Source organism: Streptomyces sp. NPDC045022, assembly GCF_056432605.1.
Map to the genome: position 1 here is coordinate 1 of NZ_JBWKIR010000024.1, position 107,037 is coordinate 107,037.

The 107,037-nt window shown below is 71.7% G+C and carries 100 protein-coding genes, 3 pseudogenes and 1 riboswitch; of the genes and pseudogenes, 67 read left to right on the plus strand and 36 right to left on the minus strand.

The features are described from left to right. Positions 1 to 213, plus strand: a pseudogene (locus AC07C1_RS31630) (IS630 family transposase); the annotation flags it as partial. A gap of 19 nt (positions 214 to 232) precedes the next feature. Beyond that, positions 233 to 376, plus strand: coding sequence for a hypothetical protein (locus AC07C1_RS31635; protein WP_478944577.1), 144 nt, complete (start codon positions 233 to 235; stop codon positions 374 to 376). Here the strand turns inward: AC07C1_RS31635 and AC07C1_RS31640 are convergent. Both AC07C1_RS31640 and AC07C1_RS31645 read right to left on the minus strand, forming a co-directional pair. Beyond that, positions 373 to 654 carry an Lrp/AsnC family transcriptional regulator gene (locus tag AC07C1_RS31640; protein WP_478944579.1) on the minus strand — a complete coding sequence of 94 codons (282 nt, stop codon included), beginning with the start codon at positions 652 to 654 and terminating at the stop codon, positions 373 to 375. The genes AC07C1_RS31635 and AC07C1_RS31640 overlap by 4 nt on opposite strands. Beyond that, the gene (locus tag AC07C1_RS31645; protein ID WP_478944580.1) at positions 651 to 1,442 is read right to left on the minus strand and encodes a rhomboid family intramembrane serine protease; all 792 of its coding nucleotides are present in this window, start codon (positions 1,440 to 1,442) and stop codon (positions 651 to 653) included. The genes AC07C1_RS31640 and AC07C1_RS31645 overlap by 4 nt, the downstream gene beginning before the upstream one ends. Before the next feature lie 154 nt (positions 1,443 to 1,596). Here AC07C1_RS31645 and AC07C1_RS31650 point away from each other — a divergent pair, with 154 nt between their 5' ends. The 5 genes from AC07C1_RS31650 (at position 1,597) to AC07C1_RS31670 (ending at position 6,940) form a co-directional block, all read left to right on the plus strand. After that, complete coding sequence (locus AC07C1_RS31650; RefSeq protein WP_014672226.1) at positions 1,597 to 1,836, plus strand: hypothetical protein; 240 nt, start codon at positions 1,597 to 1,599, stop codon at positions 1,834 to 1,836. 44 nt (positions 1,837 to 1,880) lie between these two features. Then, positions 1,881 to 3,224 (plus strand): NYN domain-containing protein, encoded by a 1,344-nt coding sequence (locus tag AC07C1_RS31655; RefSeq protein WP_478944582.1) that lies wholly within the window; start codon positions 1,881 to 1,883, stop codon positions 3,222 to 3,224. A 212-nt stretch (positions 3,225 to 3,436) separates the two neighbouring features. Further along, a complete protein-coding gene (locus AC07C1_RS31660; RefSeq protein ID WP_478944584.1) occupies positions 3,437 to 4,477 on the plus strand; it encodes a C40 family peptidase in 1,041 nt (346 codons plus the stop codon). Positions 4,478 to 4,714: 237 nt separating this feature from the next. Next, a complete protein-coding gene (locus AC07C1_RS31665) occupies positions 4,715 to 5,725 on the plus strand; it encodes a C40 family peptidase (RefSeq protein ID WP_478944586.1) in 1,011 nt (336 codons plus the stop codon). A 27-nt stretch (positions 5,726 to 5,752) separates the two neighbouring features. Then, the gene (locus AC07C1_RS31670; protein WP_478944588.1) at positions 5,753 to 6,940 is read left to right on the plus strand and encodes a hypothetical protein; all 1,188 of its coding nucleotides are present in this window, start codon (positions 5,753 to 5,755) and stop codon (positions 6,938 to 6,940) included. Between the two features lie 23 nt (positions 6,941 to 6,963). On the opposite strand, the pseudogene AC07C1_RS31675 reads toward AC07C1_RS31670, so the two are convergent. Next, positions 6,964 to 7,221, minus strand: a pseudogene (locus AC07C1_RS31675) (PadR family transcriptional regulator); the annotation flags it as partial. A 284-nt stretch (positions 7,222 to 7,505) separates the two neighbouring features. Beyond that, positions 7,506 to 8,741 carry a glycosyltransferase 87 family protein gene (locus AC07C1_RS31680; RefSeq protein ID WP_478944590.1) on the minus strand — a complete coding sequence of 412 codons (1,236 nt, stop codon included), beginning with the start codon at positions 8,739 to 8,741 and terminating at the stop codon, positions 7,506 to 7,508. Between the two features lie 142 nt (positions 8,742 to 8,883). On the opposite strand from AC07C1_RS31680, the gene AC07C1_RS31685 reads away from it, so the two are divergent. Further along, positions 8,884 to 10,026, plus strand: coding sequence for a glycosyltransferase family 4 protein (locus tag AC07C1_RS31685; protein WP_478944591.1), 1,143 nt, complete (start codon positions 8,884 to 8,886; stop codon positions 10,024 to 10,026). Between the two features lie 51 nt (positions 10,027 to 10,077). Continuing rightward, on the plus strand, positions 10,078 to 11,715 hold the full coding sequence (locus tag AC07C1_RS31690) for a GMC oxidoreductase (RefSeq protein ID WP_478944593.1): 1,638 nt from the start codon (positions 10,078 to 10,080) through the stop codon (positions 11,713 to 11,715). A 17-nt stretch (positions 11,716 to 11,732) separates the two neighbouring features. Here AC07C1_RS31690 and AC07C1_RS31695 read toward each other — a convergent pair whose 3' ends face one another. Beyond that, entirely contained in the window at positions 11,733 to 13,529 is a 1,797-nt protein-coding gene (locus AC07C1_RS31695; RefSeq protein WP_478944595.1) for an AMP-dependent synthetase/ligase, read from the minus strand. A gap of 296 nt (positions 13,530 to 13,825) precedes the next feature. Between AC07C1_RS31695 and AC07C1_RS31700 the strand changes: the two genes are divergently transcribed. From AC07C1_RS31700 to AC07C1_RS31725, 6 genes are all read left to right on the plus strand, one after another. Further along, a complete protein-coding gene (locus AC07C1_RS31700) occupies positions 13,826 to 14,623 on the plus strand; it encodes a metallophosphoesterase family protein (RefSeq protein ID WP_478944597.1) in 798 nt (265 codons plus the stop codon). A 122-nt stretch (positions 14,624 to 14,745) separates the two neighbouring features. Further along, positions 14,746 to 15,183: an SRPBCC family protein gene (locus AC07C1_RS31705; RefSeq protein WP_478944599.1), complete on the plus strand. Its 438-nt coding sequence runs from the start codon at positions 14,746 to 14,748 to the stop codon at positions 15,181 to 15,183. Positions 15,184 to 15,241: 58 nt separating this feature from the next. Beyond that, positions 15,242 to 16,465 (plus strand): ArsA family ATPase, encoded by a 1,224-nt coding sequence (locus tag AC07C1_RS31710; protein WP_478944601.1) that lies wholly within the window; start codon positions 15,242 to 15,244, stop codon positions 16,463 to 16,465. A gap of 56 nt (positions 16,466 to 16,521) precedes the next feature. Continuing rightward, on the plus strand, positions 16,522 to 17,010 hold the full coding sequence (locus AC07C1_RS31715) for a DUF5304 domain-containing protein (RefSeq protein WP_478944603.1): 489 nt from the start codon (positions 16,522 to 16,524) through the stop codon (positions 17,008 to 17,010). Positions 17,011 to 17,077: 67 nt separating this feature from the next. After that, positions 17,078 to 18,031 (plus strand): ROK family glucokinase, encoded by a 954-nt coding sequence (locus AC07C1_RS31720; RefSeq protein ID WP_478944605.1) that lies wholly within the window; start codon positions 17,078 to 17,080, stop codon positions 18,029 to 18,031. 170 nt (positions 18,032 to 18,201) lie between these two features. Continuing rightward, complete coding sequence (locus AC07C1_RS31725; RefSeq protein WP_478944607.1) at positions 18,202 to 18,954, plus strand: endonuclease/exonuclease/phosphatase family protein; 753 nt, start codon at positions 18,202 to 18,204, stop codon at positions 18,952 to 18,954. Between the two features lie 47 nt (positions 18,955 to 19,001). Here AC07C1_RS31725 and AC07C1_RS31730 read toward each other — a convergent pair whose 3' ends face one another. Beyond that, entirely contained in the window at positions 19,002 to 19,571 is a 570-nt protein-coding gene (locus tag AC07C1_RS31730; RefSeq protein ID WP_478944609.1) for a hypothetical protein, read from the minus strand. After that, entirely contained in the window at positions 19,564 to 20,343 is a 780-nt protein-coding gene (locus tag AC07C1_RS31735; protein WP_478944611.1) for an alpha/beta hydrolase, read from the minus strand. Before AC07C1_RS31735 ends, AC07C1_RS31730 begins: the two co-directional genes overlap by 8 nt. A 191-nt stretch (positions 20,344 to 20,534) precedes the next feature. On the opposite strand from AC07C1_RS31735, the gene AC07C1_RS31740 reads away from it, so the two are divergent. From AC07C1_RS31740 to AC07C1_RS31755, 4 genes are all read left to right on the plus strand, one after another. Next, positions 20,535 to 21,263, plus strand: a complete 729-nt coding sequence (locus tag AC07C1_RS31740) for a lysophospholipid acyltransferase family protein (protein WP_478944613.1) — start codon at positions 20,535 to 20,537, stop codon at positions 21,261 to 21,263. 32 nt (positions 21,264 to 21,295) lie between these two features. Next, a complete protein-coding gene (gene macS / locus AC07C1_RS31745) occupies positions 21,296 to 22,531 on the plus strand; it encodes a MacS family sensor histidine kinase (RefSeq protein WP_478944614.1) in 1,236 nt (411 codons plus the stop codon). Continuing rightward, a complete protein-coding gene (locus AC07C1_RS31750) occupies positions 22,528 to 23,205 on the plus strand; it encodes a response regulator (RefSeq protein ID WP_478944615.1) in 678 nt (225 codons plus the stop codon). Before macS ends, AC07C1_RS31750 begins: the two co-directional genes overlap by 4 nt. A 115-nt stretch (positions 23,206 to 23,320) precedes the next feature. Beyond that, complete coding sequence (locus AC07C1_RS31755) at positions 23,321 to 24,349, plus strand: 6-phosphofructokinase (RefSeq protein WP_478944616.1); 1,029 nt, start codon at positions 23,321 to 23,323, stop codon at positions 24,347 to 24,349. A gap of 66 nt (positions 24,350 to 24,415) precedes the next feature. Here AC07C1_RS31755 and AC07C1_RS31760 read toward each other — a convergent pair whose 3' ends face one another. Then, entirely contained in the window at positions 24,416 to 26,308 is a 1,893-nt protein-coding gene (locus AC07C1_RS31760; protein ID WP_478944617.1) for an anthranilate synthase family protein, read from the minus strand. A 101-nt stretch (positions 26,309 to 26,409) separates the two neighbouring features. Next, positions 26,410 to 26,466 carry a trp operon leader peptide gene (locus tag AC07C1_RS31765; protein ID WP_073894098.1) on the minus strand — a complete coding sequence of 19 codons (57 nt, stop codon included), beginning with the start codon at positions 26,464 to 26,466 and terminating at the stop codon, positions 26,410 to 26,412. Positions 26,467 to 26,572: 106 nt separating this feature from the next. Between AC07C1_RS31765 and AC07C1_RS31770 the strand changes: the two genes are divergently transcribed. Together AC07C1_RS31770 and AC07C1_RS31775 are read left to right on the plus strand one after the other, a co-directional pair. Next, positions 26,573 to 27,925: a class II 3-deoxy-7-phosphoheptulonate synthase gene (locus AC07C1_RS31770; RefSeq protein ID WP_478944619.1), complete on the plus strand. Its 1,353-nt coding sequence runs from the start codon at positions 26,573 to 26,575 to the stop codon at positions 27,923 to 27,925. Between the two features lie 136 nt (positions 27,926 to 28,061). Further along, positions 28,062 to 28,295 carry a (2Fe-2S)-binding protein gene (locus tag AC07C1_RS31775; RefSeq protein ID WP_478944621.1) on the plus strand — a complete coding sequence of 78 codons (234 nt, stop codon included), beginning with the start codon at positions 28,062 to 28,064 and terminating at the stop codon, positions 28,293 to 28,295. 83 nt (positions 28,296 to 28,378) lie between these two features. Here the strand turns inward: AC07C1_RS31775 and bfr are convergent, their stop codons facing one another. Continuing rightward, on the minus strand, positions 28,379 to 28,858 hold the full coding sequence (gene bfr, locus AC07C1_RS31780) for a bacterioferritin (protein ID WP_478944623.1): 480 nt from the start codon (positions 28,856 to 28,858) through the stop codon (positions 28,379 to 28,381). Between the two features lie 176 nt (positions 28,859 to 29,034). Here bfr and AC07C1_RS31785 point away from each other — a divergent pair, with 176 nt between their 5' ends. Then, positions 29,035 to 29,667 (plus strand): sulfite oxidase-like oxidoreductase, encoded by a 633-nt coding sequence (locus AC07C1_RS31785; RefSeq protein WP_478944625.1) that lies wholly within the window; start codon positions 29,035 to 29,037, stop codon positions 29,665 to 29,667. Between the two features lie 19 nt (positions 29,668 to 29,686). On the opposite strand, the gene AC07C1_RS31790 is transcribed toward AC07C1_RS31785, so the two are convergent. The 6 genes and pseudogenes from AC07C1_RS31790 to thiO form a co-directional block, all read right to left on the minus strand. Continuing rightward, positions 29,687 to 30,250 (minus strand): DUF4396 domain-containing protein, encoded by a 564-nt coding sequence (locus tag AC07C1_RS31790; protein ID WP_478944626.1) that lies wholly within the window; start codon positions 30,248 to 30,250, stop codon positions 29,687 to 29,689. 61 nt (positions 30,251 to 30,311) lie between these two features. Then, a complete protein-coding gene (locus AC07C1_RS31795; protein WP_478944628.1) occupies positions 30,312 to 31,190 on the minus strand; it encodes a deoxyribonuclease IV in 879 nt (292 codons plus the stop codon). Between the two features lie 57 nt (positions 31,191 to 31,247). After that, positions 31,248 to 33,161, minus strand: coding sequence for a Stk1 family PASTA domain-containing Ser/Thr kinase (gene pknB / locus AC07C1_RS31800; RefSeq protein ID WP_478944630.1), 1,914 nt, complete (start codon positions 33,159 to 33,161; stop codon positions 31,248 to 31,250). 91 nt (positions 33,162 to 33,252) lie between these two features. Next, positions 33,253 to 34,044, minus strand: a pseudogene (locus AC07C1_RS31805) (thiazole synthase); the annotation flags it as partial. A 2-nt stretch (positions 34,045 to 34,046) separates the two neighbouring features. Then, positions 34,047 to 34,259 (minus strand): sulfur carrier protein ThiS, encoded by a 213-nt coding sequence (gene thiS / locus AC07C1_RS31810; protein ID WP_478944632.1) that lies wholly within the window; start codon positions 34,257 to 34,259, stop codon positions 34,047 to 34,049. Then, positions 34,256 to 35,437, minus strand: coding sequence for a glycine oxidase ThiO (gene thiO, locus AC07C1_RS31815; protein WP_478944634.1), 1,182 nt, complete (start codon positions 35,435 to 35,437; stop codon positions 34,256 to 34,258). The genes thiS and thiO overlap by 4 nt, the downstream gene beginning before the upstream one ends. Further along, positions 35,435 to 35,546, minus strand: a riboswitch (TPP riboswitch). (Overlaps the previous gene by 3 nt.) A gap of 52 nt (positions 35,547 to 35,598) precedes the next feature. Between thiO and AC07C1_RS31820 the strand changes: the two genes are divergently transcribed. The 6 genes from AC07C1_RS31820 (at position 35,599) to AC07C1_RS31845 (ending at position 40,413) form a co-directional block, all read left to right on the plus strand. Beyond that, on the plus strand, positions 35,599 to 35,949 hold the full coding sequence (locus AC07C1_RS31820; RefSeq protein WP_478944635.1) for an avidin-fold protein: 351 nt from the start codon (positions 35,599 to 35,601) through the stop codon (positions 35,947 to 35,949). A gap of 32 nt (positions 35,950 to 35,981) precedes the next feature. Further along, positions 35,982 to 37,214, plus strand: a complete 1,233-nt coding sequence (locus AC07C1_RS31825; RefSeq protein ID WP_478944636.1) for an NAD(P)/FAD-dependent oxidoreductase — start codon at positions 35,982 to 35,984, stop codon at positions 37,212 to 37,214. Positions 37,215 to 37,278: 64 nt separating this feature from the next. Further along, positions 37,279 to 37,644, plus strand: a complete 366-nt coding sequence (locus AC07C1_RS31830) for an Rv2175c family DNA-binding protein (protein ID WP_360734180.1) — start codon at positions 37,279 to 37,281, stop codon at positions 37,642 to 37,644. 90 nt (positions 37,645 to 37,734) lie between these two features. After that, positions 37,735 to 38,385, plus strand: a complete 651-nt coding sequence (thiE, locus tag AC07C1_RS31835; RefSeq protein ID WP_478944638.1) for a thiamine phosphate synthase — start codon at positions 37,735 to 37,737, stop codon at positions 38,383 to 38,385. A 118-nt stretch (positions 38,386 to 38,503) separates the two neighbouring features. Further along, positions 38,504 to 39,427 carry a methylenetetrahydrofolate reductase [NAD(P)H] gene (gene metF, locus AC07C1_RS31840; RefSeq protein WP_478944640.1) on the plus strand — a complete coding sequence of 308 codons (924 nt, stop codon included), beginning with the start codon at positions 38,504 to 38,506 and terminating at the stop codon, positions 39,425 to 39,427. 56 nt (positions 39,428 to 39,483) lie between these two features. Next, positions 39,484 to 40,413 carry an SCO2102 family sporulation regulator gene (locus tag AC07C1_RS31845; protein ID WP_478944642.1) on the plus strand — a complete coding sequence of 310 codons (930 nt, stop codon included), beginning with the start codon at positions 39,484 to 39,486 and terminating at the stop codon, positions 40,411 to 40,413. A 16-nt stretch (positions 40,414 to 40,429) separates the two neighbouring features. Here AC07C1_RS31845 and AC07C1_RS31850 read toward each other — a convergent pair whose 3' ends face one another. The 5 genes from AC07C1_RS31850 to AC07C1_RS31870 all read right to left on the minus strand — a co-directional run bounded on the left by AC07C1_RS31850 (position 40,430) and on the right by AC07C1_RS31870 (position 46,503). Then, complete coding sequence (locus AC07C1_RS31850; protein WP_478944643.1) at positions 40,430 to 41,938, minus strand: phytoene desaturase family protein; 1,509 nt, start codon at positions 41,936 to 41,938, stop codon at positions 40,430 to 40,432. A 58-nt stretch (positions 41,939 to 41,996) separates the two neighbouring features. Next, a complete protein-coding gene (locus tag AC07C1_RS31855) occupies positions 41,997 to 42,599 on the minus strand; it encodes a DUF4126 domain-containing protein (RefSeq protein ID WP_478944645.1) in 603 nt (200 codons plus the stop codon). A gap of 316 nt (positions 42,600 to 42,915) precedes the next feature. Beyond that, complete coding sequence (locus AC07C1_RS31860; protein WP_478944647.1) at positions 42,916 to 43,545, minus strand: TetR/AcrR family transcriptional regulator; 630 nt, start codon at positions 43,543 to 43,545, stop codon at positions 42,916 to 42,918. Between the two features lie 47 nt (positions 43,546 to 43,592). Further along, the gene (locus AC07C1_RS31865) at positions 43,593 to 45,677 is read right to left on the minus strand and encodes a YhgE/Pip family protein (protein ID WP_478944649.1); all 2,085 of its coding nucleotides are present in this window, start codon (positions 45,675 to 45,677) and stop codon (positions 43,593 to 43,595) included. Then, positions 45,649 to 46,503: an ATP-binding cassette domain-containing protein gene (locus tag AC07C1_RS31870; RefSeq protein WP_478944650.1), complete on the minus strand. Its 855-nt coding sequence runs from the start codon at positions 46,501 to 46,503 to the stop codon at positions 45,649 to 45,651. The genes AC07C1_RS31865 and AC07C1_RS31870 overlap by 29 nt, the downstream gene beginning before the upstream one ends. Positions 46,504 to 46,665: 162 nt before the next feature. Here AC07C1_RS31870 and AC07C1_RS31875 point away from each other — a divergent pair, with 162 nt between their 5' ends. From AC07C1_RS31875 to AC07C1_RS31885, 3 genes are all read left to right on the plus strand, one after another. Next, positions 46,666 to 47,250 carry an SAV_6107 family HEPN domain-containing protein gene (locus AC07C1_RS31875; protein WP_478944652.1) on the plus strand — a complete coding sequence of 195 codons (585 nt, stop codon included), beginning with the start codon at positions 46,666 to 46,668 and terminating at the stop codon, positions 47,248 to 47,250. A 125-nt stretch (positions 47,251 to 47,375) separates the two neighbouring features. Further along, positions 47,376 to 48,146 (plus strand): methyltransferase, encoded by a 771-nt coding sequence (locus AC07C1_RS31880; protein WP_478944654.1) that lies wholly within the window; start codon positions 47,376 to 47,378, stop codon positions 48,144 to 48,146. A gap of 277 nt (positions 48,147 to 48,423) precedes the next feature. Continuing rightward, positions 48,424 to 48,807: a DUF3040 domain-containing protein gene (locus tag AC07C1_RS31885; RefSeq protein ID WP_478944656.1), complete on the plus strand. Its 384-nt coding sequence runs from the start codon at positions 48,424 to 48,426 to the stop codon at positions 48,805 to 48,807. A 122-nt stretch (positions 48,808 to 48,929) separates the two neighbouring features. On the opposite strand, the gene AC07C1_RS31890 is transcribed toward AC07C1_RS31885, so the two are convergent. The 4 genes from AC07C1_RS31890 to AC07C1_RS31905 all read right to left on the minus strand — a co-directional run bounded on the left by AC07C1_RS31890 (position 48,930) and on the right by AC07C1_RS31905 (position 54,558). Then, on the minus strand, positions 48,930 to 51,314 hold the full coding sequence (locus tag AC07C1_RS31890; protein WP_478944658.1) for a transglutaminase TgpA family protein: 2,385 nt from the start codon (positions 51,312 to 51,314) through the stop codon (positions 48,930 to 48,932). After that, complete coding sequence (locus AC07C1_RS31895; RefSeq protein ID WP_478944660.1) at positions 51,311 to 52,672, minus strand: DUF58 domain-containing protein; 1,362 nt, start codon at positions 52,670 to 52,672, stop codon at positions 51,311 to 51,313. The genes AC07C1_RS31890 and AC07C1_RS31895 overlap by 4 nt, the downstream gene beginning before the upstream one ends. Further along, complete coding sequence (locus tag AC07C1_RS31900) at positions 52,672 to 53,748, minus strand: AAA family ATPase (protein ID WP_478944662.1); 1,077 nt, start codon at positions 53,746 to 53,748, stop codon at positions 52,672 to 52,674. The genes AC07C1_RS31895 and AC07C1_RS31900 overlap by 1 nt, the downstream gene beginning before the upstream one ends. Positions 53,749 to 54,012: 264 nt before the next feature. Further along, the gene (locus AC07C1_RS31905) at positions 54,013 to 54,558 is read right to left on the minus strand and encodes a beta-class carbonic anhydrase (protein WP_478944664.1); all 546 of its coding nucleotides are present in this window, start codon (positions 54,556 to 54,558) and stop codon (positions 54,013 to 54,015) included. A 386-nt stretch (positions 54,559 to 54,944) separates the two neighbouring features. Between AC07C1_RS31905 and rsmH the strand changes: the two genes are divergently transcribed. From rsmH to AC07C1_RS31985, 16 genes are all read left to right on the plus strand, one after another. Beyond that, a complete protein-coding gene (rsmH, locus tag AC07C1_RS31910) occupies positions 54,945 to 55,901 on the plus strand; it encodes a 16S rRNA (cytosine(1402)-N(4))-methyltransferase RsmH (RefSeq protein ID WP_478944665.1) in 957 nt (318 codons plus the stop codon). A gap of 132 nt (positions 55,902 to 56,033) precedes the next feature. Next, positions 56,034 to 56,618: a cell division protein FtsL gene (gene ftsL, locus AC07C1_RS31915; RefSeq protein ID WP_478944744.1), complete on the plus strand. Its 585-nt coding sequence runs from the start codon at positions 56,034 to 56,036 to the stop codon at positions 56,616 to 56,618. A 5-nt stretch (positions 56,619 to 56,623) separates the two neighbouring features. Continuing rightward, on the plus strand, positions 56,624 to 58,588 hold the full coding sequence (locus tag AC07C1_RS31920; protein WP_478944667.1) for a peptidoglycan D,D-transpeptidase FtsI family protein: 1,965 nt from the start codon (positions 56,624 to 56,626) through the stop codon (positions 58,586 to 58,588). Between the two features lie 178 nt (positions 58,589 to 58,766). Then, the gene (locus AC07C1_RS31925; protein WP_478944669.1) at positions 58,767 to 60,287 is read left to right on the plus strand and encodes a UDP-N-acetylmuramoyl-L-alanyl-D-glutamate--2,6-diaminopimelate ligase; all 1,521 of its coding nucleotides are present in this window, start codon (positions 58,767 to 58,769) and stop codon (positions 60,285 to 60,287) included. Between the two features lie 4 nt (positions 60,288 to 60,291). Then, positions 60,292 to 61,698, plus strand: coding sequence for a UDP-N-acetylmuramoyl-tripeptide--D-alanyl-D-alanine ligase (locus AC07C1_RS31930; RefSeq protein ID WP_478944671.1), 1,407 nt, complete (start codon positions 60,292 to 60,294; stop codon positions 61,696 to 61,698). Then, positions 61,695 to 62,768 carry a phospho-N-acetylmuramoyl-pentapeptide-transferase gene (mraY, locus tag AC07C1_RS31935; RefSeq protein ID WP_478944673.1) on the plus strand — a complete coding sequence of 358 codons (1,074 nt, stop codon included), beginning with the start codon at positions 61,695 to 61,697 and terminating at the stop codon, positions 62,766 to 62,768. Before AC07C1_RS31930 ends, mraY begins: the two co-directional genes overlap by 4 nt. Beyond that, complete coding sequence (gene murD / locus AC07C1_RS31940) at positions 62,750 to 64,183, plus strand: UDP-N-acetylmuramoyl-L-alanine--D-glutamate ligase (protein WP_478944675.1); 1,434 nt, start codon at positions 62,750 to 62,752, stop codon at positions 64,181 to 64,183. The genes mraY and murD overlap by 19 nt, the downstream gene beginning before the upstream one ends. 68 nt (positions 64,184 to 64,251) lie before the next feature. Further along, positions 64,252 to 65,613 (plus strand): putative lipid II flippase FtsW, encoded by a 1,362-nt coding sequence (gene ftsW, locus AC07C1_RS31945; RefSeq protein WP_478944677.1) that lies wholly within the window; start codon positions 64,252 to 64,254, stop codon positions 65,611 to 65,613. Between the two features lie 6 nt (positions 65,614 to 65,619). Next, on the plus strand, positions 65,620 to 66,708 hold the full coding sequence (murG, locus tag AC07C1_RS31950) for an undecaprenyldiphospho-muramoylpentapeptide beta-N-acetylglucosaminyltransferase (RefSeq protein ID WP_478944679.1): 1,089 nt from the start codon (positions 65,620 to 65,622) through the stop codon (positions 66,706 to 66,708). A gap of 26 nt (positions 66,709 to 66,734) precedes the next feature. Beyond that, positions 66,735 to 67,529, plus strand: coding sequence for a cell division protein FtsQ/DivIB (locus AC07C1_RS31955; RefSeq protein WP_478944681.1), 795 nt, complete (start codon positions 66,735 to 66,737; stop codon positions 67,527 to 67,529). Positions 67,530 to 67,808: 279 nt separating this feature from the next. Further along, on the plus strand, positions 67,809 to 69,017 hold the full coding sequence (gene ftsZ, locus AC07C1_RS31960) for a cell division protein FtsZ (protein ID WP_478944683.1): 1,209 nt from the start codon (positions 67,809 to 67,811) through the stop codon (positions 69,015 to 69,017). Beyond that, entirely contained in the window at positions 69,014 to 69,778 is a 765-nt protein-coding gene (gene pgeF, locus AC07C1_RS31965) for a peptidoglycan editing factor PgeF (RefSeq protein WP_478944685.1), read from the plus strand. The genes ftsZ and pgeF overlap by 4 nt, the downstream gene beginning before the upstream one ends. A 6-nt stretch (positions 69,779 to 69,784) precedes the next feature. Further along, complete coding sequence (locus AC07C1_RS31970; protein ID WP_478944687.1) at positions 69,785 to 70,504, plus strand: YggS family pyridoxal phosphate-dependent enzyme; 720 nt, start codon at positions 69,785 to 69,787, stop codon at positions 70,502 to 70,504. Positions 70,505 to 70,632: 128 nt separating this feature from the next. Beyond that, positions 70,633 to 71,274 (plus strand): cell division protein SepF, encoded by a 642-nt coding sequence (locus tag AC07C1_RS31975; RefSeq protein ID WP_066992671.1) that lies wholly within the window; start codon positions 70,633 to 70,635, stop codon positions 71,272 to 71,274. A 60-nt stretch (positions 71,275 to 71,334) separates the two neighbouring features. Further along, complete coding sequence (locus tag AC07C1_RS31980) at positions 71,335 to 71,622, plus strand: YggT family protein (protein WP_353600731.1); 288 nt, start codon at positions 71,335 to 71,337, stop codon at positions 71,620 to 71,622. 52 nt (positions 71,623 to 71,674) lie between these two features. Further along, on the plus strand, positions 71,675 to 72,808 hold the full coding sequence (locus AC07C1_RS31985; protein ID WP_478944690.1) for a DivIVA domain-containing protein: 1,134 nt from the start codon (positions 71,675 to 71,677) through the stop codon (positions 72,806 to 72,808). A 252-nt stretch (positions 72,809 to 73,060) separates the two neighbouring features. On the opposite strand, the gene ileS is transcribed toward AC07C1_RS31985, so the two are convergent. Continuing rightward, the gene (gene ileS, locus AC07C1_RS31990; RefSeq protein WP_478944692.1) at positions 73,061 to 76,204 is read right to left on the minus strand and encodes an isoleucine--tRNA ligase; all 3,144 of its coding nucleotides are present in this window, start codon (positions 76,202 to 76,204) and stop codon (positions 73,061 to 73,063) included. A gap of 604 nt (positions 76,205 to 76,808) precedes the next feature. On the opposite strand from ileS, the gene AC07C1_RS31995 reads away from it, so the two are divergent. The 5 genes from AC07C1_RS31995 (at position 76,809) to AC07C1_RS32015 (ending at position 81,828) form a co-directional block, all read left to right on the plus strand. Next, a complete protein-coding gene (locus AC07C1_RS31995) occupies positions 76,809 to 77,975 on the plus strand; it encodes a TraR/DksA family transcriptional regulator (RefSeq protein WP_478944694.1) in 1,167 nt (388 codons plus the stop codon). A gap of 67 nt (positions 77,976 to 78,042) precedes the next feature. Then, positions 78,043 to 78,687 carry a signal peptidase II gene (gene lspA, locus AC07C1_RS32000; protein WP_478944696.1) on the plus strand — a complete coding sequence of 215 codons (645 nt, stop codon included), beginning with the start codon at positions 78,043 to 78,045 and terminating at the stop codon, positions 78,685 to 78,687. Between the two features lie 70 nt (positions 78,688 to 78,757). Then, entirely contained in the window at positions 78,758 to 79,702 is a 945-nt protein-coding gene (locus AC07C1_RS32005) for an RluA family pseudouridine synthase (RefSeq protein ID WP_478944697.1), read from the plus strand. Then, a complete protein-coding gene (locus AC07C1_RS32010) occupies positions 79,699 to 80,166 on the plus strand; it encodes a GNAT family N-acetyltransferase (protein WP_478944699.1) in 468 nt (155 codons plus the stop codon). Before AC07C1_RS32005 ends, AC07C1_RS32010 begins: the two co-directional genes overlap by 4 nt. Before the next feature lie 75 nt (positions 80,167 to 80,241). Continuing rightward, on the plus strand, positions 80,242 to 81,828 hold the full coding sequence (locus AC07C1_RS32015) for a Na+/H+ antiporter (RefSeq protein WP_478944701.1): 1,587 nt from the start codon (positions 80,242 to 80,244) through the stop codon (positions 81,826 to 81,828). A gap of 57 nt (positions 81,829 to 81,885) precedes the next feature. Here the strand turns inward: AC07C1_RS32015 and AC07C1_RS32020 are convergent, their stop codons facing one another. Then, the gene (locus tag AC07C1_RS32020; protein ID WP_478944703.1) at positions 81,886 to 82,992 is read right to left on the minus strand and encodes a mechanosensitive ion channel family protein; all 1,107 of its coding nucleotides are present in this window, start codon (positions 82,990 to 82,992) and stop codon (positions 81,886 to 81,888) included. A gap of 105 nt (positions 82,993 to 83,097) precedes the next feature. On the opposite strand from AC07C1_RS32020, the gene AC07C1_RS32025 reads away from it, so the two are divergent. Then, positions 83,098 to 83,667, plus strand: a complete 570-nt coding sequence (locus AC07C1_RS32025; protein ID WP_478944705.1) for a dienelactone hydrolase family protein — start codon at positions 83,098 to 83,100, stop codon at positions 83,665 to 83,667. 7 nt (positions 83,668 to 83,674) lie between these two features. On the opposite strand, the gene AC07C1_RS32030 is transcribed toward AC07C1_RS32025, so the two are convergent. The 4 genes from AC07C1_RS32030 to AC07C1_RS32045 form a co-directional block, all read right to left on the minus strand. Then, the gene (locus AC07C1_RS32030; protein ID WP_478944706.1) at positions 83,675 to 85,354 is read right to left on the minus strand and encodes an alkaline phosphatase D family protein; all 1,680 of its coding nucleotides are present in this window, start codon (positions 85,352 to 85,354) and stop codon (positions 83,675 to 83,677) included. Positions 85,355 to 85,444: 90 nt separating this feature from the next. After that, positions 85,445 to 86,260, minus strand: a complete 816-nt coding sequence (locus AC07C1_RS32035) for a thioredoxin domain-containing protein (RefSeq protein WP_478944708.1) — start codon at positions 86,258 to 86,260, stop codon at positions 85,445 to 85,447. A gap of 80 nt (positions 86,261 to 86,340) precedes the next feature. Next, positions 86,341 to 87,027 (minus strand): hypothetical protein, encoded by a 687-nt coding sequence (locus AC07C1_RS32040; RefSeq protein ID WP_478944710.1) that lies wholly within the window; start codon positions 87,025 to 87,027, stop codon positions 86,341 to 86,343. A gap of 66 nt (positions 87,028 to 87,093) precedes the next feature. Then, positions 87,094 to 88,419: a DUF2252 domain-containing protein gene (locus AC07C1_RS32045; protein WP_478944712.1), complete on the minus strand. Its 1,326-nt coding sequence runs from the start codon at positions 88,417 to 88,419 to the stop codon at positions 87,094 to 87,096. A 248-nt stretch (positions 88,420 to 88,667) separates the two neighbouring features. Here AC07C1_RS32045 and dnaE point away from each other — a divergent pair, with 248 nt between their 5' ends. After that, entirely contained in the window at positions 88,668 to 92,207 is a 3,540-nt protein-coding gene (gene dnaE, locus AC07C1_RS32050) for a DNA polymerase III subunit alpha (protein WP_478944714.1), read from the plus strand. Positions 92,208 to 92,278: 71 nt separating this feature from the next. Here the strand turns inward: dnaE and AC07C1_RS32055 are convergent, their stop codons facing one another. After that, positions 92,279 to 92,458 (minus strand): hypothetical protein, encoded by a 180-nt coding sequence (locus AC07C1_RS32055; RefSeq protein WP_478944716.1) that lies wholly within the window; start codon positions 92,456 to 92,458, stop codon positions 92,279 to 92,281. Between the two features lie 223 nt (positions 92,459 to 92,681). On the opposite strand from AC07C1_RS32055, the gene AC07C1_RS32060 reads away from it, so the two are divergent. The 4 genes from AC07C1_RS32060 to AC07C1_RS32075 all read left to right on the plus strand — a co-directional run bounded on the left by AC07C1_RS32060 (position 92,682) and on the right by AC07C1_RS32075 (position 96,534). Further along, positions 92,682 to 93,902, plus strand: coding sequence for an NYN domain-containing protein (locus tag AC07C1_RS32060; protein ID WP_478944717.1), 1,221 nt, complete (start codon positions 92,682 to 92,684; stop codon positions 93,900 to 93,902). A gap of 59 nt (positions 93,903 to 93,961) precedes the next feature. Further along, positions 93,962 to 94,975 carry an ABC transporter ATP-binding protein gene (locus AC07C1_RS32065; RefSeq protein ID WP_478944719.1) on the plus strand — a complete coding sequence of 338 codons (1,014 nt, stop codon included), beginning with the start codon at positions 93,962 to 93,964 and terminating at the stop codon, positions 94,973 to 94,975. Between the two features lie 64 nt (positions 94,976 to 95,039). Next, positions 95,040 to 95,861, plus strand: a complete 822-nt coding sequence (locus tag AC07C1_RS32070; RefSeq protein WP_478944721.1) for an ABC transporter permease — start codon at positions 95,040 to 95,042, stop codon at positions 95,859 to 95,861. Between the two features lie 34 nt (positions 95,862 to 95,895). After that, positions 95,896 to 96,534, plus strand: a complete 639-nt coding sequence (locus AC07C1_RS32075; RefSeq protein ID WP_478944723.1) for an AAA family ATPase — start codon at positions 95,896 to 95,898, stop codon at positions 96,532 to 96,534. 36 nt (positions 96,535 to 96,570) lie between these two features. Here the strand turns inward: AC07C1_RS32075 and ybaK are convergent, their stop codons facing one another. From ybaK to AC07C1_RS32095, 4 genes are all read right to left on the minus strand, one after another. Next, the gene (ybaK, locus tag AC07C1_RS32080; RefSeq protein WP_478944724.1) at positions 96,571 to 97,074 is read right to left on the minus strand and encodes a Cys-tRNA(Pro) deacylase; all 504 of its coding nucleotides are present in this window, start codon (positions 97,072 to 97,074) and stop codon (positions 96,571 to 96,573) included. Positions 97,075 to 97,114: 40 nt separating this feature from the next. Further along, positions 97,115 to 97,855, minus strand: coding sequence for an LON peptidase substrate-binding domain-containing protein (locus tag AC07C1_RS32085; protein WP_478944726.1), 741 nt, complete (start codon positions 97,853 to 97,855; stop codon positions 97,115 to 97,117). An 11-nt stretch (positions 97,856 to 97,866) separates the two neighbouring features. Continuing rightward, positions 97,867 to 98,919, minus strand: coding sequence for a hypothetical protein (locus AC07C1_RS32090; RefSeq protein ID WP_478944728.1), 1,053 nt, complete (start codon positions 98,917 to 98,919; stop codon positions 97,867 to 97,869). A gap of 213 nt (positions 98,920 to 99,132) precedes the next feature. Further along, entirely contained in the window at positions 99,133 to 100,710 is a 1,578-nt protein-coding gene (locus AC07C1_RS32095; protein WP_478944730.1) for an oxidoreductase, read from the minus strand. 211 nt (positions 100,711 to 100,921) lie between these two features. On the opposite strand from AC07C1_RS32095, the gene hisD reads away from it, so the two are divergent. The 9 genes from hisD to AC07C1_RS32140 form a co-directional block, all read left to right on the plus strand. Beyond that, positions 100,922 to 102,247, plus strand: coding sequence for a histidinol dehydrogenase (gene hisD, locus AC07C1_RS32100; protein WP_478944731.1), 1,326 nt, complete (start codon positions 100,922 to 100,924; stop codon positions 102,245 to 102,247). Beyond that, a complete protein-coding gene (locus tag AC07C1_RS32105) occupies positions 102,244 to 103,368 on the plus strand; it encodes a histidinol-phosphate transaminase (RefSeq protein ID WP_478944732.1) in 1,125 nt (374 codons plus the stop codon). The genes hisD and AC07C1_RS32105 overlap by 4 nt, the downstream gene beginning before the upstream one ends. Next, a complete protein-coding gene (gene hisB / locus AC07C1_RS32110) occupies positions 103,365 to 103,967 on the plus strand; it encodes an imidazoleglycerol-phosphate dehydratase HisB (protein ID WP_478944733.1) in 603 nt (200 codons plus the stop codon). The genes AC07C1_RS32105 and hisB overlap by 4 nt, the downstream gene beginning before the upstream one ends. 2 nt (positions 103,968 to 103,969) lie before the next feature. Continuing rightward, on the plus strand, positions 103,970 to 104,134 hold the full coding sequence (locus tag AC07C1_RS32115; RefSeq protein WP_478944734.1) for a hypothetical protein: 165 nt from the start codon (positions 103,970 to 103,972) through the stop codon (positions 104,132 to 104,134). Continuing rightward, a complete protein-coding gene (gene hisH / locus AC07C1_RS32120; protein ID WP_478944735.1) occupies positions 104,131 to 104,772 on the plus strand; it encodes an imidazole glycerol phosphate synthase subunit HisH in 642 nt (213 codons plus the stop codon). Before AC07C1_RS32115 ends, hisH begins: the two co-directional genes overlap by 4 nt. Before the next feature lie 3 nt (positions 104,773 to 104,775). Then, positions 104,776 to 105,501, plus strand: a complete 726-nt coding sequence (gene priA, locus AC07C1_RS32125) for a bifunctional 1-(5-phosphoribosyl)-5-((5-phosphoribosylamino)methylideneamino)imidazole-4-carboxamide isomerase/phosphoribosylanthranilate isomerase PriA (RefSeq protein WP_478944737.1) — start codon at positions 104,776 to 104,778, stop codon at positions 105,499 to 105,501. Next, on the plus strand, positions 105,498 to 105,893 hold the full coding sequence (locus AC07C1_RS32130; RefSeq protein ID WP_478944739.1) for a RidA family protein: 396 nt from the start codon (positions 105,498 to 105,500) through the stop codon (positions 105,891 to 105,893). The genes priA and AC07C1_RS32130 overlap by 4 nt, the downstream gene beginning before the upstream one ends. Continuing rightward, a complete protein-coding gene (gene hisF, locus AC07C1_RS32135) occupies positions 105,890 to 106,645 on the plus strand; it encodes an imidazole glycerol phosphate synthase subunit HisF (protein ID WP_478944740.1) in 756 nt (251 codons plus the stop codon). The genes AC07C1_RS32130 and hisF overlap by 4 nt, the downstream gene beginning before the upstream one ends. Positions 106,646 to 106,717: 72 nt before the next feature. Continuing rightward, on the plus strand, positions 106,718 to 107,037 hold a 320-nt coding region (locus AC07C1_RS32140), incomplete at its 3' end, for a transposase (RefSeq protein WP_478944741.1).

The window sequence follows — 107,037 nt, forward strand, 5'->3', positions numbered from 1 at the left end:
CCGCCGGAGAAGGCGCTTGTCCTCTGCGTGGACGAGAAGTCGCAGATCCAGGCTCTCGACCGGTCCCAGCCCGTGCTGCCGATGGTGCCCGGCGTTCCCGAACGCCGCAGTCACGATTACGTCCGGGCCGGCACCACCACCCTGTTCGCCGCACTGGAAGTCGCCACCGGCAAGGTGATCGGCTCCCTGCACCGACGCCACCGGGCCGTCGAGGCGAGGCGTCCACCGCTCCGTGCAAGCCCTGGAACGGGATATCCGCAGCTGGCTCGCCGACTGGAACGAACACCCCAGGCCGTTCATCTGGACGAAGACCGCCGACGAGATCCTCGACAAAGTCGCCGCCTACTGCCGACGAATCTCCGACTCAGGTCACTAGTTGTCGAGGCCGATCGCGAAGGCGGCCTCCAGGTCGTGCTGGGAGTAGGTGCGGAACGCGACGTGCGTGTCGGTGGCCTCCACGCCCGGGATCTTGCTGATCCGGCCGGGGATGACCTCGGCCAGGTCCTCGTGCTGCCGTACCCGGACCATGGCGATCAGGTCGTAGGTGCCGGTGACCGAGAAGACCTCGCTGACGGTCTCCAGTGCGGCGATCCGCTCCGCGATCTCGGGGATCCGGTCCACGCTGGTCTTGATGAGGACGATCGCGGTGATCACGGCTGGTTCTCTCCCTCGGACGCCGGAGCCGGTGCGGACTTCACTCTAGCCGTCCCGTCTCCCGCCACCGCCCTTGCGAGGCCGCCCTTCGGGCCCTTGCCTCTGCCGTAGCGCACCCATGCGTAGCCGAAGCCGAGCCCGAAGCCCACCAGGTGCGCGAGATAGGCGACGCCCGGGCCGTCGGAGGCGCGCCCCGCCGCGAGCCACTGCAGGGCCGCCCAGAAGGGCAGCACCACCCAGGCCGGGAAGCGCAGCGGCAGGAAGAACAGGAACGGCAGGAGACTGGTCACGCGCGCGCGGGGGAACAGGTAGAGGAACGCTCCGAGGACCGCCGAGATCGCCCCGGAGGCGCCCACCAGCGACTGCTCGGAGGCGGCGTTGGCGGCCGCGTAGCCGAGCAGGGCCAGGTAACCGCAGCCGGCGTAGAAAAGGGTGAACTGCACCCGGCCCATCCGCTCCTCCGTCATCGCTCCGAAGACGAAGAGGAAGAGCATGTTGCCGAGCAGATGCACCCAGCCGCCGTGCACGAACAGAGCGGTGGCCGGGGTGAGCGCCTCGCGGGCGGCTCCGTCGAACAGCTCGGCGGGAACCACGCCCCAGCGGCGGAAGTACGCCCGCTGCGCGGCGAGCAGCGTGTCCCCCGGGCCGTACGCCGGGGTGAGCCCGGAGGCCGGACCCAGGACGAAGATCAGGCAGCACAGGGCGATGAGGCCGTACGTCACCGGTGCCGAGGTCCCCCGGACCGTCCTGAGTGTCCTGCCGGCCGCCGTGCTCCAGGTGCTGATCATGACTACAGAGCATGACGTAACGGGACGCACGCTGACAGACCGCCTCGCCGCCGTGGACGGACGGGCGGCGAGGACCCCCCAGGCCTTAGGGTTACGAGCCACACGCGTCGGCCGGCGGCGCGGACCGAGAACGAGAAGGAAGCGGACCACCACGATGACGGTTCCCCTGCCGACCGCCACGACGCGATGGCGCTGCACCCTGTGCGGCAATCTCACCCGGTTCGACGTGACCCGTTCCTCGAAGGTCGTCGAGTACGTCCACCTCGATCTGGCCGGTGAGCCGACGGTGGAGGAGCGCGAGGTCGTCAGTGAGACCATCGAATCGGTGCGCTGCCGCTGGTGCAACGCGGTGGACCAGGTGGAGCTCGTGGACAGGCCGGGCGCCGGCTCCTGAGGGAGCGGGCCCGGAGAAGCAGCGGAAGTAGTGGGGTGTGACGGATGGTGGAGACCGCAGGCGGGGGGCCGGGCGACGGCACCGCTGAGGTGCTTGACCGTCCGCTGCCCGACGGCGTGCGCCGCCGGGTCGTGCAGATCGTCTCGGACGGCTTCGGCGGCCTGACCGTGGCGGAACTGCCCGCCCAGCTGAGACAGTACGCCCGGTTCGCCCCCAATCGCCGGACGAAGTTCGCCGGGAACGCGATGGCGGCGGCGCTGGAGACCGATCCGCTGTTCCGCCAGCGGATCGGAGAGAAGTTCAGAGAGGCGCAGCCGGAACTCGCCGGCGCCCTCGACTCCGGCTCCCCGCCCCCGGCCGCGGACCCGCTCGACGTGGCGGCCGCGGCCTACGTACTGCGCCCGGCGGGCTGGGTGAAGCTGGTCACCGCGGCCGGCGAGGAGGCCCAGCGGGCGGACGCCGAGCGGGCGGACGAGGAGAGCCGGGCCGAGCTGGAGCGGCTGCGCGCCGAGCTGGCCCAGGCCCGCGACCACACCCGGGCCGAGACCGAACGGCTGCGCGCGGAGCTGGAGTCGGCGAAGAAGGAGGCGGAGTCGCTGCACCGCAAGCTCCGTGCCGCGCTCAGCGACGTCAAGCGGGGCGAGGCCGCCCTCCGCAAGGCTCAGGGCGAGATGGACGCCCTGCGCGCCGAGGCGCAGGCGCAGGTGTCGGCCGCCGAGAGCGAGTCCCGGCGGCTCAAGGGCCGCCTGGGCGAGGCCGAGGCCGCGCTGGAGGCCACCCGGCGGGCCGCCCGCGAGGGACGCAGCGTGGGGGACATGCGGGTGCGGCTGCTGCTCGACACCCTGCTGGACGCCACCCAGGGGCTCCGGCGCGAGCTGGCCCTGCCCCCGGTGTCCGTGCGCCCGGCCGAGACCGTGGACGCGGTCGAACCGGGCCGGATGACCCCGAAGGACATCGCGGCCCGCGCCCTGTCCGAGAACGACCCGGCGATCCTCGACCAGTTGCTCGCGCTGCCCCAGGCGCACCTGGTGGTCGACGGCTACAACGTCACCAAGACCGGCTATCCGCAGATGCCGCTGGAGAAGCAGCGGCTCAGACTCCTCGGGCAGCTCTCGGCGCTCGCCGCGCAGACCGGCGCGGAGGTGACGTGTGTCTTCGACGGCGCCGAACTGGCCGCGCCGGTGCTGCTCGCGCCGCCGCGCGGGGTGCGGGTGCTGTTCTCCAAGCCGGGCGTCACGGCCGACGAGCTGATCCGCCAACTCGTGCGTGCGGAGCCGCCGGGCCGTCCGGTCATCGTCGCCTCCACCGACCGGGAGGTGGCCGACGGGGTCGCGAAGGCGGGTGCCCGACCGGTGGCCTCTGCGGTGCTTCTCAAGCGACTGTCCTGAAGGTCCAACGGACATAGGTAATGCCCGAATTGGGCGCATCTGTGCGGAGCGCAGCGTCAATCAAGTGTCACCGCATGTGAGTTGTGTGCAAAGAATGCATTGCGCAACAGGGTTTTTTGCCGCGAGGATTTGAACTGATCATAAGTGGGTCACTAGGGTCTGGGCTCGAACCTCCGAACGGGTGAACACTCACAAGAAGGAGTTCGTCCTCCGTGGCGTCCCATCGTCGACCCAAGCAGCCGAGTCGCACCCGCGTGACCGTGCTGACCACCGCAGCCGCCGCTGCCGTCGCGCTGAGCGCGAACGCCGCCAACGCCGCCCCCAGCGAGAAGCTGAGCAAGGACGAGGTGAAGGCGAAGGTCGACAAGCTCTACGAGCAGGCCGAGCAGGCCACCGAGAAGTACAACGGTGCCAAGGAGAAGCAGCAGAAGCTGCAGAAGGAAATCTCCACCATCCAGGACAACGTCGCCCGCGGCCAGCAGGAGCTGAACAAGCTCCGCGACGGCCTGGGTTCGCTGGCCACCGCCCAGTACCGGTCCGGCGGCATCGACCCCTCGGTCCAGCTCTTCCTGTCCTCCGACCCGGACGACTACCTGGACAAGGCCTCCACGCTCGACCAGTTGAGCAGCCAGCAGGTCGACGCGCTGAAGAAAATCCAGGACAAACAGCGCGAACTGGCCCAGGAGCGCGCCGAGGCCACCGAGAAGCTCAAGGACCTCTCCTCCACGCGTACCCAGCTGGAGCAGAAGAAGAAGGAAGTCCAGGGCAAGCTCGCCGAGGCGCAGAAGCTCCTCAACACCCTGACGGCGAAGGAGAAGGCGGCACTCGCCGCCGAGCAGCAGCGCGCCAACCGCTCCTCCACCGAGCGCGTCGACCTCGGCGACACCCCGCCCGCCTCCGGCCGGGCCGGGGCGGCCTTCTCCGCCGCCCAGAGCCAGATCGGCAAGCCGTACGTCTACGGCGCCACGGGTCCCTCCTCCTTCGACTGCTCGGGCCTGACCTCCTGGGCCTACGCCCAGGCCGGCGTCTCCATCCCGCGGACCTCGCAGGCGCAGGCCAACATCGGCACGCGCGTCTACTCGCAGAGCGACCTGCAGGTCGGCGACCTGGTCTTCTTCTTCAACGACATCCACCACGTGGGCCTCTACGCGGGCAACGGCCAGGTCCTGCACGCCCCGCGCACCGGCACGGTCGTCCGGTACGAGTCCATGAGCACCATAGGCGGCCCGTTCATGTTCGGTGTCCGCGTCTGAACCGTCGCGACACCCGCACCCGGTGGCGCCCGAACGGGCGAATCCCGTGAACCGGAACTGACCCCACGCCCCGCCGTTGACCTGCGTCAGCGGCGGGGCGTCAGTGTGTGTTGACTCCGACGTCTTTGGCCGCGGTCCTCTGACGGGGCTACTGTCTGCCGCGTTTCCCCGGCGCTGGGGCCTCCCCGTCCTCAGGCGCCGGGGAAGCGGTCTCCGTCCGCCAGCAGAAGGACTGCCGTGGGGTCCCATCGCCGTCTTGCATCGTCCGGATTCGACCGGGGCGCGGCCGCCCTGTGCGCGCTGTCGGCCGCGGTCGCCGCGCTCGGCGCCGTACCGGCGCACGCGGCGCCGCACGGCGACACCCGTGCCGAGGTGGACCGGCTCTACCAGGAGGCCGAGCGGGCGACCCAGGCCTTCGACAAGGCCGTGGAGCGAGCCGGCACGCTGCGCCGCGAGGTGCGTCACGCCCAGGACCACATCGCCCGGCAGCAGCAGCGCATCAACACCCTCCGGGAGCGGCTGGGTTCGCTGGCCGGCGCCCAGTACCGCTCGGGTGGCATCGACCCGGCCGTCGCCCTGCTCTTCTCCGACGACCCCGACGACTACCTCGACAAGGCCGCCACCCTCGACCGCATCGGCGCCCAGCAGGCCGGCCAGCTGCGGGAGTTGCGGTCCGCGCTGCGCGAGCTGGCCCAGGAGCGCTCGGAGGCGGCCGGCAAGCTCGCCGACCTGGAGAAGAGCCGCAGGGCCGTCACCGCCCACAAGCGGACCGTGGAGAAGAAGCTCGCCAAGGCCCGGCAGCTGCTGAACTCACTGTCCACCGTCGAACGCGCCGCCTTCGCCCGCGCCTCCCGGGGCAGCCGCACCGACCTGCCCTACCTGACCGGCGCCGTCGCCCCCGACGGCCGTGCCGCCGCGGCCTTGGCCGCCGCCCGCGCCGCCCTCGGCCGCCCCTACGTGTGGGGCGCCAACGGCCCCTCCGGCTTCGACTGTTCGGGCCTGATGCAGTGGTCGTACGCGCACGCCGGCATCCACCTGCCGCGCACCTCGCAGGAGCAGCGCTTCGCCGGCCGGCAGGTCCCGCTCTCCCAGGCCCGCCCCGGCGACCTGGTCGTCTACCGCTCCGACGCCAGCCATGTGGCGATGTACGTCGGCAACGGCCGGGTCATCCACGCGCCCTACCCGGGCGCGCCGGTGCGCTACGACCCGGTCGGCATGATGCCCGTCTCGTCGGTCACCCGGCCCTGACCGCGCTCCGCGCCGTACGATCGGAAAGTGGGTGGTCGTGGACGGGCGTGGCGCATCGGAGCCGTGGGGTTCAGCCTGCTGCTGCCGCTGACCGGCTGCGGCGGGCCCACGGCGGCCGACTCCGCCCGGGCCGAGGTGCAGCAGGTGCTCGACCGCCGCGCGGCCGCCCTCCTCGGCCACGACGAGTCGGCGTACGGCGCGACGGGCACCCGCGCCGAGTACACCCGGCTGCGCGCCCTTCCGCTGGCCTCCTGGGCCTACCGGGTCACCGGCGTGCACCGCAGCTCCTCCGGCGCCACCGCCGACGCCGACCTGCGCTACCGCGTCGCCGGCTACGACCGGGCACCCGTCGACGCCCGCCGCACTCTCACCCTCGCCCGTACGGCCGACGGACGGTGGTACGTCAGCGCGGACAAGCCCGCCAGGCGGGCCGGGCAGCAGCTGTGGGACCAGGGGACGGTGACCGCCGTCAAGGGTGCGCACAGCCTGGTCCTCGGCACCGGTCGGCCGGCCGCCGAGCTGCGGGTCTTCGCCCGGCTCGCGGACCGCGCGGTCCCGGCCGTCTCCCGGGAGTGGGGCACGGACTGGAGCCGGCGGGTCGTGGTCCTCGTGCCGCGGTCGCTGGCGGGCATGGCCGGCCTGCTCGGCTCACCCGCCACGAACTACCGGGGCATCGCGGCCGTCACCACCGGTGAAGCGGGCAATTCGGGCAAGGCGCCCGCGGACCGGGTGGTCGTCAACCCGGACGCCTACGCCGGGCTCGGTGACCTCGGCAAGCAGGTCGTGCTGACCCACGAGACCACCCATGTGGCCACCCGGGCGCACACCGACGCCGCCACCCCGCTGTGGCTCTCCGAGGGCTACGCCGACTGGATCGGCTACCTCGGTACCGGCCGCAGCCCGGCGGAGGTCGCACCGGAACTCGCCCGCGCCGTCCAGGACGGCGAGGTGCCCGAAGCGCTGCCTGCCGACCCGGACTTCGGTTTCACCAGCGACCCCACCGAGCTGGCGCAGGCCTACGAGGGCGGCTGGCTCGCCTGCCGGATGATCGCCGGCCACTGGGGCACGGCCCGGCTCGGCGCCTTCTACCGGGCCGTCGGCGCCCACGGAAAGCGGGCGGGCGCGGTCGAGCAGGCGCTGAAGCAGGTGCTCGGCACGACTCCGAAGGAGTTCACCGCGCGCTGGCGGGAGTACGTCGGGACGCGGCTCGGCTGAGCGTGTCGATCGCCTCGCGCGGCCCGCTCGGCCTCCCCGGTGGCCCGGGCGGCGCGCGGCATGCCCGTCCGGAACAGGTCCCCGGCCTCCTCCGCGCGCACCGGCTCGCCCTCCCGGTGGAAGGAGCTCGCCGGGGTCCGGAGGAGGGGCAGCCGGCGGCGCGGCACGGCGGCCTGCTCGGCGGGGTCGTCCAGGTGCCGCAGGAAGGCCAGGACCGTGTGGAAGCGGACCTGGTCGGTGATCTCCGCGTGCTTGGGGCCGCGCAGCCGCTCCAGCACGGCCACCGCACCCGCCCCGACGAGCTGGAGCGGGAGATCGCGGCCCACCCGGGGTCGGAACTCACCCCGCCCGGCGGGCAGTTGCTCATCGGCCGGTACGGCGGGGAGCCGGCCGGTTCGGCGGGCGTACGGCTGCTGGAGCCGGACACGGCCGAGCAGCCCCGCGCGGCCCCGCCCGGTCAGCGACGGCACCCGGCGCGGGGCGGCGCTCGCGCCCTCCCCGGTGCGCCGGCCGAGCAGCCCGAGCGAGACAGCCCGACGAGGGGCCTCGCACGGCGGGCCCGGCGTCAGGAGGAGACGGGGGTCTCCTCCTCCCGAGCGGCCTGCGGCGGGAACGGGGTCGTCACCCTCGGCGGCACGGTCGAGCGCCACAGCCGGCGGGCCGCCGTGAGCGTGGCGGCGACCAGCAGACCGTTGCGCAGCGCCAGCAGCGTGACGCCGTACCAGTCGCTCATCACCACGTGCGAGAAGCCGAGCGGGAACTCCAGGACCGTCACGAAGGACGCGAGCACGACCATCAGCGCGGGCGCCCCCATGCGGCTCGCCCGGTGGGTCAGGCAGACGGCGGCCAGCCCGATCAGCCACACCAGGTACTGCGGGCTGATCACCCGGCTGGTGACCGTGAACAGCAGCACCGCCGTGAAGGCCGCGTCGGCGAGGGCGTGCGGCGTCGCAAGGGCCGCGCGCAGCCGCCACAGCAGCAGCCAGCCGAGAGCGGCCCCCGTCAGTGCCAGCGCCGCCGTGCTGACCTGGTCCACATACGGGCCGAGGAACTCGATCGACCCGTAGTTCAGCAGCACCGCGCCGTTCCAGCCGAAGTGCCGGGCCACATGGAAGACCAGGGAGCCCAGCGACTCCACCTCGGTGCCCCGCTCCCGCTGGAAGGCCAGGAAGGCGAAGGCGCCCGGCATGGACACCGCGAACAGCGCGGCGAGGCCCGCCGCGGTCACCACCGCCGACACCCATGCCCGCCGCCGCACGGCACCGACCAGCAGCAGTGCGGGCCACACCTTCAGCAGCGCCCCGAACGCCGTCAGCGCGCCCATCACCCGCGGATGCCGGGCCCCGGCGAGCAGCGCCGCCACCGCCACCGCGGTCACCATCACGTCGTAGCGGGCGTACACCGTCGGCCCGAGCAGCGGCACCCCCGCCACCCATACCCAGGCCCCGCGCGGGGACCGGCCGGGCCGCCCGCCGGGACAGCGCAGCAGGGCCAGGACGGCGAGGTCGGTGAGGAACGTCAGAACGAAGAAGGCGTGCGCGTAGGACAGGAAGGGCAGGGCGGCGGGGGAGAGGACCGCGAGGGCGGCGGCGGGCGGGTACTGCCAGGTCACGTCGTCCAGCGGAAACGTTCCGTGGCGCAGGACCTCGTACCAGCCGCGGTAGATCACCGACACGTCGGAGGTGACGTCCGGGCCCGGGAAGACGAAGACCCGGAAGACGAACAGCAGCAGCACCACGCGGGTGACGCCCCAGGTCGCCAGTAGCCGGGCCAGGGACCGCCGGGCGGCCTTCGTCTCCACGTGCTCCCCTGTCGTTCGATTCCGGCTGCGACTGCCGTGCCGTTCGATTCCGCGTGGCCATGATGTCGTGCGCACCGGTGCGGGTGCCACAGACTCGGCCGCGCCCCGGCCCCGGAGGGCGGATTCGGTAGGGTCGGCGGCGATGCACAAGACCCTGATCGTCACCAACGACTTCCCGCCCCGGCCGGGCGGCATCCAGGCCTTCCTGCACAACATGGCCCTCCGCCTGGACCCCGGCCGGCTGGTCGTCTACGCCTCCACCTGGAAGCGCGGCCGGGAGGGCGCCGAGGCCACGGCCGCATTCGACGCCGAGCAGCCTTTCACCGTCGTACGCGACCGTACGACCATGCTGCTGCCCACCCCGCGGGCGACCCGGCGGGCGGCCGGGCTGCTGCGGGAGCACGGGTGCACCTCGGTGTGGTTCGGGGCGGCCGCGCCGCTCGGCCTGATGGCGCCCGCGCTGCGCAGGGCCGGTGCCGAGCGGCTGGTGGCCACCACCCACGGGCACGAGGCCGGCTGGGCCCAGCTGCCGGCCGCCCGGCAGCTGCTGCGCCGGATCGGGGAGTCCACCGACACGATCACCTACCTCGGCGAGTACACCCGCTCCCGGATAGCGACCGCGCTCACGCCGGCGGCGGCCCGGCGGATGGTGCAGCTGCCGCCCGGGGTGGACGAGAAGACCTTCCACCCCGCCTCCGGCGGCGACGAGGTCCGGGCGCGACTCGGTCTCACCGACCGCCCGGTCGTGGTCTGCGTCTCGCGGCTGGTGCCGCGCAAGGGCCAGGACACCCTCATCCGGGCCATGCCCCGCATCCTCGTCGCCGAGCCGGACACCGTGCTGCTCATCGTGGGCGGCGGGCCCTACGAGCGGGACCTGCGCCGGCTGGCCCGCGAGACGGGCGTCGACCCCTCGGTCCGCTTCACCGGGGCGGTGCCCTGGGCCGAGCTGCCCGCGCACTACGGCGCCGGGGACGTCTTCGCGATGCCGTGCCGTACCCGGCGCGGCGGCCTGGACGTCGAGGGCCTCGGCATCGTCTACCTGGAGGCGTCCGCCACGGGCCTGCCGGTGGTCGCCGGGGACTCGGGCGGCGCGCCGGACGCGGTGCTCGACGGGGAGACGGGCTGGGTGGTCCGGGGCGGAGAGCCGACGGAGGCCGCCGACCGGATCGTGGCACTGCTGGGCGACCCAGGGCTGCGCCGGCGCATGGGCGAGCGGGGCCGACGCTGGGTCGAGGAGAAGTGGCGCTGGGACCTGCTGGCGGAGAAGCTCGAAGACCTGCTGTAAACCTCGCCGCGAGGCTAGGCGGAACCGGAAAATCCGCCCATGCTGCGCACCATGACAGCAAAACTGATGCAGCGTCAGCTGACGAGACGTCACATCCTCGGTATGGCCGCGCTCCAGACCGCGGCCACTTTCGGATTCACCCGCATCGGCCTCCAGTCGGCCCGGGCCGCCGAGCCCGGCGCCGTCGACAACGCCCCGGCCATCGTCGTCGGCTCCGGCTACGGCGGGGCGGTCGCCGCCCTCCGCCTCGGCCAGGCCGGCATCCGCACCCTCGTGCTGGAGATGGGGCGGCTGTGGAACACCGCCGGCGCCGACGGCAAGGTGTTCTGCTCCACCACCGCCCCCGACCAGCGGTCCATGTGGTTCCGCACCCGCACCGAGGCCCCGCTCGCCACCTTCCTGTGGCTGGACGTGGTCAACAGGGCCATCGGTCCCTACCCCGGGGTCCTGGACCGCGTGCACTACGACGCCATGTCCGTCTACGTCGGCCGGGGCGTCGGCGGCGGCTCGCTCGTCAACGGCGGAATGGCGGTGACCCCGCCGAAGTCCTACTTCGCCGAGCAGTTCCCGGCCGTGGACGCCGACGAGATGTACGGCACGTACTTCCCGCGCGCCCGCGCCATGCTCGGCGTCAACACCATCGACCCCGCGTGGTTCGAGTCCACCGAGTGGTACCGGTTCACCCGGACCGCCCGGAAGGCCGCCGCCGGCGCCGGACTGAAGACCACCTTCGTGCCGAACGTCTACGACTTCGGCCACATGGAGCGCGAGGCCGCCGGCACCGCCCCGAAGTCCGCGCTCGCCGGGGAGGTCATCTACGGCAACAACCAGGGCAAGCGCAGCCTCGACAGGACCTATCTCGCCGCCGCCCTCGGCACCGGCGAGGTCACCATCCACACCCTGGAGAAGGTGACGTCGGTCAGCAGGGCGAGCGACGGGTCGTACATGCTGACCGCGGACCGGATCGACAGCACGGGCAGGGTCGTGGAGACCAGGAGTTACCGCTGTACGTACCTGTTCCTCGGCGGCGGCAGCCTCGGCACGAGCGAACTCCTCGTCCGCGCCCGGGACACCGGCACCCTGCCGGACCTCGACGCCGCCGTGGGCGCGGGCTGGGGCACCAACGGCAACACCATGCTCGGCCGCGCCAACCATGTGTGGGACACCGTCGGCGCCGACCAGGCCACCATGCCCGTGATGGGCATCGACGACTGGGCCAACGCCGACAACCCGGTCTTCGCCGAGATCGCCCCGCTGCCCATGGGCTTCGAGCACTGGATCAGCCTCTACCTGGCGATCACCAAGAACCCGGAGCGGGCGTCGTTCACGTACGACTCCGCCACGGGCGCGGTGCGGCTCGGCTGGACGGCCGCCCAGAGCGCGGTGTCGGTGCGGATGGCCAAGAAGCTGTTCGACCGGATCAACGCCGCCAACGCGACCATCTACCGGTACGACCTCTTCGGCTCCGGCGGCAAGGTCTTCGCGGACGACTTCACCTACCACCCGCTGGGCGGCTGCGTCCTGGGGAAGGCGACGGACGGCTACGGCCGGGTGAGGGGATACGAGCGGCTCTACGTCACCGACGGCTCGCTCGTGCCCGGCTCGATCGGCGTCAACCCGTTCGTCACCATCACCGCGCTCGCCGAACGCACGATGGCGCGGGTCCTCGCCGAGGACACCGCGCCATGAGCCTTCCCGAGGGGTGACTACTTCGCGTAGATCGCCTCGATCTCGCCCGCGTAGTCCTTCGCCACCACGTTCCGCTTCAGCTTCAGCGACGGGGTGAGGTGGCCCGACTCCTCCGAGAACTGGGAGGGCAGAATGCGGAACTTCCGCACCGATTCCGCCTTCGACACCGCGGCGTTGCCGTCGTCGACCGCCGTCTGGATCGCATCGATGAGATCCGGGTCCTCACGCAGCGACGCCGCGGTGGAGCCCGCCGGCTTGCCGTGCTCCGCGGCCCAGCGGCCCAGGAACTCCTCGTCGATGGTGACCAGCGCGCCCACGAACGGCCGCCCGTCGCCCACCACCATGCACTCCGCGACCAGCGCGTGCGCCCGGATCCGGTCCTCTATCACGGCCGGCGCCACGTTCTTGCCGCCCGCCGTGACGATGATCTCCTTCTTGCGGCCGGTGATCCTGAGGTAGCCGTCCTCGTCGAGGGCGCCGATGTCGCCGGTGTGGAACCAGCCGTCCGCCAGCGCCTCCGCGGTCGCGCCCGGGTTGTTCCAGTACTCCTTGAACAGGTGCTCGCCGTGCAGCAGTACCTCGCCGTCGTCCGCGATCCGCACCACCGAGCCCGGCAGCGGCTGGCCGACCGTGCCGATCTTCTGCCGGTCCCACGGGTTGAACGCGGTCGCCGCACAGGACTCGGTCAGGCCGTAGCCCTCCAGGACGGTGAAGCCGATGCCCCGGAAGAAGTGGCCGAGCCGCTCGCCCAGCGGGGCACCGCCGGAGATGGCGTACTCGCCCCGGCCGCCGAGGACCGCGCGCAGCTTGCTGTAGACCAGCTTGTCGAAGACCTTGTGCTTGACCTTCACGCCGAACGACGGGCCCGAGGGGCTGTCCAGCGCCTTGCTGTAGGCGATCGCGGCGTCCGCCGCCTTGTCGAAGATCGCGCCCTTGCCGTCCGCCTGCGCCTTGGCCCGCGCCGTGTTGTAGACCTTCTCGAAGACACGCGGGACACCGAGGATCAGCGTCGGCCGGAACGCGGCCAGCTCGTCCGTGAGGTTCTTGATGTCCGGGACGCAGCCCAGCTTGATCGGCGCCATCATCGGCGCGACCTGCACCAGCCGCCCGAAGACATGGGCGAGCGGCAGGAAGAGCAGAACCGAGCACTCACCGGTACGGAACAGCGGGCGCAGCCGCTCCACGACGTTCCCACACTCGGCGAAGAAGCTGCGGTGGGTGAGGACACAGCCCTTGGGGCGGCCGGTCGTACCGCTCGTGTACACGATGGTCGCCGGGTCGTCGGCCTTGGCGAGCGAGCTGCGCTCCTCGACCGTCTCGTCCGACACGTCCTGCCCGAGCCGCCCCAGCTCCCGTACGCCGCCGGCCTCGATCTGCCAGACGCTCTTCAGGGCGGGCAGCGCGTCGCGCACCGACTCCACGGCGGCCGTGTGGCTGTCCAGTTCCACGACGCACGCGGTCGCGCCCGAGTCGGACAGGATCCACTGCACCTGCTCCGGCGAGCTGGTCTCGTACACCGGCACGGTGATCGCGCCCGCGCTCCAGATCGCGAAGTCCAGCAGCGTCCACTCGTAGCGGGTGCGGGACATCAGGCCCACCCGGTCGCCCGGCTGCACCCCGGCGGCGATGAGTCCCTTGGCGGCGGCGCGCACCTCGGCCAGGAACTCCCGGGCCGTCACGTCCTGCCAGACACCGTCCACCTTGCGGGCGATGACGGCGACGTCGGGATGCTGCGCGGCGTTTCTGCGGACGATGTCGGTCAGATTGCCGTCCGCAGGGACCTCGTACAAAGCCGGAAGGCTGAACTCGCGCAAGACTGCTGCTCCTCATAGGGCGCCGGCGCCACGACACTGTGTGATGCGACGGTGCGGTCCAAGGCTCGGGCAAGTACTCGGGAATTCACATGTTGAAATCCTGAGCACGACTGGACTGCCCGGACGTTACCCGCCGGTATGGCGTCTACGACAGGGGGTCCAGGCGAGATGTTCGCTGCGTCACACAGGTGGGCGTTCCTTCGCGCACAGTAGTCCACGGCCGAACCGACCGGCGAGTAACCGCAGGCCGGACCGGCACTGTTCACGCGGACCGCACAGGCCTACGCTTGATCACCATGGCATCCACACCCTCCGGCAACCGAAGGACGCGCGTCCACGTGGTCAGCGACGTGCACGGCAACGCCCGGGACCTGGCCCGGGCCGGCGAGGGTGCCGACGCCCTGATCTGTCTGGGCGACCTCGTGCTCTTCCTCGACTACGCCGACCACTCGCGCGGGATCTTCCCGGACCTGTTCGGCGCGGAGAACGCCGACCGCATCGTTCAGCTGCGCACCGCCCGCCGCTTCGCGGAGGCCCGCGAGTTCGGCGCCCGGCTGTGGGCCGGCATCGGCACCGACCGGTTCACGGTCATCGAGAAGGCGGTGCGCAGGCAGTACGCCGAGCTGTTCGCCGCGTTCCCCACCCCGACGTACGCCACGTACGGCAACGTCGACATGCCGCCCCTGTGGCCGGAGTACGCCCGGCCGGGCACCACCGTCCTCGACGGCCAGCGGGTGGAGATCGGCGGCCGGACCTTCGGCTTCGTCGGCGGCGGCCTGTGCACCCCGATGCGGACGCCGTACGAGATAAGCGACGAGGAGTACGCGGCGAAGATCGAGGCGGTCGGCGAGGTCGACGTGCTGTGCACGCATATCCCGCCGGAGGTGCCCGAACTGGTCTACGACACCGTCGCGCGCCGCTTCGAGCGGGGCAGCCCGGCGCTGCTCGACGCGATCCGCCGCACCAGGCCGCGTTATTCACTGTTCGGGCACGTCCACCAGCCGCTCGCGCGCCGTATGCGGATCGGCGCGACCGAATGCGTCAACGTGGGCCACTTCGCCGGGACCGGGAGGCCCTGGGTGCTCGAATGGTGACGGCGGGACCCGGGGGTGAAGGCGGCAGGTCGGCGGCGCGGTAGCCTTCACGCTGCACACACGTGCGCAGCCCGGCGCACACAGACTTCTCAATACGGCCCGCATCTGGAGGAGCCACGGCGATGGCGGAACACACCAGTTCGAGCATCACGATCGAGGCCGCTCCGGCCGACGTCATGGCGGTGATCGCCGACTTCGCCCGCTACCCGGACTGGACCGGCGAGGTGAAGGAGGCGGAGGTCCTGGCGACCGACGAGCGGGGCCGCGCCGAGCAGGTCCGCCTCGTCATGGACGCCGGTGCCATCAAGGACGACCAGACCCTGGCCTACACCTGGGCCGGCGACCACGAGGTCTCCTGGACCCTGGTCAAGTCCCAGATGCTCCGGGCCCTGGACGGCTCCTATCTGCTCAAGCCGGCCGACGCGGGCGCCACCGAGGTCACCTACCAGCTCACGGTGGATGTCAAGATCCCCATGCTCGGCATGATCAAGCGCAAGGCGGAGAAGGTCATCATCGACCGGGCGCTGGCGGGCCTGAAGAAGAGGGTCGAGTCGGCGTAACCCGCGGGCCACGCGACCCCCGCGCGACCGAGGGCACGCACAGGTACGGTTCACCCTCATGCGCACCATCCTGATCACGGGCCCGGGCGGCAGCGGTCGTACGACCATCGCTGCCGCCACCGCACAGCGCGCCGCGGGCGAAGGCGCCCGCACCCTCCTCCTCAGTGCCGATCGCACCGACACCCTGGGCGTGGCACTGGGCACCGGAACAGGACCGGCCCCCACCGAGGTCGCCGAGAACCTCACCGCCTGGCGCCCCGACGCGGTCGACCGCTTCCGCCAGGACCTCACCGCCTTCCAGACCCGCGCCGCGAACGTCCTCGACCTCCTCGGCGCCGCCCGCCTGGACGCCGAGGAGGTCACCCCGCTGCCCGGTGCCGAGGAACTGTCCTTCCTGCGCGCGCTCCGGGACGCGGCCCTCTCCGAGCGCTACGACCTGCTCGTCGTCGACCTCCCGCCCCTCCCGCAGGCCCTCGCGCTGCTCGCCCTGCCCGAGGAGATGCGCCGCTATCTGCGCCGGCTGCTCCCGCCCGAGCGGCAGGCGGCCCGCGCCCTGCGCCCGGTCCTCGGCCGGCTGGCCGGCGTCCCCATGCCCGCCGACTGGCTGTACGAGACGGCCGCCCGCTGGGACGTCGAACTGGCCGCCGTCGAGGCGGTCCTCGCCGACCACCGGACCGCCGTACGGCTGGTCGCCGAACCCGGACCGGCCGGCGCCGCCGCCGTCCACACCGCCGGCCTCGGCCTGGCCCTGCGCGGCCTGCGCACCGAGGCCCTGATCGCCAACCGCGTACTGCCCGACGCCGACGGCGACACCTGGCTCTCCCGCCCGTCGCCCGGCCGGCACCCCGCGACGGGCTTCGCGCCCCTTCTGACTCTCCTCGCCCAGCAGGGCAAGGCCCTCGCCGAGTGGCGGGAGCAGCCGTACGCCGTCCACACCGTCCCCCACCTCGGACGTGACCCGCACGGCAGCGACGACCTCGACGCCCTCGCCGTGCCGGTCGTCAACCCGGCGCCCGCCCCGGTCGAGTGGCCCGTCGCCGACCGGATCGCCGAGGACGGCGTGCTGGTCTGGCACATCCCGCTGCCCGGAGCCATACGGGACGAGCTGGACCTGATCCGGCGCGGCGACGAACTCCTGATCGCCGCGGGCCCGTTCCGCCGGATCGTTCCGCTTCCGTCCGCCCTGCGCCGCTGCACCGTGGCCGGGGCCGGGCTCCGCGAGGGCGAGCTGCGCATCCGGTTCGCTCCGGATCCCGGCCTGTGGCCCACCGCCGGACGGTGAGCGGGTACGCCCGTTCGGGTAACGTCGTAAGAGCGAAGCGTAGTCAGGAGTCCGCCATGAGCGAAGAGCCCCCCGCATCCGGTCCCTACGAGGAGGAGCAGGCGCGGGCCACCGACGCCGACGCCTGGGCCACGGCCTGCGGCGAGGACCTCGCCGCCGAGAAGGCCCGCCGCCGCGCCGATCACGGCCCGCCGCCCGGCTCGGCCGCCGAGGAACTGAAGAAGCTCGTGGACACGGTGGCCGACAAGCTGTCCGGCCTCCAGTCACCGCTCCTCGGAGCCCTCGCCGGACCCGCCGCCCAGCAGGTGGTGCGGCAGGTCGTCCAGCAGGCGAAGGCCGCCGTGGAGCCCGTCATAGAGCGCAACCCGGACGTGTTCGACCACCTCTCGGCGGCCGGCACCGAGCTGCTGGCCGCCTACCGCTCCGCCGTCCAGGCCCAGGAGCACCGCTGGACCACCGGGGCGGCCGGCCCGAAGGACGACCGGGGCGACCGGCCCGACCGGGGCGAGGGCACCGGCCCGGGGGAACGCATCGACCTGGACTGAAGCCCTCCCACGGCAGGGCCTCGGGTACGGTTGGCCGTAGCGGGGCTCGACCGAAACTGAGGGATTCATGGGACTCACCATCGGCGTCGACATCGGCGGCACGAAGATCGCGGCCGGCGTGGTCGACGAGGAAGGCAACATCCTCTCGACCTTCAAGGTGCCGACCCCCTCCACGCCCGGGGCCATCGTGGACGCCATCGCCTCGGCGGTGGAGGGCGCGCGCGCCGGGCACGAGATCGTCGGCGTGGGCATCGGTGCCGCCGGTTACGTCAACCGGCAGCGCTCCACGGTGTACTTCGCGCCCAACATCGACTGGCGCAACGAGCCGCTCAAGGAGAAGGTCGAGGCCCGCACCGGCCTCCCGGTGGTCGTGGAGAACGACGCCAACGCGGCCGCCTGGGGCGAGTACCGGTTCGGTGCCGGCAAGGGCCATCGCAACGTCATCTGCATCACGCTCGGCACCGGTCTCGGCGGCGGCATCATCATCGGCAACAAGCTGCGCCGCGGCCACTTCGGCGTGGCCGCCGAGTTCGGCCACATCCGGATGGTGCCGGACGGCCTGCTGTGCGGCTGTGGTTCGCAGGGCTGCTGGGAGCAGTACGCCTCCGGCCGCGCCCTGGTCCGCTACGCCAAGCAGCGCGCCAACGCCACCCCGGAGCGCGCCGAGGTCCTGCTGGCGCTCGGTGACGGCACCCCGGACGGCATCGAGGGCAAGCACATCTCCATGGCCGCCCGCCAGGGCTGCCCGGTGGCCGTGGACTCCTACCGTGAGCTGGCCCGCTGGGCCGGCGCGGGCCTGGCCGACCTGGCCTCCCTGTTCGACCCGTCCGCGTTCATCGTCGGCGGCGGGCTCTCCGACGAGGGCGACCTGGTCCTCGACCCGATCCGCAAGTCCTACAAGCGCTGGCTCGTCGGCGGCAACTGGCGTCCGGTCGCTGAGGTGATCGCGGCCCGGCTCGGCAACAAGGCGGGCATGGTGGGTGCCGCCGACCTGGCCCGCGAGCCCGACCCGATCATGTGACGTCCACTCTCTGACCACGGCGACTGTGCCCACCCGAGGGGCGCGGGACTGTGTAAAACATGCGGCTCCGCCGCGTGGGCGCGACACGCCACGACGAACCGGCATCGCGCACACACCTCGCGCCCCGAGTCACAGGGCGCCCCCGCCGCCTCGCGGCGTAAATTGACGGCATGGCAACCCCGCTGCTCCCGAACTCCCGCACAGAGCCCGACGGTTCAGCCCTCATCCGCGTCCTGAGCTACAACATCCGCTCGATGCGCGACGACACGGATGCCCTGGCCAGGGTCATCACCGCCTGCGCCCCCGACCTGGTCCTCATCCAGGAAGCCCCCCGCTTCTTCCGCTGGCGCAAGAAACTCGCCCGGCTGGCCGCCGCCTGCGGCCAGGTCGTCCTCACCGGCGGCGCCACCGCCGCGGGTCCCGCGATCCTCGGTTCGCTCCGGGCCACCGTCGAGCGAACCGAGGACGTACTGCTGCCGCTCACCCCGGGCCTGCACAGGCGCGGCTTCGCCACGGCGGTCATCAGATTCGGCGGTGCCCGCCTGGGTGTGCTCAGCTGCCACCTCAGCCTCCAGAAGGACGAGCGCCACGAGCAGGGCGGCATGCTCCTCGACCGCCTCGCCGGTCTGGGCGTGGAACACGCCGTCGCGGGCGGTGACCTCAACGAACGCCCCGACGGCCGCACCTTCCGCCACCTCGCCGCGACCCTCCAGGACTGCCGTGGCACGGCACCCTGGGGCGGCGAGTTCACCTCCACTCCGGCCGACCCCCACCAGCGCATCGACGCGATCTTCGCCACCAAGGGCGTCGAAGTACTGGGCTGCGGCGTCCCGCTGGACCAGCCGGGCGTCACCCGGGCCGACCTGGCCGCGGCCACCGACCACCTTCCGGTGCTGGCCGCGCTCCGGGTTCCGGCGGCCTGACCGCGCGGCTCGGGCGGGGTGCCCGGCGGGCCCGGCACCCCGTCAGCTCAGACCACGGCCCCCCGCCCGGGATCGCCGTCCTCGTCGTCGTCCGTCCGCATCCGCGTCACCAGCGTCGCGAAGCCGCCGAGGAAGCCGCCGATGCCGAGGGTCGTCAGCCACCAGGTCATGTCCCAGCCCAGCAGCACCGCGAGCAGCAGCAGGACCGGGCCGCCCACGACGCCCAGCCAGGCGAACTTGGCGGTCGGGTCGGCGGCCGGCAGCGGCGGCGGCTCGGGCGGTACGAAGTGGCCCTCGTCCTCCTCGTCGAAGTCGTCCTCGGAGGGCTCGGACGTGGAGTAGTCGCGCGGGCCGACACCGGGCGCGAAGGAGACCGAGCTGCCCAGTGGCGGCGCGGGTCGCGGATCGGCCGAGTCGTCCCGGTCGGACCCGGCGTCCTTCTCGAGCAGCGCGAGATCCTCCACCGGCTTGAAGGGCCTGGTGCCCGGCGGGTCCGGCGGTTCCTCGCCGTACCCGGCGACGATGGCCCGCCAGACGGCGCTCTCGTCGAAGGGCACCCCCTGCTCGTCCGGCTCGCGCTCCTCGCGGTTGTCGCGGTCGGAGTCGTGCTCAGCCAACTGCGGCCGTCCCTTCCTTGCCGACACTGGGTGCGAGCCGGCCGATGAAGGCGAGGCTCTCCTCGAAGATCCGGTCCGCATCCTCGTCCAACGTCGCCACGTGGTAGCTGTGTTCCAGCACCAGCTCCGACACGTCCGTGGAGGACACCCGGCTCAGCACCCGGGCCGAGTCCGCCGCCGGGACGACATGGTCCTGGGCACTGCGCAGCAGCAGCAACGGCTGGGTGACCTGGGGCAGTTCGCCGTCCAGCCGGCGCAGGAACACCCGCAGCGAGTGCGCCGCGTGCAGCGGTACGCGGTCGTACCCCAGCTCCGCCGCGCCCTCCTTGGCGATGTCGCTGGCGATGCCCTTCGTCGTCCGAACGAGATGCCGGGCGACGGGCAGGGCGTACGCCGACAGGCCGTGCACCTTGTTCGCCGGGTTGACGGCCACCACGCCCGAGACCCGCTCGCCGTGCCGCGCGGCCAGCCGCAGCGCCAGCGCCCCGCCCATCGACAGGCCCGCGACGAACACCCGCGAACAGCGCTCGGAGAGCAGGCGCACCTCGCGGTCCACCTCCGCGTACCAGTCCTGCCAGCCGGTGACCTGCATGTCCTCCCAGCGGGTGCCGTGGCCCGGCAGCAGTGGCAGCGACACGGTCAGGCCGTGGGCCGCGTGGTGCTCCGCCCAGGGGCGCAGCGACTGGGGTGAGCCGGTGAAGCCGTGACAGAGGAGGACGCCCGCATCCCCGCCCTCGTGGCGGTACGGCTCGGCTCCGGGGAGAACCGGCACCTTTCGACTCTCCTGTTCCTGGGAGGGCCTCCTCCGGAGCCGGCGGAACTCGTCCGGTGACCGGTGGAGGCGGGAAGAAACGCGCGGATGTGGTTCACCGTACGCGACCGCACTGACACCGACCAGGGTCGTCGGGTCCTTCGGCGGTCCACCGGGTTAAGGTCTGTTCGACGCAAACAGGAGGCACACGGGTGTTGTACGGCACGATGAAGGTCGCCATCGGCGGGCCGCTGAAGGTCGCCTTCAGGCCCTGGGTGGAAGGCATGGAGAACATTCCGGCCGAGGGCCCCGCCATCCTGGCCAGCAACCACCTGTCCTTCTCGGACTCGTTCTTCCTGCCGGCCGTCCTGAACCGCAAGGTCACCTTCATCGCGAAGGCCGAGTACTTCACCACCCCCGGCGTGAAGGGCCGTCTGACCGCGGCCTTCTTCAAGGGCGTCGGCCAGCTCCCGGTGGACCGCTCCGGGGCGCGCGGGGCCGGCGAGGCGGCGATCAAGAGCGGCACAGACGTGCTGGAGCGCGGCGAGCTGTTCGGCATCTACCCGGAGGGCACCCGCTCGCCCGACGGCCGGCTCTACCGGGGCAAGCCCGGCGGCCTCGCGCGCGTGGCGCTCGCCACCGGCGCGCCGGTCATCCCGGTCGCGATGATCGACACGGAGAAGATCCAGCCGCCCGGCAAGGTGATGCCCAAGCTGATGCGGCCCGGCATCCGCATCGGCAGGCCCATGGACTTCAGCCGTTACCAGGGCATGGAGCACGACCGCTTCGTGCTGCGCGCCCTGACCGACGAGGTCATGTACGAGATCATGAAGCTCTCCGGCCAGGAGTACGTCGACATGTACGCGACCGCCGCCAAGCGGCAGATCGCGGAGGCGGCGAAGGCGGCCAGGGAAGCGGAGAAGAAGAAGACCGAGGGGTAGCGGCGGAGTCGGGGAGCCGGGGGGCGGGGGGTATGCCCAAGCGCGAGCGTGTCATGAGAATGTCGGTCGAGTTGCCGCTGTGGCGCGCGCTCACCGGCTACCGCGTGCTGACCATGCTGTACGCCATCGGCCTGTGCGCCACCGCGTACTCCCACTTCGTACGCCCCTGGCTGGCCGTCGCCTACTACGCCGTCCTGGTCGTCTGGACCCTCGCCACGCTGCCCAAGGTGGCGAGCGCGGCCGCCTGTACCAAGCGCTTCCTGGCCGCCGACCTGACCGTCGCCCTCACCGGCATCCTGCTCACCCCGTTCGCCGACAACCACGAGCGGATCGCGGGCGGCGGCCCCACCCTGCCGTCGATATGGACCGCCGGTTCGGTGCTGGCCTTCGCCATCAAGGGCGGCTGGCGCTGGGCGGCCGTCGCCTCCACGGCGGTGGCCGCGGTCAACCTGATCGAGCGCGGCAGGCCCGCCCGGGACACCGTGCACAACGTGGTCCTCGTCTGGGTGGCCTCCATCGCCATCGGCTACGTCGTGGAGGTGGCCCGCGCCTCCGAGCGCACCCTCGCCCGCGCCCTGGAGATCGAGGCCGCGACCCGGGAGCGGGAGCGGCTGGCCCGGGACATCCACGACAGCGTGCTGCAGGTCCTGGCCATGGTGAAGCGCCGGGGCGCGGCCCTCGGCGGCGAGGCGGCCGAGCTGGGCCGCCTCGCCGGGGAGCAGGAGGTGGCCCTGCGCACCCTGGTCTCCGGCGGTCTGGTGCCGGTGTCCCGGGTGTCGGAGGACGCGGCCGCCGGAGCCGTCGTACGTGCCGTCGAGGAGCCGTACGGGGACGAGCCGGCCGGCCCGGTCGACCTGCGCTCCCTGCTCGCCCCCTACGCGTGCGGCCGGGTCAGCCTCGCCGAGCCCGGCGCCCCGGTGCCGTTGCCGCCTGCCGCGGCCCGGGAGGTGGCGGCGGCGGTCGGAGCCGCCCTGGACAACGTCCGCGGGCACGCCGGCGAGGAGGCCCGGGCCTGGATCCTGGTCGAGGACGAGCCGGACGAGATCGTCGTGACCGTCCGGGACGACGGTCCCGGCATCCCCGAGGGGCGGCTCACCCAGGCCGAGGGGGAGGGCCGACTCGGGGTGGCCCAGTCGATCCGCGGGCGGCTGCGGGACCTCGGCGGCAGCGCCGAGCTGATCTCCGTCCCCGGGCAGGGCACGGAAGTCGAACTGAAGGTACCGAAGGGCGCCGCACAGGCGCGGGGGAAGAAGGCGGAGCAGCGATGACACGGCAACAGGACCCGATCAGGGTCATGGTGGTCGACGACCACCCCATGTGGCGCGACGCGGTCGCCCGGGACCTGACCGAGTCCGGCTTCGAGGTGGTCGCCACCGCCGGCGACGGCGAGCAGGCGGTCCGCCGCGCCAGGGCCGCCGCCCCCGACGTCCTCGTGCTGGACCTCAACCTGCCCGCCAAGCCCGGCGTCCAGGTCTGCAAGGAACTGGTCGCCCACAACCCGGCGTTGCGTGTCCTGGTCCTCTCGGCGAGCGGTGAGCACGCCGACGTCCTGGAGGCGGTCAAGTCCGGCGCGACCGGCTATCTGCTGAAGTCGGCCTCCACCGAGGAACTGCTGGACGCGGTCCGCCGTACCGCCGTCGGCGACCCGGTGTTCACGCCGGGCCTCGCCGGGCTGGTGCTCGGCGAGTACCGCCGCCTGGCCTCCGAGCCCGCGCCCGCCCCCGACACCGACGCGCCCGGGGCACCCCGGCTGACCGACCGGGAGACGGAGGTGCTGCGGCTGGTGGCCAAGGGCCTGAGCTACAAGCAGATCGCCGAACGCCTCGTCATCTCCCATCGCACCGTCCAGAACCACGTCCAGAACACCCTCGGCAAGCTCCAGTTGCACAACCGGGTCGAGCTGGTGCGGTACGCCATAGAGCGCGGACTCGACGACGAGTAGCGCCGGCCGGCATTCCGGCAACGCACCCGAATCACCCTTCCCGCCTCTCCCGATGTGACGCGAATCACCATTAGCGTGACTGAGCGTCAGGCAAGCGCGGCGAAGGGACATTTCCATGCGGGTCGGAGTACTGACCGGAGGCGGCGACTGCCCCGGGCTCAACGCCGTCATCCGGGGCATCGTGCGCAAGGGCGTGCAGGAGTACGGCTACGACTTCGTCGGCTTCCGGGACGGCTGGCGGGGTCCGCTCGAGAACGACACGGTCCGCCTCGACATCCCCGCGGTGCGCGGCATCCTGCCCCGCGGCGGCACCATCCTCGGCTCCTCGCGGACCAACCCCCTCAAGGTGGAGAACGGCATCCGCCGCATCAAGGAGAACCTGGTCAAGCAGGAGGTCGAGGCCCTCATCGCGATCGGCGGCGAGGACACCCTGGGGGTCGCCGCGCGCATGTCCGACGAGTACGGCGTGCCGTGCGTGGGCGTACCGAAGACCATCGACAACGACCTGTCCGCCACCGACTACACCTTCGGCTTCGACACGGCTGTCAACATCGCCACCGAGGCCATCGACCGCCTGCACACCACGGCCGAGTCCCATATGCGGGTCCTGGTCTGCGAGGTGATGGGCCGCCACGCCGGCTGGATCGCCCTCCACTCGGGCCTCGCCGGCGGCGCCAACGTCATCCTCATTCCCGAACAGCGCTTCGACCTGGACCAGGTGTGCGCCTGGATCACCTCCCGCTTCAAGGCGTCGTACGCCCCGATCGTCGTCATCGCCGAGGGCGCCATGCCGAAGGACGGCGACGTGGTCCTCAAGGACGGGTCGCTGGACTCCTTCGGGCACGTCCGCCTCTCCGGGGTCGGCGAGTGGCTGGCCAAGGAGATCGAGAAGCGCACCGGCAAGGAGGCCCGCACCACGGTCCTCGGGCACATCCAGCGCGGTGGCACCCCCAGTGCCTTCGACCGCTGGCTCGCCACCCGCTTCGGCCTGCATGCCATCGAGGCCGTCCACGACGGCGACTTCGGCACGATGGTCGCCCTGCGCGGCACGGACATCGTCCGCGTACCGATCGCCGAGGCGACGGCCAGACTGAAGACGGTGGACCCGAAGCTGTACGAGGAGGTGGGGGTGTTCTTCGGCTGACGGGAACTCCCGCTCGAGCGCCGGCCGGCGGTACCCGGTCCGTCCGGCGCTCGAGGAGGAGGCCGTTCAGGCCGAAGCGGGGGTCCGGGGGCGGCAGCCCCCGGACAGCTGCCCGACGAGTTCCCGTACGACCGCCGCACCGTTCAGGGTGAGGACCGACTCCGGGTGGAACTGCACCCCGGCGAACCCGGGGCCCCGTACCGCGTGCACCTCGCCGTTCGCCGCCCGGCTCAGCTCGACCCCGTGCGCGGCCAGCTCCCGGGCCGCATCCTCGTCGCAGCGGGCCACGAAGCTGTTGTAGAAGCCGACGGTCTCGGGCCGCCCGAACAGGTCGATCGTCGTCTGCGCCCCCTGGTACGGGACCTCCTTGCGGACGATGTCCAGCCCCAGTTCGGCGGCGATCAGCTCGTGCCCCAGGCACACACCCAGCACCCCGTGCCGGTGCTCCCGGATCACCCTGGCGGCCAGCGCCCGCAGGAACCGCATCTTCGGGTCGGTCACATCGGAAGGGTCGCCCGGACCGGGCCCGAGCACCACCGGCCCCTCGTGCCCGAGCACGGCCGCCCGCAGCCCCGGCTCGTCGTAGCGCCGCACCGTGACCTCGAGCCCGCCCGAGCGCAGGACGTGCGCCAGCATCGCGGTGAAGGTGTCCTCGCCGTCGACGACGAGGGCGTGGCCGGTCAGCTCCCGGCCCTGCTCCTGCATCCGCAGCCAGAACGGCGCCAGCGCCGAACGCCGGCCGTCCAGCACGGCCCGCACCCGCGGGTCGTCGGCCAGCCGGGGCCGGTCCCGTTCCGGACGCGGCCGGGACGGCCGTACCCCGAGGGCCGCCAGCACGCCCGCCGCCTTCGCGTGGGTCTCCGCCACCTCGGCCGCCGGGTCCGAACCGCGCACCAGCGTCGCCCCGACCGGGACGCGCAGCCGGCCGTCGGAGGAGATGTCGGCGGTGCGGATCAGGATGGGGGAGTCCAGGGTCTGGGCGCCGCCGGAGTCCCGCCCGAGCAGGGCCAGCGCGCCCGCGTAGTAGGCCCGGCCCACGCCATCGGGCCCGAGGGGCTCGTACCGCTCGATCACCCGGCACGCGTTCTGCACCGGCGACCCGGTGACGGTCGCCGCGAACATGGTCTCCCTCAGCACCTCCCGCACGTCCAGCGAGGACTTCCCGCGCAGCTCGTACTCGGTGTGCGCGAGGTGCGTCATCTCCTTCAGCCGTGGTCCGACGACCACCCCGCCCCGGTCGCCGACGGTGCACATCATCTTCAGTTCCTCGTCGACGACCATGGACAGCTCCTCGATCTCCTTGCCGTCGGCGAGGAAGTCCAGCAGGCGCTCCGGCGTCGGCCCCTCGGCCGGATAGCGGTACGTCCCGCTGATCGGGTTCATCACGACGGTCCCGCCGGACATCCGGACGTGCGCCTCGGGACTGGCCCCGACCAGCGTCCGGTCCCCGGTGTGCACGACGAACGTCCAGTACGCCCCCCGCTCATCCTCCAGCAGCCGCCGGAACAGCGCGAGCGCGTCCGCTCGGCCGAACCCGGGGATCTCGCCCTCGTACGTCCGCCGGATCACGAAGTTCGCGCCCTCGCCCCGGCCGATCTCCTCGCGCAGCACCCGTCCGACGATCTCGGCGTACTCCTCGTCGCCGACGTCGAAGCCGCCGCCCTCGACCCGCACCTCGTGCGCGGGCAGCTCCCGGAGCGCCTCGGCCGGCGGGATCTCGTACGACTCCTCGGGCGTCAGGACCAGCAACGGGGTGCCGTCGTCGCGGACGTCGAAGCCGCGTTCGCGGATCTGCCGGAACGGGACCAGTGCGAGCCCCTCGTCGGGGAGGTCGGCGAGCCGGTCGCGGCTGGTCACCGGGCCGATCAGCACCTCCACCGGCTGCTCGTCGCGGCCCGGGGCGCTACGGCGGAGCAGGGCGAAGGGGCGGGGGTCGGACAGCAGGTCGCGCAGGTTCACGGGTCGGGCTCCTTCTCGATCTTCTGATGGAGAGGAACGACCCCGGGAAACACCGAAGGCCGCCCCTCGGGCGGCCTTCGCGAAGTCTGGTGTACGCGCGATCAGTGGGCCGCCGGAGAAGCGGTCCACCACCAGTTCTGGATCGAAAGCGCGAACATGCGAGGCACCCTACCCCATCCACCGGCCGTCCACGCTTCAATAGCCCCGTCTCACCTTTTGAGCCAGAGGAAAGAACATCCGACACGACCCCGTAATGTTTACGAGGTGACCGTGAACGCTAAGACCAGCCCGAGCGCTGGCAACACCTGGCGAAACCTGCCCGCGGCGCAGCAGCCCGAGTACCCCGACCCCGAGGCTCTGCGCGCAGTGATCGCGGACCTCGAGTCGTATCCGCCGCTCGTCTTCGCGGGCGAGTGCGACCAGCTGCGCGCCCGGATGGCGGCCGTCGCCAAGGGAGAGGCGTTCCTCCTCCAGGGTGGCGACTGTGCCGAAGCCTTCGACGCGGTGTCCGCCGACCACATCCGCAACAAGCTCAAGACGCTCCTCCAGATGGGTGCCGTTCTGACCTACGCGGCCTCCGTGCCCGTGGTGAAGGTCGGCCGGATCGCGGGGCAGTACTCCAAGCCGCGCTCCAAGGGCACCGAGACCCGCGACGGCGTGACCCTGCCGACCTACCGCGGCGACTCGGTCAACGGCTTCGACTTCAACGAGGCCGCCCGCATCCCGGACCCCGAGCGCCTGAAGCGGATGTACAACGCGTCCGCCTCCACGCTCAACCTGGTGCGCGCCTTCACCACCGGCGGCTACGCCGACCTGCGCCAGGTGCACGCCTGGAACCAGGACTTCGTGCGGACCTCGCCGTCGGGCCAGCGCTACGAGCAGCTCGCGCGCGAGATCGACAACGCGCTGCACTTCATGCGGGCCTGCGGCACCGACCCGGAGGAGTTCAAGACCGTCGAGTTCTACTCGTCGCACGAGGCGCTGCTGCTGGACTACGAGTCCGCCCTGACCCGGGTCGACTCCCGCACCGGCAAGCTGTACGACGTCTCCGCGCACATGGTGTGGATCGGTGAGCGCACCCGGCAGCTGGACCACGCGCACATCGAGTTCGCCTCGAAGATCCGCAACCCCATCGGCATCAAGCTCGGCCCGAGCACGACGGCCGAGGAGGCGCTGCAGTACATCGACCGCCTCGACCCCGAGCGGGAGCCGGGCCGGCTGACCTTCATCGTCCGCATGGGCGCCGGCAAGATCCGCGACAAGCTCCCCGAGCTGGTGGAGAAGGTCACGGCGTCCGGCGCCACGGTCGCCTGGGTGACGGACCCGATGCACGGCAACACCTTCGAGGCGGCCTCCGGGCACAAGACCCGGCGCTTCGACGACGTGCTCGACGAGGTCAAGGGCTTCTTCGAGGTCCACAAGGCGATCGGCACCCACCCGGGCGGCATCCATGTGGAGCTGACCGGCGACGACGTCACCGAGTGCGTGGGCGGCGGCGACGAGATCTTCGTCGACGACCTGCACCAGCGCTACGAGACGGCCTGCGACCCGCGCCTGAACCGCAGCCAGTCGCTGGACCTGGCGTTCCTCGTGGCCGAGATGTACCGGGACCAGTAGTCGTCCCGGGGTGCCCTGGGGCGCGGATCACACCTGATCCGCGCCCCATCCACTTTTACGGGCGCCGTGTGATGGGTAAGGTTAGGTTTGCCTCACCGGGAACGGGATGGCAGTGAGACAGCGATCCCGTCGGGAGGTGAGCCGCGTGTACGTCTGCAGTTGCTTCGGCATCACCGAGCAGCAGGTCCAGCAGCACGCGGAGAAGGGTGCCTGCACCCCGCGCCAGATAGCCTCCGCCTGCAAGGCCGGCACCGACTGCGGATCGTGCGTACGCCGCATCCAGGCCATCCTCGGCCGGGGCGCCTGCCCGCGCCGGGAACTCGCCGAGCGGGGCCGGTCCGTCCTGACGCCTCTGGACGAGGCCGCCTAGCTCTCACGCCTCTGGACGAGGCCGCCTAGCTCTCACGCCTCTGGACGAGGCCGCCTAGCTCTCACGCCTCTGGACGAGGCCGCCTAGCTCTCCGGCTGCTCGATCAGCTGGGCGATGTAGAGCGCCTCGCCGAGCTTCTCCAGCAGCTCCAGCTGGGTGTCGAGGTAGTCGATGTGGTGCTCCTCGTCGGCGAGGATGTCCTCGAAGATGTTCGCCGACGTGATGTCGCCCTTCTCCCGCATCACCTTGATGCCCCGCCGGAGCCGGTCGATCGCCTCCACCTCGATCTGCCGGTCCGCCTCGAACATCTCCCGGACCGTCTGCCCCACCCGCACGTGGAACAGCCGCTGGTAGTTGGGCAGCCCCTCCAGGAACAGGATCCGGTCGGTGAGCACCTCCGCGTGCTTCATCTCGTCGAACGACTCGTGCCGCGTGTACTTGGCGAGCTTCGTCCAGCCGAAGTTCTCCTGCATCTTCGCGTGCAGGAAGTACTGGTTGATCGCGGTCAGCTCGCCGGTGAGCTGCTCGTTGAGGAACTCGATGACCTCGGGGTCGCCCTGCATCGCAGCGGGCTCCTTCCACACGAAGGGACGGGGAGGTGTGCGGCGGCATGATTGCACCAGTGGAGAAGATCGTCCAGTAAGTGCGTACTTAGTAAGTACGTGCTGAGTTGGTAGTCCTTGTCCGATTCCGTTGGGCGTGGTCAAGGGCACTGCCCGAGGTCTGTCAGGATGGATACATGGGGCATCCGGTGGAGCGAGAGTCTGGAGCGGCGGCAGGGCCCGAGCTACCGCCGGGGCAGCGGCTCCAGCGCGGCTGGCCGGTCACGCACTACGGGCCCGTCCCCAAGTTCCGGTCCGAGCGCTGGGAGTTCCGGGTCTTCGGCGCCACCGCCGACGGCGACAAGCGCACCTGGAACCACGCGGAGTTCACGGCCCTGCCGTACACCACCGTGGTGGCCGATCTGCACTGCGTGACGAAGTTCAGCATGGTCGGCGCGGAGTGGGGCGGCGTCCCGGCCCGCGCGATCCTGGACCTGGCCCCGCCGGCTCCGGACGTCACCCATGTGATGGTCTGGGCGGAGTACGGCTTCAGCTCGAACCTGCGCCTGGCGGACTTCGCCTCGGACCGCACGCTCTTCGCCACCCACAAGGACGGCGAACTCCTCACCGCCGAGCACGGCTTCCCGGTCCGCCTGATCGTGCCCCACCTGTACGCCTGGAAGGGTCCGAAGTGGGTCCGCGGTGTGGAGTACATGACCGCCGACCGCCGCGGCTTCTGGGAGGAGCGCGGCTACCACAACATCGGCGATCCCTGGAAGGAACAGCGCTACTCCTACCAGGAGGAGCCCGGGGACGGCCCCGAGCTCTGACTCCTGCTCTCCGGGTGCGTCAGTGGTGGTACTGGTGCACCACGGCGTGCCCCTTGCCCCGTCCGATCGTCCACTTGTTGACCGGGGTCGTCACCACGAAGGCGATCACCAGCGAGGCGGCCAGTGAGACCCAGAACAGCGCCTCGGCCAGGGTGGCGTCCATCGCCGACGGCCAGACCAGGATCACGCCGTTGTCGATCAGCTCCATCACGGCGATGGACAGGGTGTCCGCGGCCAGCGCCACGCGGAAGGCGGTGCGGAAGTCGACGCCGGCCCGCAGGACCCCGCGCAGGGTGAGCGAGTAACCGAAGAAGAACGCCAGGACGATCGCCAGCAGGGTGGTCGGCAGGTTGCCCCACCCGAGCGCCGTGCCGACGATCATGCCGAGCACCTCGCCGATGGCGCAGCCGGTGAGGCAGTGCAGCGTGGCCTGGACGGCCGTCGACCAGGAGGCGGCCGAAGCGGGACCGTGGTGCTGGTGCTGGTGCTGGTGCTGGTGCTGGTGCTGGTGCTGGTGCTGGTGCTGGTGCGCCTGCTCGGGCTCGTGTTCGGTATGGGCCGAGTGGTCCATGATTTCCCCCATGTCGAGTGACGGTTCCTGCGTCTACAGGAACCGTATACCCCCCGGGGGTATTCCGGAACTTTCAGGAATCCCGGAGTTTCTTCAACCGCTCCACGTCCGCCGCGTGGCCCTCCTTGCCGCCCGGCGTCTCGATGACCAGCGGGACGCCCGCGGTGGCCGGATGGGTCATCAGGGTGCGGAAGGGGTCCTCGCCGATATGGCCGGCGCCGATGTTCTCGTGCCGGTCCTTGTGCGCGCCGGCGACGTCCTTGGAGTCATTGGCGTGGATCAGCTTCAGCCGGCCCTCACCGACCGTGTCGACCAGCAGGTCCAGGGTCCGGTGCATGCCGCTCGGTCCGGTCAGGTCGTGCCCGGCGGCGAAGATGTGACAGGTGTCGAGGCACACGCCCAGCTTCGGATGGGCGTCCAGCGCCTCGAAGTACGGCCCGAAGTCCCAGGTGCGCGAGCACAGCGAGGCGCCCTGCCCGGCGGTCGACTCCAGCAGCAGGAACGGGTCGTCGTCCTGGGTCAGCTCGTCCAGCAACGGCAGCATGTGCTCGCGCACCTGCTTCAGGGCCACCTCCCGCGCCCGGCCGCCGGTCGCGCTGCCGGTGTGCACCACCACACCCAGCGCGCCGATCTCCCGCCCGCGCCGCAGCGAGTGCCGCAGGGACTCCACCGACCGCTCCACGGTCGCCTCGGTGTGCGAGCCGAAGTTGATCAGATAGGGCGCGTGGACGTACGCCGGTACCGACTCCTCGGCGCACGCCGCACGGAACGCCTCGTCCTGCCGCGGGTTCCCGGCGGGGGTGGCCCAGCCGCGTGGGTTGGCGACGAAGACCTGCACGGTCTCGGCCTTCAGTTCGCGGGCGTACGACAGGCCCACGGAGTGCAGGCCGCCGGCCACCGGGACATGACCGCCTATGGGGTTGCGGGGGAGGGAGGACAGATCAGGACTCACCCGTTCAGGGTGTCACGCCCGCCCCTGCCCCCGGACCACGCTCCCCGGTGACCCCCGTCACCGGATGGTGATCGTGATCGTCGACCCCTTGGGCGCCTTGTCGCCGCCCTCCACCGACTGCTTCCTCACGGTGTCGCCGAACAGCCCGAGCAGCCCGCGGTCCTCGTCCACCTCGAAGCCGTAGGCCCGCAGCCGCTTGTTCGCGTCGTCCACGCTGGAGCCCACCACGTCCGGGACCTCGATCATCTCCGGCCCCTTGGACAGCGTCAGCGTCACCGTGTCGCCCTCGGCGGCCTGCCTGCCGTCACCCGGGCTCTGCGCGGCGACCTTGCCCTTGTCGTAGTCGGAGTTGATCCGCTCGGTGGCGACCTTCACCCTCAGTCCGGCGTCCGTCAGCTCCTGGCGGGCCTCGGCCAGCTCCTCGTCGGTGACGTCCGGGACGTCGATCGGGCTGCCCTTGCTGACGGTCAGCGCGATCGCCGAACCGGCGTGCCGCTTGATGCCCGCCCGCGGCGTCGTGGCGATCACGGACCCCGTGCGGATGTCCTCGCTGAACTCCCGGGTGACCATGCCCGGCTCGAGACCGTCCGCCTTCAGCCGCGCCTGCGCCTTGGCGAGCGGCTGTCCCGCCAGATCCGGCACCTTCACCGTCTGCGGACCGAGCGAGACGGTCAGCGTCACCGAGTCGTGGTCCCGGATACGGGCGCCGGGCGCCGGGTCGGTGCTGATGACCGTGCCGCGCTTGACGGTGTCGTTGTACGCCCGCTCGACCCGCCCGACGTCGAGCCCGGCCGCCTCCAGCCGGTCTCTCGCCTGCGCCTCCGTCTTCGACAGCAGCGGCGGGACCTTCGTGAACTGGCCGGAGTTGATGTACCAGACCCCGGCGCCCACGCCGAACACCACCAGGACGGCGGCGAGCACCGTCAGCACCAGGCGCCTCGACCGCCGGGGCGGCGGCGGTGCCTGGAGCCGGGTGGTGTGCTGGACGACGCCCTCGGCGGGACCCTGGTCGCCGACGGGCAGCGGCCGGGGCACGGTCAGTGAGCGGGGGATCACGCTCGTCCGGTCCTCGGCGTTGTCGTGCTCCGCGGTCAGCGCCTGCGGCGGCAGCGCGTTCAGCTGCTCATCCGTCAGCGCCTGGCGAGCCTCGCGCACCTGGCCGAGCAGCGCCACGGCGTCGTGCGGGCGGACGTCCGGGTTGCGCGCGGTGGCCGACGCGACCAGTTCGTCCAGCTCGTACGGCAGTCCCGGCACGAGCGCCGACGGCGGCGGCACGTCCTCGTGGATGTGCTTGTACAGCACCTGCGCCGGAGAGTCCCCGGCGTGCGGTTTCCCGCCCGTCAGCATCTCGTAGAGGACGACACCGCACGCGTACACGTCGACGCGCGGGTCGGTGGTGCCCTGCTCTATCTGTTCGGGCGCGAGATACGACACGGTCCCGAGCACGGCACCGGTCGTGCTGGTCACGGTGTCCACCGACCGCACCAGCCCGAAGTCGGCGACCTTGACCCGCCCGTCGTCGCCTATCAGGACGTTCTCGGGCTTCATGTCACGGTGCACGAACCCGGCCCGGTGCGCGGCACCGAGCGCGGCCAGCACCGGCTCCAGGATGTCCAGCGCGGCCCGCGGCCGCACCGCGCCCCGCTCGCGCAGCACGTCCCGCAGGGTGCACCCGGCGACGTACTCCATCGCCAGGTACACGTACGACCCGTCGTTGCCCTGGTCGAAGACCTGCACCACGTTGGGGTGGTCGAGCCGGGCGACGGACTTCGCCTCCCGGATGAACCGCTCGACGAAGGACCCGTCGACCGCGAGCGTCGGGTGCATCACCTTCAGCGCGAGGACGCGGTCCAGGCGGGTGTCCAGGGCCCGGTAGACCGTGGCCATCCCGCCGGCGGCGATCCGCGCGTCGACGCGATAACGGCCGTCGAGCACCTGCCCGACGAGGGGGTCCTGAAGGGTCGTATCCACGCAGAGGAGTCTACGAGGGGCGACCGACACCCCCGCCCCCTGCGCCGTCGCCGGGGCGGAATGCAGCAGAGCTGTGACTGTTGCGCGACCGGAAGGCGGGGCGCTCGGGGTCCAGGTGCGCACGCCCCTCGGTGGGGGAGGAGGCCTCGGCGAAGTGACGGCGCGGGATCCGCCCCGCCAGCCGGGCCAGCCGGCCCGCCCGCACGGCGTGCCTCATGGCCGCGGCCATCGTCTCCGGCTCCTGCGCCCGGGTCACCGCGGAGGCCAGCATCACCCCCGAGCACCCCAGCTCCATCGCCAGCGCCACGTCGGACGCCGTACCGGCCCCCGCGTCCAGGATCACCGGCACACGCGCGTGCTCCACGATCAGCTGGAAGTTGTGCGGATTGCGGATGCCGAGCCCGGAGCCGATCGGCGAGCCCAGCGGCATCACCGCCGCACAGCCCACATCCTCCAGCTTCCGCGCGAGCACAGGATCGTCGTTGGTGTACGGCAGCACCGTGAACCCGTCGTCGACCAGCGTCTCCGCCGCCTCCAGCAGCTCCATCGGGTCCGGCAGCAGCGTCCGCTCGTCGGCGATGACCTCCAGCTTGACCAGGTCCGTGCCGAGCGCCTCGCGGGCCAGCCGGGCGGTCAGCACGGCCTCCCCGGCGGTGAAACAGCCCGCCGTGTTCGGCAGCACCCGGATGCCCAGCTTCTCCAGCACCGACAGCACCGAGCCGTGCACGGAGGGGTCCACGCGCCGCATCGCGACCGTGGTCAGCTCCGTGCCGGAGGCGGTCAGCGCCCGTTCCAGCACCTCCAGGCTGGGCGCGCCGCCCGTGCCCATGATCAGCCGGGAGCCGAAGGGCACACCGCCGAGGACGAAGGGATCGTCGGCCATGGTCAGCCTCCTTGCACGGCGGTGAGCACTTCGACACGGTCGCCCTCGGTGAGCGCGGTGGCCGCCCACCGGGTGCGCGGGACGACGGTCTCGTTGACGGCGGCCGCCACCCCGGAGGGCGCCGGGGTGAGGGTCCTGACGAGGGTGTCGAGAGCGGTGCCCGGGGCGATCTCCCGGCGCTCCCCGTTGACGGAGATGGTGACGGACCTGGTCATGCGCGCTGCTCCATGAGGCGTGCGGGCTGCTCCGGCGGTACGGCGGCGAAGCGCATCGGGGTGAACGGGTGGGCTTCCGCGGGGAGTTCACCGGCGACCAGCGCGTGCGCCAGGACGTCCCCGGTGACCGGCGTGAGCAGCACCCCGTTGCGGTAGTGCCCGGTGGCCAGCAGCAGTCCGTCCAGCCCGGACGGGCCGAGCAGCGGCGCGTTGTCCGGGGAGCCGGGACGCAGTCCGGCCCGGGTCTCGGTGAGGGGCAGCTCGGTGATCCCCGGCACCAGCTCGTGCGCGTCGCGCAGCAGTTCGTACACGCCGCCCGCCGTGACCGTCGTGTCCCAGCCCAGTTCCTCACTGGTCGCGCCGACGACCAGTTCGCCGTTCTCGCGGGGCACCAGATAGACGTGGCTGCCGCGGACGACGGCCCGCACGGTCCGGCTCAGGAACGGCGCGAAGCGGCGGGGCACGGTCAGCCGGAGCACCTGCCCCTTCACCGGCCGTACCGGCGGCAGCAGCGCCTCCGGCACGCCCGCGAGCCGGCCGCTCATGCTTCCGGCGGCGAGCACGACCTGCTCCGCGCGCAACTCGGTGCCGTCCGCCGTGGTCACGCCGGCCGCCCGGTCCCGCAGGACGTCGAGGCGTTCGGCCCACCCGCGGTGGAACACCACCCCGGCGCGCTCGCATGCGGTCACCAGGGCCGCCGCCAGCCGCCGCGGGTCGATCTGGTGGTCGCCGTCGACCCGCAGCCCGCCGCGCACCCCGGGCGCCAGCATCGGCTCCAGGCGGCGGCAGTCCCGCCCCGACAGCCACACCGACTCCAGGCCCGAACGCTGCTGCAGCGCGTGCAGTTCGCGCAGATGAGCGCGGTCGTCGGCGTCCAGCGCGACCGCGAGGGTGCCGCAGCGGCGGTAGCCGAGGTCGTGGCCGGTCAGTTCGGCCAGCTCGGCCGCGAAGTCCGGGTAGCGGCGGGCCGATTCCAGGTTCAGGGCGAGCAGCGTCTCCTCGCCGTAGTGCAGTTCGGTGACCGCGGCCAGCATCCCGGCCGCGACGCGCGCGGCCCCGCCGCCGGGCTCGGGGTCCACCACGGCCGTGGCGAGCCCGCGCTGCGCCGCGCGCCAGGCCGTGACCAGGCCGATGATTCCGCCCCCGATGACGAGGACGTCGGACGTACGTGACGACATGGGCGTCCAGCCCCTCCCTTCGCCGGCATGACCCGGATCAGGTTCGTACGGTCGGAGGCCGCCAGCCTCCCTCTCAGCCCGGTGCGTCCGGGCTCCCGCGAGTGCTTGTACGGTGGCCACCCTAGCCCGCAGCGCTCGTCACCCGTAAGGGAGCCCCGCCCATGGCCCGCCCGCTCGACGGACTGATCCTCGCCCCCGTCGCCGACCAGGCCCCAGGTCAGGTGGGCACGCGTACCCGCTTCGCCTACCACGAGAAGGACGGCGAGATCTGGGCCGAGTACGCGGGCGGCGACGTCGTGCGCGGCCATCTGGTCGGCACCCGCGAGGGCGACCGGCTGGACTTCCGGTACGTGCAGCTCAGGGCCGACGGGACGACGTCCTCCGGGCACTGCGTCTCGAAGGTTGTGGAGCTGCCCGACGGCCGCGTGCGGCTCGAGGAGGACTGGGAGTGGGAGTCGCGGCCCGGCAGGGGGACGAGCGTTGTGGAGCAGGTCACCGAGCACGCCCCCTGACTGACAAACTGTCACGTGACTATGGTGATCAGGTGAGCGAGCAGACAGCGGTACAGGGCACGTCACAGGCGCGGCGCGTGGTCGTCGTGGGCGCGGGCATGGCCGGGGTGCAGACCGCGGTCGCCCTGCGGGAAAGGGGCTTCAGGGGCCCGGTGGCCGTCATCGGCGCCGAGCCGCACCAGCCGTATGACCGGCCGCCGCTGTCGAAGGCCGTGCTGCTCGGCAAGGCCGAGGACTCCGCCTTCGACGTGGACTTCGAGGCGCTCGGCGTCGAGCTGCGGCTCGGCTGCGAGGTACTGGGCCTGCGCCCCGCCGAACACGAGCTGGACACCGAGGCGGGTCCGGTGCCGTACGACGTCCTGGTCCTCGCCACGGGCGCGGAACCGATCACCCTGCCCGGCACCGAAGGCGTGCCCGGCGTGCACCTGCTGCGCACCCTGGACGACGCCGAACGGCTGCGGCCCGTGCTCGCCCGGCAGCACGACGTCGTGGTCGTCGGCGCCGGCTGGATCGGCGCCGAGTTCGCCACGGCGGCTCGGGAGGCGGGCTGCGCCGTGACCGTCGTCGAGGCGGCCGGCCGGCCGCTCGTGGGCGCCCTGCCCGCCGAGGTGGCCGCGCCCATGGCCGCCTGGTACGCCGACAGCGGCGCCGAACTGCGTACCGACGCGCGCGTGCAGCGCGTCGAACCCGGCGCGGTGGTGCTCGCCGACGGCACGCGGCTGCCCGCGGGCGCCGTGGTCGTCGGCATCGGTGCCCGCCCCGCCACCGGCTGGCTGGCCGGCTCCGGCATCGAGTTGGGTCGGCACGGCGAGGTCCTCGCCGACGCTCACCTGCGCACCAGCGCCGAGGACGTGTACGCCGTCGGCGACTGCGCCTCCTTTCCCTCGGCGCGCTACGGCGAACGGCTGCTCGTGCACCACTGGGACAACGCCCTCCAGGGTCCCCGCACGGTCGCCGCGAACATCCTCGGTGAGATCCCGGCGGTCTACGACCCGGTGCCCTACTTCTGGTCCGAGCAGTTCGGCCGCTTCGTCCAGTACGCCGGCCACCACGCCGCGGCCGACCGCCTGGTGTGGCGGGGCGACCCGGCGGGCCCGGCCTGGACGGTGTGCTGGCTGCGCGAGGACCGGTTGGTGGCCCTGCTGGCCGTGGGCCGGCCGCGCGACCTGGCCCAGGGGCGGCGGCTGATCGAGGCCGGCCGGCCGCTTGATCCCGAGGCGCTGGCCGATCCGGCCAGGCCCCTGAAGGACGCCACCGTCGACTAGTACGTCCTCCCGGGTGGACCTGCCTGGCTTCCGACTGTCGGTGGGGGATGGCAGGCTAGATTCCGTGACCGAGATTGACGCAAAGATCGATGCTCTCGTCCCCGACTGGCTCACCCTCCCCGACATCGCCGAACAGCTCGGCGTCGAGGTGACGCGTGTGCGGCAGCTGGTCAAGGACGGCCAGCTCATCGCCGTACGCCGAGGTGAGAACCGGGCGCTGCACGTCCCCGCCGCCTTCATCGACGGGGACAAGGTGGTCAAGGGCCTGTCCGGGACCCTGACGCTCCTGCGGGACGACGGCTTCACGGACGAAGAGATGATCGAATGGCTCTTCACCCCTGACCCGACCCTGCCCGGCACCCCCGCGCAGGCCCTGAGCGAGAATCGCGGCACGGAGGTGAAGCGCCGCGCCCAGGCGCTCGCCGTCTGAGCCGAACCGCATCAGGGGGTGGCGTGCGGGCCCGCGCCCGTACGCCACCCGGAGAAATACCAGGCATACCGACCACGGGGGGACCCACGCATGTCCGACACCGCCCGCGCAGCGCTCGCCGACGCCCGCGTGTACCTCTGCACGGACGCCCGCAGGCGCCAGGGCGACCTCGCCGAGTTCCTGGACGCGGTGCTCGCGGGCGGCGTGGACGTCGTGCAGCTGCGCGACAAGGGCATGGAGGCCGCCGAGGAGCTGGAGCACCTGCGGGTCTTCGCCGACGCCTGCGCCCGGCACGGCAAGCTGCTCGCGGTCAACGACCGCGCGGATGTCGCCCACGCCGCCGGCGCAGACGTGCTGCACCTCGGCCAGGGTGATCTGCCGGTCCCGGCGGCCCGCGCGGTCCTCGGCGAGGACGTCCTGATCGGCCGTTCCACGCACGCCGAGGCCGAGGCCGCCGCGGCCGCCGTCCAGGAGGGTGTGGACTACTTCTGCACCGGCCCGTGCTGGCCCACCCCCACCAAGCCCGGCCGGCACGCCCCCGGCCTCGACCTGGTCCGCCACACGGCCGGTCTCGGCACCGACCGTCCCTGGTTCGCCATCGGCGGCATCGACCTCGGAAACCTGGACGAGGTGCTGGACGCCGGTGCCCGCCGGGTGGTCGTGGTCCGCGCGATCACCGAGGCGGACGACCCGGGAGCCGCGGCGGCGCAGTTCACCAAGCGGCTGCGGGACGCGACGTAGCGGGCCGGCCGGCCCCGGGCGGAGGCCGGCTGTCCACCTGCTGGACAGGAAGTCGACAAATCGGGCAAATTTCCGCTGTCCGGTTGGGGGACCGCCCACCCCTGGCTAACCTGCGGGTATGGCCCTCGGAACCGCATCCACCAGGACTGATCGCGCACGCACCGTGCGTGACATCCTCGCCGCCGGCAAAACGACGTATTCGTTCGAGTTCTCGGCGCCGAAGACCCCCAAGGGTGAGCGGAACCTGTGGAGCGCGCTCCGGCGGGTCGAGGCGGTCGCCCCCGACTTCGTCTCCGTGACCTACGGCGCCGGCGGCTCGACCCGCGCGGGCACGGTCAAGGAGACCCAGCAGATCGTCGTCGACACCACGCTCACCCCGGTCGCCCACCTCACCGCGGTCGACCACTCCATCGCCGAACTGCGCAACATCATCGGCCAGTACGCCGACGCCGGCATCCGCAACATGCTCGCCGTGCGTGGCGACCCGCCCGGCGACCCCATGGGCGACTGGGTGCCGCACCCCCGTGGTCTGGCCTACGCCGCCGAACTCGTCCGGCTCATCAAGGAGTCGGGCGACTTCTGCGTGGGGGTGGCCGCGTTCCCGGAGATGCACCCGCGCTCCACGGACTGGGACACCGACGTGGCCCACTTCGTGGACAAGTGCCGCGCGGGCGCCGACTACGCCATCACACAGATGTTCTTCCGGCCGGAGTCGTATCTTCGGCTGCGCGACCGCGTGGTGGCCGCGGGCTGCGACACCCCGGTCATTCCCGAGGTCCTGCCGGTCACCAGCGTGAAGATGCTGGAACGGCTGCCCAAGCTCAGCAACGCCGTCTTCCCGGACGCCCTGAAAGAGCGGATCCTCACAGCGAAGGACGATCCGGCGGCGGTACGCTCCATCGGTATCGAGTTCGCCACCGAGTTCTGCGCGCGGCTGCTGGCCGAGGGAGTGCCCGGATTGCACTTCATCACGCTCAACAACTCCACGGCGACCCTGGAAATCTACGAGAACCTGGGCCTGCACCATCCCCCGCAGGCCTAGACCGGCCGCACCGCGGTACGACACACTGCGTAGCGGTCACTGGGAGAGGGGCGTACATGGGCTGGACGGTCCTCTACATCGCGTTCGGCATCGTCGCACTGTGGTTGCTGGGCGAGGTGCTCCTGCAGTACAAGGCGCGACTGCGCTGGCGGCTGCTCGCCTTCGTCGGCTTCCTCGGTGTCGTACTCGGTGTGCTGATGCCGTCCGTCGTCGTGATCGGCCTGGGCGCCATCGCCTTCGCGCTCGGGCAGACCTACGTCACGCTGTCGTTCCGCCGCGGCTTCGCGGCCGGCTGGGCGGTCAAGCGCCCCGACGCCGAGACCGGCGGCGGGACCAAGCGCCGCCGCGGCAGGGCGGAGCACCAGGGCCCGGCCCCCGAGGTCTTCGGCCCCGAGGCCGGGGAAGGCGCCGACGACCGGGACGCCGACCACGGCCGCGACCGTCTCACCTACGGTGACGACGACTACGACCGCGACGACGTCTTCACCCCGGCCCGCCCCGGCGAGCCGACCGCCGCCGAGTCCACCGCCGTCTACGCGCCCCAGCCCCTCCCCGACGACACCGGCTCCTACGGCGTCTACGGCGACACCGCCGCGTACGCCGGCGCCGCCCAGCCCCAGGGCGCCGACCAGAACCACGCCTACGACTACCCGGGCTACGCCCAGCAGAGCTACGGCTACGACACCAGCGGTCAGCAGGGTTACGCCAACTACTCCGACCCGTACATCGGCACCCAGTCCTACGCCGACACCTCGTACGACACCGGCTACGGGCAGCAGCAGTACGGCCAGCAGAGCTACGCCCAGGACCCGTACGCCACCGGGGGCTACGGCGAGACCCCGGCCGGCGGGGTGTGGGTGCCGCAGCAGCGCACCGACGAGACCTACGGCGGCGAACTCCCGCAGGAGCAGCCGTATCCGTACCAGGCGGGCGGCCATCCCCAGCCGCAGCCCGGCGCCGGGTACGACGAGCAGTACCGCTTCTGACGCGCCGGGCCCCGGCTCACTGCGAGCCGCGGAACTGCGGCCCCTCCACGATCAGCCCGGCCACCAGCGCCCCCGACATGCCCGCGTGCGGCAGGCCGCCGCCGGGGTGGGACCAGCCGCCGGCGGTGAACAGGCCCGGCAGCGCCGTGGTGTTGGCCGGGTGCAGCACCCCCTCCGGGGCGGCCAGCGCGGGTGGCGGAACCGCACCGCCCGTGGCGCCCGTCTCCCGCTCGGTGTCCAGGGGTGTGCGCACCTCGCGCCACAGCACCCGCTCGCGCAGCCCCGGCACGGCACGCTCGGCGGCGGCGACCAGCCGGTCCGCGGCGGCGCCGGCGGCGCCCGGCGCGGCCCAGTCGTACTCCGTCGACGGCGGCACCGTCGCCGTCAGCACCACGGACTCGTGCTCCCCGGAGGGGCGCAGGGCCGGGTCGTCCGGCCGGTCCACGACGACCGTCGGCAGATCCGGCAGCACCCCCTGGCGGAACAGGTCCAGAGCACCCTCGCCGTCGGCCGAGTGCACCACCGTGCGGTGCGCGGCGCCCGGCTCCCGCGCGCCGCGCAGGGCCAGGCACACGACCATCCGGCCCGGGTAGCGGTCCTCGGGCTCCGGGCGCACGTCCTGCGCGCCGTACAGTTCCCTGCCCGCGACCAGGCCGCCCAGCCGCCGGGGGCCCGTGCCGACGACGAAGTCCGCCTCGGCCACCGTGCCGTCGCGCAACTCCAGCCCCGCCGCCCGGCCGTCCTTCTCCAGGACCCGGGTGACCTCCGCGCCGAAGACGAACTCGACGCGCCGCTCCAGGCACCGCTCGTACACCGCGCGCGCCAGCTCCCGGATGCCGCCGCGCACGTACCAGGTGCCGAAGGCGTGCTCCATGTAGGGCAGCACGGCCGCGCTCGCGGGGGCCGTCCCGGGATCGATGCCGTACGCGAGCGCGTAGCCCTCGAGCAGCGTCGCCAGCCGCGGGTCGCGCAGCTCCCACGCGCCGATCTCGTGCAGCTTGACCGCCCTCCGCGTGCGCAGCAGCCGCTTGTGCGCAACCCCCGGATACGGCTCCCGTTGCTCCAGCACCGGCCAGTCGGGCCACAGCGGCTCCTCCAGCAGCGGTCGGCGGGTGCGGTCCCAGGCTTCGCGGGCCCGCACCAGGAAGTCGCCCCAGCGCTCGCCCGCCCCCGCGCCCAGCGCCTCGTCCAGGGCCGCGACCACACCCGCGCGCGAGGCGTTCGGCAGGGACACCTCGGTGCCGTCCGCGAAGACGTGCCGCGCGGCCGGGTCGACCTGGACCAGCTCGACGCGGTCCTCCAGCGGTTCCTTGCCGGTCTTGACGAACAGATCGCGGTACACGGCGGGCAGCGTCAGCAGCCCCGGGCCGGTGTCGAAGGCGAACCCGTCCCGCTCGAACCGGCGCACCGCACCGCCGTACGTATCCGTGCGCTCGTACACCACCACCCGGTGGCCCGCGACGGCCAGCCGGGCAGCGGACGCCATCGCGCCCATCCCGGCGCCCATCACCGCAATCCGTGCCATGCCCGCGACTTTATCGACCGCCACCGACAATCCGGTCGGCGGGCCGCGGTGGAGCGGGTCAGGGCGACCGCGACGCCAGGCGCCGCTCCTCTCGCCGCTGCGCCCGGCGCCGCAGGAAGCGCCGGATCCGCGAGACGAGGAACACCAGCGTCAGCAGCCCGCCGGCCAGCAGGACGCCCGCGATGATCGCCGCCGCCTCCGGGTCGAACATCGCGAACGACACGAGGGCGCCCACTCCGAGGTCCTCGGCGAGGCTCAGTGCGACGTTGCTGAACGGCTCCGGCGAGGTGTTGACGGCCATCCGCGTCCCCGCCTTGACGGTGTGACTGGCCAGGGCCGTCGAACCGCCGAGCAGCCCGGCCGCCACATCCGGGACCGAACCGCTCTGCCCGGCGAGCAGCGCACCCACCCAGGCGCCCGCGAGCGGCCGGACCACCGTGTGCACGGAGTCCCACGCCGAGTCGACGTACGGGATCTTGTCGGCGACCGCCTCGCACAGGAACAGCACGCCCGCGACGATCAGTACCTCCGGGCGCTGCAACGTCTGCGGGACGTCGTCGCTCACCCCCGTCAGGCCGAACAGACCGAGCAGCAGCACCACCGCGTAGGCGTTGATGCCGCTGGCCCAGCCGCTGGTGAAGACGAGAGGGAGTACGGACACGGACGCGATCGTAGCCAGTCGGCGGGCCGGAGTCGTGGGCACGCACGCGGACGGCTGAGTACGCGTACCTAGACGGTCAGATGAGTACGCGCGCGGATGGGGCGCCGACCCCCGAGACGGGAGAGTGGAGGCACGGCAGGGGGCGTGCCCGGCACCGCCGACACGGGGCGGCGGAACGGCGCCCGCCCACCGGCCGCTCCTTCCGCCGATCCGTCGGCGGAAGCGAGACACGGGGGTCCCGGGGGAGGCACGGGGGAAAGGAAGGCGCCGGTCCGGCAGCGGACCGGCGCCCTTCCCCGTGCGCTCGCACCGGGGCTCAGACCCTGCCGCTGACCCGGCCCTGGAGCAGCCGGGACAGCGCCGCGTGGACGTCGTCCAGGGAGCGCTCCGGCTGGAAGGACTTCCAGTCCAGCGCGGCCACCAGGACCATGCCGACCAGCGCGGCCGCCGACAGCTGGACATCGATCTCGTCGCTGAACTCGCCGGCTGCCACGCCCTCGCGCAGCACCCCCTCGACCACCGCGACGGCCTCCTGCCGGACCACCATCAAGGTGGACTGCCAGGCCCGGTTGGTGCGCCACAGCTCGGCCACATACAGCTGGGTGAAGGCCGGGTAGCGGTCGATGAAGACCAGGCCCGCGCGGATCATCGCGTCCAGCGCGTCCACCTTGCTGCCGCCCGCCCGCGCCGTCCCCTCGGCCGCCTCCCGCAGGGATGCGGTGAGCAGGCCCACGCCGTGCCTCAGCAACTCCTCGAAGAGAACCGACTTGCTCGCGAAGTTGTAGTAGACCGTGCCCTTCGCGACGCCGGCCCGCTCGGCGATCTCGTCCACCGTGGTCGCGGAGAAGCCCTGCTCGGCGATGAGCGTGACGGCCGCCTCGTAGAGCTTCTGCCGGGTGGCCTCGCGGCGCGTGCTGCCGCCGGACCGGGCGCTGGTGCTTTCCATGGCCCCGATTCTCACAGGTACGCGCGCGTGCCGGGTCTCCGCGGGGATCACAGGCTCAGCTCGGGGTGCAGCCGGTCCAGCGTCCACACCTGGCGGCGCCGGGCCGTGAGGGCGGTCAGCGCCAGGGCGCCCGCGGTGAACGCGGTGAGCACCACGCACGCCTGCCATACCGGGCCGAGGCCGCCGCCCGTGATCAGCCGGCGCAACGCCTCCACGATGTAGCTCATCGGCAGGAACGGGTGGATCGCGCTGAAGAAGCCCGGACTGGTCTGCACCGGGTACGTGCCGCCCGCCGAGGTCAGCTGGAGCATGAGCAGGGCGAGGACCAGGATCCGGCCGGCCGCGCCGAAGCGGGCGTTCAGCCACTGCACGATCGCCCCGAAACACGCCGTGACCAGGAACAGGAAGCCGATCGTGCCGGCCGCGCGCAGCATCTGCAGGCCGATCGCCCAGTGCAGTACGGCCATCAGGGCGGCCACCTGCAGCACGCCCACCGCGACCACCGGCAGCCAGCCGGCCAGCGCGATCCGCCAGGCCGGGGAACCGGCCGCCAGAGCGCGCCGGTTGAGCGGCGGGATCAGCATGTAGGCCACCATCGCGCCCACCCACAGGGACAGCGGAATGAAGTACGGGGCGAACCCGGTGCCGTAGTTCGGTGCCTTGTGCAGGTCGTGGGAGGCCAGCTGGACCGGGTCGGCCATCACTCCGGTGCGCTGGTCGCGGTCCTGCTTGTCGTAGTCGGGGATCTTCCTGGCGCCGTCGTGCAGTCCGCCGGCCAGCTTCCCGGAGCCGTCGGAGAGTTTGTACAGGCCGCCGTTCAGGGTCTGGGCGCCCGACTCGGCGGTGCCGATGCCCTTGTCCAGCTTCACCGCGCCGGTGCGGGCGGTACCGAGGCCGGTGTGCAGCTTCTCGGCTCCGGTGGCGACCTTGTGCGCCCCGGCGTTCAGCTTGTTGATCTTCTTGACGGCGTCGTCGACGTCCTCCGAGAGGTGCGGTGCGCGCTTTTCGAGGGCCAAGGCCTGCTTCCGCAGCGTGCCGAGGTTGTCCCGCATCGTCTTCAGGTCGCCGTCCTGGTCCGCGATCAGCGTGTTGAGGTCGTCGGCGACGGTGGCCACGTCGGCGGCGGCAGTTTTGGCCCGCTTCAGTGCCGGGCAGGCCGGGTCGGGGACGGTCGCGGTCTCGCAGCGTGCCCGGTAGACCTCGTCCAGGACGGCGGAGGACGCGTGGGCGGCCTTGGCGGCGCCCGGCGCGCGCTTCACCAGGACGTCGAGGTTGTCCTGGACCGCCTTGGCCGAGTCGGCGACCAGCCGGGCGGTGTCCCCGATGGTCTTCTCGTCGGTCTTCAGGAACGGGCCCGCCTCGGCGTAGACGCCGTTGACCTTGTCGGCGAGCCGCTGGGTGCCGTCGGCGACCTGCCGTGAACCGTCCTGCAGGTCACCGGCGCCCTTGTCGAGCTTCTTCAGGCCCTTGGCCAGCTTGCCGCTGCCACTTTTGGCGTCCTTCAGCCCGTCGGCGAGGTCCTTGGAGCCCTTCTCCGCCTTCCCGATGCCGTTGTTCAGTTTGTCGGCGCCCCCGGCGGCCGTGACGGTCTTGTCGTGGATGCCGGAGAAGGACACGAAGATCTTGTCCAGGAAGGTCCGGGAGGCCTTCGTGGACGCGGCCGAGCGCACCTCGTTGAAGACGGTGCGGGAGATCTGGCCGACGATGTAGTTGTTCGCGTCGTTGGTGCGCACCCGGAGGGCACCGGTCTCGGGGGAGTCGCCCGAACTGGACGCGATCCGGCTGCTGAAGTCGGCCGGCATGGTCAGCGACAGGTAGTAGGTGCCGTCCTCGACACCCTTGCGGGCCTCTTCGTCGCTCACCTCGTGCCACTCGAAGGTCCGGCTGTCGCGCAGTCCGTCGACGATGTCGTCACCGGCGGCGACCTTCTTCCCGGCCGCCGTGGCCCCCTTGTCGTCGTTCACCAGGGCCACCGGGATGCGGTCCAGCCGCCCGTACGGGTCCCAGAACGACCACAGGTACAGGGCGCCGTAGAGCAGGGGCAGCACGAGGAGTGCGACCAGGGCGGCGCGTGGCAGCTTCCCGCGCCCGAAACGCCTCAGCTCAAGCGCGGCCAGCCTCGGTGAGCGCATCGCCGGCACCCTCCTTCCGATCGGCCGGATCGATGTCCGCCTCGGTGCCGGCCTCGGCTGTGGCGTCGGCCTCGGCGCCCTCCTGCTCGGCGCCCTTCTGCTCGGCGTCCGGCTGCCGGGTGTTCCTCCGGCCGGCGTCCGGCCGTTCCGTCGGCACGGTCACACAGCCCTCGACAGCGGTGCGGCACACGGCCAGGACCGTCGTCCCCGCGCGCGTGAGGGAGCGCAACAGGTCCCAGACCTCGGCACGTTCGGCGTCCGACAGCTTCATGTCGATGTCGTCCACACCGACCAGCCGGGGCCGGCCCACGAGGGCCAGGGCCACGGACAGGCGCAGCTCCTGGAGCCGCTCCAGATCGCGCACGGCCGTCCGCGAGCCCTTGGGCAGCGTTTCGAGGTCCAGTCCGGCGGCGGCCAGGGCCGCGTCGATCCGCAGTCGCGCCTCGTGCGTGGGCTGGACGCGAGGCCGCAGCACCTCGCGCAGGGAGTCGCCGAACCTGCGCTGCAGCAGGGCCCGTTCGCGCAGATGCTCGCCCACGGTCAGGGCCGGCTCCAGATCGGTCACGCCGGCCACGTTGGCCACTGCGCCGATCCGGCGCACGGCCGCCATGTGCCGGGGAAGTTTGAACTCGCCCACCGCGGCCACTCCTTCGGTGGGCTTCATCCGTCCCGTGAGCGCGAGCAGCAGACACGTACGGCCGGAGCCGGACGGTCCCTCGATCGCGATCAGTGAGCCGGGCTCCGCGTCGAGGGTGATGCCACGGAAGGCCCACCCCCGTGGCCCCTTGAGTCCGAGGCCTTCGGCCGTGACGTCCACGCCGTCCACAAGCCCCCCTGCCTGACATATTTGAACTGACTGGTCAGTACAAAAGTACGCCCGAACCTACGATCGAGGCAAAAGGCCAGGTCAGAACGGATTGTCAGTGCCATACCTCACGATGGGCACATACGGCACCCGTGCCGTCACCCAGACGACAGGAGGTTCGTCATGGCCAACTCGTCCGCAGCCGCCGCCCGTCGGCGCCGCGCCACCGGCCCTGCCCCCTCACTGACCGGCCCCGCCCCCTCACTGACCGGCCCGGCGAGCGACGTGCACCCCGTGCTCCGCCGGGCCACGGCCCCGCCCGCCGTCCTCGACCTGCTCGCCCAGGCCCGGGCCGGCCTGGAGGAGGCCACCGTCCTGGACACGCCCAACGAGCGCTATGCGACGGCCCACCTCGCCGCCCTGCGTACCGCCGCCGCCGTGCTCGCCGGCCGGGGCCGCCCCGAGACCTCACCCCGCCGCCGGGCCCGGATCCGCAGCGCCTGGGAAGTGCTGCCCGAGGTCGCCCCCGAGCTGACCGAGTGGAGCGCGCTGTTCGCCTCCGGTGCCGCCCGCCGGGCCCGGGCCGAGGCGGGCATCCAGGGGGCGGCGAGCCGGCGGGACGCCGACGACCTGATACGGGACGTGGCGATGTTCCTGCGCATCGTGGAGCGGATGCTCGTCCTCCAGCCGGTCCTGCCCCAGCCCCGCCGGGACACCGGCGAACCGGACGGCCCGGGAACGCGCGGCGACCTCCCGGACGCGGGCTGACCACCGGTTCGTCCGCCGTGCGAGACGGACACCGCCGTAGTCGGGCGCGGTGGGCCGGCAGGGCACCGGAGGCAATAGGGTGGAGTGGCCTTCAGCCTTCCAGCCCTGCCGAGGAGTCAACTGCCGTGTCGGACCCGATGCGCCCCCGCGCCTCTCTCCGTACCGCCGTGGTCTGGGAGGTCCTCCAGGACGCCCTCGACCGCCGGGTCAAGGCCACGGGGCGGGACTCGCTGGACGTCCTCGACACCGGAGGCGGCAGCGGCAACTTCGCCGTGCCCGTCGCCCGCCTCGGCCACCGCGTCACCGTGGTCGACCCCAGTCCCAACGCGCTCTTCGCGCTGGAGCGCCGCGCCGCCGAGGCCGGCGTCGCCGACCGGGTCCGGGGTGTCCAGGGCGACGCCCACGGCCTGTTCGACGTGGTCGAGCGCGGCGGTTACGACGCCGTGCTGTGCCACGGCGTCCTGGAGTACGTGGACGACCCGGCCGAGGGCGTCCGCAACGCCGTCGCCGCGCTGCGCTCCGAAGGCGTCCTCAGCCTGCTCGCGGCGGGTCTCGGCGGCGCCGTGCTCGCCCGCGCCCTCGCCGGCCACTTCAAGGAGGCCGGTCAGGCCCTCGAGGACCCCGACGGCCGCTGGGGCAGCGGCGACCCGATGCCGCGCCGCTTCACCGCCGAGCAGCTCACCGCGCTGGTCGAGGGCGCGGGTCTGCGGGTCGGCGCCGTGCACGGCGTGCGGGTCTTCGCCGACCTCGTGCCCGGCGTCCTGGTGGACACCGAGCCCGGCGCTCTCGACGCGCTGCTGAAGCTGGAGGCCGCGGCGGCCGAGGTGCCCGCGTTCCACGCCGTCGCCACCCAGCTGCATGTGCTCGGCGAGACCCCCGGTGCCGCCGAGGTGTGAGCGCACGGCCGGGACCAGCCGCTGATCAGGGGCTCGGCAGCGGATGGAGTACGCCACAAGCCCCCCGATCGAGGGGTTTGCGCCGTATGATCGAGGTGCACCACCCGGCATGACGGGTCGGCCGCCGGGGAATGGAAGCCTCAGCGAGCTGGGACGGCCATGACGGATTCCGGCTGGCCGATTGGCGTAGAGGGGCGGGTTTCACGGGGGCGATTCCCTGCCTATCCTGAAGGGACCCCCCGGGTCGCCCCGGCGACTGCACGATGAGGAGGACTCCGTGCCGCTCTCGGAGCACGAGCAGCGCATGCTCGAGCAGATGGAGCGAGCGCTGTACGCCGAAGATCCCAAGTTCGCGTCGGCGCTCGAGGGAAGCGGGCTGCGTACGTACACCCGGCGGCGGGTCTACCAGGCGGTCGCAGGCTTCCTCGTCGGTATCGCGCTCCTCATGGCCGGAATGGTCGCGCAGCTGATCTGGGTCAGCGTGGTGGGTTTCCTCGTCATGCTGGGCTGCGCCGTACTCGCCGTCACCGGCTGGCGGAAGGCCCCCAAGCCCGGTGAACAGCCCGCGGGCGGCGCTCGCCGCCAGGCACGGCCGAAGCGCTCCGTGATGGACCGGATCGAGCAGCGCTGGCAGCGCCGCCGGGACGAACAGGGCCACTGACCGGGCCGCGGTTCTCCGCCGACAGCAGCAGAACTCCGTGAGGGGTGACCACCGACCGGTGGTCACCCCTCACCCGTATGCCGGACCTGTCCGGTCCGGCACACGGTCCCAGCCTCCAGCCGCTAGCCCTGCTGCCCCGACGGCCGTCGTGGCGTCGGCCGGACCGCTGCGGCCCGGGCCGTGAGCGCCGACCAGCGGGCCCACGCCGCCCACAGCACGCGCACGACCGAGCGGGGCAGGAATCGCGCCCGCAGCCGCGTCCTGGTGCCGACCGTGCCGTGCAGCGCCTCGATCACCCGGCGCACGTCCTGCGCCGCACCGGCGGCCGGCCGCGGCCGCGGCGCGTACAGCACCTGCTCCACCGCGTCCGCCACCCGGTGCACCGCGGCTCCGGCAGCCGGATCCAGATGCCCGAGCCGGACGATCCGGGCGGCCGCCCTGCGCGGGGTCAGCGACTCGTCCGGCGGGATGCCGTGGTCCCAGGCGCTGTCCGTCAGCTCCTGCCAGACGGCCAGGGTGTGCGCCGCCGTGCCCTCCGCGGTCCGCGGGTGCGCGCCCAGCCGCAGCGAGCGCACCCGCGTCCGCCACAACAGCGGCGACAGGGGAACGGCCGACACCACCAGCACGGCCAGCCCGATCAGCACGTACCACCACGGCCCCGTACCGCCGCCCCCGTCGTGCGGGGCCGCCGCGGCCGACGGGCTGTCGCAGGCCTGCAGCTTGCGCAGCTCGCTCGTGCAGCTCTCGCTCGGCGAGGCCGCCGCCGAGGGCGCCGAGGACGCGTTCCTGGACGGCAGGTCCTGGTCCGGCAGCGAGGTGCCGGGCTTGTCCGACCGGGTGTACGACGGCGTGGTGCCGCGGGTCGGGGTCGGCTCGAAGCGGGTCCAGCCCACACCCTCGAAGTACAGCTCCGGCCAGGCGTGCGCGTCCTTCTGATTCACCGCCACCGTGCCGTCGGCCTGCGGGGTGCCGGGCGCGAAGCCCACCGCGACCCGGGCCGGGATGCCGAGGGTGCGGGCCATCGCCGCCATGGTGAAGGAGAAGTGGACGCAGAAACCCTGCTTCTTCTTCAGGAAGTTGGCGATGGCGTTCGGACCGCGGCCGACCTCCACCTGGGTGTCGTACGCGAAGCCGCCGTTGACGGCGAAGTAGTCCTGAAGCTTGACGGCTTCCTCGTAATGGCTCGTCGCACCCGAGGTGATCTCATGGGCGGTGCGGGCCACCACCTTCGGCAGCGAGGACGGCACCCGGGTGTACTCACGACGCAGGGCCGCCGGCGGCTCCGGCGCGGAGGCCAGCTGCTCCGCGGTCGGCCGCACGTCCAGGCTGGTCACCTGGTAGGTCTCACCGCGCGTGTTCTGGCCGTGGTCGCCGACGAGCGACATGCCGACGGGCTCGTACCGCCAGCGGCCGGAGACCTTCACGTCGCTCGGCGGATAGGGCATCGGCAGCCAGTCCTGGGCGTACCAGTCCGCCGCCGTGACCGTCGTCCTGACCTTGCCGCGCTTGACGTCCGTGCCCAGGCCGATGGGCGTGGGCAGCACATCCGGCACCCCGACGATGTGCCGCTGGGCCGGCTTCCAGGTGGTGCCGTCGAAGTCGTCCAGGGAGACGATCCGCAGATACAGGTCCGAGATGTCGGCGGTGCTGGTCCTGAGGGACAGCACCTGCCGGTCGTCGTCCGTGTTCAGGCTGTCGCGCAGTGACACCAGCGGGTTGACCGCCGAGATCGTGCCCCCGTGGCCGTTGCCCACCCCCACACCGGCGCCGGCGGCGTCCAGCAGCCCGCCCCGCATCGCGGGCAGGGCCAGCGGCACCACCAGCGCCACCCCCAGCGCGACCGCGCCGATCCGGCGCCCGGTGCGCACGGGGGCCGCGACGCCGGGCTCGGAGGAGCCCGGGGAGCGGGACGCACCGCCGAAGACGCGGCCCCACTGGGCCAGCCGGTCCCGGCCCTCCGCGAGCAGCAGCATCAGATAGCCGGCCGCCGCCACCAGGAACCACAGCCAGTCCGCCCCGCCGTCGGACAGCCCCGCGGCCACCGAGTACAGCGCGAGCAGGGGCAGTCCGGCCGGGGCCGCGCTGCGGAAGGTCACCGCGAGCGTGTCCACCAGCAGGCCGATCAGCAGCGCGCCGCCGATCAGCATCAGCTTGATGCCGTCGGTGAGCGGCGCCGGTGTCGCGTACCGGCTGACGTCGTCCGAGCCCTGCTGGAGCAGGTCGGCGAGGTACCGGAAGGTGTCCGGGCCGGGGATCAGCCCGATGATCGCCTGCTCCCGGGCGAAGACCAGGGTCAGCAGCATCAGGGTGACCAGCGCCTGCGCCGCAACCGTCAGCGGCCGGCCCAGCGGCACCCGCCGGGCCGCCGCGCCCACCCCGCTCTGCACGGCCACCAACGGGACCAGCAGCAGCAGCCAGGTCGGCTCGGCCACCAGGGGCAGCAGCGCGCACGAGGCCATCAGCGTGGCCGCGGCGGCGCACAGGGCCAGTCGTGCCCGCCCGCTCATCCCCGTGCCTCCCCGCTCACGGCGGCCAGCCCCGAACGTTCCCGGTCCGCCTGCCGCCACAGTTCGTCCAGCGAGGCGCCGCGCGGCACGCTCAGCGCCGTCCAGCCCGCCTCGCGCAGTATGCGCAGCCGCTCCGCGTGCCGGTCGCCCGGCCGCGGCACGTCGGTCGTCTCCCGCACCCAGGTGCCGGGATCCAGTACGAAGGCGACGGCACCGCCGCTGCGCCGGCTCATCTTGGCGACCGTCGCGGCCTGTTCCTCGTCCAGGTCGCCGAGGAAGGCGATCAGCAGCCCCTCGTTGCCGCCGCGCAGCACGTCGTACGCCCGGGACAGGCCTTCGCCGTCGGAGTGGTCGATCACCGCGAGGGTGTCCATCATCAGCCCGGCCGCGTCCGCGGTCTCCTGCCCGGCGCCCGCGAACCCGTCGGCGCCCTCGCCGGGCACCGAGGTGCCACCGTCCGTCAGCAGGCGCACCGAGAAACCGCGTTCGAGCATGTGCACCAGGACCGACGCGGTGCCCGCGACGGCCCACTCGAAGGCCGACTCCGGGCCCGCGCCCTCGTAGGCGCCGCCCCGGGTGTCCAGCAGCACGGTGCAGCGGGAGCGCCGGGGCTGTTCCTCGCGGCGCACCATCAGCTCGCCGTGGCGCGCGGTGGATCGCCAGTGCACCCGGCGCAGGTCGTCGCCGTAGCGGTACCCGCGCGGGATCACGTCGTCCTCGCCCGCGAAGGCCAGCGAGCGCTGCCGCCCGTCGCCGTAGCCCTTGGCCTCGCCGCTGAAGCGGACCGGTGCCAGCGGCTCCACGCGCGGGATGACGGTCAGCGTGTCGTACGTGGAGAAGGACCGGGTCAGTTCGCACATCCCGAAGGGGTCCGTGAGCCGCAGCTGCAACGGGCCCAGCGGATAGCGGCCCCGCAGGTCGGAGCGGACCCGGTAGGACACCTCGCGGCGGCCGCCCGGCTCCACCCGGTCCAGCACGAACCGGGGCCGCGGCCCCAGGACGTAGGGCACCCGGTCCTGGAGCATCAGCAGACCGGTGGGCAGCCGGGAGACGTTGTCCATGCGCAGGTGCACCCGGGCCTCGCTGCCGGCCGGCACGCGCGCGGGGGAGAGCCGGCGGCCGGCGGCCACCCGGTAGCGCGTGCGGTACAGCACGGTCGCGCAGATCAGCGGCAGTGCGGCCAGCAGCAGACCGACCCGCAGCAGATCGCTCTGGCCCAGCACGTACGCACAGATCGCGGCGGCGATACCGGCCGCCAGGAAGGAGCGGCCGCGGGTGGTGAGCCCCGCCAGGGCCGTACGGACGCCGCCCGCCTCCCCGGGGTCGGCCTCCGCCTGCCCCGTCCCCCCGGCGCTCATCACATACTCCGCGGGGGCTGCTGGGGATACGCCGGCACGCTCCGGCCGAGCCCGCCGAAGCCGCTCTGCTGCCCGGGCGTCGCGGGCACCGGGGTGTGGTGCAGGATCTCCAGCACCACCTGTTCGGCCGTACGGCGGTTGAGCTGGGCCTGGGCGGTGGGCAGCAGGCGGTGGGCGAGGACGGCGGCGGCGAGGGCCTGCACGTCGTCCGGCAGCGCGTACTCCCGGCCGGCGAGGGCCGCGGACGCCTTCGCCGCGCGCAGCAGATGCAGCGTCGCGCGCGGGGAAGCGCCCAGTCTGAGGTCGGGGTGACTGCGCGTGGCCGCGACCAGCTCGACCGCGTACCGCCGGACCGCCTCGGAGACGTGCACGCCGCGCACCGCCTCGACGAGCTTCACGATCTCGTGCGCGTGGGCCACCGGCTGCAGGTCCTCCAGCGGGCTGACCCCACCGTGGACGTCGAGCATCCGCAGCTCGGCCTCGACGCTCGGATAGCCGACGGAGACGCGGGCCATGAAGCGGTCGCGCTGGGCCTCGGGCAGCGGGTACGTGCCCTCCATCTCGACCGGGTTCTGCGTGGCCACCACCATGAACGGGCTGGGCAGTTCGTAGGTCTGCCCGTCGATGGTGACCTGCCGCTCCTCCATGGACTCCAGCAGCGCGGACTGGGTCTTGGGCGAGGCGCGGTTGATCTCGTCGCCGATCACGATCTGCGCGAAGATGGCGCCAGGCTTGAACTCGAAGTCCCGGCGCTGCTGGTCCCAGATGGACACACCCGTGATGTCCGAGGGCAGCAGGTCGGGGGTGAACTGGATGCGCCGCACCGAGCAGTCGATGGACCGGGCCAGTGCCTTGGCCAGCATCGTCTTGCCCACCCCGGGGACGTCCTCGATCAGCAGGTGGCCCTCGGCGAGCAGGACGGTCAGCGCGAGCCGGACGACCTCGGGCTTGCCCTCGATCACGCTCTCCACCGAACCGCGCACCCGCTCCACCGTGGCGGTCAGATCATCCCCCACCCGCGCATACTCCCGGGCGACGGCGCCCCCATGGCTCGCTGGATCGTCATAGGTCGACACCCGGCCCTCCTCGGCCCCGTTCTTTCCGGGCCGACACGCTGCGATGCGAAACCGGCCCACCCCGAAACACGGACATCACGCGGAAACAGTTCCGCGTGATGCCACACCCCGCATTCTTGCTGCCGTTACCGATTCGTGTCACTCGACTGTGGACAACTGCCCGCACGATGTCGGTCTTACGGCATTTCGACTGCCGTTCCGGATGCCGTGCGGCTCAAAAGCCTGCGCGGCGCGGGGGTGTTCGCGGCGGGCCGGCGAGCCCGGTCAGGCGGGGTCGATCTCGCGCAGACGGCCGGTCTTGACGTCGAAGACGAAACCGCGCACGTCTTCGGTGTGCAGCAGGAACGGCGAGGTGCGCACGCGCTGCATCGACTGCCGCACGTCCTGGTCGACGTCCCGGAAGGCCTCCACGGCCCAGGCGGGGCGCTGGCCGACCTCCAGCTCCAGGTCGTGCCGGAAGTCCTCGGTGATGGATTCCATGCCGCACCCGGTGTGGTGGATCAGTACGACGCTGCGGGTGCCGAGCGCCCGCTGGCTGATGGTCAGCGAGCGGATCACGTCGTCGGTGACGACTCCACCCGCGTTGCGGATCGTGTGACAGTCGCCGAGCTGCAGGCCGAGTGCCTTGTGCAGGTCGAGACGGGCGTCCATGCAGGCCACGACCGCGACGCGCAGGACGGGCCGGGCGTCCATACCCGGATCGCTGAACGCGGCGGCGTAGCGCTCGTTGGCGTCGACGAGACGGTCCGTGACGGTGCCGTCTGCTATAGCGCCTTCGCGCCCGGTGGGAGCTGCTGCAGAAGTCGTCATACCCAAGACCGTACTGGTCATCCGCGTTCCGGTCCTGCTGTGAGAGCGGACAAAGAAGGCCATCGTGGCTTGTTGTGAGCGACTCCACACGCACGGGGGACCGCCGGCACCGCTCCGTCGGGCGACGCGCAGGCCGGTTGGTTGACCGCGAGACAGGGTGGACTAAAGTGACGCGAAGCGGGAGGCGCGGCGCTCCCTGCTGGTGAAATCCCCGGAGACCCCGGCACCCGTCCGGACCGTCTCCTCACGTGCGCGGCGCGTACGTACGGCTCGGCCTCCTCCCGCTCCCGGTCGGCTGACGCTTCCGGCGCCGGCAGGCCTTTCGTTCATGAGCGGGCGGGGACCCGGCGGTGCGTACGGTCCGCGCCGGATCCTGAGAGGCCCCCTTGAGCCAGAGTCGACACGTCCCGGTGATGCTCCAGCGGTGCCTGGACCTGCTGGCGCCCGCCCTGGAACGGCCGGGAGCGGTGGTCGTCGACTGCACCCTCGGCCTCGGCGGCCACAGCGAGGCGCTGCTGAGCCGCTTCCCCGAGGCGCGGCTGATCGGCCTCGACCGGGACAAGGAGGCGCTGCGCCTGTCCGGCGAGCGGCTGGAGCCGTACCAGGACCGCGCGACCCTCGTGCACGCCGTGTACGACGAGCTTCCCGAGGTGCTGAGCCGGCTCGGCATCGCGCGCGTCCAGGGCGTGCTGTTCGACCTCGGTGTCTCCTCCATGCAGCTCGACGAGGCCGGCCGTGGCTTCGCCTACGCGCAGGACGCGCCCCTGGACATGCGCATGGACCAGACGACCGGCGTCAGCGCCGCCGAGGTGCTCAACACCTACCCCGCGGGCGAACTCGTGCGCATCCTGCGCGCCTACGGGGAGGAGAAGCAGGCCAAGCGGATCGTCTCCGCGATCGTCCGCGAGCGCGAGAAGGAGCCCTTCAGCAACAGCGCCCGGCTCGTGGAGCTGATCCGGGACGCCTTGCCGCAGGCCGCCAAGCGCACCGGCGGCAACCCGGCCAAGCGCACCTTCCAGGCGCTGCGCATCGAGGTCAACGGCGAACTGTCCGTCCTGGAGCGGGCCATCCCGGCCGCCGTGCGGGCCCTCGGCGTCGGCGGGCGCATCGCCGTGCTGTCGTACCACTCGCTCGAGGACCGTCTGGTCAAGCAGGTGTTCGCGGCCGGCGCGGCGTCCACCGCGCCGGCCGGGCTGCCGGTCGTGCCCGAGCGCTACCAGCCGCGGCTCAAGCTGCTCACCCGCGGTGCCGAACTTCCCACCGAGGAAGAGGTCGCCGAGAACCGCCGGGCCGCACCGGCCCGGCTGCGCGGTGCCGAGCGGATCAGGGAGGACGCCGAGTGAGCGTGACGGGTCGGTTGGATTCCCCAACTCAGTGGGGGAGCGGTGAGTAGGAAACCCGGACCGAGCAGGAAACCCGAGCAGAGCGGCGCACCCGGACCGGGCGGCAAATCCGGGCCGGGCGGGAAAGCGGGGCTGAGCGGGAAACCCGAGCTGAGGGGAAGGGCGGCCCGGCTCGTCCGGCTCATCCCGGCCGGCCGCGCCAAGGCGGCCCGCACTCCGTTCGTCCTGCTCGTCGTCCTGCTCCTGGGCGGCGGCCTCATCGGGCTCCTGGTGCTGAACTCGGCGCTCAGCGAAGGCTCGTTCGAACTCGCCGACCTGCAGAAGCAGACGAAGAACCTCACCGACCAGGAACAGGCCCTCCAGCGGGACATCGACGCCTACTCGTCCCCCGACGCCCTGCAGCGCCGCGCCCACGAGCTGGGCATGGTCCCCGGCGGTGACCCGGCCTTCCTCGGCCCCGACGGCACCGTGCAGGGCGTACCGGGCCCCGCGAGCCCCGAGCCCGCCTCCCTCGCCGACCCGGTCGCCCCGGAGGCCGCCGTTCCGGCCGGCGGCCCCGCCGCGGCCCCCTCGGTGGTCCCGCCGGCGCAGCCCCCCGCCACCCCCACGCCCGTCGCCTCGGCCCCGGCCGAGACGACCACCACCCCGGCGGAGGCGGTGGCACCGCTCTCCACCCTGCAGCCCGCCCCCGCCTCCACCCCGACTCCCGGCAGGTGACGGAAGTGTCCGACAGGGAACCGCCGCGCCGCCGCGTGCCCGGCCCCGCGAAGCCTCCCCGTCCGAGGGGCGCCGTCCGGCGGCAGCCCGGCCCCGGTGCCCGCCCGGCCCGCCGGCCGAGCGGCGCCCGGCCCATGCCCCCGCCGCCCCTCCGGCTCGGCAGCCCCCGGCCCCGGCTGCGTCTGGTCAGCCTCGCCCTGACCCTGGTGCTGCTCGCCTTCGTCGTACGACTGCTCCAGGTGCAGGCCGTCGACGCCAGCGCCTACGCGGCACGGGCGGAGCAGAACCGCTACGTGGTGCACACCGTGGCCGCCGAGCGCGGCGGGATCACCGACCGCGACGGCGTGGCCCTCGCGATCAGCGAGGACGCGTACGACATCACGGCCGACCCGACGATGTTCGACGCCAAGCAGCTGAAGGTCTCCGACGGCCCCGAGCGGGCCGCGGCGCTGCTCGCGCCGATCCTCGGCCAGGACCAGGCCGCGCTAGTCAGAAAGCTCCGGCCGGACAACAGGAACTCCCGCTACGCCCGGCTCGCCAACCGGCAGACCCCCCAGCTCTGGAAGCAGATCAGGGACCTCAAGAGCGCGCTCGCCAAGAAGGCGGAGACGGACCACTCCACCGTCAACGTCCTCGCCGGCGTCTTCGCCGACCCCAGCAGCCAGCGCGTGTACCCCAACGGCGACCTGGCCGCCGGGATACTGGGCTGGGTCAACGCCGACGGCCAGGGCGGCGGCGGTATCGAGCAGCAGCTGAACAAGCAGCTCACGGGCAAGGACGGCAAGGTCCGCTACGCCCAGGCCGGCGGCCGTCAGGTGCCGACGGCAGGGTCCACGGCGACGCCCGCCGTGCCCGGCTCCGACGTCGAACTCACCATCGACCGCGACATCCAGTGGGCCGCGCAGAACGCGATCAGCGAGCAGGTGAAGAGGTCCAAGGCGGACCGCGGTTACGTCATCGTCCAGGACACCCGCACCGGCCAGATCCTGGCCATGGCCAACTCGCCCGGCTTCGACCCCAACAACCTGGCGAAGGCCGACGGCGACGCCATGGGCAACGCGGCCCTCCAGGACGCCTACGAGCCCGGGTCCACGGCGAAGGTGATGTCGATGGCGGCCATTCTGGAGCGGAACGTGGCCACCCCCGCCACCCACGTCGTCGTGCCCAACCGGCTGCACCGCGGCGACCGGCTCTTCCAGGACGACATCGACCACGCCACCTGGTACCTCACGCTCAACGGCGTGCTCGCCAAGTCCAGCAACATCGGTACCGTCCTGGCCGCCGGCGAACTCGGCAAGACGCAGCCCGAGGCCAACAAGGTCCTCTACTCGTACCTGCGCAGGTTCGGCATCGGCGACTACACCGGGCTCGGTTTCCCCGGCGAGACCCGCGGCATCCTCGCGCCGCCGCAGAAGTGGTCCACCTCGCAGCAGTACACGATTCCTTTCGGCCAGGGCTTCTCCATCAACGCCATGCAGGCCGCGTCCGTGTACTCGACCATCGCCAACGGCGGCGTCCGGGTCGAGCCGACCCTGGTACGCGGCAGCAAGGGCGCCGACGGGCGCTTCACCCCGGCCCCGAAGCCCAAGGAGACCCGGGTGGTCAGCGAGAAGACCGCCAAGGCGCTCGCCCGGATGCTGGAGTCCGTCGTGGACGACGAGCAGGGCACCGGCATCAAGGCCCGCATTCCCGGGTACCGGGTCGCGGGCAAGACCGGCACGGCCAACCGTGTGGATCCGGCCACCGGCAGGTACCGCGGCTACACCTCGTCGTTCGCCGGCTTCGCGCCCGCGGACAACCCCCGTATCACCGTCTACTGCGCCATCCAGAACGCCACCGCCGGCAGCTACTTCGGCGGTCAGATCTGTGGCCCCATCTACAAGCAGGTGATGGAGTTCGCCCTGAAGACCCTCCAGGTCCCGCCGACCGGGGCGAAGGCCGCCAACCTGCCCGTGACCTACAAGCCCTGATCAGCACCGCCCAGCACCGCGGAACGACCACCAGGACGAACTCGTGACAACGATCACCCCGGATCCCGGGAACCAAGGCGCCCCCAGCCCCTCACTTCGCTCCGGAGCGGGTACGCCCGGTACGCTCACCGCCGTGCCACACGCTGATCAGTCCCAAACCACCCAGAAGGGCGCTTCCGTGACATATCCGGGACCGCCGCGACCGGTTCAGGTCTCCGCCACACCCCTCGCGGAACTGGCCGATCAGCTGGGTACCGCCGCTCCGGCCGGCTCCGCCGAGCTCACGGGGATCACCCACGACTCGCGCGCCGTCCGCCCCGGCGACCTGTACGCCGCCCTGCCGGGCGCCCGCCTGCACGGCGCCGACTTCGTCACCCAGGCCGCGGGCCTCGGCGCGGTCGCCGTGCTCACCGACCCGACGGGCGCCGAGCGCGCCGCCGCGACCGGACTGCCCGTCCTGGTCGTCGGTGACCCGCGCGCGCGGATGGGTGAACTGGCGGCCACGATCTACGGCCTGCCGGGCCGCGACCTGCTCCAGCTCGGCATCACCGGCACCTCCGGCAAGACCACCACCGCCTACCTGGTCGAGGGCGGCCTGAAGACGGCCAGGTCCACCGGGCTGATCGGCACGGTGGAGATGCGCATCGGCGAGGAGCGCATCAAGTCCGAGCGCACCACCCCCGAGGCCACCGACCTGCAGGCCCTGTTCGCCGTCATGCGCGAACGCGGCGTCGAGGCGGTCGCCATGGAGGTGTCCAGCCACGCCCTGGTCCTCGGCCGGGTCGACGGCTGCGTCTTCGACATCGCCGTGTTCACCAACCTCAGCCCGGAACACATGGAGTTCCACTCCGACATGGAGGACTACTTCCGGGCCAAGGCGCAGCTGTTCACCCCCAAGCGCAGCAAACTCGGCGTGGTCAACGCCGACGACGAGTACGGCCGCCGGCTCGCGAAGGAGGTGACCGTGCCGGTCGTCACCTTCTCCGCCGAGGGCCACCCCGACGCCGACTGGCGCGCCGAGGACGTCCAGGTCGGCCCGATGGACTCGACGTTCACCGTCGTCGGCCCGAACGGCGAGCGCATCCACGCCAAGTCGCCGCTGCCGGGCCCCTTCAACGTGGCGAACACCCTCGCCGCCGTCGTCGCCCTCGCCGCGGCCGGTCTCGACCCGCAGGCCGCCGCCGACGGCATCGCCGCCGTCCCCGGCGTCCCCGGCCGCCTGGAGCGCGTCGACGCCGGGCAGCCCTACCTCGCGGTCGTCGACTACGCCCACAAGACCGACGCGGTCGAGTCGGTCCTGAAGGCGCTGCGCAAGGTCACCAAGGGCCGCCTGCACATCGTCCTCGGCTGCGGCGGCGACCGCGACCAGACCAAGCGCGCCCCGATGGGCGCCGCCGCGGCCCGGCTCGCCGACTCGGCCGTACTGACCTCCGACAACCCCCGCTCCGAGGATCCCCTGGCGATCCTCGCGACCATGCTCCAGGGCGCGGCCTCCGTGCCCGCGCACGAGCGCGGCGAGGTGCTCCTCTTCGAGGACCGGGCCGCGGCGATCGCCGCCGCGGTCGGCCGCGCGCAGCCCGGTGACACCGTGCTGGTCGCGGGCAAGGGCCACGAGCAGGGCCAGGACATCGCCGGCGTGATCCGTCCCTTCGACGACCGCCAGGTGCTTCGCGAAGCTATCCAGCAGACCCAGGGATGAACTTGTGATCGCCCTCTCCCTCGCCGAGATCGCAGCAGTCGTCGGCGGGCAGACGCACGACATACCGGATCCCTCCGTGCAGGTCACGGGACCGGTCGTCCGGGACTCCCGCGAGGTGGTGCCCGGCAGCCTGTTCGCCGCCTTCGTCGGCGAGCGCGTGGACGGCCACGACTACGCGCCGCGGGTCGTCGAGGCCGGCGCCGTGGCCGTGCTGGCCTCCCGGCCGGTCGGTGTACCCGCGATCGTCGTCGAAGACGTCCAGACGGCCCTCGGCGCCCTCGCCCGGCACGTCGTACGCCGGCTCGGCGCGACCCTCGTCGCCCTGACCGGATCGGCCGGCAAGACCAGCACCAAGGACCTGATCGCCCAGGTGCTCCGGCGCAAGGCGCCGACCGTCTTCACACCCGGCTCGCTCAACAACGAGATCGGGCTGCCGCTGACCGCCCTGACCGCCACCGAGGAGACGAGGTTCCTCGTGCTGGAGATGGGCGCCCGCGGCATCGGCCACATCCGCTACCTCGCCGACCTCACCCCGCCGAAGATCGGTCTCGTCCTCAACGTCGGCACCGCCCACATCGGCGAGTTCGGCGGCCGCGAGCAGATCGCGCAGGCCAAGGGCGAACTGGTGGAGGCCCTTCCGGAGGACGGCGCGGCGATCCTCAACGCCGACGACCCGCTGGTGCGGGCCATGGCCGCCCGTACCAAGGCGAAGGTGGTCCTTTTCGGAGAGTCGGCCGAAGCGGACGTACGCGCCGAGAACGTGCGACTCACGGACAGCGGACAGCCCGCCTTCAGGCTTCACACACCCTCCGGTGCAAGCGATGTGACGATGCGCCTGTACGGTGAGCACCACGTGTCGAACGCGCTCGCCGCGGCCGCCGTCGCCCATGAGCTGGGCATGTCCGTAGCTGAGATCGCCACCGCGCTCTCCGAGGCGGGCTCCCTCTCCCGCTGGCGCATGGAGGTCACCGAGCGCCCGGACGGCGTGACCATCGTCAACGACGCCTACAACGCCAACCCCGAGTCCATGCGGGCCGCCCTCAGGGCGCTCGCGGCCATGGGCAAGGGGCGCCGCACGTGGGCGGTGCTCGGCAAGATGGCCGAGCTGGGGGACGAGGCGCTCGCCGAGCACGACGCCGTCGGACGGCTCGCCGTCCGGCTCAACGTCAGCAAGCTCGTCGCCGTCGGGGGGATTGAGGCCTCCTGGCTGCAACTGGGCGCATATAACGAGGGTTCGTGGGGTGAGGAGTCGGTGCACGTGTCCGACGCACAGGCGGCGATCGACCTGTTGCGCAGCGAGTTGCGCCCGGGGGACGTCGTACTCGTGAAGGCGTCCCGTTCGGTGGGGCTGGAGAGCGTTGCCCAGGCGCTCGTCGAGGCCGGTGCCGAGGGTGGGGTCGATGCCCGATGATGAAGCAGATCCTGTTCTCGGGCGTCATCGGCCTCTTCCTGACGCTCGTCGGAACCCCGCTGCTGATCAAGCTTCTCGCCCGCAAGGGCTACGGTCAGTACATCCGTGACGACGGCCCGCGCGAGCACGCCAGCAAGCGCGGTACGCCCACCATGGGCGGTATCGCCTTCATCCTGGCGACGATCGCCGCGTACTTCCTGAGCAAGCTCATCACCGGCTTCCCCCCGACCTACTCCGGACTGCTGGTCCTCGGCCTGATGGCCGGCATGGGCCTGGTCGGCTTCCTCGACGACTACATCAAGATCGTCAAGCGGCGGTCGCTGGGCCTGCGGGCCAAGGCGAAGATGGCCGGCCAGCTGATCGTCGGCATCGCCTTCGCCGTGCTGTCGCTGATGTTCTCCGACGCGCGCGGCAACACCCCGGCGTCCACGAAGCTGTCGTTCATCACCGACTTCGGCTGGTCGATCGGCCCGGTGCTGTTCGTCCTCTGGGCGCTGTTCATGATCCTCGCGATGTCGAACGGCGTGAACCTGACCGACGGTCTGGACGGCCTCGCCACCGGCGCCTCGGTCCTCGTCTTCGGCGCCTACACGTTCATCGGCGTCTGGCAGTTCCAGGAGTCCTGCGCCAACGCGCAGACCCTCACCAACCCGGGCGCCTGTTACGAGGTGCGCGACCCGCTCGACCTCGCCGTGATCGCCTCCGCGCTGATGGGTGCCTGCCTGGGCTTCCTGTGGTGGAACACCTCGCCGGCGAAGATCTTCATGGGTGACACCGGTTCGCTCGCCCTCGGCGGCGTCCTCACGGGTCTGGCCATCCTCTCCCGCACGGAGCTGCTGGTGGCCATCATGGGCGGCCTGTTCGTCCTCATCACCATGTCGGTGGTCATCCAGGTGGGCTCGTTCCGGCTCACCGGCAGGCGCGTCTTCCGGATGGCACCACTCCAGCACCACTTCGAACTCAAGGGCTGGTCCGAGGTCCTGGTGGTGGTCCGATTCTGGATCATCCAGGGCATCTGTGTGATCGTCGGACTGGGCCTCTTCTACGCGGGATGGGCAGCGGACAAGTGACCTCCTCGGGGCCAGCGGAATTCCAGGGCAAGCGCGTCACCGTCGCCGGGCTCGGCGTCTCCGGCGTCCCGGCGGCCAGGGTGCTGCACGCGCGCGGGGCGATCGTCACGGTCGTCAACGACGGCGACGACGCACGCGCGCGTGAGCAGGCCGCGGAGCTCCAGGCGCTCGGCGTCACCGTGCGCCTCGGCGACGGCGCGACTTTGCCGGAGGGCACCGAGCTGATCGTCACCGCGCCCGGCTGGAAGCCCGACAAGCCGCTGTTCCTGGCCGCGGAGAAGGCCGGCGTGCCGGTCTGGGGCGACGTCGAGCTGGCCTGGCGCCTGCGGGGGCCCGACGCGGCCCCCTGGCTGGCCGTGACGGGCACCAACGGCAAGACCACGACCGTCCAGATGCTGGCCTCGATCCTGAAGGCGGCGGGCCTGCGCACGGCCGCCGTCGGCAACATCGGCGTCTCCCTGCTGGACGCGGTCCTCGGCGAGGAGCGGTACGACGTGCTCGCCGTGGAGCTGTCCAGCTACCAGCTCCACTGGGCGCCCTCCCTGCGCGCCCACTCCGCGGCGGTGCTGAACCTCGCCCCGGACCATCTCGACTGGCACGGCTCCATGGAGGCCTACGCCGCCGACAAGGGCCGTATCTACGAAGGCAACCGGGTCGCCTGCGTCTACAACGTGGCCGACAAGCTCACCGAGGAGCTGGTGCGCCAGGCCGACGTCGAGGAGGGCTGCCGCGCCGTCGGGTTCACCCTCGGCACGCCCGCGCCCTCCCAAGTCGGCGTCGTGGAGGGCATCCTGGTCGACCGCGCCTTCGTGGCGGACCGGCACAAGAACGCGCAGGAGCTGGCCGAGGTCGCCGACGTCAACCCGCCGGCCCCGCACAACATCGCCAACGCCCTTGCCGCGGCGGCCCTCGCGCGCGCCTTCGGGGTGCCCGCCACGGCCGTACGCGACGGGCTCAGGGCCTTCCGTCCCGACGCGCACCGCATCGCGCACGTCGCCGACATCGACGGCGTCGCGTACATCGACGACTCCAAGGCGACCAACACCCACGCCGCGGAAGCGTCGTTGGCGGCATATGAACCGATCGTATGGATTGCGGGCGGTCTGGCGAAGGGGGCGGCCTTCGACGAGCTGGTCGCCAAGTCGGCAAAGCGACTTCGCGGTGCCGTCCTGATCGGCGCCGACCGGGCACTGATCCGCGAGGCCCTCGCGCGACACGCCCCGGAAGTACCCGTGGTCGACCTCGACCGGACCGACACTGGGGCGATGCTCCAGGCGGTGACGGAAGCGAAGCGGCTGGCTCAGCCCGGCGACACGGTGCTGCTGGCCCCGGCCTGTGCCTCCATGGACATGTTCACCAACTACAACCAGCGCGGTGACGCCTTCGCGGCGGCGGTCCGCGAACTCGGAGCCTGACCCCGGCCGCCTGCCGGGCGGATCTTGGGAGGGACGCGTGGGACGGTCGACGTTCAGTGGAGGCGCCGATGCCCGGTAGCCGTACCGGCCGGCCGCCCGTACAGCGGGCGTCCCGCCGTCCCACCGTCCCCCGCACGCCGCGCGAGAACCCCGTCCAGCGGTTCTGCACGCGCGCGCGCAGGGCCTGGGACCGGCCGCTGACCGCCTACTACCTGATCGTCGGCGGCAGCGTGCTGATCACCGTGCTGGGTCTGGTGATGGTCTACTCGGCCTCCCAGATCACCGCGCTGCAGCTGTCGCTGCCCGGGTCGTACTTCTTCCGCAAGCAGTTCCTCGCCGCGCTCATCGGCGGCGCACTGCTGTTCGTCGCCTCCCGCATGCCGGTGAAGCTGCACCGGGCGCTGGCCTACCCGATCCTCGCCGGCGCCGTCTTCCTGATGGTCCTGGTACAGGTGCCCGGGATAGGGATGGCGGTCAACGGCAACCAGAACTGGATCTCCCTCGGCGGCTCCTTCCAGATCCAGCCCAGCGAGTTCGGCAAGCTCGCCCTGGTGCTGTGGGGCGCGGACCTGATCGCCCGCAAGCACGAGAGGAAGCTGCTGACCCAGTGGAAGCACATGCTGGTGCCGCTGGTGCCGGTCACCTTCCTGCTGCTCGGGCTGATCATGCTCGGCGGCGACATGGGAACCGCGATCATTCTCACAGCGATCCTCTTCGGCCTGCTGTGGCTCGCGGGGGCGCCGACCCGGCTGTTCGCCGGCGTGCTGTCGGTCGCCGGGCTGATCGGTGTGATCCTCATCAAGACCAGCCCCAACCGGATGGCCCGTCTCGCCTGCATCGGCGCCACCGAGCCCAAGTCCGGAGTCGCCGACTGCTGGCAGGCCGTGCACGGAATCTACGCCCTGGCCTCCGGCGGACTGTTCGGATCCGGTCTCGGCGCGAGTGTGGAAAAATGGGGCCAACTCCCCGAAGCCCACACCGACTTCATCTTCGCCGTCACCGGTGAGGAACTGGGTCTGGCGGGGACGCTGTCGGTGCTCGCCCTGTTCGCGGCTCTAGGCTATGCGGGTATCCGCGTGGCCGGACGCACGGAGGACCCCTTCGTGAGGTATGCCGCGGGAGGCGTGACCACCTGGATCACCGCCCAGGCGGTGATCAACATCGGTGCGGTGCTCGGCCTGCTGCCGATCGCCGGCGTCCCGCTCCCGCTGTTCTCCTACGGAGGGTCCGCCCTGCTGCCGACCATGTTCGCCATCGGGCTGCTGATCGCCTTCGCGCGCGACGAGCCCGCTGCGCGGGCGGCGCTTGCGATGCGGCAACCTCGCTTTGGTAGAAAGCGGGCGGGAGGCTCCGGTGCCGAGCGGGGGCCTCGGAGATGGAACACGATGCGACGGCGCGCCTCGGCGGCGCGTTCGTCCGGAGAGCGGTGAATTTCGGTGCATGTCGTACTCGCCGGCGGGGGAACCGCGGGCCACATCGAGCCCGCGCTCGCCCTCGCGGACGCCCTGCGCAGGCAGGACCCCACCGTGGGGATCACGGCCCTGGGCACGGAACGCGGCCTGGAGACCCGGCTCGTCCCGGAGCGCGGCTACGAGCTGGCCCTGATCCCGGCGGTGCCACTGCCGCGCAAGCCCACCCCCGAGCTGATCACCGTCCCGGGCCGGCTGCGCGGCACCATCAAGGCCGCCGAGCAGATCCTGGAGCGCACCAAGGCCGACTGCGTGGTCGGCTTCGGCGGTTACGTCGCCCTGCCCGGCTACCTGGCCGCCAAGCGCCTCGGCGTGCCCATCGTCATCCACGAGGCCAACGCCCGCCCCGGCCTGGCCAACAAGATCGGTTCGCGGTACGCGGCCCGGGTGGCCGTCTCCACCCCGGACAGCAAGCTGCGTGACGCCCGCTACATCGGCATCCCGCTGCGCCGCTCCATCGCCACCCTGGACCGGGCGGCCATGCGCCCCGAGGCCCGTGCCGCCTTCGGGCTCGACCCCAATCTGCCCACGCTGCTGGTCACCGGCGGCTCGCAGGGAGCCCGCCGCCTCAACGAGGTGATCCAGCAGGTCGCCCCCTGGCTGCAGCAGGCCGGCATCCAGATCCTGCACGCGGTCGGCCCGAAGAACGAACTGCCGCAAGTTCACCAGATGCCGGGAATGCCCCCCTACATCCCGGTAAGTTACCTGGACCGGATGGACCTCGCGTACGCCGCGGCCGACATGATGCTCTGCCGCGCGGGCGCGATGACCGTCGCCGAACTCTCCGCCGTCGGGCTCCCGGCCGCCTATGTCCCGCTGCCCATCGGCAACGGCGAACAGCGGCTGAACGCCCAGCCGGTGGTCAAGGCCGGTGGCGGGCTCCTCGTCGACGACGCGGAACTGACGCCCGAGTGGGTGCAGCAGAACGTCCTGCCCGTGCTCGCCGACCCGCACCGGCTGTACGAGATGTCCCGCGCGGCCGGCGAGTTCGGGCGCCGGGACGCCGACGAACTGCTCGTCGGCATGGTGTACGAGGCGATCGCCTCGCGCCGATAGGACCGTATGACGAAAGGGCAGTGAGCGTGGCCGGACCGACGACCGCCGAGCGCGGTGAACGCCAGCAGGAGTCGTCCGGCCCGCCGCCCGTCCGCGGGCTCGGCAGATCGCGCCTTCGTGTGATCATCATCCTGGCTCTGGCGGCCGTGCTTCTCGGTGCCGGTGGCACCTGGGTGTTGTACGGCTCCAGATGGCTGCGCGTCGAGCACGTCTCGGTGTCGGGCACGCTCGTGCTCACCCCCGCGCAGGTGCGCGAGGCGGCGGCCGCGCCCGTCGGGGCACAGATGATTTCCGTCGACACGGATGCCATTGAAGCGCGACTTCGCCGAAAATTGCCCCGAATTGACACCGTTGACGTGGTCCGTTCCTGGCCCCATGGCATCGGCCTGAAAGTGACCGAGCGCACCCCGGTTCTGCTGGTCCGAAAGGGCGGGAACTTCGTGGAAGTCGACGACGAAGGTGTCCGTTTCGCCACGGTTTCGCAGGCGCCGAAAGGCGTTCCGGCGCTGGAATTGTCCGTCTCCCGCACGGGTTCCGGTGCGGCCGGTTTCCGGCGCTTCGGCGCCGAACGGCTGGTGCGCGAGGCCGTCCGGGTCGCCGGCGCCCTGCCCGCCGCCGTCGCGCGCGACACCCGGACCGTCCAAGTCCACTCCTACGACGACATCTCGCTGGAGTTGGGCGGCGGCCGCACGGTCGGGTGGGGCAGTGGTGAGAACGGCCGCGCCAAGGCACGGACCCTCACAGCTCTCATGAAAGCAGCTCCCGGCGCGCGGCACTTCGATGTCAGTGTTCCCACCGCCCCTGCGTCATCAGGGAGTTGACGCACATCAGCGCAGGCCAGCACCCTGGTTGGGCACTGCTATGGCTGATCACATAGGGTGAAAAGAAAAACGGGAGGTTCGGCGTGTTCGTTGAACGGGCGCCACTTGTCGACTTAGTGTCCTGTTCAGAAGACTCCAGGGAACAGACACACTGGTAACCCTAAACTTCAAGGTTAGGGTTCGGGTCGGCGCTACGGACCGTCCCATTCGGCATCTGTCGTCCCGGCGCGGGGCACCGCGCGGCGGCGACAACGTAATTCGAGGCGAGAGGCCTTCGACGTGGCAGCACCGCAGAACTACCTCGCAGTCATCAAGGTCATCGGTGTCGGCGGCGGTGGTGTCAATGCCATCAACCGGATGATCGAGGTCGGTCTCAAGGGCGTCGAGTTCATCGCCATCAACACCGACGCGCAGGCGCTGTTGATGAGCGACGCCGACGTCAAGCTCGACGTCGGCCGCGAACTCACCCGCGGACTCGGCGCCGGAGCCAACCCGGCCGTCGGCCGCAAGGCCGCCGAGGACCACCGCGAAGAGATCGAGGAGGTCCTCAAGGGGGCCGACATGGTCTTCGTGACGGCCGGTGAAGGTGGCGGCACCGGCACCGGCGGCGCCCCCGTCGTGGCCAACATCGCGCGCAATCTCGGCGCCCTCACGATCGGCGTGGTCACGCGTCCGTTCACCTTCGAGGGCCGGCGCCGCGCGAACCAGGCCGAGGACGGCATCGCCGAACTCCGCGAAGAGGTCGACACCCTCATCGTCATCCCCAACGACCGCCTGCTGTCCATCTCGGACCGCCAGGTCTCGGTCCTCGACGCCTTCAAGTCGGCGGACCAGGTCCTGCTCTCCGGTGTCCAGGGCATCACCGACCTCATCACCACCCCCGGCCTGATCAACCTCGACTTCGCCGACGTCAAGTCGGTCATGTCGGAAGCCGGTTCGGCCCTGATGGGCATCGGCTCGGCACGCGGCGACGACCGCGCGGTGGCCGCGGCCGAGATGGCGATCTCCTCACCGCTGCTGGAGGCGTCCATCGACGGCGCCCGCGGTGTGCTGCTCTCCATCTCCGGCGGCTCCGACCTCGGCCTGTTCGAGATCAACGAAGCGGCCCAGCTGGTCAGCGAGGCCGCCCACCCCGAGGCCAACATCATCTTCGGTGCCGTCATCGACGACGCCCTCGGTGACGAGGTCCGGGTCACGGTGATCGCGGCCGGGTTCGACGGCGGCCAGCCGCCGGCCCGCCGGGACACCGTCCTCGGCTCCACGTCCGCCTCGGCCCCGAGCCGCCGTGAGGAGGCCGCCCCGGCGCGGCCGGCCGAGCCCAGCCGTCCGTCCTTCGGCTCGCTGGGCAGCGTGAAGCCGAAGGAGGAGCCGGAGCCGGCGCCCGAGCCGGTGGCCGAGATCCCGGTCACCCCGCCGATCACGCCGGCCCCCCGCACCTACTCGGACAGCGCGGCCGAGGAACTGGACGTCCCGGACTTCCTCAAGTGATAGGACAGCGCGAGAGCGTGAGCGGCGCGCACTTCGCCTTCACCGACCGGTGGGGCGGGGTGAGCGCCGCTCCGTATGAGGAGCTCAACCTCGGCGGAGCGGTCGGCGACGCGCCCGAGGCGGTACGGGGCAACCGGGAGCTGGCGGCGAAGTCGCTGGGCCTGGACGCCGGCCGGGTCGTCTGGATGAACCAGGTGCACGGCGCCGACGTGGCCGTGGTCGACGAGCCGTGGGGCATGCGGGTCCCCCCGCTCGAGCGCAGCCGAGAGTGGGGGAGTCCCGTACCGGAGGCCGACGCGATCGTCACCGCCCGCCGTGGACTCGCCCTCGCCGTCCTCACCGCCGACTGCGTGCCGGTCCTGCTGGCCGACCCCGTCGCCGGGGTCGCCGCCGCCGCCCACGCGGGCCGGCCCGGCATGGTCAAGGGGATCGTCCCCGCTGCCGTACGGGCCATGGTCGAACTCGGCGCCGAACCCGAGCGGATCGTCGCCCGCACCGGGCCGGCCGTGTGCGGCCGGTGCTACGAGGTGCCGGAGCACCTGCGCGCCGAGGTGGCCGCCGTCGAGCCGGCGGCGCACGCCGACACGAGCTGGGGCACGCCGGCGGTCGACGTGGGCGCCGGCGTGCACGCGCAGCTCGACCGGCTCGGGGTGTGCGACCGGGCGAAGTCGCCGGTGTGCACGCTGGAGTCGCAGGACCACTTCTCGTACCGCCGCGACCGCACCACCGGGCGGCTCGCGAGCTACGTCTGGCTGGACTGATGGGACATGACGGACCGTAGAACCGAACTCGCCGCGAATCTGGCGAAGGTGGAGGAGCGCATCACCGCCGCGTGCGTGGCGGCCGGGCGCAAGCGGGAGGAGGTGACCCTGATCGTGGTCACCAAGACCTACCCGGCGAGCGATGTGCGGATCCTGTCGGAACTCGGTGTGCGTCTTGTCGCCGAGAACCGCGACCAGGACGCGGCGCCGAAGGCGGCCGCCTGTGCGGATCTGCCGCTGAAATGGCACTTTGTCGGTCAGTTGCAGACCAACAAGGTCCGTTCCGTGGTCGGTTACGCCGCTGTCGTGCAGTCCGTCGACCGCTCCCGGCTTGTCACGGCTCTGTCGAAGGAAGCCGTGCGGGTGGAGCGTGAGGTGGGCTGTCTGATCCAGGTCGCGCTCGACGCGGGTGCGAGCGGCAGGGGGGAGCGCGGTGGCGTGGCCCCGGCCGGAATCGAAGAGTTGGCCGCTCTCGTCGCCGAGGCGCCCGGGCTGCGGCTCGACGGTCTGATGACGGTCGCTCCGCTCACCGGGGAGTACGCGGGACGCGAACAGGCGGCGTTCGAGCGGCTCGTGGATTTGTCGACTGACCTGCGCCGAGCTCATCCGGCTGCAACCATGGTGTCGGCAGGGATGAGCGCGGACCTCGAACAGGCCGTGGCGGCCGGGGCGACACATGTGCGCGTCGGCACTGCGGTACTCGGAGTCCGCCCCGGGCTCGGGTAACGTCGCCAGGAAGTCGGACCACAGCAGAAAATATGGTCAATGCCCATGAAAACGGGCACAACGACCACGTGGATCGCGGGCACTTGGCAGTAGTCAGTCGATCCACCACAGAGCGGAGGACTCAGAGCATGGCCGGCGCGATGCGCAAGATGGCGGTCTATCTCGGCCTCGTGGAGGACGATGGGTACGACGGCCGCGGATTCGACCCCGACGACGACTTCGAGCCCGAATTGGATCCGGAGCCCGAGCGGGACCACCGACGGCACGAGTCGTCACATCAGTCGCATGGCGCACACCAGTCCCAAAGGGACGAAGAGGTGCGAATCGTGCAACCGCCCGCGCCGCGTGAACCGGTGGCCCGATCGACTTCGCTCGCCGCGGAATCGGGGCGCCCAGCGCGGATCGCGCCCGTGGCATCCATCACACAAGAACGTCAGTCCCTGGAGAAGAACGCACCGGTGATCATGCCCAAGGTCGTGTCGGAACGAGAGCCGTACCGGATCACCACCCTTCACCCGCGGACCTACAACGAGGCCCGTACCATCGGGGAACACTTCCGTGAGGGCACCCCGGTGATCATGAATCTGACTGAGATGGATGACACAGACGCGAAGCGACTTGTCGACTTTGCGGCCGGTTTGGTGTTTGGTCTTCACGGCAGCATCGAGCGGGTGACGCAGAAGGTGTTCCTGTTGTCTCCTGCTAACGTCGATGTCACGGCGGAGGACAAGGCCCGCATCGCAGAGGGCGGGTTCTTCAACCAGAGCTGAGACGCAGGACCGGATCGAAGTACGGAAGAGCACGGAGCAGGGGAGAGGGAAGCGCAGACCATGAGCGTGTTCGCACTGGTGGTCCACACCGCGCTGCTGGTGTTCCTCGTCGTGCTCATCTTCCGGCTGGTCATGGACTACGTCTTCCAGTTCGCCCGCTCGTGGCAACCCGGCAAGGCGATGGTGGTCGTACTGGAGGCCACCTACACTGTCACCGATCCACCGCTGAAGCTTCTGCGGCGGTTCATCCCGCCGCTGCGTCTCGGGGGCGTGGCGCTCGACCTGTCCTTCTTCGTACTGATGATCATCGTCTACATTCTCATCTCGCTCACGAGCCTCGCGAGATGAATGTGGACGATACGGTCTTGCCGACTGCCGATGACTACGTTGAGGTGAAGAGATGCCGTTGACCCCCGAGGACGTGCGGAACAAGCAGTTCACGACCGTCCGCCTCCGAGAAGGCTATGACGAGGACGAGGTCGATGCCTTCCTCGACGAGGTCGAAGCCGAACTGACCCGTCTGCTCCGCGAGAACGAGGACCTGCGCGCCAAGCTGGCCGCGGCCACGCGCGCGGCTGCGCAGAACCAGCAGAACATGCGCAAGCCTCCGGAGCAGGACCAGCAGCATCCCCAGCAGCAGGGGATGCGAGGACCCGGCCAGCCGGTGCCCGCCGGCATATCGGGCCCGCCGCAGCAGCAGATGGGCGGCCCCATGGGTGGCCCGCCCCAGCTGCCGAGCGGTGCCCCGCAGCTGCCCGCCGGTCCCGGCGGCCAGGGCGGCCCGCAGGGTCCCGGTCCGATGGGCCAGGGTCCGATGGGTCAGGGTCCGATGGGTCAGGGCCCCATGGGTGGTCAGCCGCCCATGCAGCAGCAGATGGGTGGCCCGATGGGCGGCCCCATGGGCGGTCCGATGGGCGGCCACGGTCAGGGCCCCGGTGGCGACAGCGCCGCCCGTGTCCTCTCGCTGGCCCAGCAGACCGCCGACCAGGCGATCGCCGAGGCCCGTTCCGAGGCCAACAAGATCGTCGGTGAGGCCCGCAGCCGCGCCGAGGGTCTGGAGCGTGACGCCCGTGCCAAGGCCGACGCCCTGGAGCGGGACGCGCAGGAGAAGCACCGCGTCGCCATGGGCTCCCTGGAGTCCGCCCGCGCCACGCTGGAGCGCAAGGTCGAGGACCTGCGCGGCTTCGAGCGCGAGTACCGCACGCGTCTGAAGTCGTACCTCGAGTCCCAGCTGCGTCAGCTGGAGACCCAGGCCGACGACTCCCTGGCCCCGCCGCGCACCCCGGCCACCGCGTCCCTGCCGCCGTCCCCGGCGCCCTCCATGGCCCCGGCCGGCGCGAGCGCCCCGTCCTACGGCGGCAACCAGACGATGGGCGGCAACCCCGGTCAGTCCGCTCCGTCCTACGGCGGCCAGCAGCAGATGACCCCGGCCATGACCCAGCCCATGGCCCCGGTCCGTCCGCAGGGTCCGTCCCCGATGGGTCAGGCCCCCTCGCCGATGCGTGGGTTCCTGATCGACGAGGACGACAACTGACGGGCCGCGGACACTAGTACGACAAGGGCGTCGGCAGCGTTCATCAAGGGCGGGACCCCGGACTTCGGTCCGGGGTCCCGCCCTTTTTACGCGGGTTGACGTGTCGGTGCCGGGCGCGGGGAAGCCCTTCAGGGGTGTGGGGAAGCACCTCAGGGGCGCGGAAAATCCGCGCACGGTCACCCGTGTGCCGTGCACCTGTGAGAAGGGCCCGGCCCCCGCGACGGGGACCGGGCCCTGCCCGCACGGTGAGGACTACGCCTTGCGCAGCCGGAACGTCAGCGACAGACCCTGGTCGGTGAACGGCTCGCCGTAGCTGTCGTCGGCCTCACCCTGGCCGAAGTCGGTCGACAGTACCTCGTCGGCGATCAGCTCGGCGTGCTCGGCGAGGGCCGCGAGGACCGCCGGGTCGGTCGAGGTCCAGCGCAGCGCGATCCGGTCGGCCACGTCCAGGCCGCTGTTCTTGCGGGCCTCCTGGATCAGCCGGATCGCGTCACGGGCCAGACCGGCCTGCCGCAGCTCCTCGGTGATCTCCAGGTCCAGGGCGACCGTGGCCCCGGAGTCGGAGGCCACCGACCAGCCCTCACGCGGGGTCTCGGTGATGATCACCTCGTCCGGAGCGAGGCTGACCGTCTCCCCGTCGACCTCCACGGACGCCGTGCCCGCACGCAGGGCGAGGGACAGCGCGGCGGCGTCGGCGGCGGCGATGGCCTTGGCCACGTCCTGCACCCGCTTGCCGAACCGCTTGCCGAGCGCCCGGAAGTTGGCCTTGGCGGTCGTGTCCACGAGGGAGCCGCCCACCTCGGAGAGCGAGGCCAGGGAGCTGACGTTCAACTCCTCGGTGATCTGCGTGTGCAGCTCGGGGTCCAGGGACTCGAACCCGGTGGCGGCGATCAGGGCCCGGGACAGCGGCTGGCGCGTCTTGACGCCCGACTCCGCGCGCGTGGCACGGCCCAGCTCCACCAGCCGGCGGACCAGGACCATCTGCTTCGACAGCTCCGGGTCGATGGAAGCGAGGTCCGCCTCCGGCCAGGGGGCCAGGTGGACGGACTCCGGCGCGCCGGGGCTGACCGGAACCACCAGGTCCTGCCACACCCGCTCGGTGATGAACGGGGTGATCGGCGCCATCAGCTTCGTGACCGTCTCCAGCACCTCGTGCAGAGTGCGCAGCGCGGCCTTGTCACCCTGCCAGAAGCGGCGGCGCGAACGGCGGACGTACCAGTTCGACAGGTCGTCGACGAACGCGGACAGCAGCTTGCCGGCGCGCTGGGTGTCGTACGCCTCCAGGGCCTGGGTCACCTGGTCGGTGAGCGCGTGCAGCTCGGACAGCAGCCAGCGGTCCAGCAGCGGGCGCTCGGCCGGGGCCGGATCCGCCGCACTGGGCGCCCAGTTCGCCGTACGGGCGTACAGGGCCTGGAAGGCGACCGTGTTCCAGTACGTCAGCAGCGTCTTGCGGACGACCTCCTGGATCGTGGTGTGGCCCACGCGGCGGGCCGCCCAGGGGGAGCCGCCGGCCGCCATGAACCAGCGCACCGCGTCCGCGCCGTGCTGGTCCATGAGCGGGATCGGCTGCAGGATGTTGCCCAGGTGCTTGGACATCTTGCGGCCGTCCTCGGCCAGGATGTGGCCCAGGCAGACGACGTTCTCGTACGACGACTTGTCGAAGACGAGGGTGCCGACGGCCATGAGGGTGTAGAACCAGCCTCGGGTCTGGTCGATCGCCTCGGAGATGAACTGCGCCGGGTACCGGCTCTCGAACAGCTCCTTGTTCTTGTACGGGTAGCCCCACTGCGCGAACGGCATCGAACCAGAGTCGTACCAGGCGTCGATGACCTCCGGCACGCGCGTGGCTGTCTTCCCGCAGCCGTCGTGACGGCAGGCGAAGGTGACCTCGTCGATGTACGGGCGGTGCGGGTCGAGGCCCGACTGGTCGGTGCCGGTCAGCTCGGTCAGCTCCGCGCGGGAGCCGGCGCAGGTGAGGTGGTCGTCCTCACAGCGCCAGATCGGCAGCGGGGTGCCCCAGTAGCGGTTGCGGGACAGCGCCCAGTCGATGTTGTTGTTCAGCCAGTCTCCGAAGCGGCCGTGCTTGACCGTCTCCGGGAACCAGTTGGTCTTCTCGTTCTCCTGGATCAGCCGGTCCTTGATCGCCGTCGTGCGGATGTACCAGGAGGGCTGTGCGTAGTAGAGGAGCGCGGTGTGGCAGCGCCAGCAGTGCGGGTAGCTGTGCTCGTACGGCAGGTGCTTGAACAGGAGGCCGCGTTGCTGGAGGTCCTCGGTGAGCTTCTCGTCGGCCTTCTTGAAGAACACGCCGCCGACCAGCGGGACGTCCTCCTCGAAGGTGCCGTCCGGGCGCACCGGGTTGACCACGGGCAGGCCGTAGGCGCGGCAGACCTTGAGGTCGTCCTCACCGAAGGCGGGGGACTGGTGGACCAGACCCGTACCGTCCTCGGTGGTGACGTACTCGGCGTTGACCACGTAGTGGGCCGGTTCCGGGAACTCCACCAGCTCGAACGGACGTTGGTACGTCCAGCGCTCCATCTCGGCGCCCGTGAAGTTCTGGCCGGTGGTCTCCCAGCCCTCGCCGAGTGCCTTGGCGACGAGCGGCTCGGCGACGACGAGCTTCTCCTCACCGTTGGTGGCGACGACGTAGGTGACCTCGGGGTGCGCGGCGACCGCCGTGTTGGACACCAGGGTCCAGGGGGTCGTCGTCCACACCAGGAGCGCGGCCTGGCCGGCGAGCGGACCGGAGGTGAGCGGGAAACGGACGTACACGGACGGGTCGACGACCGTCTCGTAGCCCTGCGCCAGCTCGTGGTCGGACAGGCCGGTGCCGCAGCGCGGGCACCAGGGAGCGACACGGTGGTCCTGGACCAGCAGGCCCTTGGAGAAGATCTCCTTCAGCGACCACCAGACCGACTCCACGTACTCGGGGTCCATGGTCCGGTAGGCGTCGTCCAGGTCGACCCAGTAGCCCATGCGGGTCGTCAGCTCGGCGAAGGCGTCGGTGTGCCGGGTCACCGACTCGCGGCACCTGGCGTTGAACTCGGCGATGCCGTACGCCTCGATGTCCTGCTTGCCGGAGAAGCCCAGCTCCTTCTCGACGGCCAGCTCTACGGGCAGGCCGTGACAGTCCCAGCCGGCCTTGCGGGCCACGTGGTAGCCGCGCATGGTGCGGAAGCGGGGGAAGACGTCCTTGAAGACGCGGGCCTCGATGTGGTGGGCGCCGGGCATGCCGTTGGCGGTGGGCGGGCCCTCGTAGAACACCCATTCCGGGCGGCCCTCGGACTGCTCCAGGCTCTTGGCGAAGATCTTCTGGTCGCGCCAGAAGTCGAGCACGGCGTGCTCAAGAGCGGGCAGGTCGACCTGTGCGGGCACCTGGCGGTACGTCGGCGCTGTCATCTGCGAGCATCCTCCAACGGACTTGCTGCCTTCCGTCGGAGGGACGAGAGCCTTCGTTCCTGTCTACGCCGTGTGCGGCGCGCTCCCGCGGTACCACCCTCCTTGGCCCCCCGCCGCGCCGTACGCGCCGGTGAGCCCCCTCATTGGGGTCGCGAAACCGGTTCTACTCGCCACAGCCTCACGGCGGCGGCTTTCTTCCGGCGGCTCCGGGGTGATCTTCACGTCGCGCCGGCCCCCGGGCTCACACCGTCCCCGGGTCGCTCTGGGCTGCGTACGCCGCTACTCGTCCCCATCCACGCTTCTCGCTCCGCCCAGTGTACGGCGCCGCGCCGACAGCGGCGGACCGGTTTTCCGTGCCGTGCGGGCGGCGGCCGACCGACCGGCCGGGATGACCCGAATGGCGAGGGGGCGGGCGCCCGCGTCCGGGCGCGCCGGGCTCGGCGGATTACCCGGCGGGGAGCTGGGCACAACGGATGCATGCCCGCTGCGCGGGGGTGCGGGCGGGCGAATCGGGCGGTGCGCCCCGTTGCCGCGGGACTCAAGTCGATTTATCGTCCCAGCACGATTCGCGAGCAAGATCACAATATGTGAAGGGGCCGCGGCCATGGTGGCGAAAAAGACCGCCGTACAGCAGCCGGCGACCGGCCGGTCCAGGGGCGCGGCCGCTTCCGGAGGTACGGCCGCTTCCGGGGGCGAGGCCAAGGGGGTGGCCGGGAAGAAGAGCACGCGCGCGGGTGCCGCCTCGGGCGGCCGGGCGGGGCCGGTGACGACGGCGGCCGAGAAGACGGCAGCCAAGGCGACGGCGCTGGACGAGACGGCCGCCGACGGGGCCGTGGTGAACGAGACGGCCGCCAAGAAGACCCCTGCCAGGAAGGCACCGGCGGACAAGGCACCGGAGAAGGTCCCGGCGAAGAGGACGGTGGCCAGGAAGACGGCGGCCGAGGCGGCGCCGGCGGCGACGGCGGCCACGAAGGAGTCCGCCGCGAAGAAGAAGGCCGGCCAGGGGAAGCCGGCCGGCAAGGCGGCAGCGAAGAAGGCCGTGGCCGGCGGGGCGGTGGCGAAGGATGTGGTGACCGGCAGGACCGCGGCGGCGAAGGCACCGGCCAGGAAGGCCGTCGCCAAGAAGGTCGCCGAGGAGGCGTCGGCAGCGAAGGGGGCGGTGACGCGGGAGCCGACGGGGAAGAAGGCCGTCGGCGAGCAGGCGGGCGGCGAGGACGTCTCCACGGAGGCGGCCGCGAAGAGCACGGCCAAGAAAGCGGGCGCGGCGCGGGCCGCGAAGCAGACGGGAGCCACGACGGTGGTTGCGAAGAAGACTCCTGGCACGGCCACGGCGGAGACCGGCGTTCCCAAGGCGCGGGTCGGCGCGGCGGAGCCCGGTGAACTGGCGGTGCGTCCCGGCGAGGACCCCTGGACCCCGGAAGAGGTCGAGGAGGCCCGCGCCGAGCTGCAGTCCGAGATGGAGCGGCTGCGGGAGGAGATCAGCTCGTCGGAGGCGTCCATCGTCGGCCTGATGCGGGACTCCGGGGACGGCGCGGGCGACGACCAGGCCGACACCGGCACCAAGAACATCACGCGCGAGCACGAGATGGCGCTGGCCGCCAACGCGCGCGAGATGCTGATCCAGACCGAGCGGGCCCTGGAACGGCTGGACGCGGGCACCTACGGCCTGTGCGAGAACTGCGGCAACCCCATCGGCAAGGCCCGGATGAAGGCCTTCCCGCGGGCCACCCTGTGCGTGGAGTGCAAACAGAAGCAGGAACGCCGCTCCTGAGCGTGAGGGCCCGTCGGGTCGTGCCGTAGTCTCGTGCTCAGTCAGGCACCTAGGTTGAGGGACTCACGTGGCAGAGGCGGAGCGCATCATCGGTACGCCGGACACCCCGGACGGCAGCGACGAGCAGACCGCGGCGGCCGGAGCGTCCGCCGGCTCCGGTGCGTCCGACCCGGCCGGTGCGCCGGGCGCGGGTGAGCAGCGGACCCCGGCGCAGCGGCGGACGGGCCGCGGGCGCCGGATCGCCGTGTTGTTCGCGGTGGCCGCGTTCGCGTACGCCCTCGACCTGATCAGCAAGATGCTCGTGGTCACCAGGCTGGAGGGGCACGCGCCGATCCGGCTCGTCGGGGACCTGCTGGAGCTGCACGCCATCCGCAACCCGGGCGCGGCCTTCGGCTTCGGCGCGGCCTTCACGATCATCTTCACGCTCATCGCCGCCGCCGTGATCGTCGTGATCATCCGGCTGGCCCGCAAGCTCTACAGCTTTCCCTGGGCGATCGCGCTCGGCCTGCTGCTCGGCGGCGCGCTCGGCAACCTCACCGACCGCGTCTTCCGGGCCCCCGGGATCTTCGAGGGCGAGGTGGTGGACTTCATCGCGCCCCAGGGCTTCGCGGTGTTCAACCTCGCCGACTCGGCGATCGTGTGCGGCGGCATCCTGATCGTGCTGCTGTCCTTCCGCGGCCTGGACCCGGACGGCACGGTCCACAAGGACTGAGGCACTGAGGCCGGGGCTTTTGTCCACAGGCTCGTTCGGTGCCCTGCCGGCCGTCCGGCATACTCGACGGGTGAGCACGCTTCCCGAGATCCGTACCCTGCCCGTGCCCGACGGCCTGGAGGGCGAGCGCGTCGACGCCGCCATCTCCCGCATGTTCGGCTTCTCCCGCACGAAGGCGGCGGAGCTGGCCGCCGCCGGCAAGGTCCAGGTCGACGGCGCGGTGGTCGGCAAGTCCGAGCGGGTGCGCGGCGGCGCCTGGCTCGAGGTCGAGATGCCGCAGGCACCCGCGCCGGTGCAGGTGGTCGCCGAGCCGGTCGAGGGCATGGAGATCGTGCACGACGACGATGACGTGGTCGTGATCGTCAAGCCGGTGGGCGTGGCCGCGCACCCCTCGCCGGGCTGGTCCGGCCCCACCGTCATCGGCGGTCTCGCGGCCGCCGGCTACCGGATCTCCACTTCGGGTGCCGCCGAGCGCCAGGGCATCGTGCACCGCCTCGACGTCGGCACCTCGGGCCTGATGGTGGTCGCCAAGTCCGAGTACGCGTACACGTCGCTCAAGCGCCAGTTCAAGGAGCGCACGGTCGACAAGCGCTACCACACCCTGGTCCAGGGCCATCCGGACCCGACGAGCGGCACGATCGACGCCCCGATCGGCCGCCACCCGAACCACGACTACAAGTGGGCCGTCACGGCCGACGGCAAGCCCTCGGTGACCCACTACGACCTCGTCGAGGCCTTCCGCGCCGCCTCCCTGCTGGACGTGAAGCTGGAGACCGGCCGCACCCACCAGATCCGGGTCCACATGGCCGCCCACCGCCACCCCTGCGTCGGCGACCTCACCTACGGCGCCGACCCGACCCTCGCCAAGCGGCTGGGGCTGACCCGCCAGTGGCTGCACGCCGTACGGCTCGGCTTCGAGCACCCCGGGGACGGGCAGTGGGTGGAGTTCGAGAGCGACTACCCCGAGGACCTGCGCAACGCCCTCGACCAGGTCCGCGAGGAGACGTACGCGTGAGTGCGGCGTACACCGTCCGGGTCGCCGAGGACCTTGTCGACCGCGAGGCCTGCTTCGCGGTCCGCAAGGAGGTCTTCGTCGTCGAGCAGGGGGTCGCCGAGGACATCGAGTACGACGCGTACGACGCGGTCGCGGTGCAGGTGCTGGCCGTCCGCGAGGACGGCGTGCCGCTCGGCACCGGGCGGCTGCTGTACGGCGAGGCGGCGGCCGCCAAGACCGGCGGGGATCCGGCGGTCGGCTCTCTCGGGCGGCTCGCGGTCTCCCGGGAGGCGCGCGGGCTCGGGGTCGGCGTGGCCCTGGTGCGGGCCATCGAGGAGGCGGCACGCGCGCGCGGCCTGACGGCGGTGGACCTGCACGCGCAGACCCACGCCCTGGGCTTCTACGAGCGTCTCGGTTACGCGGCCTACGGGCCGGAGTTCCCGGACGCGGGCATACCGCACCGGGCGATGCGCCGCGCCCTCTAGCCACCCGCTTCCCGGGCGAGGGCCGTGGCAGGCTTGAGGCCTGCCGTGTGATCGTCGACCCCCGGAGCACCGACCGTGGACCAGTTGGCCCTGTTGTTCGTCCTGCTGCTCGGGGCCCTGGTGAGCGTCCCGCTGGGGGACCGGTTCGGGCTGCCGGCGCCGGTGCTGATGACGCTGTTCGGCGGGGTCCTGGCGGTGGCCGACTTCGTGCCCAATGTGGACATCCCGCCCGACCTGATCCTGCCGGCCCTGCTGCCGCCGCTGCTCTACGCCGCCGTACGCCGCACCTCCTGGCGGCAGTTCGCGGCCAACGTCCGCCCGATCTTCCTGCTGGCGGTCGCCCTGGTCTTCGTGACGATGGTGTGCGTGGCGGTCGTCGCCAACGCGATCGTGCCCGGGCTGCCGATCGCCGCCGCCGTGGCCCTCGGCGCACTGATCGCGCCGCCCGACCCGGTCGCCGCGACGAGCGTCGCCGGACAGCTAGGGCTGCCGCGCCGCCTGGTGTCGATCCTGGAGGGCGAGGGGCTCTTCAACGACGTCACCGCCATCGTGCTCTACCACGTGGCGATCGCCGCCGCCGTGAGCGGCACGTTCTCGCCCTGGCAGGCCGGTCTGGACCTCGTGCTGTCCGCGGTCGTCGCGGTGGCCGTGGGCCTGGCGCTGGGCTGGGGCGCCAACAGGCTGATGGACCTGCTGGGCGACCCGACCCTCCAGATCGGCATGACCCTGCTGGTGCCGTACGCCTCCTACGTGCTCGCGGAGAAGCTGCACGGCTCGGGGGTGCTCGCCGTCCTCACCACGGCCCTCTTCCTGGCCGAGTACGCCACCGGTGCCGACGACGTGATGACCCGGCTCGCCGGGCACACCTTCTGGGACATCATCGACACCCTCGTCACGGGCGTCGCCTTCGGGCTGATCGGCCTGGAGCTGCACAACGCCATCCGCACGGCCGAGGGGCGGTGGGGGGAGATGCTCGGCTGGGCGGCCGCCGTGGCGGGCGTGGTGGTCGGCGTACGCCTGGTGTGGTTGCTGCCCGCCACCTGGCTGACCAAACGGCTGCACGCCCGCCGGGACTACGACGAGGAGATCCCGGTGAGCTGGCGGGAGACCGTCGTGATGTGGTGGTCCGGGATGCGCGGGGTGGCCTCCGTGGCGCTGGCGCTGGCCGTTCCGCTGAAGACCGGCGACGGGGCGCCGTTCCCCGACCGGGACGAGATCATCTTTATCGCCTTCGGGGTGATCGTCGCCACTCTGGTGCTGCAGGGGCTGACGCTGCCCTGGCTGGTGAGGCGGCTCGGCGTGCAGGCCGACTCCGAGCGGGAGAAGGAGTTCGAGAAGGAGCTGGCGGTGCGGGCCGCGAAGGCGGCGAAGCGCCGGCTGCGGGAGATCGAGCAGGTGGAGGATCTGCCCGAGGACCTGTCCGAGCAGATGCTGCGGCGGGCCTTCGACATCGGGATCCGGATCAGTCCGGACATGGGCGAGGAGGAGCGGCGCGAGGCACAGCACCAGCGGGCCAAGCGGCTGAAGCGGGTGCGGCGCATCCAGGGCGAGATGCTGAGCGCCGCCCGGCACGAGGTGCTGGCGGCGCGGAGCGAGCCGGGGGCGGATCCGGAGATCGTGGACCGGGTGCTGCGGCACCTCGATGTACGCAGTCTGCGGTGATCCCGCACCCGCCCACAGCCGTGACGGCCTCGCACCCGCCCACAGCCGCTCCGGCCGTCAGCCCCGGCCGGAGCGGGGGAAGTCGTAGGCCTTGCGGAGCGAGGAGCGGTCGGGGGACGGGATGCGGTACGGCGGGAGCACCGCGTCCGAGGTGTTGACCCGCGGGAGCGCGTAGGGGTGTTCCGCCGACAGCCAGGCGATCATCTGCTCCCGGACCGCCACCCGTACCGTCCAGATGTCGTCGGCGTCCTTCGCGGTCACCAGGGCGCGCACCTGGATGGTGTTCGGGGTCGTGTCCGTCACCTGCAGGCCGTAGGCGCGGCCGTCCCAGGCCGGGCAGTGGCGCAGGATGTCGCGCAGCTTCTCGCGCATCGCCTCGATGGGCGCGCTGTGGTCGAGGTGCCAGAAGACGATGCCGGTCATCTGCGGGGTGCCGCGGGACCAGTTCTCGAACGGCTTGGAGGTGAAGTACGACACCGGCATGGTGATCCGGCGCTCGTCCCAGGTCCGTACGGTCAGGAAGGTCAGGGTGATCTCCTCGACCGTGCCCCACTCGCCGTCGACGACGACCGTGTCGCCGATGCGCACCATGTCACCGAAGGCGATCTGCAGGCCCGCGAAGATGTTCGACAGGGTCGACTGGGCGGCGACACCGGCCACGATGCCCAGGATGCCCGCGGAGGCCAGCAGCGAGGCACCGGCCGCGCGCATCGCCGGGAAGGTGAGCAGCATCGAGGCGATCGCCACGACGATGACGATCGCGGACACCACCCGCATGATCAGCTCCACCTGCGTACGCACCCGGCGGACCCGGGCCGCGTCGCGGTGGGCGCGCGCGTAGCGGCTGTACGAGGTCTCGACGATCGCGGCCGCGATCCGGATCACCAGCCAGGCGGCCGAGCCGATCAGCACCAGGGTCAGTGTCTGGCCGACCGCGTTCTGGTGCCGCTGCACCAGCTTCGCCTGGTCGTACGAGCCTCTGAGCATGGCGGCGCAGAGCACCAGCTGGTAGGGAATGCGTGCGCGGCGCAGCAGTCCCCACAGTGGTGTGTCGTGGTCTCGTTCGTCGGCCTTGCGCAGCAGCCGGTCCGTGGCCCAGCCGATGGCCAGGGTGAGCAGGACGGAGCTGCCGATCACTATCAGAGGGCGGAGCACGTTCTCCATGCCTGCGCTCCTAACCGGCGGCCGGGGGAGATGAACATGTGAGTTCCGCGCGTACCTGGGTAGGGCCGCGACGCCACCGCGGTATCCGGCTGGCACCATGGCCTCATGAACATCATGCTTTTCCACTCGACCTACGGGCTCCGGCCCGCGGTGCGCGAGGCCGCGGACCGGCTGCGCGCGGCGGGCCACGAGGTGTGGACACCCGACCTCTTCGAGGGGCGCACGTTCGACACCGTCGAGGAGGGCATGGCGTACAAGGAGGAGCTGGGCAAGGAGGAGCTGCTCAAGCGGGCCGTACTGGCGGCGGCGCCCTACTCGGACCGGGGGCTGGTGTACGCCGGGTTCTCGCTCGGCGCCTCCGTCGCCCAGACCCTCGCCCTCGGCGACGACAAGGCGCGCGGCCTGCTCCTCCTGCACGGCACCTCGGACATCGCGCCGAACGCGCGGGTGGAGGAACTGCCGGTGCAGCTGCATGTGGCCGAGCCGGACCCGTTCGAGACGGACGACTGGCTGAGCGCCTGGTATCTGCAGATGGGTAGGACGGGCGCCGACGTGGAGGTCTACCGCTACGCCGGGGCCGGGCACCTCTACACCGACCCCGAGCTGCCGGACTACGACGCGGAGGCCGCCGAGGCCACCTGGCGGGTGGCGCTCGGCTTCCTCGACAGCCTGTAGTGAGCGGTCACACCGGGGCGTAGGTCCGCTCGATCTTCTGCGTGCCGCTGCGGGTGCGGTACGAACGCACCCAGCTGGAGGTGGCGTTCGCGTCGGTGCGGTCGGACAGGACGTAGTAGTCCATCTGCGCGCGGTCGGCGGTGATGTCCAGCACGCCGTAGCCGTGCCGGTCGGTGTCCACCCAGTGGACATGCCGGTTGGCGGCCTTGATGACCGGCGCGGCGACCGCACAGACCGTGCCCTCGGGCACCTTCACGATGTCGTCGAGGTTGTCGGAGGTCACCGAGGTGATCACGAACTCGGTGGCCGCCGAGGCGGAGAGCGGGTAGGTCCCGGCGTCGACCGGCACATCGTTGGCCCACGCCATGTGGATGTCACCGGTCAGGAAGACGGTGTTGCCGATCGCGTGGGAGCGCAGGTGGTCCAGCAGTTCGCGGCGGTCGTCGGTGTAGCCGTCCCACTGGTCGGTGTTGGCGGCGATGCCCTCCTGCGGCAGCCCGAGCAGCTCGGCGAGCGGCTTGAACAGGTCGGCGGAGAGGGAGCCGAAGGAGAACGGCGAGATCATCACGGAGTTGCCGACCAGCCGCCACCTCGTGTCGGAGGCCTTCAGACCGGCCTTCAGCCAGTCGAGTTGGGCGCGGCCGGTGATGGTGCGGTTCGGGTCGTCCACCGAACCGCTGGCCGTGGCGGCCTGCTGGGAGCGGAAGGAGCGCAGATCCAGCAGGGAGAGGTCGGCGAGCTTGCCGAAGCGCAGCCGCCGGTACGTGGTGCCGGCGACCGCCGGGCGGACCGGCATCCACTCGAAGTAGGCCTGCTTGGCGGCCGCCTGACGGGACGTCCAGCTGCCCTCGGCGCCCTCGGTGTGGTTGACCGCGCCGCCCGACCAGGCGTTGTCGGCGAACTCGTGGTCGTCCCAGATCGCGATGACCGGCGCCTTCAGGTGCAGCGCCTGCAGGTCGGGGTCGGTCTTGTACTTCGCGTGCCGGATGCGGTAGTCGGCGAGGGTGAGGATCTCGTTCGCCGGCGCGTGCGCGCGTACGACCTTGTCCCGCGCCGCGTACTCGCCGGACTTGTACTCGTAGATGTAGTCGCCGAGGTGCAGCCAGGCGTCCAGGTCGCTGCGGGCCGCGAGGTGACGGTAGGCGGAGAAGTACCCGGCCTCCCAGTTGGCGCAGGAGACCACGCCGAAGCGCAGGCCGGAGACGGCCGCGTCCGCCGCCGGCGCGGTGCGGGTGCGCGCCACCGGGGAGTCGGTGCCGCCGGCCGAGAAACGGAACCAGTAGTCGGTGGCCGGCTCCAGACCGCGGATGTCGGCCTTCACGGTGTGGTCGGAGGCGGCCGTCGCGGTGGTGGAGCCCTTGGCGACGATGCCGGTGAACGCCTTGTCCTTGGCGACGACCCAGCTCACCTCGGTGTCCGCGCCGAGCCCGGAGCCCGGTATCGCCTCCGGGGCGGGCGTCACCCGGGTCCACAGCAGGATGCCGTCGGGCAGCGGGTCACCGGAGGCGACGCCGTGCAGGAAGGCGGGGGCGTTCGTGGCGGCGCGGGCCGGGAGCGCGGCGGTCAGCGGGCCTGCGACGATGGCGGCGCCGGCGGTCGCCGCCGCGGCCTTGACGACCGTACGGCGGCGGGGTGCGGGGGAGTTGAGGCGCTGCGACGCTTCGGATGATCTGTATCGACTGGTCACGACCGATCAGGTTACTGATCGGTATGCGCGAGAGCGGGCGAAGTCCGAATGTTCGCCCACTCTTCACGCGGACCCGTGTGTGAGGAGCCGTCAGCCCTTGAGGGCCGCGCCCACCACCCGGTTGAAGTCGGCCACGGTCAGCAGCGGGGTGCCCTGGCTGTCGGCGGTGAGCTTCTTGCCGTCCATGACGAAGCCCGGAGTGCCGGTGACGCCGTCCTTGTTGTCGTCGAAGGTCTTCGACATGGCCATCGCCCAGGCGTCGTAGGTGCCGTTCTTCACGGCGTTCTGGAACGTGGTGTTGCTCTTCAGCGCCGGGACGGAGTCGGCGACCTTGATGAGGTAGTCGTCGCTCTTGAACTTGTCGTCCGTCTCCTGCGGGTGGTACTTCGTGGAGTAGAGCGCGCTCTTGTACTCCAGGAAGGCCTCCGGAGAGACGTTCAGCGCGGCGCCGAGGGCGCTCAGCGCGTTCTTGGACCCCTCGCCGTCGTTCCGGTCGAGGAACGTGGCGCCGATGAACTGGATCTTGAACTTGCCGTCGTCGATGTCCTTCTTCACGGTCGAGCCGACGGTCTGCTCGAACTGCGCGCAGACCGGGCAGCGCGGGTCCTCGTAGAGCTTCAGGGTCTTCTTGGCGGTGTCCTTGCCGATGACGACCGTGGTGCCCTTCGTGCCCGTGGTGTGGGCCGGGGCGGTGACCTTGGCGTCCTTCAGCCCCTCCCAGTAACCGGGCTTGTTCATCTGGACGACGGCGTAGCCGATGCCGCCGGCCGCCGCCAGCACGGCCACGACCGAGGCGGCCACGGTGATCTGCCGCTTCGCCTTGTCGCGCTTGGCCTGCCGCTCGCGCTCCTGGCGCAGCCGCTCCCGGGCCGCCGTCTTCTCCGCCTGGCTGTTCCGCTTGCTCATAGTGGTGATCTCCATGTGGGACGCGCACATGTCGTACGCGGATACGTGTGGGGGACTGCTTGCGCTCAGTTACCGTCGCCTCAGGCGAAGGCCGGTGAGCACGGCGGTCCACGCCGTCCCAGGGAGTGCACGAGAAGCCGGTCGCGGGCGGCGGACGGCCGCGGGGCCGGGCGCGGCAGCCGGCGGGCCGGGGACAGCTGTACGGAGACGGCGGCCACGGCCAGCAGCAGCGGCCGGAAGGTGGTCGCGGCGACCGCGCGCAGCAGCTGGGTCAGGGCCCGCTCACCCCGCCGCAGAGAGGCAGCCGCGAGGAGCCCCACGCAGACATGCGCGGCGAGCAGCAGCCAGGCGGCGGCCGGGTCGGCATGCGCGAGGAGGGCCCCGGCGCCGCGGCCCGGAGCACCGGTCACCTGGGCCAGCGGGGCGCCCACGGCACCGCCCTGGCACAGCACGTCGAAACCGAAGACGCGCAGCGGACCGGCCACCGGGCCGCCCGCCCTGCCGTAACAGGTGTGCTGGCCCGTGGTGAACACCGTGTCGGCGGCCAGCTCCAGCGGTATCAGCAGGGCCGCGATCCGGCCGAAGCCGCGCTCGCGGCCCGCCAGCGCGTACGCGCCGGCGAACACTCCGGCGGCGACCGCGGCCACGGTCGCCGGCGGCAGCGGAGTCCGGGACAGCAGCACGTGCGACGCGGTGCTGAGCGTCACGACGAAGGCCGTGAACAGCGCCGCGCGCACGGCTCTGAGCTGGGTCCCGGATATGTCCATAGCGAGAGGAGAGTGTGCCACGTCGACGGGTAAGGGACCCCTAAAGGGTGCCTGTGAGGCGCGGGGTCACAGCCCCGGAATCCGGCCGTTGCGGAACAGGTCGACGAAGACCTGGTGGTCGGCACGCGCGCGTGCGCCGTAGCCGTGCGCGAAGTCGACCAGGAGCGGCGCGAAGCCCTCCTCGTCGGCCGCGAGCGCCGCGTCGATGGCCCGCTCGGTGGAGAACGGCACCAGGGACTCACCGGACTGGTCGTCGGCCGCCGCGTGCATGGTGGCGGTGGCCCGGCCCAGGTCGGCGACGACGGCCGCGATCTCCTCCGGGTCGTCGATGTCGCCCCAGTCCAGGTCGACCGCGTACGGCGACACCTCGGCGACCAGCTGGCCCGCGCCGTCCAGCTCGGTCCAGCCCAGCCACGGGTCGGCGTGCGCCTGCAGGGCGCGCTGGGAGATCACCGTGCGGTGGCCCTCGTGCCGGAAGTACTCCGCGATGGCGGGGTCCTTGATGTGCCGGGAGACGGCCGGGGTCTGCGCCTGCTTGATGTAGATCACGACATCGTTCTCGAGGGCGTCGCTGTGGCCCTCCAGCAGGATGTTGTACGACGGCAGTCCCGCCGAGCCGATGCCGATGCCCCGGCGGCCGACCACGTCCTTCACGCGGTACGAGTCCGGCCGGGCCAGCGAGGAGTCCGGCAGCGTCTCCAGGTAGCCGTCGAAGGCGGCCAGCACCTTGTAGCGGGTCGCCGCGTCCAGCTCGATGGAGCCGCCGTCGGGCGCGAAACGACGCTCGAAGTCGCGGATCTCGGTCATCGACTCCAGCAGCCCGAAGCGGGTCAGCGAGCGGGCGTCACGGAGCGCGTCCAGCAGCGGACCCTGCGCGGTGTCCAGAGTGAACGGCGGCACCTCGTCGCGCTTGGCGCCCGTGGCCAGGGCGTGGATGCGCTCGCGGTAGGCGGCCGCGTAGACCGTCACCAGCTCGGTGATCTGCTGGTCGCTGAGCGCCTTCGCGTACCCGATGAGCGCGACGGAGGCGGCGAAGCGCTTCAGGTCCCAGGTGAAGGGGCCGACGTAGGCCTCGTCGAAGTCGTTGACGTTGAAGACCAGACGGCCGTTGGAGTCCATGTACGTGCCGAAGTTCTCGGCGTGCAGGTCGCCGTGGATCCACACGCGCGAGGTGCGGTCGTCCAGGAACGGGCCGCCGCGCTTCTCCGCGTCCAGGTCGTGGTAGAAGAGGCACGCCGTACCCCGGTAGAACGCGAAGGCCGATGCGGCCATCTTCCGGAACTTCACCCGGAACGCGGCCGGGTCGGCGGCCAGGAGCCGGCCGAAGGCGGTGTCGAAGACGGCGAGGATCTCCTCGCCGCGCTGCTCGTCGTTGAGCTGGGGGACCGACATCGCGGAGTGCCTCCTGGTGCGGGACGGGTGGTGCGTGAATGTGCGTGAACGGGTACGACAGCGCTTCCGCCGTCTCCAACGGGCGACGCCACGCGGGAGTGCCCGGTTCCCGCATGAAGGTACGCGGGGAGAGCCCGCGAGTGTCAGTGCCGGGGCATAGACTTCGACGCTGTCCCCCAGACTGTCCGCGCTCGGTACCCAGCCGGTGGGACCCCTGTCGACGTACGTTTGCCTTGGAGGCCCGGACCGTGTCAAAGCCGCCGTTCACGCACCTGCACGTCCACACCCAGTACTCGCTGCTGGACGGTGCCGCGCGGCTCAAGGACATGTTCAACGCCTGCAACGAGATGGGCATGACGCACATCGCCATGTCCGACCACGGCAACCTCCACGGGGCGTACGACTTCTTCCACTCCGCGAAGAAGGCCGGAATCACCCCGATCATCGGTATCGAGGCGTATGTCGCCCCCGAGTCCCGGCGCAACAAGCGCAAGATCCAGTGGGGCCAGCCGCACCAGAAGCGGGACGACGTCTCGGGTTCGGGTGGTTACACCCACAAGACGATGTGGGCGGTGAACCGCACCGGCCTGCACAACCTGTTCCGCCTCTCCTCCGACGCCTACGCCGAGGGCTGGCTGCAGAAGTGGCCCCGGATGGACAAGGAGACCATCGCGCAGTGGTCCGAGGGCATCGTCGCCTCCACCGGCTGCCCCTCCGGCGAGGTCCAGACCCGGCTGCGCCTCGGCCACTTCGACGAGGCACTGAAGGCCGCCGCCGAGTACCAGGACATCTTCGGCAAGGACAAGTACTTCCTGGAGCTGATGGACCACGGCATCGAGATCGAGCGCCGGGTCCGGGACGGCCTGCTGGAGATCGGCAGGAAGCTTGGCATCCCGCCGCTGGTCACCAACGACTCGCACTACACGTACGCGCACGAGGCGGGCGCGCACGACGCCCTGCTGTGCATCCAGACCGGCAAGAACCTCTCCGACCCGGACCGCTTCAAGTTCGACGGCACCGGCTACTACCTGAAGTCCACGGACGAGATGTACGCCATCGACTCCTCGGACGCCTGGCAGGAGGGCTGCGCCAACACGCTCCTCGTCGCCGAGATGGTGGACACCACCGGCATGTTCGAGGCGAAGAACCTCATGCCGAAGTTCGACATCCCGGAGGGCTACACCGAGGTCACCTGGTTCAAGGAGGAGGTCCGCCGCGGCATGGAGCGCCGCTTCCCCGGCGGTATCCCGGAGGACCGCCAGAAGCAGGCCGAGTACGAGATGGACGTCATCATCCAGATGGGGTTCCCGGGTTACTTCCTCGTGGTCGCCGACTTCATCATGTGGGCCAAGAACAACGGCATCGCGGTGGGCCCCGGCCGTGGTTCCGCGGCCGGCTCGATCGTCGCGTACGCCATGGGCATCACCGACCTCGACCCGATCCCGCACGGCCTGATCTTCGAGCGGTTCCTCAACCCCGAGCGCGTCTCGATGCCCGATGTCGACATCGACTTCGACGAGCGCCGGCGCGTCGAGGTCATCCGGTACGTGACGGAGAAGTACGGCGCCGACAAGGTCGCCATGATCGGCACCTACGGCAAGATCAAGGCAAAGAACGCGATCAAGGACTCCGCGCGCGTGCTGGGCTACCCGTACGCCATGGGTGACCGCCTCACGAAGGCGATGCCCGCCGACGTCCTCGGCAAGGGCATCGACCTGAACGGCATCACGGACCCTTCGCACCCCCGCTACAGCGAGGCGGGCGAGATCCGCTCGATGTACGAGAACGAGCCGGACGTGAAGAAGGTCATCGACACCGCCAAGGGCGTCGAGGGCCTGGTCCGGCAGATGGGCGTGCACGCCGCCGGCGTGATCATGTCCAGCGAGACCATCACCGAGCACGTGCCCGTCTGGGTCCGGCACACCGACGGCGTGACCATCACGCAGTGGGACTACCCGAGCTGCGAGTCGCTCGGCCTGCTGAAGATGGACTTCCTCGGCCTGCGCAACCTGACGATCATGGACGACGCCGTCAAGATGGTGAAGTCCAACAAGGGCGTCGACATCGATCTGCTGAGCCTCCCGCTCGACGATCCGACGACCTTCGAACTGCTCCAGCGCGGCGACACCCTCGGCGTCTTCCAGTTCGACGGCGGCCCCATGCGCTCGCTGCTGCGCCTGATGAAGCCCGACAACTTCGAAGACATCTCCGCCGTCTCGGCGCTCTACCGTCCCGGCCCGATGGGCATGGACTCGCACACCAACTACGCGCTGCGGAAGAACAAGCTCCAGGAGATCACCCCGATCCACAAGGAGCTGGAGGAGCCCCTCGAAGAGGTCCTGGCCGTCACCTACGGCCTGATCGTCTACCAGGAGCAGGTGCAGAAGGCCGCCCAGATCATCGCCGGCTACTCGCTCGGCGAGGCCGACATCCTCCGCCGCGTGATGGGCAAGAAGAAGCCCGACGAACTGGCGAAGAACTTCACGATCTTCCAGGCCGGAGCGAAGAAGAACGGCTACAGCGACGAGGCCATCCAAGCCCTGTGGGACGTGCTGGTGCCCTTCGCCGGCTACGCGTTCAACAAGGCGCACTCGGCCGCGTACGGCCTGGTGTCGTACTGGACCGCCTACCTCAAGGCGAACTACCCCGCCGAGTACATGGCCGCCCTGCTGACCTCCGTCAAGGACGACAAGGACAAGTCGGCGGTCTACCTCAACGAGTGCCGCCGCATGGGCATCCGGGTGCTCCCGCCGAACGTCAACGAGTCCGAGTCGAACTTCGCCGCCCAGGGCGACGACGTGATCCTCTTCGGCCTCTCCGCCGTCCGCAACGTCGGCACCAACGTCGTCGAGTCGATCATCAAGTGCCGCAAGGCCAAGGGGAAGTACCTCTCGTTCCCGGACTACCTCGACAAGGTCGAGGCGGTGGTCTGCAACAAGCGCACCACGGAATCGCTGATCAAGGCCGGCGCCTTCGACTCGATGGGCCACACCCGCAAGGGCCTCATGGCCCAGTACGAGCCGATGATCGACAACGTGGTCGCGGTCAAGCGCAAGGAGGCCGAGGGACAGTTCGACCTGTTCGGCGGCATGGGCGAGGAGACCAGCGACGAGCCCGGCTTCGGCCTCGACGTGGAGTTCTCCACCGACGAGTGGGAGAAGACCTACCTGCTCGCCCAGGAGCGGGAGATGCTCGGTCTGTACGTCTCCGACCATCCGCTGTTCGGCCTGGAACACGTGCTGTCCGACAAGGCGGACGCGGGCATTGCCCAGCTCACCGGCGGTGAGCACTCCGACGGCGCGGTCGTGACCATCGGCGGCATCATCTCCGGCCTCCAGCGCAAGATGACCAAGCAGGGCAACGCCTGGGCCATCGCCACCGTCGAGGACCTCGCCGGCTCCATCGAGTGCATGTTCTTCCCGGCCACGTACCAGCTGGTGTCGACCCAACTCGTCGAGGACGCGGTCGTGTTCGTCAAGGGCCGGCTGGACAAGCGGGAGGACGTGCCCCGGCTCGTCGCCATGGAACTGCAGGTCCCGGACCTCTCCAACGCGGGCACGAACGCGCCGGTGATCCTCACCATCCCGGCCGTGAAGGTCACTCCGCCCATGGTCAGCCGTCTCGGCGAGATCCTCAGCCACCACAAGGGCGACAGCGAGGTCCGGATCAAGCTCCAGGGCCCGCGCAAGACCACCGTGCTGCGCCTGGACCGGCACCGGGTCAAGCCCGACCCGGCCCTCTTCGGCGACCTGAAGGTGCTGCTCGGCCCCTCCTGCCTGGCGGGCTGAGCGGATGACGCGCGAAGGGGCGCACCCGCTGCGGGTGCGCCCCTTCTCTGTGCATGGGCTGCAACTGCCCTTTAGTTGTGGCCGAAACTCTTCTGCTTCTTACGAGCAGCGTCCGAGGGATTGCCCGGGACGTGCGCCATCGGGGACTCGTGTTCCTCCGCCGACGGACGCTGCGCGCGCTCCGGTGCGTGCTCGGCCTGCGAGGAGCGGTTCTGCGGGCCACCCTGCTTGCGGTTCTTGTTCTTGGCCATGGTTGTGCCTCCTGTGGGGATCTAGGGGCCAGGGCCGGGACCAGATTCACATAGGCTGACATCAGGCGCATGTCGGATAATTACCGTCTGTGACAGGGCAGGTGGGCGAGCGGGAAACCGCAAACGCCACGCCGAAGATCGAGTTCGGGCCGTTAACCCCCGCGCCGTCGGGCAGACTCGAAGGAAGTCCGAAGCAAAACCTCCCGGGAAGAGGGTGAGTCGCGTGGACCGCTGCATCGTCCTGGTGGACGCCGGGTATCTGCTGGGAGCCGCCGCCAGCCTCCTCGCCGGTGAGCCCTCGCGATCCCGGATCACCGTCGACCACCCCGCGCTGATCCAGGCCCTGCGCGAACGAGCGGAGTCGGAGACCGAGCGCCCGCTGCTGCGTATCTACTGGTTCGACGGCGCCCCCGACCGGGTCCCCCAGCCGGAGCATCGCCGGCTGCGCGTGATGCCCCGGGTCACCGTCCGGCTGGGTGCCCTCACCCGCAGCGACGGACGCTGGGCGCAGAAGGGCGTGGACGCGGCCATGCACGCCGAGCTGACCGAGCTGGCCCGCAACCGCGCCTGCTCCGACGTCGTCCTCGTCACCGGTGACGGTGATCTGCTGCCCGGCATGATGGCCGCCAAGGAGCACGGCGTCGCCGTCCACCTGTGGGCCGTCCAGGCCGCCGACGGGGACTACAACCAGTCCGAGGACCTGGTCGCCGAGGCCGACGAGCGGCGCGTACTGGACCGCGCCTGGATCACCCAGGCCATCCGGGCCAAGGAGCTGACCGGCGTGTGCGCGCCGCCGCCCCCGACCCGCCCCGACATCGCCGCGATCCTCTCGGCGCCGCTGCCCGAGTCCGCGCTCGCCGCGGCGGCCGAACGGCCCGCCGAGCAGGGCGCGCACCGCCCGCCGGGCACCGCGGCCGAGAACGGCGCCCAGGAGCGGATCTCCGCGCCCAAGGGCGTCCCCACCCCCAAGGACCTCGCCGCGCTGCGTGCACCGGGTATCCAGCCCGCGCAGCCCGCGACGGCGACCCTGCGCTGGTCCTCCGACAAGGGCTGGGTGGACCGGCCGGGCGCGGTCTCCGAGCCGCCCGAGGTGGCCTCCATGCCCACGCTGGCCCAGCTCACCACGGCCGAGCAGCGGTGGGCCGACCGGGAGGAGGACATCACCACGGTCGGCGGCGACCCGTACGAAGTGGGTCAGGTGTTCGCCCGCCGCTGGATGTCCCGGCTCGGAGACCAGGCCCAGCTGCAGAAGCTGTCGCAGATGTACCCGCGCATCCCGCACCGCATCGACGGGGAGCTGCTGCGGTACGCGGCCCGGTTCGGGCTGCTGGCCCACAAGGACGACCAGATCGACGAGCACGACCGTTACGCCATTCGGGCGGGCTTCTGGCGGGAGGTCGACGTACCGGCCGCCGCCGAGCAGCACGCGCCCGCCGCCGACTGAACCCCGGTGGCCGCCCCCAAAGGCGAGTAAAGGCCCCCGACCCCGTACTCTCGTCCCTTGTGAACACGCGCGCGCCACAGGCACCTCGGCATGACGAGGTCGTACGCGCGCGTGGGCTCAGCAAGACCTACCGGGCCGTCAGGGGGCGGCGCGGGACACCCGGCACTCCCGAGGTGCGGGCCACCGACGGGGTCGAGCTGAACGTGCGGCGCGGCGAGGTCTTCGGGCTGCTCGGTCCGAACGGGGCCGGCAAGTCCACCCTCGTACGGCAGCTGACCGGGCTGCTGCGGCCGGACGCCGGAAGCGTCGAGATCCTCGGCCACGACATCGTGAAGCACCCCGAGCGGGCCGCGCGGCTCCTCGCCTACCTCGGCCAGGAGTCCTCCGCCCTGGACGAGCTGACCGTCTCCCTCGCCGCCGAGACCACCGGACGCCTGCGCGGCCTGGACGCGCGGCGGGCGCGGGCCGAGCGGGACGCCGTACTGGAGGAGCTGGGGCTCACCCCGATCGCCGGGCGGGCGCTGCGGAAGCTGTCCGGCGGACAGCGGCGGCTCGCCTGCTTCGCCGCCGCGCTCGTCGGGGAACGGCCGCTGCTCGTGCTGGACGAGCCGACCACCGGCATGGACCCGGTGGCCCGGCGCGCGGTCTGGGCGGCCGTGGACCGACGGCGGGCCGAGCACGGTGCGACCGTGCTGCTGGTCACCCACAACGTCATCGAGGCCGAGACCGTGCTCGACCGGGTCGCCGTGCTCGACCAGGGCCGGGTCATCGCCTGCGACACCCCGGCGGGGCTCAAGGAGCAGGTCGCCGGCGAGGTGCGGGTCGAGCTGGTGTGGCGGGAGCGGGCGCCGCTGGAGGTGCCCGAGGTCGCCGTCCTGCGCGAGCGGGCCGTGGAGTCCGGCCGGCGCTGGACGCTGCGGCTGGCGCCCGAGGAGGCGCGCGCCGTCGTCGCCACGGTGACCGGCGGGGCCGCTTTCGCCGCACTGGACGACTTCACGCTCGCCACGCCCAGCCTGGAGGACGTCTACCTGGCGCTGGGCGGCGCGGCCCGGCAGGGGCTGGTGAAGGCATGAGCGCCCGGACCGCGCGATGCGTATGGATGTGCGCGACTGCCGTAGGGAAGAGGAGCAGTTCGTCGTGAGTGTCGTACCCGCCGAGGTTCTGCCGGGCGGCGCCCGGGCCGTGCCGGAGGCGGCACCGGGCGCGGCCGAGCTCGGTCCGGCCGCGCGGCTGTGGCCCTCGCTGGTGGCCGTCTACCGGGCGCAGCTGTCCCGGGCCCGGGTGGCCCGCATCCCACTGCTGTTCGTGGCGACCTTCCAGTCCGTCGGCATCACCGTGATGATGCGGGGCGTCGTCGACAGCGGCAGCGAGGCCCAGTCCGTGGTGGCCGGGTCGTCCGTGCTGGTCGTCGCGTACGTGGCACTGAACCTGCTGTCGCAGTACTTCGGGCAGCTGCGGGCCAGCGGCGGGCTCGACCACTACGCCACCCTTCCGGTGCCGCCGGCCGCGGTGGTGCTGGGCGCGGCGGCGGCGTACGCCTCGTTCACGGTGCCGGGGACCCTGGTGACCGCCGTCTTCGGCTGCGCGTTGTTCGGGCTGCCGCTGTCCAATCTGTGGATCCTGGTGGCAGTGATCCCGCTCGCCGGGGCCGCGCTGGCCGGGCTCGGCGCCGCCTGCGGGCTGCTCGCGCCAAGGCCGGAACTGGCCACCCTGCTCGGGCAGCTGGGCATGTCGGCGGCGCTGCTGCTGGGTGTGCTGCCGGCCGACCGGATGCCGGGGATCGTACGGCTGGCCCGTGATCTGCTGCCCTCGACCTACGGCGTGGAGGCATACGCGCGCACCTTCGGGGCACACCCGGACTGGGCCGTCGTCCTCGTTGACCTGGGGGTGTGCGCGGGTGTCGGGGTGGTCTCGCTGGCCGTTGCGACCTGGGCGTACCGCAGGGCCGCCGTCCGGTGACGCGGCGCACAGCACGACCTGGCACGATATTCAGGTGACCGCACCGCTGACTCCGCCTCCGCCGCCGCACGAGAACTCCCCGCACCAGGTCTGGCAGGCGTCGCCACCTGCCGGGGCGCCGGGCGCGGGATCGTACGAACAGGACGGCCCCGGCATGAAGACCGAAGTGCGGGAGGCCGCCGTGATCACGGTGGCGGTGGCGCTGGGCGGGCTGCTGCTGGGGTTGCTGTGGTGGTGGCTGGCGCCGCACGTGCCGCTGGTCGGTGACGAGGTCGACCGGAGCTGGGTCGTCTACATAAAGGACACCGAGGGGGAACAGGCGGCCGGGGTGGACGGCACGTTCACGCTGCTGGGTCTGGGCTTCGGGCTGGTCAGCGCGGTCGTTGTCTTCCTGCTGCGGCGACGCGGGGGTGTGCCGCTGGTCGTCGCCCTCGGCCTCGGCGGGTTGCTCGGGTCGTTGCTGGCCTGGCGGCTGGGGGTGTGGCTGGGCCCCGGGTCGGACGTGCTCGCGCACGCTAAGGCCGTGGGCGAGGGCGTCACGTTCTCGGCGCCGCTGAGGCTGGGGGCGAAGGGGGCGTTGCTGGCCTGGCCGCTCGCCGGGCTGCTGGTGCACCTGGGGCTGACCGCGCTGTTCGGGCCCCGGGACCCGGAGCCGCCGTATCCGCAGGCCTGACCCCGGGGCTTCGGCCCCCGGAGTGGGCCCTGCCGGTCAGCCTCGCCCGATGGGCGCGAGCACCGCTGCCGTCAGCTTCGCCAAGTCTGTCGGCGCCAGTTCGACCTCCAGGCCCCGCCGTCCCGCCGACACGCAGATCGTCGGATGGTCCTCCGCCGAGTCGTCGAGGACCGTCGGCAGCTTCTTGCGCTGGCCGAGCGGGGAGATGCCGCCGCGGACGTAGCCGGTCGTGCGCTCGGCGAGGCCCGGGTCGGCCATGGTCGCCCGCTTGCCGCCCACCGCCGCCGCGAGGGCCTTCAGATCCAGGGAGCCGGCCACCGGGACCACGCCGACGACCAGCGCGCCGTCCACGTCGGCGACCAGGGTCTTGAAGACGCGGTCGGGGGAGACGCCCATCGCCTGAGCCGCCTCCTCGCCGTAGGAGGGGTGGGCGGGATCGTGGTCGTAGGCGTGGACCGTGAAGTCCACGCCCGCCGCCGTCAGGGCCACCGTGGCGGGCGTGGCCCCGGACTGCTGCTGCTTCTTCGGCTTCTTCGGCATCGGGGTGTCTCGGCCTCGGTCTTCCCGGTCGTGCTCTTGCTCAGTTCAGGCTCGTCGGCGTCCGCGTCAGCTCGAACGCGGGCAACGACGGCAGATTACGGATGATGGCCGTCTCCGAGCGAAGGAGTTTCAGCTCGTCCCGCAGACGGGACGCGGTGTCCGGGGCCTGGAGCAGACGCTGCTTGGTGGGGGTGTCGTGCACCATCGCCGCGGCCACCAGGTACGACACCACGCTCGGGTCGTCCGGCAGGTCGGCACCGCTGGACAGCGAGCGCTCGCGGGCGCCCGCCAGGCGCTTCTGGTACTGCCGGAAGGACCGCAGCACTCCCTCGGCCAGCGCGCCGGCCTCGTCGCCGGGATCCTCGGGCAGCTCCTCCAGCTCCGCCGTCAGGAACGGACCCGAGGCGTCCACGGACAGCAGCCGCACCCGGGTCGTACCGGTGGCCAGTACCTCGAACGTGCCGTCGGCCCGTTCCCGGATGGTCGCCGCGTCCGCCACACACCCCACCCCGTGCACGGCCTGCAGGGGGTCGGGGCCGAAGCCCGCGGCCGGGCCCCGCTCGGGCTGTGCCGTGGGATCCGGCATGCCCGGGGCGCTGGGCGCCACCTCGTGACCGTCGCGGATGGCGACGACGGCGAACCGGCGCGGTTCCTCCTCGGGGGTCTTGAGCAGGTCGCGCATCATGGCGCGATACCGCTCCTCGAAGACGTTCAGCGGCAGCACGAGCCCCGGGAACAGCACCGAGTTCAGCGGAAAGAGCGGGAGACGGACGGTGGTCACGGCGCCCCAGCCTAGTGGTCATCGGCGGTGGCGTGTCCGCGGTGCTCGCCGAGGGGGTCCTGGGACGCCGGTATCAGCCCGGTCGGGACGGGCCGGGGGCCGCCCGTCAGAAGGTGTTCGCGCAGGCGCAGGAAGTGGCCGAGAGGGTCGTCCGAGAACCGCTCCCAGGGGAAGGACGTGGCGTACGGGCCGATCAGGCGCAGCTGGCCGCGGGCGTCCTCCCAGCGGTCCAGCCGCATGAGGACGTACAGGAGCTTGTTGCGGACCTCGGCGGGCCACGGGTCGGCCGCCGGGAACCGGCCGGAGAGCGCGACCGCCCGGTCCGCCGCCGCGTCCAGCCGCCGGCGCGGCACCTCGGGGCCGCAGCCGTCGGTCAGGCAGCCGAAGGCCGCCCGGGCCGGCAGTGCCTGCACGAGCGAGTCGGCCGGGGCGTCCTGCGCGGCCCGGTCGGCGAAGTCGAAGCACGCGGGGTGCGAACCGTGCCGGAAGGTCGCCAGATAGCTCAGGGCGGCCACATGGCAGCCGTAGTGGTGCGGGGCGCGCCGGACCGCCGCCTCCCACAGCTCCTCGAAGTACCGGTGCCCGGCCCGGGAGCCGCGCGCGTGGTCCAGCGCGATCCGCCAGGGCACCGGGTCGCGGTCGTCGGCGCGGGCGGCGGCCGTGATGAGCGGGCTCACCTCGCGCAGCAGCTCGGCGCGGGCCGGGGAGGGCCAGACGCGGTCCACCGCCAGCTGGGTGCCGAGCAGGAGGACGTCGGGGTCGTCGGGGGTGGCCGCGCGCCACTCCTGGAACCACTCGGGGCGCGAACGGGCGAAGGCGGCGAGGCGTCTGACGTACCGGTCGCGGTTCTCCCACTCGGCCGCGGCGCGGGTCGCGGCCAGCAGCCCGGCCGCGGCGGTGTACTCGCCCCGGCCGGCCGCGACCAGCGCGGGCGAGAGGCGGTCGTCGGGCGCGTCGAGCACGGCCTCGTCCCCGGCCGGCGGCCGGCCGGGGAGGCGCGCGGAGCGTTTGGTCATCCGGGTGGGGCGGATGAACGAGGGCAGCAGAGCCATGGTGTCGACCATTGAAAGACCGCAGGTCGCGGTCGCGCCAGAGGGTTGGGAGAAGTCACGGAAGGTTGCACGGCCGATGGTCAAGGGCCGGTAAAAGGTGACTGTTCAACCATTGTGGTGAATGTGTCGGCGAATGGTGAATTTTCGGTGATGGGGAATATTCCCGGCGACCGGCGACCGGCGACCGGCGACCGGCGACCGGCGACCGGTGTCCGGTGTCCGGCGTCAGCTGCGTCGGAGCAACCGCGTCGCCCCCGCCGCCACGGTCGTCGCCAGTATCCAGCCGAGCAGGACCAGCACCGCCGCCAGCCACTGCCAGCCGCCGCGCAGCTGCCACTGGCCGGCCTGGCCCAGGTCGATCACCGGCAGCAGCAGGTCCAGGCTGAACAGCGCCGGACTCCAGGTCGGATGGCCGTCGTGGTTGACCGGCGGATGCTCCGCGTGCGCGAAGGCGAGTGTGCCCGCCGCCCACAGCACCGCCATCCACACCGCGGCCCGGCCTGGACGGTAGCCGTAGGCGACCGTCCAGTCCTGGACGTAGCCCCAGAACTTCCCGGCCAGCGGAAGCGTCTCGCGGCGCCGGCGCTGCTTGGCGAGCAGCACCTCCCGCGCGTCCTCGTCCTCGCCCGCCGCACGCAGCACCGAGGCCAGCCGTTCGTACGGCTCCGGGGCGTACTCGGCGGTGGCCGCCGCCACCCAGTCCAGGCGCCGGGTCAGCGGGAAGGGGCCCTGGGGGACCAGGTTCTCGTAGCTGAACCCGCCCATGTGCAGGCTGCCGGCGTCCGGCCAGCTGTTCGCGCGGTCGACCAGGTTCACGATCCGCGCGCCGGACAGCACCACCTTGCCGCGCTGCGGCCGGTCCCCGAGGAAGCGCAGCTCGGGCGTCTGCACCCGGCGCAGCGACAGCTCCTGGTCCTCGGTGAAGGCGAACCGGGCCCGCTCCAGGTCGACGGCGTCCCCGAACCGCCCGTCGTCCAGGCGCACCCCGCCCCGGCACTCGAACCGCTGGATGCGTGTCCCGCGCGCGGGTGTCGTGCCGCTCAGCAGCGGGCTGCCCACGCCGGCCGGGGTCAGGTACAGGGTGCGCTCGACCGTCAGCTGGGGCGCGTTCAGGGCGAGCCGGGAGTAGGGGTTGGCGAGTCTCGCGCCGCGCAGGCTGAGCGAGACCCCGACCTTGGCGCCGCGCAGGCTCAGCTCGCCGTGCGACTCCAGCAGCTCCGCCTGCAGGTCCTGGCCGACGGTCATGCCGTCCGCCGCGATCGACCGGCCGCTGCGGTCCCGGTAGACGACCGCCTGGTTCAGCATCAGATCGGTGCCGATGTGCGCGTCGGTCAGCCGGACCCCGTTCTGGAAGCGGCAGCGGGGCAGATGCAGGTCGCCCTCGGTGTGCACCCGGGCCGCCTCCAGGCGCGGAACCGAGCAGTCCACCAGGCGCACGGTCGTGAACCGGGCCTCCGGCAGCCGGACCTCGTCGTCGAAGCGGCAGCCGCGCAGCTCCACGTACGGCGTGACCGTGCCGCCCGCCAGATCCAGCGTGTCGGCGATCCGGACGCCGACGAGCTTCAGTGCGGACACCCGGCCCGCGAGCGCGGGCGGGCCGTCCAGCAGCAGCCAGCAGACGATGCGCGCCCGCACGGTCCGCTCGGGCCCCCAGGGATGGCCGCCGTGCGGATCGTCGGCGGCGGCGTCCCCGCTGCTCAGGTCGTACACGCTGCCGTTGCGGAAGGCCTGCCACATGCCCGCCTCGGCCGCGGTCAGGTCGTCCGGCAGGTCCCCGGCGTGGATGCCGGCCCCCTCGGTCACCGCTCTGCCTTCTCCCTCGCCCGTTCGGGCTACTCGTGAGTCACCTGTGTCGTACAGGCGTTCATGCCCGGTGCGTGACGCCCGGAACACAAGACGTGAAGGTGATCTTCCAGGTTCCGGCCAGCCTATGTACCAGTCATTGGCCCACGTTCTGTATCAGCCATTGATACGCGCGAACGGCTCCCGACGCCGGTCTGAGAGAATTGGGACTGTGATTTCCCGAATCGATCTGCGCGGCGACGCCCTCCCCGAGGGCCCCGCCCTGCGCGACCTGCTGCCCCGAGCCGACTTCGACGTTCAGGCCGCCCTGGAGAAGGTGCGTCCGATCTGCGAAGCCGTGCATCATCGGGGCGACGCGGCGCTGATCGACTTCGCCGAGAAGTTCGACGGAGTACGGCTGGATTCCGTCCGTGTCCCGGCCCAGGCGCTGACCGACGCGCTCGACGCCCTGGACCCGGCGGTGCGCGCCGCCCTGGAGGAGTCCATCCGCCGTGCCCGCCTGGTCCACCGCGAGCAGCGCCGTACGACGCACACCACCCAGGTCGTGCCGGGTGGCTCCGTGACCGAGAAGTGGGTGCCGGTCGAGCGCGTCGGTCTGTACGCGCCGGGCGGCCGCTCGGTCTACCCGTCCTCCGTGGTGATGAACGTGGTGCCCGCGCAGGAGGCCGGCGTCGAGTCGATCGCGCTCGCCTCGCCGCCCCAGGCGGACTTCGGCGGGCTGCCGCACCCGACGATCCTCGCCGCGTGCGCCCTGCTGGGCGTCGACGAGGTCTACGCGGCCGGTGGCGCCACGGCCGTCGCGATGTTCGCGTACGGCACCGAGTCCTGCCTACCCGCGAACATGGTCACCGGCCCGGGCAACATCTGGGTCGCCGCCGCCAAGCGCTACTTCACCGGCAAGATCGGCATCGACGCCGAGGCCGGCCCGACCGAGATCGCGATCCTCGCCGACGAGTCGGCCGACCCGGTGCACGTGGCCTCGGACCTGATCAGCCAGGCCGAGCACGACCCGCTCGCGGCGGCGGTGCTGGTCACCGACTCCGTCGAGCTGGCGGACGCGGTGGAGAAGGAGCTGGAGCCGCAGGTCGCGGCCACCAAGCACATCGAGGACCGGATCCGCCCGGCCCTCGCGGGCAGGCAGTCCGCGGTCGTCCTGGTCGACGGCATCGACGAGGGCCTGCGGGTGGTCGACGCCTACGGCGCCGAGCACCTGGAGATCCAGACGGCCGATGCGGCCGCCGTGGCCGACCGGGTGCGCAACGCGGGCGCGATCTTCATCGGCCCCTGGGCCCCCGTCTCGCTCGGCGACTACGCGGCCGGGTCCAACCACGTCCTGCCCACCGGCGGCTGCGCCTGCCACTCCTCGGGCCTGTCCGTCCAGTCCTTCCTGCGTGGCATCCACATCGTCGACTACACGAAGGACGCGCTGGCCGAGGTCGCGCACCACGTGGTGACGCTGGCGGAGGCGGAGGACCTGCCGGCGCACGGCGCGGCGATCAAGGCGAGGTTCGGCTGGAAGGTTCCTGAGGACAAGTGACCGGCAACCCCTCTGCGTCCCCCTGGGACGAGCTCCCCATCCGCGACGAGCTGCGCGGCAAGTCCCCCTACGGCGCGCCCCAGCTGGACGTGCCCGTACGGCTGAACACCAACGAGAACCCCTACCCGCTGCCCGAGCCGCTGGTCGAGCGGATCGGGGAGCGGGTGCGGGAGGCCGCCCGCAGCCTGAACCGCTACCCCGACCGGGACGCCGTCCAGCTGCGCACCGAGCTGGCCGCGTATCTGACGAAGACCGGCAAGTACCCGCTCGGCACCGAGAACGTGTGGGCGGCCAACGGCTCCAACGAGGTCATCCAGCAGCTGCTGCAGACCTTCGGCGGACCGGGCCGCACGGCGATCGGCTTCGAGCCGTCGTACTCGATGCACGCGCTCATCGCGCGCGGGACGGGCACGGGCTGGATCTCCGGTCCGCGGGGCGAGGACTTCACGATCGACCTGGCCGCCGCCGAGCGGACCATCGCCGAGCACAAGCCCGACGTCGTCTTCATCACCACCCCCAACAACCCCACCGGCAACGCGGTCCCGCCGCAGACGGTCCTCGCGCTGTACGAGGCGGCCCAGGCCGCCAAGCCGTCGATGGTGATCGTGGACGAGGCCTACATCGAGTTCAGCCACGGCGACTCGCTGCTGCCGCTGCTGGCGGGCCGCCCGCACCTGGTCGTCTCCCGCACGATGTCGAAGGCGTTCGGCGCGGCGGGACTGCGTCTGGGCTATCTCGCCGCCGACCCCGCGGTGGTGGACGCCGTGCAGCTGGTACGGCTGCCGTACCACCTCTCGGCGATCACCCAGGCGACCGCCCTGGCCGCGCTGGAACACACCGACACGCTGCTGGGGTACGTCGAGCAGCTGAAGGCCGAACGGGACCGGCTGGTCGCCGAGCTGCGTGCGATCGGCTACGACGTCACCGAGTCCGACGCGAACTTCGTGCAGTTCGGCCGGTTCGCGAACGCCCACGAGGTCTGGCAGAAGATCCTCGACCGTGGCGTGCTCGTCCGGGACAACGGCGTACCGGGGTGGCTGCGGGTGTCCGCCGGGACCCCCGAAGAGAACGACGCGTTCCTCGACGCGGTACGGGAACTGAAGAAGGAGCTTGAGGCATGACTCGCGACGGCCGCGTCGGAAGAATCGAGCGCACCACCAAGGAGACCTCGGTCCTCGTCGAGATAGACCTCGACGGCACCGGGAAGACCGACATCGCCACCGGCGTCGGCTTCTACGACCACATGCTCGACCAGCTCGGCCGGCACGGCCTGTTCGACCTGACCGTGAAGACCGACGGCGACCTGCACATCGACTCCCACCACACCATCGAGGACACCGCCCTCGCGCTGGGCGCCGCCTTCAAGCAGGCGCTCGGCGACAAGGTGGGCATCTACCGCTTCGGTAACTGCACGGTCCCGCTGGACGAGTCGCTGGCACAGGTGACGGTCGACCTGTCCGGCCGCCCCTACCTCGTGCACACCGAGCCCGAGAAGATGGCGCCGATGATCGGCGAGTACGACACGACGATGACCCGGCACATCCTGGAGTCCTTCGTCGCCCAGGCGCAGATCGCGCTGCACGTGCACGTGCCGTACGGGCGCAACGCGCACCACATCGTGGAGTGCCAGTTCAAGGCGCTGGCCCGGGCGCTTCGTTACGCGTCCGAGCGTGACCCGCGCGCGGCCGGCATCCTCCCCTCGACGAAGGGCGCGCTGTAACCATGACCGGTCTGTCGACCCTCCTGATCGTCGTCGGCCTCTTCCTGGCCGGCGGGATCATCTCCTTCGTCAAGCAGAAGATGCCCACGAGCCTGATCGTGCTGGTCTCGTTCGGCGCGGCCCTGTGCCTCGTCGCGGGCGTCATGCGGCTGGAGGTGTGGAATTGAGCGCTGCCAAGCGAGTAGTCGTCTTCGACTACGGTTTCGGTAACGTCCGGTCCGCCGAACGCGCCCTGGCGCGCGTGGGCGCCGACGTCGAGATCACGCGCGACTTCGGCAAGGCGATGAACGCCGACGGCCTGCTCGTGCCGGGCGTCGGCGCCTTCGCCGCCTGCATGCGGGGGCTGCGCGACGCGCGCGGGGACTGGGTCGTGGACCGCCGGCTGTCCGGCGGGCGCCCGGTCATGGGCATCTGCGTCGGCATGCAGATCCTCTTCGCGCGCGGCATCGAGCACGGCGTGGAGGCCGAGGGCCTGGACGAGTGGCCCGGCACGGTGGCGCCGCTCCAGGCCGACGTCGTGCCCCACATGGGCTGGAACACCGTCGACGCCCCGGCCGGCTCGCAGCTGTTCGCGGGCCTGGACCCGGACGCCCGCTTCTACTTCGTGCACTCCTACGCGGTCCAGGACTGGACCCTGGAGGCGCACAACCCGTTGATCGAGGCTCCCAAGGTCACCTGGTCGACGCACGGCAAGCCCTTCGTGGCCGCCGTGGAGAACGGCGCCCTGTGGGCCACCCAGTTCCACCCCGAGAAGTCCGGCGACGCCGGCGCCCAGCTCCTCACCAACTGGATCGGAACCCTGTAGACCATGGCCAAGCTCGAACTCCTTCCCGCCGTCGACGTCCGCGACGGCCAGGCCGTACGCCTCGTGCACGGCGAGTCCGGGACCGAGACCTCGTACGGCTCCCCGCTGGAGGCCGCCCTCGCCTGGCAGCGCTCCGGTGCCGAGTGGCTGCACCTGGTCGACCTGGACGCCGCGTTCGGCACGGGTGACAACCGGAGCCTGATCGCCGAGGTCGCCAAGGCCATGGACATCAAGGTGGAGTTGTCCGGCGGCATCCGCGACGACGACACCCTCGCCGCCGCCCTCGCCACCGGCTGCACCCGGGTGAACCTCGGCACCGCCGCCCTGGAGACCCCGGAGTGGGTCGCCAAGGTCATCGCCGAGCACGGCGACAAGATCGCGGTCGGCCTGGACGTGCGCGGCACGACCCTGCGCGGCCGCGGCTGGACCCGAGACGGCGGCGACCTCTACGAGACGCTGGACCGCCTCGACAAGGAGGGCTGCGCCCGCTACGTCGTCACCGACATCGCCAAGGACGGCACCCTCCAGGGCCCGAACCTGGAGCTGCTGAAGAACGTGTGCGCCGTCACCGACCGCCCGGTCGTGGCCTCCGGCGGCGTGTCGTCCCTGGAGGACCTGCGCGCCATCGCCGAGCTGGTGCCCCTCGGTGTCGAGGGCTCCATCGTCGGGAAGGCGCTGTACGCGAAGGCCTTCACCCTGGAAGAGGCTCTGGAGGCGGTGGCCCGGTGAGCGACGTACGACGCGTGACCACTGGCGCGCCCTGGGAGGACGAGTTCGGCTACTCCCGCGCGGTGGAGCTGCCGAACGGACTGGTGCTGGTCTCGGGCTGCACGTCCATCGTGGACGGGCAGATCGCCGGGGGCGGCCCGTACGAGCAGGCGATCAACTCCTTCAACGTCGCGCTGGCGGCGCTGGAGCAGGTGGGACTCGGCCGGGACGACGTCGTGCGGACGCGCATGTACCTCACGCACGCCCGGGACGTGGAGGAGGTCGGCCGTGCTCACAAGGAGTTGTTCGACACCGTCCGGCCCGCCGCGTCCATGATCATCGTCTCCGGTTTCGTGGACCCCAGTCTGGTTGTCGAGGTCGAGGTGGAGGCGTTCCGAGGAGTATCCGCATGACCTTGGCCGTACGAGTCATCCCCTGCCTGGACGTGGACAACGGCCGGGTCGTCAAGGGCGTCAACTTCCAGAACCTGCGCGACGCGGGCGACCCCGTCGAGATGGCGAAGGTGTACGACGCCGAAGGGGCCGACGAGCTGACGTTCCTGGACATCACCGCGTCCTCGGGCAACCGGGAGACGACCTACGACGTCGTGCGCCGCACCGCCGAGCAGGTCTTCATCCCGCTGACGGTCGGCGGCGGGGTCCGCACCGCCGAGGACGTGGACAGGCTGCTGCGGGCGGGCGCCGACAAGGTGGGCGTGAACACCGCGGCCATCGCCCGCCCGGACCTGATCCGGGAGATCGCCGAGCGCTTCGGCCGGCAGGTGCTGGTCCTGTCGGTCGACGCGCGGCGGACCGAGTCCGGTTCCTTCGAGGTCACCACCCACGGCGGCCGTCGCGGCACCGGCATCGACGCCGTCGAGTGGGCGCACCGGGCCGCCGAGCTGGGCGCGGGAGAGATCCTGCTCAACTCGATGGACGCGGACGGCACGAAGGACGGCTACGACCTGGAGATGATCGCCGCCGTCCGCAAGCACGTCACCGTCCCGGTGATCGCCTCGGGCGGCGCGGGCAAGCTGGCCGACTTCCCGCCGGCCGTCGAGGCGGGCGCGGACGCGGTGCTGGCCGCGTCGGTCTTCCACTTCGGCGACCTGCGGATCGGCGAGGTGAAGCAGACGCTGCGGGAGGCGGGCCGGCCCGTCCGCTAGGGCCTGTGTGAGGTCGTGATCATTCTCGGGTTCTGGTCCCATGCGGGGGTGGGACCTGGTAGGACGCTGGGTGTGACACGTACGCAACTCACCGACAAGCAGTGGGAGTTCATCGAGCCGTACCTGCCGTTAGGCGAGTACGGTCCGTACCCCGAGCGGCTGCGGGAGCAGTTCGAGGGGGTGATCTGGCGGTTCCGGTCCAGCGCCCAGTGGCGCGAGATGCCCTGCGAGTTCGGACCGTGGCCGACGGTCTACGGGCGCTTTCGCGTCTGGCGGGACGCCGGAGTCTTCTCCGCCCTTCTGGAAGGCATGATCGCCGAGGCCGCTCGCCGGGGACAGACGGACTTGTCCCTGGTCAGCGTGGACTCCACTACGGCCCGCGCCCACCACGA

Bases quoted from the DNA above. Each gene is read 5' to 3' on its own strand.
- ybaK (WP_478944724.1), bottom strand. From the start codon at position 97,074: ATGCCGAAGAAGCCGAAGAAGCAGCAGCAGTCCGGGGCCACGCCCGCC.
- AC07C1_RS31985 (WP_478944690.1), top strand. From the start codon at position 71,675: ATGCCGTTGACCCCCGAGGACGTGCGGAACAAGCAGTTCACGACCGTC.
- AC07C1_RS31860 (WP_478944647.1), bottom strand. From the start codon at position 43,545: ATGGAAAGCACCAGCGCCCGGTCCGGCGGCAGCACGCGCCGCGAGGCC.
- AC07C1_RS31715 (WP_478944603.1), top strand. From the start codon at position 16,522: ATGAGCGAAGAGCCCCCCGCATCCGGTCCCTACGAGGAGGAGCAGGCG.
- hisF (WP_478944740.1), top strand. From the start codon at position 105,890: ATGACCTTGGCCGTACGAGTCATCCCCTGCCTGGACGTGGACAACGGC.
- AC07C1_RS31905 (WP_478944664.1), bottom strand. From the start codon at position 54,558: ATGACGACTTCTGCAGCAGCTCCCACCGGGCGCGAAGGCGCTATAGCA.
- macS (WP_478944614.1), top strand. From the start codon at position 21,296: ATGCCCAAGCGCGAGCGTGTCATGAGAATGTCGGTCGAGTTGCCGCTG.
- AC07C1_RS31700 (WP_478944597.1), top strand. From the start codon at position 13,826: ATGGCATCCACACCCTCCGGCAACCGAAGGACGCGCGTCCACGTGGTC.
- AC07C1_RS32115 (WP_478944734.1), top strand. From the start codon at position 103,970: ATGACCGGTCTGTCGACCCTCCTGATCGTCGTCGGCCTCTTCCTGGCC.
- AC07C1_RS32045 (WP_478944712.1), bottom strand. From the start codon at position 88,419: ATGTCGGTCCCCCAGCTCAACGACGAGCAGCGCGGCGAGGAGATCCTC.
- AC07C1_RS31750 (WP_478944615.1), top strand. From the start codon at position 22,528: ATGACACGGCAACAGGACCCGATCAGGGTCATGGTGGTCGACGACCAC.
- AC07C1_RS31755 (WP_478944616.1), top strand. From the start codon at position 23,321: ATGCGGGTCGGAGTACTGACCGGAGGCGGCGACTGCCCCGGGCTCAAC.
- AC07C1_RS32035 (WP_478944708.1), bottom strand. From the start codon at position 86,260: ATGAGCAAGCGGAACAGCCAGGCGGAGAAGACGGCGGCCCGGGAGCGG.
- AC07C1_RS31650 (WP_014672226.1), top strand. From the start codon at position 1,597: ATGACGGTTCCCCTGCCGACCGCCACGACGCGATGGCGCTGCACCCTG.
- AC07C1_RS31995 (WP_478944694.1), top strand. From the start codon at position 76,809: ATGGTGGCGAAAAAGACCGCCGTACAGCAGCCGGCGACCGGCCGGTCC.
- thiO (WP_478944634.1), bottom strand. From the start codon at position 35,437: ATGTCGTCACGTACGTCCGACGTCCTCGTCATCGGGGGCGGAATCATC.
- AC07C1_RS32040 (WP_478944710.1), bottom strand. From the start codon at position 87,027: ATGGACATATCCGGGACCCAGCTCAGAGCCGTGCGCGCGGCGCTGTTC.
- AC07C1_RS32025 (WP_478944705.1), top strand. From the start codon at position 83,098: ATGAACATCATGCTTTTCCACTCGACCTACGGGCTCCGGCCCGCGGTG.
- AC07C1_RS31720 (WP_478944605.1), top strand. From the start codon at position 17,078: ATGGGACTCACCATCGGCGTCGACATCGGCGGCACGAAGATCGCGGCC.
- AC07C1_RS31980 (WP_353600731.1), top strand. From the start codon at position 71,335: ATGAGCGTGTTCGCACTGGTGGTCCACACCGCGCTGCTGGTGTTCCTC.
- AC07C1_RS32055 (WP_478944716.1), bottom strand. From the start codon at position 92,458: ATGGCCAAGAACAAGAACCGCAAGCAGGGTGGCCCGCAGAACCGCTCC.
- metF (WP_478944640.1), top strand. From the start codon at position 38,504: ATGGCCCTCGGAACCGCATCCACCAGGACTGATCGCGCACGCACCGTG.
- AC07C1_RS31875 (WP_478944652.1), top strand. From the start codon at position 46,666: ATGGCCAACTCGTCCGCAGCCGCCGCCCGTCGGCGCCGCGCCACCGGC.
- AC07C1_RS31710 (WP_478944601.1), top strand. From the start codon at position 15,242: ATGCGCACCATCCTGATCACGGGCCCGGGCGGCAGCGGTCGTACGACC.
- AC07C1_RS31645 (WP_478944580.1), bottom strand. From the start codon at position 1,442: ATGATCAGCACCTGGAGCACGGCGGCCGGCAGGACACTCAGGACGGTC.
- murD (WP_478944675.1), top strand. From the start codon at position 62,750: ATGGGCAGCGGACAAGTGACCTCCTCGGGGCCAGCGGAATTCCAGGGC.
- AC07C1_RS31685 (WP_478944591.1), top strand. From the start codon at position 8,884: ATGCACAAGACCCTGATCGTCACCAACGACTTCCCGCCCCGGCCGGGC.
- AC07C1_RS31975 (WP_066992671.1), top strand. From the start codon at position 70,633: ATGGCCGGCGCGATGCGCAAGATGGCGGTCTATCTCGGCCTCGTGGAG.
- AC07C1_RS31655 (WP_478944582.1), top strand. From the start codon at position 1,881: ATGGTGGAGACCGCAGGCGGGGGGCCGGGCGACGGCACCGCTGAGGTG.
- AC07C1_RS31820 (WP_478944635.1), top strand. From the start codon at position 35,599: ATGGCCCGCCCGCTCGACGGACTGATCCTCGCCCCCGTCGCCGACCAG.
- thiS (WP_478944632.1), bottom strand. From the start codon at position 34,259: ATGACCAGGTCCGTCACCATCTCCGTCAACGGGGAGCGCCGGGAGATC.
- thiE (WP_478944638.1), top strand. From the start codon at position 37,735: ATGTCCGACACCGCCCGCGCAGCGCTCGCCGACGCCCGCGTGTACCTC.
- AC07C1_RS31865 (WP_478944649.1), bottom strand. From the start codon at position 45,677: ATGCGCTCACCGAGGCTGGCCGCGCTTGAGCTGAGGCGTTTCGGGCGC.
- AC07C1_RS32090 (WP_478944728.1), bottom strand. From the start codon at position 98,919: ATGGTCGACACCATGGCTCTGCTGCCCTCGTTCATCCGCCCCACCCGG.
- AC07C1_RS31970 (WP_478944687.1), top strand. From the start codon at position 69,785: ATGACGGACCGTAGAACCGAACTCGCCGCGAATCTGGCGAAGGTGGAG.
- AC07C1_RS31850 (WP_478944643.1), bottom strand. From the start codon at position 41,938: ATGGCACGGATTGCGGTGATGGGCGCCGGGATGGGCGCGATGGCGTCC.
- hisB (WP_478944733.1), top strand. From the start codon at position 103,365: ATGACTCGCGACGGCCGCGTCGGAAGAATCGAGCGCACCACCAAGGAG.
- AC07C1_RS31845 (WP_478944642.1), top strand. From the start codon at position 39,484: ATGGGCTGGACGGTCCTCTACATCGCGTTCGGCATCGTCGCACTGTGG.
- priA (WP_478944737.1), top strand. From the start codon at position 104,776: ATGGCCAAGCTCGAACTCCTTCCCGCCGTCGACGTCCGCGACGGCCAG.
- AC07C1_RS31705 (WP_478944599.1), top strand. From the start codon at position 14,746: ATGGCGGAACACACCAGTTCGAGCATCACGATCGAGGCCGCTCCGGCC.
- bfr (WP_478944623.1), bottom strand. From the start codon at position 28,858: ATGCAGGGCGACCCCGAGGTCATCGAGTTCCTCAACGAGCAGCTCACC.
- AC07C1_RS31790 (WP_478944626.1), bottom strand. From the start codon at position 30,250: ATGGGGGAAATCATGGACCACTCGGCCCATACCGAACACGAGCCCGAG.
- AC07C1_RS31895 (WP_478944660.1), bottom strand. From the start codon at position 52,672: ATGAGCGCCGGGGGGACGGGGCAGGCGGAGGCCGACCCCGGGGAGGCG.
- AC07C1_RS31890 (WP_478944658.1), bottom strand. From the start codon at position 51,314: ATGAGCGGGCGGGCACGACTGGCCCTGTGCGCCGCCGCGGCCACGCTG.
- AC07C1_RS31785 (WP_478944625.1), top strand. From the start codon at position 29,035: ATGGGGCATCCGGTGGAGCGAGAGTCTGGAGCGGCGGCAGGGCCCGAG.
- mraY (WP_478944673.1), top strand. From the start codon at position 61,695: ATGATGAAGCAGATCCTGTTCTCGGGCGTCATCGGCCTCTTCCTGACG.
- ileS (WP_478944692.1), bottom strand. From the start codon at position 76,204: ATGACAGCGCCGACGTACCGCCAGGTGCCCGCACAGGTCGACCTGCCC.
- AC07C1_RS32020 (WP_478944703.1), bottom strand. From the start codon at position 82,992: ATGGAGAACGTGCTCCGCCCTCTGATAGTGATCGGCAGCTCCGTCCTG.
- ftsW (WP_478944677.1), top strand. From the start codon at position 64,252: ATGCCCGGTAGCCGTACCGGCCGGCCGCCCGTACAGCGGGCGTCCCGC.
- AC07C1_RS31725 (WP_478944607.1), top strand. From the start codon at position 18,202: ATGGCAACCCCGCTGCTCCCGAACTCCCGCACAGAGCCCGACGGTTCA.
- AC07C1_RS31690 (WP_478944593.1), top strand. From the start codon at position 10,078: ATGACAGCAAAACTGATGCAGCGTCAGCTGACGAGACGTCACATCCTC.